This is a genomic window from Xanthomonas hortorum pv. pelargonii (genome assembly GCF_024499015.1).
GTDB classification, from domain to species: Bacteria; Pseudomonadota; Gammaproteobacteria; order Xanthomonadales; family Xanthomonadaceae; genus Xanthomonas; species Xanthomonas hortorum_B.
In genome coordinates this window covers 3,047,690-3,163,032 of record NZ_CP098604.1, presented here as the reverse complement: position 1 = coordinate 3,163,032, position 115,343 = coordinate 3,047,690, and the positions used below count along the sequence as shown (strand labels likewise).

The following is a 115,343-nucleotide window of genomic DNA, read 5'->3' as shown; positions in this document are numbered from 1 at the left end:
GCAGGTCAAGGCCGGCGAAACGCTGGCGATCATCGAGGCGATGAAGATGTTCAACCCGATCGAAGCCGACGTCTCCGGCACCATCGTGGCCATCCTCGGCGAGACCGGCCAGCCAGTGGAATTCGATCAGCCGTTGTTTGTGATCGGCTGATTGACGGGAATCGGGAGTGGAGAATCGGGAATCGGCAAAGCGGCCTCATGAACGCCTGGAGGCGTGGCGCGATTCCATGGCGCTTGTGGAAATGATCTATCGGTTCACCGAGGTCTTTCCCGAGCAGGAACGCTACGGCCTGACGGCGCAATTGCGCCGTGCGGCCGTCAGCGTTCCGTCGAATATTGCCGAAGGTGCGGCGCGACGTTCTACTCCCGATTACGCGCGGTTTCTCTCAATTGCGCGCGGCTCGCTCTCCGAACTGGATACACAGGTCCAGATCGCCGTACGACTGGGTTATAGCAACACCGAAGACGAAGACATCCTCGGCCAGCAGGTCGACCAGGTCTTCGCCAAGCTAACCGCATTGATGAATGCCTTACGCAAACGTGGAGCCGCACCATGATGCCCGCTTCTACCCATTCCCCATTCTCGACTCCCTATTCCCATGCTCGATAAAATCGTCATCGCCAACCGAGGTGAAATCGCGCTGCGCATCCTGCGCGCATGCCACACGCTCGGCATCCGCACGGTCGCGGTGCATTCCACGGTCGACCGCAACCTCAAGCACGTGGCCATGGCCGACGAGTCGGTGTGTATCGGCCCGGCGGCCTCCAGCGACAGTTACCTCAATATCCCGGCGTTGATCGCCGCGGCCGAGGTCACCGATGCGCAGGCCATCCATCCCGGCTACGGCTTTTTGTCGGAAAACGCCGACTTTGCCGAGCGCGTGGAAGAATCCGGCTTCATCTTCATCGGCCCCAGGGCCGACACCATCCGCCTGATGGGCGACAAGGTGGAAGCGATCCGCGCAATGAAGGCCGCCGGTGTGCCGTGCGTGCCCGGTTCGGGCGGCCCGCTGGGCGATGACATCGTCGCCAACACCAAAGTGGCGCGCGAGATCGGCTACCCGGTGATCATCAAGGCCGCCGGCGGCGGCGGTGGGCGCGGCATGCGCGTGGTGCATTCGGAGGCCGCGTTGAAGGCCGCCATCGAAACCACCAAGTCCGAAGCCAAGGCCGCTTTCAGCAACGACCAGGTCTACATGGAGAAGTTCCTGGAAAATCCGCGTCACGTGGAAATCCAGGTGCTTGCCGATGGCCAGGGCGGTGCGATCCATCTGGGCGAACGCGATTGCTCGATGCAGCGCCGCCACCAGAAGGTGGTGGAAGAAGCACCGGCACCGGGCATCACCGAAGAACTGCGCAACGAGATCGGCAAGGTCTGCGTGGATGCCTGCATCCGCATCGGCTATCGCGGCGCGGGCACCTTCGAATTCCTGTTCGAAGACGGGCGTTTTTACTTCATCGAAATGAACACGCGTATCCAGGTGGAGCATCCGGTCACCGAGCGCATCACCGGCATCGATCTGGTCTGCGAGCAGTTGCGCATTGCCGCCGGGCAGAAGCTCACCATCAAGCAGAGCGACATCGTGTTGCGCGGGCATGCGATCGAATGCCGCATCAATGCCGAGGATCCGGAAACCTTCATGCCCAACCCGGGCCTGATCACCGCGTTCCATCCGCCCGGCGGCCCGGGTGTGCGTGTGGATACGCACATCTACGCCGGCTACAAGGTGCCGCCGAATTACGACTCAATGATCGGCAAGCTGATCGTGCACGGCCCGGATCGCGAAACCGCGATCGCGCGCATGCGCGTGGCGCTGAGCGAGATGGTGGTGGACGGCATCAAGACCAACATCCCGCTGCAGCAGCGCATCATGCGCGACAAGGGCTTCCAGGCCGGTGGGCAGAACATCCACTATCTGGAAAAGCGCCTGGCCGAGCGCAAGAACAAGTCGATTGCGCTGGTTTGATCGACGCACGCAGATAACGAAAAAGCCCGGGAAACCGGGCTTTTTCGTAGTTCACGCTGTTGACGCACAGACACCGCGCATCACTCACGCCGCGGCGCCGCCGGCTGCTGGCTACCCGGCACCGGCACGATGCCGCTGGACGAGGACGGGTCGACCACGGTCATGGTTTCGGTGGACCCATCCGGCCACACCACCTGGAAGGTCGCCCCGGCCGGCAATGCCGAAAACGGCATCGCACTGCTGGCGCGATACACCGCCGCCACCTGGCTGGCGCCATGCCGCCGCTGCTGTTCGTCGGCAGTGACCGTGGTCGACTTGACCGACAGCGGCTGGTAACGGTGATCGGCGGTATCGATCATCACGATGCCAACGGCCGCTGCCGAATACGCCACGAACAACGCGACCCAGAACCAGAACTTGGCGCCATGCGCCAACCGACGGTAATTCATGACTGCGCTCCCGGCTCGGACACCAGTGTATCAACCATCTCATCCACCCTGTCTGCTCCCTGCCGCGGCACCGCGGCGTCGAATACGAATGACACAAAATCCTGTGCGCTATCGCGCGAGCAGATGCCCGCGTTGGCGCAATAACTGGTAACTAGAGTGCTTTCGGCGCTGCAATCCAGGCCCAGCCGGCATGCAGCGACCTGCCATGCCAGTTCGGCGAACTGATCGCCGGCCACATAGCCCTGCAGACTGTCGTCGCCACTGGCACGCGCACCCATGGCCGGGGCAAGCGCCAGATAGGCTTCCGGATCGCGCGAGGCCAGCACGCGCTGCACCAGCGCGCGCTTGTAGGTCGGCGATGTCTGCAACGGCTCGCCCAGCGCAAGCAATGCCGCCTCGGCAGCCAGGTTGCCGGCGCGCGCGGCGGCCTGACGTTGCTGCGCAACCAACTGCGGGCTCACGCCATCGCTGGGCGCAAAGCCTGCGCAACGCTGCGCCACGCGCTCGCGTGCCGCATGCATCGCCACCACGCCGGGGGTGTGTTGCGCGGCGATCCAGTCGCTGTCGGCAGCGTAGCCGGCCGGGCTGGCCGCGTACGGCGCGCAGTAGTCGTAGACCCGGCTCAAGCGCCAACCGGCCTGCGCATCGCCGGCACGCACCTGCTGCTGCAATTGCTGCGCGTAGCGATACAGATCCGTTTGCGCATCCACGGTATCGCGATAGGGCAACTGCAAGGCGGTGCTGCGTTCGGCAGGCGCGTGTAGCGCTGGCGCGAACAAGCTTGCCTGCGTGCTGCTTGCCGGGGCCGCTATCGCTGCAGCAGGCGACTCGGTCGGTTGCGCACGCACATGCCACCACGCTGCCGCTGCAAGCGCAGCAGGAGCGAGCAACAACCAAAGATGGCGGGCACGAGCAAGCGGCATGAACAGCAGCGACCCTGGCGCGGGAAAGCCCGCAGCGACGGCGCGGAGTCTAGCACCCGCCTTTCGCACGCCGCGGTGCGCAAGCGGGCGCTGCCTGCGCAAACTGCGGGAAGGGCAATGCATGGAGTGATGGTCTGCGCGCGAGTTTGAAGTGAGTGACGCGCTGCGGCGATTTGGTTGCCTAGACGCAAGCGTGCGGCACGCCCTGCAGCGGGACACGCGCCGCCGAATGCACTGAAGCGCCGAGCACCGCACCACCGGCGCTCGATGCGCTGCCTCGTCGATGCCGGTGCCACCCTTCGACATCGACCTTCAACATCAACATCGTCATTGCGCATCCATTGCCCAGACCGCCCCCCTCGCGCGACTTCGCGCAAGAGCCCGCCTGCACGAATGGTCTACGATGCACGCTTTCGAATTGCCCAACTGCCACGATGCCGTTTCTTGAACTGACCTTGCCCTGCTCCGATGCCACCCAGCCCCGTTACCAGAATGCGCTGGACGATATCGGCGCGCTGGCGGTGACGCTGCTCGACGCCAATGCCGATACCAGCAACGAGCGCGCCATTCTCGAACCCGGCGTTGGCGAAACGCCGATGTGGAACACGATAGTGCTGAACGCGCTGTTCGACGGCGACAGCGATGCGCTGGTGCTGCTCGCTGCACTGGAAGCGTTCGATCCCGGGCTGGACTGGAGCCAGGTCGGATTCCGCACGGTCGAAGACACCGATTGGGAACGCGCGTGGATGGATCAGTTCAAGCCGATGCAGTTCGGCGCGCGCACCTTCATCGTGCCGTGGAATCACGACCTCCCCGAGGCCGCACAAGCGCCCGACGCTGCGGTAGTGCGGCTGGATCCGGGCCTGGCCTTCGGCTCGGGCACGCACCAGACCACCGCGCTGTGTCTGCGCTGGCTGGACAGCCTGGCCGGCAGCGGCGAACTGCAGGGCCGCCGCGTGCTCGATTTCGGCTGCGGCTCGGGCATTCTCGCCGTTGCCGCGCTGAAGCTGGGTGCCGCCAGCGCGGTGGGTGTGGACTACGACCCGCAGGCGGTACTGGCCAGCGCCGACAATGCCGCGCGCAATGCCGTGGAGGCGCGGCTGGCGGTGTATCTGCCGCAGGACGAGCCGGTGCAGACCTACCCGGTGGTGGTGGCCAATATCCTGGCCTCGGCGCTGGATACCCTGGCCGAGACCCTGGCCGCACGTGTGGCACCCGGCGGACGGATTGCACTGTCGGGCATCCTGCACGGCCAGGAAGACGAACTGCTGCAACGCTACGCGCCGTGGTTCGAGCAACTGCGCTGCGAACGCGACGAAGACTGGATGCGCATCGACGGCATCCGCCGCGCCTGACGCATCCCAGGTTTACCGCGGGGGCCGGCCGGCGCGGATCTGCGCGGTGGTCAACGCGTCGGCAACGCTGATCGCGCGCAACCGGGTCACCGTCTGCCAACCATCGCGCTGCAGCGCTTCGTTGCGCCAGCGCCCGGCGTGTCTGGCCACGCGCACGCGGAGTAATGCGTCGGCCAGCAACACTACCGCCCAGGCAATGGACGATACCCACGCCTGTGCACCGATCATGGCCAAGCCGCCAGCCAGGCCCACGATCAACAGGCCCAGCGCCAGCAACCGCCATTGCCGGTAGCGCAGCGCCCACGCGCGCGGCGCCAGTCCGGCCGACCAATGCACGCCTTCGCGCACTGCCGTCCAGTCCGCACCGCGCTGCCAGATCTGGTAACACGGCGCGCCGCGAAAGTGCGCAACAGCTGGATCCAATGGCGAATGCGCAGGCCAGGGCGCCACCTCAGGTGGTGCCGACGGTGCTGAATCCCGTCGCGCTGGATCGGATTTGGGAGCGGCTGGCTCGACCATGAACACCTTCCTTGAGTTCGCTGTGATGTCGTCGTCATCGACACGCAGACAGTATCGCAAACATATGGCGATATGAAAGTTATACGAACTATCTCCCGGCGCTGCTAGAGCTATATCTCCCGGCCCTGTCTGCCATTCATCGGTGCCGTGTGAGCAAGCTGTACGAGCGAGTACGCGAAGCCCGCAGCTTCACCAAGCTGACCCAGGAAGCCCTGGCCGGCGAACTGGGGGTCACCCGCAGCGCCGTCGCTCAATGGGAAATGGCCGAAGGCACCGCGCCTTCGGTGGAGAATCTGATCGGCCTGGCCAAGCGCAGCGGCATGGCGTTCGAATACCTGGCCACCGGGCGCGGCGAACGGACATTCGGCCCGCCGGTCTCGGCGATCGCCGAAGAACCGGCCCAATACCGTCGCCTGGACGACCAGCAGCGCGTGCTGCTGTCGCGCTTCGATACGCTGGCACCGCGTCAGCGCGGTGGCTTGCTCGATCTATTGCTGGCCGAGGCCAAGACGCGTCGGCGGCGGTGACGGGCGGGATCGGGAATCGGGAATCGGGAATCGGGAATCGGGAAGAGCTTGCTTGTCTGCGTTTGACCAGGCACGCCATGCCGACAAGGACCGCTGAGTGTTGACGCTGCGATTCGAGATTCGCATTGGGAGCTCGCTCTGAGCCCGCCTGGTCTGTTGGCTGCCGCGCCTTGGCGCGTGTCCGCAGCAGCCAGAGGTGTTGCGAAAATGCAGTCAACGCCACTGCCGCGCGCGCTTCATGCAAGGCACACCTGCTGAAGCACCCGGGTTCGCCCATTGGCGTGCGCGTGGTTGAATAGGGGTCTTCCCGCTGCACCTCTGCCGATGTCCGAGACTCCGCCACCGCGCCGCCCCCTGGCCACGTTCCTGCGTGCGACGCCGGCTGCCCCATCGCTGATTCCCACGCCGGCGGTGCCACCTGCCGAGCCGCCCGAGCAGCCGCTGCCGGTACCGACGCGCCAGTTGCCGCCCGCGCCATTGGCAGAGCCGGCCGCCGCGCCGCCGGCCGCGGCCGTTCCGCCGCCGGTGGCGCCGCTGGTGACAGCGCCGCGCATCGACACGGCACGCGCGGCCACCACCACCCCACGCAGCGATGACCGCAAAACTGCAGCAGGCGACGCCAATCCGGATCGATTGGGGTGGAACACCTCCAGCACGCGCGACGTCCCCGGCGATACCGAGGAAGACACAACTCTCGGCGCTGATGACAACCGCGATCCGATCTCTAGTTACACCGGCACGCATTCGACTGGCGCAGTTGTCGGCAGCATTGCGGACGCAGGCCAGGAGACCGATCTCGATGCCGATGCCGATGCCGATGCCGAGCAACATCTCAATTTCGATGTCGATCGCGATCCCACACCCGACACCGCCGCCGCCCCGGCATCCAAGACCGCTCCGCAACCAGCCACCAAGGCAACCCTCAGCGATGCGGGCCACGCCGGCACCGTCGCCGCCGCACACTTCCAGCCACTCCCAGCCGCAGCCCAACCCGCGCCCGCCTTCGCACGCCGCGGCTTCACCCGGCCGCCTCTGCGCGCCAGCGGGCGGCAATGGGCGCTGTTGATCGGCTTGGTCGGTTTGTTAGCGCTGCAGATCGTCATCGCCGACCGCGCGCGCCTGGCCGCGGACGCGCGCTGGCGGCCGCTGGTCGGCGCGGCCTGCGAGGTGCTGCGGTGCACGTTACCGGCCTGGCGCGAACCGGCCGCGCTGACGCTGCTCAACCGCGACGTGCGGCCGCTGCCCGCTAACCCCGGCGTGCTGCAGATCCAGGCCAGCTTCCGCAACGACGCGCGTTGGGCGCAGGCCTGGCCGTGGCTGCAGCTGTCGCTGTCGGATGCAGACGGCCGGGTGATCGGCACGCGCGTGCTGGCGCCGCAGGAGTATCTGGGCCAACGCCCGGGCGCGCAGGACACGCTCGCGCCAGGCCAGGCGGTACAGGTGGCGTTTCGCGTGCGCGAACCGGCCGCCAGCACCGCCGCCTTCAGTTTCGATTTCCGTTGAACGGACGCGACCGGCCGCCGATGGCCACACGGGCGTGGCGAGCGATGAGGTCACGCGCTAGACTCACTCCCCCTCGCCGGCCACGCATCCCGGCTTCGTGACACTGGGAAACCTCCTTTGAACGCAGCCCCCGCTCGTCCTGACACCAGTCGTGGCGCCCCGAAGTCGCCGCTGCGCGAACACGTGGCCCAGTCCGTCCGCCGTTATCTGCGCGACCTGGACGGCAGCGACGCCGATGATGTGTATGAAATCGTGCTGCGCGAGATGGAGATCCCGTTGTTCGTGGAAGTGCTCAACCACTGCGAAGGCAACCAGAGCCGCGCCGCGGCGATGTTGGGCATCCATCGGGCGACGTTGCGCAAGAAGTTGAAAGAGTACGGGCTGACCTAACGCTGGGATTAGGGATTAGGGATTAGGGATTAGGGATTAGGGATTAGGGAAGCGTAAGCGCGGTGCTGCGTCGCTGGCTGTTCAGTGCGCTCCACTGCCGTGGTTGACGGAGCCAAGCCGCTCTGCGCGCTGATGCATGAGCGTCGTCTGGATGCCTCGCACTGCCGATGCGGATCCAGCGCTGACATGCGCGTTTCACTCTTCGTGACCCGCTTCAGGGACTGGCGACGCCAGGCGGGCGGCAGTCATCGGGGTCACCGCAATGCGTGTTTGAGCAGATCAGGCCAACTGCCGCTCATCGGGCAGTTGGCCGCAGCCGTTACCGATCGCCTGCGTGCGTTTCTTGCTCAGTGGGGTGCATGCGCGTCAGGCACGTGATCGGCTGCAGACGCCGGCCCGCCGCCATGCTCGAGCACGATGGTGTCGATCGTGTCGAACGGATCGTCGAATTTTTCGACCACGTTCTTGTCGTCGTCGACCTGATAGGCGGTGTCGGCCTCGACGCCCTCCTCGCCGGTCTTGGCAATGATGTTGGTATAGCGCTTGCCGTCCCAGCATCGGAAGATCAGCACCGAGTCTTCGCCACCGGTGAGGGTGGAGCCCAGGCTACCGATCAATCGGCTGTTGGCGCCCGCGGTCAGGATGCTGTTCTTGCCGGCGGTCAACTTGCTGCGGTCGCCTGCCATCAGCGTGCAATCGTCGCCTGCGGTGAGTTTGCTGCGGTCCCCGGCGGTGAGGAAGCTGTTGCTGCCGGCCAGCAACTTGCTGCGATCGCCGGCGATCTGGGTGCTGTCGGCGCCGGCGATCAGCTTGCTGCGGTCGCCTGCGGTCTGGATGCTGCCCCTGCCGGCGATCAGCGTGCTGCGCGAGCCCGCCGTCTGCGAACTCAGCTTGCCGGCGATCAACATGCTGCGATGGCCGGCAATCTGGGTACTTTCGTGTCCTGCGATCAACGAGCTTCCGTAGCTTGCGATCTGGTTGCTGCCATAGCCAGCGGTCAGATAGCTGCGCACGCCACTGGTCAAGGTGCTGCCATAACCGGCGATCAGCGAGCTGTCCTGTCCTGCGGTCTCGGTGCTGCCGTAGCCTGCCGTCAGCGTGCTGTTGTCCAGCGCCATCAGGGTGCTGCCGTAGCCGGCGGTCAGCGTGCTGTCGCCACCGGCGGTCTGGCTGCTGCCGTAGCCGGCGATCAGCGTGCTGGAGAAACCGGCGATTTCGGTACTGCCGTAGCCGGCGGTCAGCGAGCTGTTTTCCAGCGCGGTCAGCGTGCTGCCATAACCGGCGGTGAGGGTGCTTTCGTAACCGGCGGTCTGGGTGCTGCCATACCCCGCGATCAGGGTGCTTTCGTAACCTGCGGTGGAATTGCTGCCGTAACCGGCGGTCAGGATGCTGCCATGGCCGGCCGTTTGCGTGCTGCCGTAGCCGGTGGTGAGCCAACTGATTTCCTGCGCCGTCTGGGTGCTGCCGTAGCCGGCGGTCAAGGTACTTTCGTAGCCGGCCGTCTGCGTGCTGCCATAGCCGGCAATCAACGAACTCTGGAAGCTGGCGGTGGACGTACTGCCGTAGCCGGTGATCAGCCAGCTGCTGCTCTGCGCGGTCTGGGTACTGCCGTAACCGGCCGTCAGGAAGCTGTCGTAACCGGCAGTCTGGGTACTGCCATAACCCGCGATCAGCGAGCTGTCCGGGCCGGCCATGGAGGAACTGCCGTAGCCTGCAATCAGCGAACTGCTTTCCTGCGCGGTCTGGGTGCTGCCATAGCCGGTAGTGAGAATGCTCTTGTAACCGGCGGTCTGGGTACTGCCATAGCCGGCAATCAGCGTACTGTCGTGGCCGGCGGTCGATGTACTGCCGTAACCGGTGGTGAGCGTGCTGCGCTCCTGCGCGGTCTGGGTGCTGCCGTAGCCTGAGGTGAGGATGCTCTTGAAGCCGGCCGTCTGGGTGCTGCCGTAGCCGGCAATCAGCGAGCTGTCGGAGCCGGCGGTGGACGAACTGCCATAGCCGGCAGTGAGCATGCTGCCCTCTTGCGCGGTCTGGGTGCTGCCGTAACCCGTGGTCAGGATGCTTTTGAAGCCGGCCGTCTGGGTGCTGCCATAGCCGGCGATCAGCGAACTGTCCGAACCGGCGGTTGAGGTGCTGCCGTAACCGGCGGTGAGGTCACTGCCCTTACGTGCGGTTTGCGTGCTGCCGTAGCCGGCGGTGAGCGAGCTGTCGCCCCCGGAGGTCTGGGTGCTGCCGTAGCCGGCGATCAGCGTGCTGTCGGCACCGGCGGTCGACGTGCTGCCATAGCCGGTGGTGAGGTCGCTGCCCTTACGTGCGGTTTGCGTGCTGCCGTAGCCGGCAGTGAGCGAGCTGTCGCCCCCGGAGGTCTGGGTGCTGCCGTAGCCGGCGATCAGCGTGCTGTCGGCACCGGCGGTCGACGTGCTGCCATAGCCGGTGGTGAGGTCACTGCCCTTACGTGCGGTTTGCGTGCTGCCGTAGCCTGCAGTGAGGGAGCTGTCCCCGCCAGAGGTTTGGGTACTGCCATACCCTGCGATCAAGGTGCTGTCGGCACCCGCCGTGGAGGTACTGCCATAGCCGGTGGTGAGGTCACTGCCCTTACGTGCGGTTTGCGTGCTGCCATAGCCTGCAGTGAGCGAACTTTCCCCGCCGGAGGTCTGCGTACTTCCGTACCCTGCAATCAAGGTGCTGTCGGCACCGGCCGTGGAGGTGCTGCCGTAGCCGGTTGTCAGGTCGCTACCGCTGCGCGCCGTTTGCGTGCTGCCGTAGCCGGCGGTCAGCGAACTGTCGCCGCCCGATGTCTGGGTGCTGCCGTAACCGGCAATCAAGGTACTGTCGGCGCCGGCCGTGGAGGTACTGCCGTAGCCGGTGGTCAGGTCGCTACCGCTTCGCGCCGTCTGGGTGCTTCCATAACCGGCAGTCAGCGAGCTTTCGCCGCCGGAGGTCTGCGTGCTGCCATAACCGGCGATCAAGGTGCTGTCGGCGCCGGCTGTGGAGGTGCTGCCGTAGCCGGTGGTCAGATCGCTGCCCTTGCGCGCCGTTTGCGTGCTGCCATATCCGGCGGTGAGCGAACTTTCGCCACCAGCGGTTTGCGTGCTGCCGTAGCCTGCAACCAAGGTGCTGTCGGCGCCGGCCGTCGAGGTACTGCCGTAGCCGGTGGTCAGGTCGCTGCCGCTGCGTGCGGTCTGCGTGCTGCCGTAGCCGGCAGTCAGCGAACTGTCGCCACCAGAGGTCTGGGTGCTGCCGTAACCGGCGATCAAGGTGCTGTCGCCACCGGCCGTCGAGGTACTGCCGTAGCCGGCGGTCAGATCGCTGCCTTTGCGGGCGGTCTGCGTGCTGCCGTAGCCGGCGGTCAGCGAACTGTCACCACCAGAGGTTTGCGTGCTGCCGTAACCGGCGATCAAGGTGCTATCACCACCGGCCGTCGAGGTACTGCCATAGCCGGCGGTCAGATCGCTGCCTTTGCGGGCGGTTTGCGTGCTGCCGTAGCCGGCGGTGAGCGAACTTTCGCCACCGGAGGTCTGGGTGCTGCCATAACCGGCAATCAAGGTGCTATCTGCACCGGCGGTTGCGGTGCTGCCATAGCCGGCGGTCAGATCGCTGCCTTTGCGCGCGGTTTGCGTACTGCCGTAGCCGGCGGTGAGCGAACTGTCCCCGCCGGAGGTCTGGGTGCTGCCATAGCCTGCGATCAGCGTGCTGTCCGCGCCGGCGGTGGAGGTGCTGCCGTAACCCGCAGTGAGATCGCTGCCGGTACGGGCGGTCTGGGTGCTGCCGTAGCCTGCCGTCAGCGAGCTGTCGTTGCCCGATGTCTGCGTACTGCCATAACCGGCAATCAGCGAGCTATCGGCACCTGCGGTGCCCGTGCTGCCGTAGCCGGCGGTGAGGTCACTGCCGTCCTGCGCTGTCTGCGTGCTGCCATAGCCGGCAGTGAGCGAGCTTTCTCCGCCCGAGGTCTGGGTGCTGCCGTAGCCGGCGATCAGCGAGCTATCGGTGCCCGCCGTGCTGGTGCTGCCGTAGCCTGCGGTGAGGTCGCTGCCGTTCTGCGCGGTTTGGGTGCTGCCGTAGCCGGCGGTCAACGAGCTGTCGCCGCCGGAGGTTTGCGTACTGCCATAGCCGGCGATCAGCGAGCTATCTGCACCCGCAGTTTCCGTGCTGCCGTAGCCCGCTGTCAGCTCGCTGCCATGGCGCGCGGTTTGGGTGCTGCCATAGCCGGCAGTGAGCGTGCTGCCCCCGCCTGCGGTCTGGGAACTGCCATAGCCGGCCACGATGGTGCTGTCGGATCCGGCCACGCCGGTGCTGCCATAGCCGGCGATCAACTCACTGCCGTTACCCGCGGTCTCGGTGCTTCCATAGCCTGCGATCAGCTGACTCTGATCGGCGCCGGTGAGCGTGCTGCCATAGGTGGCGATTTCGCGGGTGCGCAGGATCGCATGTGACGGCTGCGCGGCTTGTGGGTCGATGCCGTTGGGCGGTGATGGAAGTGGCGCGGTGGAATGCGGACCGCTTTCAACAGCAGGCGCGGTGAACTGCGCGTGCGGTGCCTTGGGGGTGAATTCCGCAGCCATGACGGTGTCGACAGGCAATTCGGGTTTGGGTGGCGCGTGTTGCTCGATGCCGGCGGCGATGCAGCTCATCGCGCCCGCACGGTTACCGGCGTAGACCACGTCGGCCTTGGGAAACTTGATCATTCCCTCTTCGCCCAACCAGATGATATCGGCGGTCTCCACCATGCACACCACCCAGTGCGCATCGGCATGCATGTTCAGATGCGCGTTGGTTCCCTGCCCCCACAACAAACCGGTCAAACCATTTTCCTGTTTGACGCTAGGCTGCCAATGCCTGCATTCGACCGGACCGCTTTTCGGCCAGATCAATCCGCAATGATCGGACATGTTGTTTGTGCATGTGCGTAATGCCAAAACTTTTTCACGATTCATAAGATAATCTCATCTGAATTTTCTAAAACAGCCGCGCAAGTCAGGTTCATGCCATCGCCGATAGAAAGATGAGAGCGTCGCCCATGCGGGCGAAACGCATCCTCCCGCTGGCAAGGACTGCGTCGGAACGGCAATGGTGGTCCTTCGGGAACGCCCTAGGGCGCGAAGTGCGCTGGGGTGTCTTGCTTGAATCGCAGGGTCATGGATCGCCGTGACGGCAAGACGCAGCTTAGGGTGAGGGCAAGGCTGGCTCCTGCGCGGCAGCCCTTGCAGCAAGTAGTGGTGGACGCCTCGCCGACAGCGTCATTGCCTTTGAACGTTAGGGAACTCAACAGATCAGCGAGTCCAGATCGTGATTCAGCAGCACGTGGCAGATGTCGCCACAGCAGAAAACATGTTTCAAATACCGAAGCGCGAAACGCACATTGCGCCGAGATTTCCGACTTTTTTTCTAAATATGCGAACGGGTCTTGATTATGTCATTCGGCGAATCGCTCGCTTTCGAGTAACCCGGCAGCCCACTGATTTTTTTACAGCGACATATTTTCGTGATTGACTCCTGATTTATTGGTGAATTGGCTCACTAAATCAATTTAAACCCGATGGTCGAATGTCGCTTTTCAGATGTGCGCTCCGTCATTTGCCGTTTGTGACGCGACTTTATCTGACTGCATCAGCGCGCTCTTCGTCCATGCCGGGTCGGTCATGCGCGACGGCTGCCGCATTTACGGCAATCCGTCAGCGCGTTGCCATGAATGACATCAGCTGCACGCCAGCACACGACAACACCGCAAGCGGCCGTTCGATTGCCGGTATCTCGCCGAGTGCCAGACAGCCTTGGGTGGAGCGATCGCTTCGCCGACGCCTGCGTGATCATGTCTGGCGACCGAACAACTCGACCGAGCGGCACGTGGTCGTCACCTGCTGTCGCCCGATGCCGTTGCGCTCTAGCGCCCACCAAACCTGCGTCCGTAGCAGCGCCTGGAAGCTCGCCGCCAGCACGCAGATCAAGCCCATCGCGAAGGTGTTGAGCCCATCGCGCGCTGTCGCGGCCTACAATATCGGCTGCCCCGCTTTGATATCCCCCACCCATGGCCTCCGACTTTGAACGCAGCCCCCGCTCGTCCTGACACCAGTCGTGGCACCCCGAAGTCGCCGCTGCGCGAGCACGTGGCCCATTCGGTCCGCCGTTATCTGCGCGACCTGGACGGCAGCGACGCCGATGATGCGTATGAAATCGTGCTGCGCGAGATGGAGATTCCGTTGTTCGTCGAAGTGCTCAACCACTGCGAAGGCAACCAGAGCCGCGCCGCGGCGATGCTCGGCATCCACCGTGCCACGCGCGCAAGAAGCTCAAGGAATATGGGCTGACGTGAGCATCCGAACGCCGTCGGCTGGGTGCAAGCCACCATCCACACCGCACCTTGACGACGGCGCTGAACAGGGTCGATTCGCCCGCCATTCAATCGTCGATTCTGCTTGCGCGAGATGCTGCCGCGACTTGCCACGGCCATGATGCAATCCAACGCATGTCCAGAGCCGATTTTGCGGGCAGCGAGCAATTTTCATGGCTGAGTGTCAGGGCTAATCAGGAACATACATTGACCGTGCGGGCTATGCAGGGCCAGAAACCACATTTACATTGATTATATTGAAGTCAGTCACATCAATACCCGGTAAAATCCTTTAACTTCGATCTGCAGGGGCATCAAGAAGGATTAATAAAATGAAAATTTCAACAAATAAAACAAAAAAATTCTGCGCCGCAGAACTAATCTCATCACTTCTCCTCATTGCAACCAATGCATCGGCCGCCGACTCCGACGATCGCACCAGGTACTCACAGCTCTATATTGCAAATGTTTCAAGCAGCGTAAAAGCGCTGGGCATCCGCGGATACTCGTGCTACCCGATACAGCCGGAAAAGAATGCGACAGCAGGGCCTAAAGTTGAAACAAATAATACTTACACGTTAATCGGGTACAGTACCCCTCACTGCGATGATGGCACACGGGTGGATGGTGTCAAACAAGATCTCAAAGTTACTGGCGATAAAGACATCTGCATCATTGTAAGGGAAGACACCATCAACTCCGGGCTCTGCAACAAGTAGTCAAGCACGCATCCGTCGACCAATCGCATTGCTTATCAGCACCCGCGGGCCAACCAGGTTCGAACGGCCCATCTCAAATGAGCACTTATGAATCGATTCCAGACATAAGCTAATCAGGGGAATATCCTATGAAAATTGAATTTCCTGCCAAAGCCGCGATTCTTCTGAGCGGTATGCTGGCACTGACTGCCGCGCAGGCAAAAGATCCGGTGCATTCGTGCCCGGTCAAATCCACCATCAAGCAGATGCAAAAATCCGACGGCCGCATCGAGTATCAGGCGAAAGATTCTGGAGCCACTTGGCACGGGGAGAGCATGCGCGGAAATTTGTCCGACCTTGCAGGCGTCAGATTTTTGGAAGCCTACCTGATAGAAGGAGACACGCGCGCAGTCTGCGATTATGTGAACGAAGCTGTCGGCATCCGCATGTCGCTGAAATTGAAATCGCCTGCGGTACCGATCACAGGCTGGAAAGCCGAAAAACAACCCGGCAATGGTGCGGCGTATCCACGTTGCACAAACGAGCCACAGGACTGTAAGTTCCGGGCAAGCTCTGAACTAAGAGTGGCTAACAAAACCTAGCGAACAGTCGTACCGTCGGCTGGCCACATTGCGTGGCCAGCCGCAACCGATCTGCCAACGCGGCAGCCGAGAGCTGCATTGGCGCGATCAGGCCGTGCCGCCATATCCTGGCCAGCATGGACAGCAAGCGAATCTGCGGCCGCCCTTACCGGAAGCAGCCCGCACCATCTGGGGACCACGAGCCCATTGAAGCCACGGCGCAGCCTGCAATATCGGCTGAATGACATCCCCCACCGATGGCCTCTGATTTCCTGCCCGTGCGCCGGGCCCTGCTCTCCGTTTCCGACAAGACCGGCCTGATCGATCTGGCCCGCGCGCTGGTGGCGCGCAACGTCGCGCTGCTGTCCACCGGCGGCACCGCCAAGACGATCCGCGAGGCGGGTTTGCCAGTTAAAGATGTCGCCGAGCTGACCGGTTTCCCGGAAATGATGGACGGCCGCGTCAAGACCCTGCACCCGCTGGTGCACGGCGGCCTGCTCGGCCGCGCCGGCATCGATGAAGCGGTGATGGCCGAACACGGCATCGTGCCGATCGACCTGCTGGTGCTGAACCTGTATCCGTTCGAGTCGGTGACCGCCAAGGCCGATTGCACGCTGGCCGATGCGGTGGAAAACATCGATATCGGCGGCCCGGCGATGCTGCGCTCGGCGGCGAAGAACTTCGCCCGCGTGGCGGTGGCCACCGACCCGGCGCAGTACGCCGAGTTGCTGGCCGAACTCGATGCCAACGACGGTCAATTGTCGGCGGCCAAGCGCTTTGCGTTGTCGGTGGCCGCGTTCAACCGCGTGGCGCAGTACGACGCGGCGATCAGCAACTATCTCTCGGCGGTGGCCGACAGTGCGCAGAGCGTGCCCACGCGCAGCCCGTTCCCGGCGCAGATCAATTCCAACTTCATCAAGGTGATGGACCTGCGCTACGGCGAAAACCCGCATCAGGCCGGCGCGTTCTATCGCGACCTGTATCCGGTGCCGGGCACGCTGGCCACCTTCCAGCAATTGCAGGGCAAGGAGCTGAGCTACAACAACCTGGCCGATGCCGACGCGGCGTGGGAATGCGTGCGCCAGTTCGACGCTCCGGCCTGCGTGATCGTCAAACACGCCAACCCCTGCGGTGTGGCGGTGGGCGCGGCCTGCGGCGATGCCTACGAGCTGGCCTATGCGACCGACCCGACCAGCGCGTTCGGTGGCATCCTGGCTTTCAACAAGACGCTGGATGCGGCCACCGCCAAGGCCATTCTGGATCGCCAGTTCGTCGAGGTGCTGATCGCCCCGGACTACGAGCCCGGCGCGCTCGAGTACGCGACCAAAAAAGCCAACGTACGCGTGCTCAAGATCCCGCACGGCAACGGCCTCAACAACTACGACACCAAGCGCATCGGCTCGGGCCTGCTGATGCAGTCGTCCGACAACCGCGGCATGTCGCTGGGCGAACTGAGCGTGGTCACCCAGCGCGCGCCCAGCGAGGCCGAACTGGGCGATCTGCTGTTCGCCTGGCGCGTGGCCAAGTACGTCAAATCCAACGCCATTGTCTATGCCAAGGACAGCCGCACCATCGGTGTGGGCGCCGGGCAAATGAGCCGCGTGGTCAGCGCCAAGATCGCCGCGCTCAAGGCCGAGGAAGCCAAGCTCACGGTGGCCGGCTCGGTGATGGCCTCCGATGCGTTCTTCCCGTTCCGCGACGGCATCGATGCCGCCGCAGCTGCCGGCATCAAGGCGGTGATCCAGCCCGGCGGCTCGATGCGCGACGGCGAAGTGATCGCCGCCGCCGACGAGCATGGCATCGCGATGGTGTTCACCGGTGTGCGGCATTTCAGGCACTGAAGTGCCGGGAATGGAGATTGGGGAATAGGGAATCGCAAGAGCGGCTCCCTCGATGCCATTCCACATCGTACGGCCTGCAGAAGCAAAGACTTTTCTATTCCCCATTCCCCAATCTCGGCACTCACATGAAAATCCTTGTCATCGGCTCCGGCGGCCGCGAACACGCCCTGGCCTGGAAGATCGCGCAGTCCGCGCAAGTGAGCGAAGTGCTCGTGGCACCGGGCAATGCCGGCACCGCCACCGAAACCAAGTGCCGCAATGTGGCGATCAAGGTCGATGATCTCGATGGCTTGCTCGCCTTGGCGCAGCGCGAGGCCGTCGCGCTCACCGTGGTCGGCCCGGAAGTGCCACTGGTGCTGGGCGTGGTCGACCGCTTCAATGCCGCTGGCCTGCGCATCTTCGGGCCCACCGCCAAGGCCGCGCAGTTGGAAGGCAGCAAGGCGTTCGCCAAGGATTTTCTCGCGCGTCATGGCATCCCGACTGCGTATTACGCGGTGCACACGGAAGTGGACGCAGCACTTGCCTATGTGCGTGAGAAAGGCGCACCGATCGTGGTCAAAGCCGATGGCCTGGCCGCCGGCAAGGGCGTGATCGTGGCGATGACGCTAAGCGAGGCCGAAGACGCGGTGCGCGACATGCTCTCGGGCAATGCGTTCGGCGATGCCGGCGCGCGCGTGGTGATCGAAGAATTCCTCGATGGCGAAGAAGCCAGCTTCATCTCGATGGTCGACGGCACCCACGCCTTGCCGATGGCCACCAGCCAGGACCACAAGCGTGTCGGCGATGGCGACACCGGCCCCAATACCGGCGGCATGGGCGCGTACTCGCCGGCTCCGGTGGTCACGCCCGAGGTGCACGCGCGGGTGATGCGCGAGGTGGTCGAGCCGACCGTGCAAGGCATGATCGCCGACGGCGTGCCGTTCACCGGGTTTCTGTATGCCGGGCTGATGATCGATGCGCATGGCGCACCGAAGGTGATCGAGTTCAACGTGCGCTTCGGCGACCCGGAGACCCAGCCGGTGATGCTGCGCCTGCAATCGGATCTGGTCGATCTGCTCGAAGCTGCCATCGACGGCAAGCTCGACACCGCGCAAGCACAGTGGGATCCGCGCCCATCGCTGGGCGTGGTCATCGCAGCCAAGCCGTATCCCGAATCCCCGATCACCGGCGAGGTCATCAGCGGCCTGGACGCAGTGCCGGCCAACGCCAAGGTCTTCCATGCCGGCACCACGTTGAATGCCGACGGTGAAGTGATCAGCGCCGGTGGCCGCGTGCTGTGCGTGGCCGCCCTGGGCGACAGCGTGCAGGACGCACAGCGCACCGCGTATGCCGGCCTGCAGCCGATCCACTGGCCCAACGCCTTCCAGCGCAGCGATATCGGCTGGCGCGCGATCGCCCGCGAGCGCGACGCACAGGGCTGAGCACTCGCAACCACACCTTGCAAGGTCGTCAAGCGCGATACATGCCCGTGCAGTTGGCCGGACGCGCAGCACGCGGCTGCGCGCAGGCACCGTCGTCGCGCAATCGGCTCCAATCCGCACAAACGCCGCCCTACTGACAAAGAATTAGCCGCCCTCCACACCGATGGCGCGTGCCTGCGGCAATAATGCCCAGGCACCTTGCCTTGCAGAGACTGTGGCCACTTCTTCCTTCGAAACCCGCCTGAGCCGCTTGTGGGCCCACGAAAAGGCCAGCTATGGCCTGCGCGTGTTCATCGCGCTGGCGGTGGCGATGGGCGTGTGCTGGCACTGGCAGCAGCTCACCGCGGTGCCGGCGCTGTTTCTGGGGGCGATTGCCAGCGCCATTGCCGAAACCGACGACAACTGGCTGGGCCGCATCAAATCGGTGCTGCTCTCGCTGCTGTGTTTTGCTGCCGCTGCGGCGTCGGTGGTGCTGCTGTTTCCGTATCCGCTGGCATTCGTGATCGGCATGGCGGTGGCGACGTTTTCGCTGACCCTGCTCGGCGCACTGGGCGAGCGCTATGCCTCGATCGCGCAGGCCACCGTGGCCTTGTCGATCTACGCCATGATCGGCATGGACCAGCACGGCAGCCACGATCCGCTGATCGCCTGGCACGGTGCGGCGCTGCTGCTGATCGGCGCCACCTGGTACGGCGTGCTGTCGATCCTGTGGACCCTGCTGTTCGCCAACCGCCCGATACGCGAGCGGCTGTCGCGGCTGTTCTTCGAACTGGGCCGCTATCTCAAGCTCAAGGCCGATCTGTTCGAACCCGTGCGGCAAAGCGACCTGCATGCACGCCGGCTGGCGCTGGCCGAGCAGAACGCCAAGGTGGTCGGCGCACTCAACGCCGCCAAGACCGCGATCATGAGCCGCTTTGGCCGCTCGGGGCGGCCGGGCGTGCAATCGGGCCTGTATTTCCGCCTGTACTACATGGCGCAGGAATTCCACGAGCGCGCCAGTTCCTCGCACTATCCCTACGAAGCGCTGACCGACGCGTTCTTCCATAGCGATGTGCTGTATCGCTGCCAGCGCCTGCTGGCACTGCAGGGCAAAGCCTGCGCCGCGTTGGGCGAGGCGATCCGCCTGCGCCACCCGTTCGATTATGGCGACAACAGCCGCCTGGCCACCGAAGACCTGCGCCAATCGCTGGACTACCTGCACGCGCGTGCCGACCCGGCACTCGCACGTTTGCTCGGCGCGCTGGAACTGCTGGTCACCAACCTGCAGAGCATCGAACGCAAGCTGTCGGAGGCGGCGCAATCCGATTCCACCAGCGATAACCTCGACACCCGTCTGCGCGATTCATCGCCGCACACCTTGCGCGAGATGGCCGCACGCCTGGGCCAGCAACTCACGCCCGGCTCGGTGCTGTTCCGCCATGGCCTGCGCATGGCCATCGCGCTGGTGGTCGGCTACGCCATCATGCAATCCATCCATGCCGACAACGGCTACTGGATCCTGCTCACCACCGCCTTCGTGTGCCGGCCCAACTACGGCGCCACCCGCCTGCGGCTGGTGCAACGCATCGCCGGCACCTTGATCGGCCTGGTCGCTACCTGGGCGCTGATGCAGCTGTTTCCCGGCACCGAAGTGCAATTGCTGCTGGCACTGGCCGCCGCACTGATCTTCTTCATCACCCGCACCGATCGCTACATGCTGGCCACCGCCGGCATCACCGTGATGGCGCTGTTCTGCTTCAACCTGCTCGGCGATGGTTTCGTGCTGATCTGGCCGCGCCTGATCGACACGCTGATCGGTTGCGCGATCGCCGCTGCGGCCTCGTTCCTGATCCTGCCGGACTGGCAGGGCCGCCGCCTCAACCAGGTGATGGCCACGGTGCTGGCCAGCTGCGCGCGCTATCTCACCCAGGTGCTGGAGCAATACGCCAGCGGCATGCGCGACGACCTGCCGTACCGCATCGCGCGGCGCGACATGCATAACGCCGATGCCGCCTTGTCGGTGGCGCTGTCCAACATGCTGCGCGAACCGGGCCGCTATCGGCGCAATCTGGATGCCGGCTTCCGCTTCCTGGCGCTGTCCAACACCTTGCTCGGCTATCTCTCCGCATTGGGCGCGCATCGCGCCGCACTCGATGGCGAACACGACCCCACCATCGCGCAGGCCGGCGACTATCTGCAGCGCGCGCTGGGCGAAATCGCCACTGCCTTGCGCGAACGCCAACCGTTGCCGGCGCACGACGAAACCGAAGAAGTGGCCACCGCCGAAGCGCTGGAACAACATGCCGTGCAACTGCCGCCCAAGCAGCGCCTGGTGCGCGACCAGTTGGCATTGACCCTGCGCTTGTTGCCCAAGCTGCGTGCTGCGGCGATGGCGGTTACCACTGCACCGGCAGACAGCACCACCCGGTTGGCGATCAACAAGGCCTAACGCGTCCTTAGTCTGTGGGCAAGGATGCCGCGCAACCAATGCAGCATCCATGTGGATAGCCGGATCACGGGCGATGCGATGCAAGCACAGGCCACCTTCATCCGATGGCCGCGTCGTCGCTCTGTCAGCCGCATTTACTTCCACTGCTTGCGCACCACGATCAGCCACACCCACCCCAACGCCGCCACAGCCAGCACTGCGCCACCGATCACCACGCCGTTCCAGCCGGCCTGCGCATACGCCGCCGTGCCCAATGTCGAACCCACCGCGCCGCCGATGAAGTAGCAGGTGATGTAGGCCGAGGTAATGCGATTGCGCGCATTGGGATTGCGCTGATAGATCACGCTCTGGTTGGCGATATGCACGCCTTGCACCGCGATATCAAGCAGCAGCACGCCGACGATCAGCAAGCCGATCGATTGCGGCGCAAACGCAAGCAATCCCCACGACAGCAGCAACATCACCAGCCCGCCCCAACTGACCCGATCGCCATGCCCGTGATCGGACCAATGGCCGGAGCGATTGGCGGCCAGCGCACCAGCCGCGCCGATCAAACCGAACAGCCCGATCACCGCCGTGCCATAGCCATAAAGTGGCCCAGACAGCAAAAACGCCAGCGTGGTCCAGAACATGCTGAAGCCGGCAAAGATCAGCCCGCCCAGCACCGCGCGCGAACGCAGCACCGCATCGTCGCGCAGCAGCGTCAGTACCGATCCCACCAACTGCGGATACGACAACTGCGCATTGCCCGGATGCCGCGGCAACCCGCGCCACAGCAGCCAGGCCGTGACCAGCAATGAACCTGATGCGATCCAGTACACCGTATGCCAGCCGCCAACACCGGCCAGCACCCCCGCGGCCGTACGCGCCAGCAGGATGCCCAGCAACAACCCGCTCATCACCGTGCCGATCACCCGCCCGCGCTCGTGCGGTGCGGCCAGGGTCGCCGCAAACGGCACCAGAATCTGCGCCGCCACCGAGCTGGCACCGGTCACGATGGTGCCCGCCAGCAACATGCCGAAGCTGTGCGAGGCCGCGCTCACCAGCAGGCCGAGCGCGCTGAGCACGAACAGGCCGACGATCAGCCCGCGCCGCTCCAGCCGGTCGCCCAGCGGCACCAGCAACAGCAGCCCGGCCGCATAGGCCAGCTGCGCGGCAGTCACCACCGCCCCGGCACTGCGCACCTGGATCCCGAATGCCTGCGCCAGCGTCTCCAACAACGGCTGCGCGTAATAGTTGCTCGCCACCGCCAGCCCGGTGGCCGCGGCCATCAGCAGCACCAGCCGACGCGGCAATGGTGGATGCGCAGCGGATTCGACGGTCATGACAGGAGTCTGCTAAGGAGAGGCGCGCAGTGTGGGCGGTGACGCGGCATCTTCCAAGCGTGCATCGTACCATGCACCAGCCCGCCGTGGAAGCCTGCTAGGCTGCGCGCGTTCGCAAAGGAAACTGCATGTCCGGTCACAGTCAGTTCGCCCTGCTCAGGCAGCGCCGCTTCTTGCCGTTCTTCGCCGTGCAGGCGTTGGGCGCGTTCAACGACAATGTCTATCGGCAGGCCATCATCGGCCTGTTGTTCTACCTGGGCATCGATGCGGCGCAGCGCACGCTGTACACCAATCTGGCGCCGGCATTGTTCATACTGCCGTACTTCCTGTTCTCCGCGCTGGCCGGGCAGATCGCCGAGAAGCTGGAGAAGCAGAAGCTCATCGTGATCACCACCACGATGGAGATCGCGATCATGTCGCTGGCCGCGGTGGGCTTTCTCACCGAGAACATGCCGATCCTGCTGATCGCGCTGTTCTGCACCGGCCTGCAGTCCACGCTGTTCGGGCCGGTGAAATATTCGATCCTGCCCTCGGTGCTCAAACCCGAGGAACTCACCGGCGGCAACGGCCTGGTCGAGATGGGCACCTCGATCTCGATCCTGTGCGGCATGATCTTTGGTGGGCTGATCTTCCAGATCGCCGGCAGCCACGGACCGGAGGCCGCGGCCACCGCGGTCATTGCCATTGCCGTCACCGGCAACCTGGTCGCGCGGCTGGTGCCCAAGGTCGATGCCGGCGCGCCCGAGCTGACCATCAACTGGAACCCCATTCCCGAATCGCGCGCCATCATGCGCCTGACCCGGCGCACGCCGGCAGTGCGCAACGCCGTGCTCGGGGTGTCGTGGTTCTGGTTTGTCGGCACCGTGCTGACCGCGCAGTTGCCGACTTACGCGCAGGTCAATCTTGGCGGGCAGCAGGATCTGTACGTGTTCGCGCTGGCGCTGTTTTCGATCGGCACCGGCGTGGGTTCGTTGCTGTGCGAACGGCTGTCCGGGCGCACCGTGGAAATCGGGTTGGTGCCGCTGGGTGCGTTCGGCATCAGCGCGTTTTTGCTGGATCTTTATTTCGCGCGCCCGGGCGCTGCGCCCGCCAGCAATCTGTCGATCAGCCAGTTTGTGCAGCAGCCCGGCAGCGTGCGTTTGATCGTGGATCTGGTCGGCATTGGCCTGTTCACCGGTTTGTTTGTGGTGCCGTTGTTCGCGCTGATCCAGAGCCGCACGCCCAAGGCCGAACTCTCGCGCGTCATCGCCGGGCTCAATATCCAGAATTCGTTGTTCATCGTCACCGCCGCCATCATCGGCATCGCGCTGCAGTTGCCGCAGCTGGTGCTGTTCGGCGTGCGCATTCCGCTGCCGGGCCTGAGCATTCCGCAGGTGTTTCTGGCGCTGGCGCTGGCCAACACGCTGGTGGCCCTGTGGATCTTCACGCTGGTGCCCGAGTTCCTGATGCGCTTTCTCAGCTGGGTGCTGGTGAGCGCGCTGTATCGGCCGCGTCTGCACGGCATCGAGCGCCATGTGCCGGATGAAGGCGCCGCGCTGCTGGTGTGTAACCACGTCAGCTACATGGACGCACTGATCCTGTCGGCGGTGATTCCGCGCCCGGTGCGCTTTGTCATGTACTACAAGATCTTCCGTATCCCGGTGATGCGCTGGATCTTCCGCACCGCCAAGGCGATTCCGATCGCCGGCGCGCGCGAAGACCCCACGCTGATGCAGCAGGCCTTCGACCGCATCGATGCGGCGCTGGCCGACGGCGAGCTGGTGTGCATCTTCCCCGAGGGCGCATTGACCAAGGATGGCGAGATTGCGCCGTTCAAATCTGGCGTGGAAAAGATCCTTGAGCGCCGCCAGGTGCCGGTGATTCCGATGGCGCTGCGCGGCATGTGGTCGAGCATGTGGAGCCGCCGCGACACCCGTCTGGGCCGCATGCGCGTGCCGCGCAGGATGCGCGCGCATATCGAAGTGGCCGCAGCGGCAGCGGTTCCCGGCAACGAGGCGACCGCCGCGCTGCTCGAACAGCAGGTGCGGGCACTGCGTCAGGATCAGCCATGAGTGCGGCGAGCGCGGGCTTTGCGTCCGTCGCGCGCCGCGAGTAGCCTGTGCGCCATCACACGTTTTGCCGCCGCGCTCGCCTGGCGAACGCGACAGGTCGTCTTGGGGGAAGTCGTCGTGCTCAACATCATCGCGCCTGAGGCATCTGCCGCGATCGGCTGCTGCTGCTCATTGCAGCGGCCGGCGATCGCGCCGGTAGCCATGTGCAGCCGTTGTGTACCCGTGCCTACGACCGTCGCCAGTGCTGCGGCACCCACCCAATAACCCTCCCCACTCACCCATCAGTTCGCAGTCGTTTACCACCCAAGGAGCTTCACCATGAGTGCCATCCCACCGCCGATCCATCCCTCGTCCAGCGCCGCACCCGGCCCGGTCCCCAATCACCTGATCTGGGCGATCGTCTCCACCGTGCTCGGCTTCTGCCTGTGCTGCCCGGCCCTGATCAGCGGCATCGTGGCGATCGTGTTCTCCAGCAAGGTCAACGGCCTGCTCAACCAGGGCGACATCGACGGCGCACGTCGCGCCTCCAACACCGCCAAGACCTGGTGCATCGTGACCAGCGTGCTGGCCGTCATCGGTCTTCTGATCAACATCGGCATGGTCGCTACCGGCGGCATGCAGGGCTACATGGACTACATGCAGCAGTTGCAGCACATGCAGTAATGGAGTTGCGTCCACGCCATTGGCTTGGACTCGGGGCGGCCACCAGCGTGGCCGCCTTCGGCGTGAGCTTGCTGTATCGCTTCGATCCGAACGCGAGCAATAGCCCGTTCCCGCCCTGCGTATTCCGTGCCGTGACCGGCTGCTATTGCCCCGGTTGCGGCATAACCCGCGCGCTGTACGCGCTGGTGCACTTCGATCTGCCCGGCGCCTTCGCAATGAACCCCGCCGCCGTGCTCGGCCTGTTCACCCTGCCCGGCCTGATCGCCTGGAAAGCCGGCTGGCGCGCGCGCTGGTTCGCACCCATCGTGGCAGTGATGTCCGAGCCGAAGTTCTGGTTATGGGCGTTGCCGACGTATTGGGTTGCCAGGAATTTGCCTTGGTACCCGTTTACCTTGCTGGCACCGGGCTAGCAGGTCGCGAACAGCCGCTCAATCGAAATCATGGCTGCGCGCCTACCGCACCCACCCGGCAATCACCAGCAACGCCAGAACCACCATCCATAGCAGCAGCACGCGCCAGACCAGGCTCATCGCATCGCGCACTTCCGGCAGGCGACGCCACACCGGCACCAACCCCGAATCGGTGTAGTCGTGCGCTTCTTCGCGTAGCTCGGCGCTGACGCTGGCACGCGCCACCGCACCGAGAAAATGCGGCTCCAACGACCACCGATTGCCGTGCGCTTGCCGCCAGGCGCGGAACACCGTGTCGAAATTGCCCACCAGCGCCATCGAGACGGTGATCAACTGCGCCACCGGCCACTCCAGCGCTGCCAGCAACCAGCGCGCGCCGGCCAGATTGCGTGGCGGCAGCAGTACCGACAGCGGGCTTTCCACCGCCAATGCCGTGAGCCGATACAGCACAGCCCCGAACGGCCCCAGCAGCAAAAACCACCACAACACTGCGAACCAGCGCCGCAGGCCGTTGACCACCACCGCTTCCACCAACGACGGCGCATCTTCGTGCACGCTGCCGCCGGCTGCCTGCAACTGCGCAATCGCATCGCGACGTGCGCCGGGCTCGTCGGCATCGATCACCGCTTCCACATCGCGATCCAGGTCGCGCGGCCCCCAGGTCCAGGCCAGCACCGCCACACCGAACAGCAAGGCCAAAAACCCGCGCCACACGTCGTCCAGCAGCCATTGCAGCAGCAGGACAACCAGCAAGGCCGGCAAAAGCGCCAGCAGCACGCCATAGCGCCCCTGCCACGCACCGCGCCCGGCCGCATGACTATCCAGCCGGCGCAACCAGTGGGCGAACCATTCAAAACGTCGCAGCCGCACCACGTGAGCAGGCACCAGGTGTCCCAATGCGAGTGCGACGACGACAGCAACCAGGGTGGTGAACATGGGTGGGCCTCCTCAGCCGAGTCTAGCCGAGCCGATGCCAGCGCACCTGATCTGCCCGCGTTGCAATGATCGGCCAGGCTCAACCATGCGTGCGGTGCCAGTGCTCGATCAGCGCGCGCGCGATGGAAATACGTGGCGGCAAGCCGATGCTGCCCTCGCCCGCCAATGCAGCGGTGACCTCGGCATGCGTGACCCAACGCGCGTCTTCCAGCTCGCCGGTCACCTGCGGCACCTCGGTGGCTGCAGCACGCGCGGTAAAACCCAGCATCAACGCACCCGGGAAGGGCCACGGTTGCGCGCCTAGATAACGACAGTCCTGCACCACGACGCGGGTTTCTTCGAAGACTTCACGCGCCACGGTCTGCTCCAGCGATTCGCCGGGTTCGACGAAGCCGGCAATCACCGAATACCGCCCCGGCGCCCAACTTGCCTGCCGCCCCAACAACACGCGCTCGCCATCGCTGACCGCCACGATGATGGCCGGATCCACGCGCGGGTAATGCTCGGTCTGACACTGCGTGCAATGCGCGATGAAGCCGGCACGCCGGAAGGCGATCGCCCCGCCACACACACCGCAAAACCGCGTGCGCGACTGCCAATGCAACATCGCGCGCGCGTAGGCGAAGGCTGTGGCGATGTCGGCCGGCCAATCGGCAGCGGCCTGCCGCAGATCGATGCTTTGCGGCGCCTGCACGCCGCTCTGATCGGCCGGCAAGCAAAACCAGCCGACGTCATCGCGCAGGCCCAGAAAAATCGCCGCCTCCGGCCCGTCGCCGAGCGCCGCGCCCTCCATCAGCAAGGGCTGGCCCTGCGCGTCGGCGAGCGCAGCGCCCTTGGCATCGAGCAACAAGACGCGGCCCTGCGGCCACAGACGCGCCAAGGCATCGGGATCGTCACGCAACAGATCGCCACGATCGAGCGGCGCGTGGGTGAAGGCACATTCGGAGGTTGAAAAGAGAGACTCGGACATCGGCGCAAGCCTGCCGATAATCGGCGACACCCGCAACCATGTTGCGTGCAAGTTGCGGGCTCTCAACGGCGCCTGTTCAGACGCGCAATCACCTAAGACGCGCGATCAAACGCTGAAGCTGCTACCGCACCCGCAGGTGGTCTTGGCGTTGGGATTGCGGATCACGAACTGCGCACCGGTCAGGCTTTCGGTGTAGTCCACTTCGGCACCCATCAGGTATTGCAGGCTCAGCGGGTCGACCAACAGCGTCACCCCATCGGTGGCCACGGACAGGTCGTCTTCGGCACGGTTCTCATCGAACTCGAAGCCGTACTGGAAGCCGGAACAGCCACCGCCCTGGATGTACACACGCAACGCCAGCTCGGCATTGCCTTCTTCCTGGATCAGCTCGCGCACCTTGGCGGCGGCGGCCACGGAAAAGTTCAGTGGCCGGTCGATGGACTGATAGTCCGGTGCCGGGGCGGCGGTGGGAAGCGAAACGAGCGTGCTCATGGCGTCAGCATGGGGGCCAGACGGCCCCACTTCAAGCGGTGGCTGCCGAACCCCGTGCCGCGCTTCAGCCGCACACAAGGCATTCAGGCGTCGGCGGTTTCGGCTTGCAGGGTTTTGACAGGCTCGGCGCGGCTGGCGTCCGGCGCCGGCAACGCAGCGGTTGCGCCTGCACTGGCGGCGTGGATCAACCGTCCGGTGAGCTGCGCACCGGCGCTCATCTCCACCACCTGGTAATGCACATTGCCCTCCACGCGCGCGTTGGCGGCCAGTTCGACCCGCTCGGCGGCATGCACATCGCCGGTCAGCTGGCCGTTGATGATCACCACCGGCGCGCGCACTTCACCCTCGATGCTGCCCTGCTCGGCCACCGTCAGGATGGCGCTGGCGCCGTCTTCGGCAATGACCTTGCCCAGGATGCGGCCTTCCACATACAGCCCGCCGCTGAACATCAGGTCGCCGCGAATGATCACTTGCGGCCCGATCAAGGTGTCGACCACGGTCTGCGCACCACGGTTGGACTTGTTTCCGAACATAGAGCTACTCCCCCGCGCCATTGCCGGCGACTTTCCAGTCGAATGTCTGATTGACCGGCGCCCCATCGCCGCTCAGGGAGATTTTGACACGTTGCGGAGTGAAATCCTTCGGCAGGATCACGCTGCCGTCCAATTGCTGGAAATAGCGGAACGAGTACGGCTGTCCGGCGGCGTCGGGTTTCTGGTGCAGCTCGTTCCAGCTCACCGTCACCAGCTTGCCGGCGCGCACGCCTTCCACCGCAAAGCGCAGCTGCCCCTGGCTGATCGCACCGCGGTTGAGGTTCTGGGTCAGCACCACGCTGTAATTCCAGGTGCCGCCGGCCTCGGCGGTGAACTGCACCGAATGCGCGTTGAGCCCCTTGCGCTGCGCGGTGGAGCCCACCAGCCGCTCGTAGAACGCCACATCGGCGCGTAGTGCGGCGATCTGTTCGTCGCGCTCTGCCAGCGAGGCCTGCACCTCGGTATTGGCGGCGCGGCTGATCTTGTCGGACATCGCCAGATTGACCTGGCGCTGCTGTAGTTGCTCGATCAGCCGTCGTTGCTGGGCCTGGCTACGCTGCGCCTGCTGCAACGCCGCCTCGGCCTCGACCAGACGCGGCGCGGCTGTGCGGCTGGCCATCCACCACACCCCGCCCAGCGATGCCAGCCACACCAGGACGATCACCAACCACAGCCAGCGGCCGCTGGAACGGCCACCACCCGAGTCACGTTGGACGATCTGAACGCGTGCGGCTGGTCGCATGGGCATCGGGTCCGGACAGGCCGGCGCAGTCATGGGCGGCGTAGTGTGCCAGAGCGCCACCGACCGTCGTGCTGGCGCTGGACCGGCGGTTATCCCAAAGTTCTGCGATAGTTCTGCAATTGTTTGCAGAGACTGACGACGCCATGAGCGAAGCCCACCTGTTCGTGATCGGCATCCTGCTGGCCTGGCTGGCAGGCATCCGTGTCTATCTCACCGTGTTCGGCGTCGGCCTGGCCGGCCTGCTCGGCTGGATCGAACTGCCGCCTGCCCTGCATCCGGCACAATCCTGGTGGGTGCTGGGCACCTCGGGCGCACTGGCCGTGGCCGAATTCTTTGCCGACAAGATCCCCGGCGTGGATTCGGGCTGGGACCTGCTGCAGACGCTGGCCCGCGTGCCGGCCGGTGCGTTTCTGGCTGCAGCCACGCTCTCGCCCGATGGCGATTTGGGCACGGGCGCACTGGCGGCCGGCGCCGGCGTGGCGCTGACCAGCCACACGCTCAAAGCCGGTACCCGCGCCTTGCTCAACACCTCGCCGGAGCCGGCCAGCAACTGGATCGCATCGCTCACCGAAGACGCCGTCGCCACCACCGCACTGGCGCTGGCACTGGCGCATCCGTGGCTGGCACTGAGTGTTGCAGTGGGCTCCAGCGTGCTGGCCGCGCTGGTGGTGTGGTGGGTATGGCGCCTGCTGTGGCGGGGCATGCGTCGGCTGGTCGCACCCATGCGGCCGGTCACCACGTCGGCTGCACGCCGCTCCCCGCTATCGTGAAGTTCATCGCATAATCAGCGCGACTGTAGGGAGTATCGATGGCCGCCCGAGATCCGGTTCCTTCCACCCGTGACGACACCGCCACGCGCAATCGTCTGCTGCGCGCAGAGACGCCGCCGGCCGACTATTGGCGCCGTTGGCTCGACGAGACGGCTGCTTCCGACAGCGCTGCGCCGGTGAGTGCGGCAATCATTCCCGCACCTGCGGGCGTGGCCGCGCCCGGCCCAGCCGCGCCGATAGCTCAAGCGCAAACGGTGACCCCGATCAGCGCTGCGCGCGCCACGCCGGCAGCCCCGCCATCGGCCCCACAGGCGGCAACGCGCGAAGGCGACGGCAGCGTAGCGGCCGATGCGCCGTATCGCGTGCTAATCGTCGAAGACGACCGCTCGCAAGCCTTGTTCGCACAAAGCGTGTTGCACGGCGCCGGCATGCATGCGCAGGTGGAAATGACCGCCGCCAGCGTGCCGCAGGCGATCCAGGACTACCACCCGGATCTGATCCTGATGGATCTGCACATGCCCGAGCTGGACGGCATCCGCCTGACCACCTTGATCCGCCAACAACCCGGCCAGCAGTTGCTGCCGATCGTGTTCCTGACCGGCGACCCGGATCCGGAGCGCCAGTTCGAAGTGCTCGACAGCGGCGCCGACGATTTCCTGACCAAGCCGATCCGCCCGCGCCACCTGATCGCCGCGGTGTCCAATCGCATTCGCCGCGCGCGCCAACAGGCGCTGCAACAGACCGGCGAACAGGTCAGCGTGCGCAGCAATCCGGAAACCGGCTTGCCGACGCGCAACCATGTGATGGGACTGCTCGCCGAGGCGCTGGCGCGCAAGCAGTCCGGCGGCTTGTTCTTTATCGAAATCGCCAGTGCGCTCGGTCTGCGTGAGCGCTACGGTTATGCCGCCTACGAGCGCCTGATGACCCAGGCCGGCCATCGCTTGGCCAGCGCTGCGCACCCGTATCCACTGGCGCGTTTGAACGACAACAGCTTCCTGCTGCTGGGCGTGGACATGCCCGAAAACAGTCTGGAACAGCACGCGCTGGAGATCCGCCAGCGGCTGTCCGCCAATGCCTTCTCGGTGCGCGAAGAAGAATCCGTGCACGTGCGCTGCGCCATTGGCGTCGCACCGCTGGGACTTGGCTTCGACGACACCGGCAGTGCGCTGGAAGCAGTCGAACGCACCGCCTTGCAGGCACGCCTGCGCAGCGACGGCGTGCAGGTCTATCTGGCCCCCAGCCAGGCCGAGCAACAGGAGCAACTGCGCCTGGTCGAAGGCCAGCTCGAACTGGCCTATCAGCCCATCGTGGCGGTGGCCGGTGGCGACACCGCGCAGTACCAGGTGCTGCTGCGGCTGCGCCAGGCCGATGGAACGCTACTGTCGGCCGGCCAGGTGATTCCCGCCGCCGAAGCCGCCGGACGCATCGCCGATCTGGACCAGCAGGTCATGGATCACGCGCTCGGCCTGCTGCATCTGTACCAGCATGCCCATCCGCCGCTGCGCCTGTTCGTCTCGCAATCCCCGCGCACACTGGCGCGCGATGCCTTCGCCGACTGGCTGCTCGCGGCGCTGGTCGAACGCGGCGTGGCCGGGCAATCGCTGATCGTGGATCTGCGCCTGGACGATGCCTTGATCCACGCGGTCACCGTGCAGCAGTTCTGCGCCAAGCTGATGCCGGCTGGCGTGCAGTTCTGCCTCAGCCAGTTCGAGCCCGGCGACGAAGCCAACGCGCTGTTGAGCCAATTGCCGCTGAGTTTCGTGCGCATGGCCAACCGCTTTGCCGACGCCCACGGCAATGCCACAGTGCGCGATCAACTGCGCAGCGTGATCGATATCGCCCATCAGCGCGGTTTGCTGATCATCGGCCAGCGCATCGAAGATCCGCAGGCGGCCGCAGCGATGTGGATGAGCGGCGTGGACTTCATCCAGGGCAACCTGGTGCAGACGGTCGGCAAGGAACTGGACTTCGACTTCACGAACGCGGTGCTGTGAAGTGACAGCGCGGGCAGGAGGCCTTCGCGCCTGGAGCAGCCTGGCCACGCTGGCCGCCCTTGCCGCAGCGCTGGGGGCAGGCCTGCAGTGGTCTGCCATCGATGGTCCATGGCTGGCGTTGACGGCAACATCTGCAGCGCTCGCGGTGGTATTGGGCGTGTGCGCTGCCATCGCCGCGTATCGCAGTGCACACGCGCAGCATGCGTTGGCACAACGCCTGGAAGAAGCCGAGGTCGCCCGCGAGCGCCTGCAGCAGGAGCTGCAACGCCAGGGCGAACTCGAGCAGGAACTGCTGCGCGCCAAACAGGCCGCCGAGGCCGCCACGCTGGCCAAGGGCGAATTCCTGGCCACCATGAGCCATGAGATCCGCACCCCGCTCAACGGCATCATTCCGATGCTGGAACTGATCTCCAGCGGCCAGCTCAGCCTGGATCAGCGCGACATGCTGCAGACCGCCACCGGCAGTTCGCTGCAGCTGCTGCGCATCGTTGACGACATCCTCGACTACTCCAAACTCGAAGCCAACAAGCTCGAACTGGAGATCACCACCTTCAACCTGCGCGAACTGCTCGACGGCGTCGTGCAGCTGTTGCAGCGCACCGCCGAAGGCCGCCAGTTGCGCATCGGTCTGGAGATCGAGCCATCGGTGCGCCTGCTGGTGCGCGGCGACCCGATCCGCCTGCGCCAGGTGCTGGGCAACCTGATCGGAAACGCAATCAAATTCACCGAACGTGGCAGCGTGGATATCCAGCTGCGTCGTCTTGGCGAAACCCGCGCTCAGCATCTGCTGCGCTTCCAGATCCGCGACACCGGGATCGGCATTGCGCAGGACCAGCAGGCACGTCTGTTCCGCTCATTCGCTCAGGCCGACGCCTCCACCACCCGCCTGTACGGCGGCACCGGGCTGGGGCTGGCGATCTGCAAGCGCATCATCGACCTGATGGGCGGCCGCATCGGGGTGGAATCCGAGCCCGGGCGCGGCGCCACCTTCTGGTTCGAGATCCCGCTGCTCAAGGTCATCGGTGACCTGCAACAGAACACTGGCGCCGACGCCGCACGCGTCATGGTGATCAGTTCCGACACGCGCCTGTCGCAGCGCCTCAAGCGCCTGCTCGACAGCTGGGGCGTGTCGAGTGTGCTGATGGAAACCACCCAGGAAGCGCTGGAGCGCGTGCGCCGCCACAGCGACACCGAAGGCTTCCGCTGCGTCATCGCCGACCACGACACGCTGCGCTACAGCGCCCGCGCCGTGCATCGCGCATTGGCCCACCCGGAAGACCTCGGCGGCTCGCGCCTGATCTGGCTCTACGGCGACGAACCGGTGCCTTCGGAACTGCAGGACCACGCCACCCTGGTGCCGCGCCAGAGTCCGGACGAGACGCTGCGCTCGCTGGTGCTGCCGCCCGATCCAACGCCGGCCCAATCACTCACGCTGGCCTCGGCGATGATCCCCGAGCCGTTGGCGCCCCCATTGGCCAACGCACGCGAGGTGCGCATCCTGCTGGTGGAAGACAACCCGGTAAACCTGCTGGTCGCGCAGAAGCTGCTGGCCGTGCTCGGCTTCGACGCCGACACCGCCACCGATGGCGAAGCCGCGCTGAGCAGCATGGAATCCACCCGCTACGACATGGTCTTCATGGATTGCCAGATGCCGGTACTGGACGGCTATGCCGCCACCCGGCGCTGGCGCGCGATGGAAACCGAAAGTGGCGGCCGCCCGATCCCGATCGTGGCGATGACTGCCAACGCCATGGCCGGCGATCGGGAACGCTGCCTGGCCGCCGGCATGGATGACTACCTGTCCAAGCCGGTCGCACGCGAGCAACTGGATGCCTGCCTGCAGCGCTGGCTGCCACGCCAGCCTGCGCTGCCCGGTCCGACCAGTGGTGGCGCAGCCAGTGTGGAGTCCGAAAGCGCCAGCAACGCCGCTCAGGCGCGTGCGCTGCCGATCTTGGACAACAGCGTCATCGACGAGCTGTACGAGGTGGCGGGCGCAGACACCATCACCATCCTGCAGCTGTTCCTGGAAGATGCGCCGGGCATCATCGAACAGCTCGAAACCGCAGCAGCCAATCGCGACAGCATGCAGCTGCGCGACTTGGCTCACACGCTCAAGTCGTCCAGCGCCAACGTCGGCGCCCAGGCGGTCTCCAACGCAGCACGCCGCATCGAACTGGCCGCACGCACCGGCACCGTCGAACGCCCCTCGGTGATGGTGGCGCTGGTCATCGCCGAATACGCCCGCGCCCGCCTGGCACTACTCGGCCAGGTCGCCCGCCTGCAAGCCAAGACCCACGCCGCCAGCTGAGCGATCAGGAGCCTGTGCCGAGTCATACCAGGTAGCCAACAAAACGCGCCGCCCAAGAACAACCCCACAGCTCCCTCAGCAGACCTCAATCATCCAGCTTGGTCAGCAAATAATTCGGCTCACCAATCCGCGCCACCAGGTCCAGCTGCGTCTCCAGCCAGTCGATGTGCTCTTCTTCCGACTCCAGGATGTCCACCAGCAGCTGACGGCTCACGTAGTCGTTGACGGTCTCCGCATACGCCACCGCCTCGCGCAGCACAGCCACCGCTTCGCGCTCCAGCGCCAGATCGCAACGGAACATCTCGGTCGGGTTCTCACCGATACGCAGCTTGCCCAGCGCCTGAAAATTGGGAAGCCCTTCGAGAAACAGGATGCGGTCGGATAGCTTGTCCGCATGCTTCATTTCGTCGATGGATTCCTTGTACTCATGCTCGGCCAGTTCTTTCAGGCCCCAGTTCTTCAGCATCTTGGCGTGCAAGAAGTACTGGTTGATCGCAGTGAGTTCGTTGTAGAGCACCTTGTTGAGGTACTCGATGACTTTGGTATCGCCCTTCATGCGATGTCTCCGAGACAGTGAGCCGGCCGCACTCTAACGCGTTGGCGCGACGCATGAAGGAACGCGAATCGTGATCAGTTGCGGGACGCGTGAGTCGACCGCTGTGTGGAGCGCCGTACTGCCCTTAGCCTGGGCCGACCCCGCGCTCGATCTCGAAGGAAAACCGTCGACCGCGCAATCCTGGAGAGATGTTCGAGAGACGCTGGTCGAATCTACCGGCCGTCACAGCGCGCGACGTTGCACGCCTCAGGCTGCGCTCGCCAGCCCCAGCATGGGCAACGGCAGCGCGCGGGTCGCGTGCGCCTGGCTCAGCAGGTCGCTGGCCATCTCCAGGCACGAACCGCAGTTGGAACCACAGCCGGTGCGCATGGTCAGCTCGGCCAGGCTGGCGCAACCACTCTGGGCCGCTTCGCGGATCTGGTGGTCGGTGACCCCATTACAGATGCAGACGTACACGGTATCGGTCGGGTGCTGGCGATCCGGAGAGGACCGGGACTGATTGCACCGCAAACGAGAATAGGTGTCAATTCCAAACGTTAATCATTATTAATCCGCACCGTGCGAGCCCCGCTGCGCTTACGCGGACGCTTGCGTGGGCTATCGTGCCCCGCTGCGCTGCTGCCTGGCAACCACGCCTCCAGCGCACGCTCGGGCATCACCCCGACAGCGGCCGGCCCCGCCAGGTTCTGCGCCAGTGGCGCCAGATGGCGCAGCGCACGCGCGTAGACGCCGCGCTTGAACATCACCACATGCTCGACCGGATACCAGAAATCCACCCAGCGCCAGTGGTCGAACTCCGGGGTATCGGTATGGTCGAGCTTGAGGTGGGATTCTTCGCCAGTGAATTGCAGCAGGAACCAGACCTGCTTCTGGCCGATGCATACCTGGCGCTCGTTGCGGCGCACCGCCCGGCTTGGCAGGCGATAGCGTAGCCATCCAGGGGTGGCGCCGAGCACGGACACATGCTCGGGCAACAACCCGGTTTCTTCGCGCAACTCGCGGTACATGGCTTCGACGGGTGTCTCATCGGTATTCATGCCGCCTTGCGGGAACTGCCAGCCGTCCCTGCGCACACGTCGTGCCCAGAACACCTGACCGTCTTGCCGCATCAGCACGATGCCAACGTTTGGCCGGAAGCCGTCCGGATCGATCACGATGCGGACTCCTGAAAATCTACTGTCACCGACTCTGCCACGGCGACGGCCAGCTCACAAGCTGAAAACGAAATGCTTGACAACACACGGGCACGTAGTGAGAATTGCCGGCTCCCTAGGCTATGTAGCTCAGCCGGTTAGAGCACAGCACTCATAATGCTGGGGTCGGTGGTTCGAGTCCACCCATAGCCACCAAGGTATTCATGCGCACACGGGCATGCGATAATCTTGGACCAACACGTTTTATTGCCCCGTCGCCAAGCGGTAAGGCACCTGACTCTGACTCAGGCATCGGTGGTTCGAATCCATCCGGGGCAGCCAAACACAAAAGGTCCGATCGAAAGATCGGGCCTTTTTTGTTGCCTGATGACTTTCAGGCAAGCGAAATTTACACACCCCAAAACGACAAAAGCCCGGCGTGGCCGGGCTTTTGAAGCAGGCGTCCCGGCGAACCGGGACGCAGCAAACGCGATGGATCAGCGCTTGGAGAACTGGGTAGCGCGACGGGCCTTGTGCAGACCGACCTTCTTACGCTCGACTTCGCGGGCGTCACGGGTCATGAAGCCAGCCTTGCGCAGCTCGGACTTCAGGGTTTCGTCGTATTCGACCAGCGCACGGGCGATGCCCAGACGGATCGCACCGGCCTGGCCGGTGGTGCCGCCGCCGGAGGCGGTGACCAGGATGTCGAAGCTTTCGGTGTTCTTGGTCAGCTCAAGCGGCTGACGCACGATCATGCGCGCAGTTTCGCGACCGAAGAACTTGTCCAACGGCAGGCCGTTGACCGAGATGTTGCCGGTACCCTTGCGCAGGAACACGCGAGCGGTGGAGGACTTGCGGCGACCGGTGCCGTAGTTTTGCGTGATAGCCATGATTAGATATCCAGAACTTGCGGCTGCTGAGCGGCGTGCGGATGCTCGGCACCCGAATAGACCTTGAGCTTGCGGTACATGGTGCGGCCCAGGGGACCCTTCGGCAGCATGCCCTTGACGGCGATTTCGATCACGCGCTCCGGGTGGCGCTGCAGCGCCTGCTCCAGGCTCTCGGTCTTCAAGTTACCGATGTAGCCGGTGAAGCGGTGATACTTCTTGTCTTTCAGCTTGTTGCCCGTGACCACGATCTTTTCGGCATTGATCACCACGAGGTAATCGCCAGTATCGACGTGAGGGGTATAGATCGGCTTGTGCTTACCGCGCAGGCGGCTAGCCAGTTCGGTGCAGAGACGGCCAAGCGTCTTGCCGGCGGCGTCAACGAGATACCAGTCGCGCTGGACGGTCTCGGACTTGGCGGTGAACGTAGTCATGAGGAAGCTCTTGAGTAGTCGGGCGGATTGCAGCGGTAATGACCGCTGGAACTTTGCCACGCGTTGTGAAGGCGAAACAGAAGAGGCGGGATTGTACGGGACGCCCCGTGGTGGCGCAAGTCGCCCCACCGGCCGGTGCTGGACGGTTGGCAGCACACCGGCCGGGGGCCAGAATCGCCGGATGACCCAGACCTCTTCATTCCGACTGCATAGCCCGCTCGACCGGCTCCTGGTCGAAGGCCAGCGCGCGCTGGACACGGTGTTCGGCAACCCGCCCGCCGAGCGACCCAATCCAGCCGCCGACACACCTGACATCGCGCTTGAACCAGACCAACGCCGGCATGCCGCCGGGCTGATGCGCATCAACCATGTCGGCGAGGTCTGCGCCCAAGGCCTGTACTTCGGCCAGGCGGCGGTCGCCCGCGATGCCCACACCCAGCAACACTTACTGGAAGCGGCGCAGGAAGAAACCGACCACCTGGCCTGGTGCGCCGACCGTCTGCACGAACTGGACAGCCGCCCCAGCCTGTTCAACCCGCTCTGGTACGCCGGCAGCTACGCCCTCGGCGCACTGGCCGGATTGCGCGGCGACGACTGGAGCCTGGGCTTCGTGGTCGAGACCGAGCGCCAGGTCGAAGCCCATCTGGACGAGCACCTGGAGACCCTGCCTGCGATCGACCAGCGCAGTCGCGCCATCCTGCGCGTGATGAAGATCGACGAAGCACGCCACGCCGATCAGGCCGAACAGGCCGGCGCCCGCATCCTGCCGCCGCCGATTCCCAGCGCCATGGCACTGGCCTCCAAGCTCATGAAGACCATCGCCTACCGCTTTTAGGCGGTTCGTTTTAGGCGAGCTTCAAGCCAATCACACCGGCAACGATCAGGCCGATGCACGCCAGTCGCGACCACGACGCGCTATCGCCGAACAACGCGATGCCAGCGATGGTGACGCCGACTGCGCCAATGCCGGTCCAGATCGCGTAACCGGTTCCCACCGGGATGGTCTTCAGTGCCTGCGTCAACAACCACAGGCTGATGGCTGCCAGGCCGACCGTCAGCACGGTCGGCCACAGGCGCGTAAAACCGTCGCTGTACTTCAGGCCCATGGCAAAGCCGATTTCGAACAGGCCGGCCAACAACAGATAGATCCAGGGCATCGCATCACTCCTCACTAGAAAAAAAAGCGACCCAGTGTTTGCACACTGGGCCGCCGTCGGCTGTGGAACGCGAGGTCATCGCGTGGCGGGCCGTCCCGCCTTGCATCTTGCGCGCGCTTGCAAACAAGCACGCAACAGGTCGAATCCTGCGCTTATTCGCTCAGGTTACGCCCGTGGAACAGCTCTTCGATCTCACGCTTCAACAGCGTTTCGATCTTCATGCGCTCCTTGAACGAGAGGTTCTTGGCGCGCTCTTCGAACAGGTACTGATCGAGATCGAAATCCTTCAGGTGCATCTTCGTGTGGAAGATATTTTCCTGATAGACATTGACGTCGAACATCTCGTAACGCGACTTCACGTTCTTGGCCATGAAGTGCTGGATCGAGTTGATCTTGTGGTCGATGTAGTGCTTCTTGCCCTTCACATCGCGGGTGAAGCCACGGACACGGTAGTCCATGATCACGATGTCCGATTCCAGACTCTCGATCAGGTAGTTCAGCGCCTTCAACGGCGAGATCACACCGCACGTGGCGACGTCGATATCGGCGCGGAATGTCGCGATGCCTTCCTGCGGATGCGTCTCGGGATATGTATGGACAGTGATATGACTCTTGTCCATATGAGCAACCACGGCTTCAGGAATCAACTCCTTGCCGGCCTGCTTTTTGTCGATGACGGGCTCTTCCGAGATGAGGATCGTCACCGACGCGCCCTGCGGATCGTAGTCCTGACGTGCGATATTGAGGATGTTGGCGCCAATGATCTCGGCCACGTCGGTCAGGATCTGCGTCAGACGGTCCGCGTCGTATTGCTCATCGATGTACTCGATGTAGCGCTGACGCTCCTCTTCGGTACGCGCATAACAGACGTCGTAGATGTTGAAGCTCAACGCCTTGGTGAGGTTGTTGAACCCCTGTAGCCTCAGGCGAGGCAACGGCTTGACCACGTCGGTCTGTCCTTATGGAAGGCGGGAAAGGAGTCAATTATGAGCCAAAGATCCCAGCAACGAAATGCCGACGTTGAGAATGGTTTACCTTGCATGACTCATGCCGTTAAGCTTCAGGAATTACACGCGGAACTACCATGAACCCAGGAAACACGACGGTTGTCACCACGACGGTACGTAACGCTACCCCTTATCTGGCACTGGACGCTGGCACGATTGAGCGTTTTCTGGCGCACAGCCACCGCAGGCGCTATCCGACCCGGACCGATGTGTTCCGGCCAGGAGACCCGGCCGGCACCCTCTATTACGTTGTCAGCGGCTCGGTCAGCATCATCGCCGAGGAAGATGACGATCGTGAGTTGGTGCTGGGTTACTTCGGCAGTGGCGAGTTCGTCGGCGAGATGGGGTTGTTCATCGAATCCGATACGCGCGAGGTGATCTTGCGCACCCGCACCCAATGCGAACTGGCGGAAATCAGCTACGAGCGGCTGCAGCAACTGTTCCAGACCAGTCTGTCACCCGATGCGCCCCGCATCCTGTACGCGATTGGCGTTCAGCTCTCCAAGCGATTGCTCGATACCACAAGGAAAGCCAGTCGCCTGGCGTTCCTGGACGTGACCGATCGCATCGTGCGTACGCTGCACGATCTGTCCAAAGAGCCTGAAGCGATGAGCCATCCGCAAGGCACCCAGCTGCGCGTTTCACGGCAGGAGTTGGCACGCCTGGTGGGTTGCTCGCGCGAAATGGCCGGGCGCGTGCTCAAGAAACTGCAAGCCGATGGTCTGTTGCATGCACGCGGCAAGACCGTCGTGCTGTACGGCACGCGCTAAGCGGTTGTGGTCGCGGTTGATGCAACATCGCACCGACCGCCGTTTGAGCCGCATGTCGCAAGACATGCGGACTGATGCAGTCAGGCGCTTTCCGCTATCGATTGCCGGGCGTGTGCTGCGCATCGCCGGCCATTCCCCTGCAGCCGACTGCGTACATTGCACCCGCTCCTTCAGCGGGCTCAGGCCCATCACTTACTGATCGGTACTTGAGCATCAGCTCGCCAATGCGCTTACCGGGATTGCGCTCACTGGGCGAAGCACTTTTCTTGTCTGGACTGCGCAACTGCGCACCTGACTACGCACTGACCGCACGCGCTGCCTGAGGCGCATATGTCTCTGACAACAGGCGCTACAGCGCCTTGCCACCGCGGTCGCGGCAGCCCCAGTTGAGGATCGGTGTGCCTGCGGGCAGCACCTGGCGGAACAGTGCTTCGCGATTGGCTTTGGGGTTGACCACCACCGGTGCGCGCGCGGCCTTCAACAACGGCAGATCGGCCGTGCTGTCCGAATAGGCGATGGCGATGTCGGCATAGCCGCGCTCGCGCAGCATGCGCATCTTTTCTTCGTTGTGGCAGTGGCGCCGCGCGGTGACCGCACCCAGGCGTGGGCCGACCAGGCTGCCGATCACCGGCACGTCCTGATGCGCGACGAAGCCGAGAATCGCACGTGCCAGTTCCGGCGGTGCGCCGGTGGCGACCACGACCCGATCGCCTGCGGCGCGATGGTCGGTGAAGACCTTCAACGCATGCGGCAGCAAGCGCTGCCGGATCTGCGCTTCATGCTTGAGCACGTACGCATCAATGAAGCGATTGAATTCGCGCGTGCGATGCAGGCCGAAGGTGGCGATCCACACATAGCCGGAGACACCGCGCCTGCGGGTCGGCAGCATCGCCACCATCGGGCCGAGAATTGGCGAAGCCAACAACGCCACCAGCAGACGCAACGGGTTGCGCTTGATCAGCCAGGCAAACAGATGGCTGCCGGAATCGCCATCGTACAGCGTGTGGTCGAAATCGAAGACCACCAGCGGGGCGTCGTCGCGCGGTACGGGATACGACTCAGTCATGCGCAAAGAATAGCTGACGCAGCGACTCGCCGGGTTCGGGCGCGCGCATGAAGGTCTCGCCGACCAGAAACGCGTTCACATCGTGGCTGCGCATCAACTGCACATCGGCCGGAGTGACGATGCCGCTCTCGGTGACCAGGATGCGATCGCGCGGCACGGCGGCGCGCATGTCCAGCGTGGTCTGCAGCGAGACCTCGAAGGTGCGCAGGTTGCGGTTGTTGATGCCCACCAGCGGCACCGGCACCTGCACGGCGCGCTCGAGCTCGTCGATGTCGTGCACTTCTACCAGCACGTCCAGACCGAGTTGCATGGCCAGGCCGGACAGATCGGCCAGCTGCGCGTCTTCCAGCGCCGAGACGATCAGCAGGATGCAGTCGGCACCGAGCACGCGCGCTTCGTAGACCTGATAGGGGTCGACAGTGAAATCCTTGCGCAGCACCGGCAGCGTGCAGGCCTCGCGCGCCTGTTGAAGATACGCATCGGCGCCCTGGAAGAAATCCACATCGGTGAGTACCGACAGGCAACTGGCGCCGCCGAACTCGTAACTGACGGCGATATCGGCCGGATGAAAGTCGGGCCGGATCACGCCTTTGGACGGGCTGGCCTTCTTGACTTCGGCGATCACAGCCGGCTCGCCGGCGGCGATGCTGGCCTGCATGGCGGCAGCAAAGCCGCGTGTGAGCGGCAGGTCGGCGCTGCGGGCGATCAGCTCGGCCAGCGGCACGCGTGCACTGCGCTCGGCGATTTCTTCGGCCTTGCGGGCAAGGATGGTGTTGAGGATATCGCTCATCGTATCGGGTCCTGGCGGGCGTGCATTATCGGTCAACACGGCCGCAACTGAGCTGGCCGCACGCCAGTGCACAGCATGCCAGCGGCACCGTGACGATGCCGGCCAGTGGTTGCCGCTTTATCGGGGCAGGCCACATCGGCGTGCCGACATCGCAGACGTGCGGAGTGCGGACACTGCATGGATCAGGACTGCGTAGCAGCCTGACGGGTGAAGGCGACATAGGCATCCAGTTTGGCGCGCGCCGAACCATCGGCCAGCACCGCACGCGCACGCACCACGCCGGCGGCGATGCTGTCGGTGACACCGGCCACATACAAGGCCGCACCGGCGTTGAGCGCCACGATATCCAGCGCCGGGCCGGGCACGTTGTCCAGCACCTGCAGCAGCATCGTGCGCGATTGCGCAGCATCGGCCACCTTGAGGTTGCGGCTGGCCGACATGGCGATGCCGAAATCTTCCGGATGCACTTCGTACTCGCGTACCTGGCCATCGCGTAGCTCGCCGACCAAGGTGCCGGCACCGAGCGAGAGTTCATCCATGCCATCGCGGCCCCACACCACCAGCGCGCGCTCGGCGCCGAGCTCCTGCAGCACGCGCGCCTGGATGCCGACCAGATCCGGATGGAACACGCCCATCAGGATGTTGGGCGAGCCCGCCGGGTTGGTGAGCGGGCCGAGAATGTTGAAGATGGTGCGCACGCCCATCTCGCGACGTACCGGCGCCACCATCTTCATGGCCGGGTGATGCACCGGCGCGTACATGAAGCCGATGCCGGTCTGCGCCAGCGAGGCGGCGACCTGCTCGGGCTGCAGCTCGATCACTGCGCCCAATGCTTCCAGCGCGTCGGCACTGCCGGACTTTGACGAGACGCTGCGGTTGCCGTGCTTGGCGACCTTGGCACCACCGGCGGCAGCCACGAACATCGCGCAGGTGGAGATGTTGAAGGTGTGCGAGCCATCGCCGCCGGTGCCGACGATGTCGACCATGTGCTGGCGGTCGCTCACTTCCACGCGGCGCGAGAACTCGCGCATCACCGTAGCCGCACCGGCGATCTCGCCGATGGTCTCTTTCTTGACCCGCAGCCCGGTGAGGATGGCGGCGACCATCATGTCGGAGACCTCGCCGCGCATGATCTGCCGCATCAACTCGACCATTTCGTCATGGAAGATTTCGCGGTGTTCGATGGTGCGTTGCAGCGCTTCTTGCGGCGTGATGGGCATGGACGAAAGGACCGTGGAAAAACGTGGGAGAACTACGAGAGGACTGTGGATCGATCAGGCGTGGAGAGACATGCCAGCGTCGATGCAATGCCATGCAGCGACGTTGCAGGCGACGCTCATTGACCGGGACGCCGCATGCGGAAACGCGCCTGGGCCTGCACTTCGAAATAATCGGCGGCACCGCCGGCGCGCAGGATCGTCTGCACTGCAGCAGGATCGTAGATGCCGTCCTGCAGCGCCGCGTGCGCCAGATGCACACCCACCACTTCACCCAGGACCAGCCAGGTTTCGATGGCCTGCCCGCTTGCGCTCTGCAGCGGCAGCAACTGGCTGAGCCGACATTCGAAACTCACCGGGCTTGCCGCCACACGCGGCGCATCAATCAGGCGCGAAGCTGCCATCTGCAAGCCGGCCAGTGCGAACTCGTCCACCTCCGAGGGCACCATCGCCGCGCTGGCATTCATGGCCTCGGCCAACGGACGCGTGGCCAGGTTCCAGGTGAATTCGCCGGTGGCTTCGATGTTGCGCAGGCTGTCCTTGCGGCCGATGCTGGCAAAGCCGACGATCGGCGGCACGTAGTTGAAGGCGTTGAAGAAGCTGTAAGGCGCCAGATTGGCGATGCCCTCGGCGCTGCGCGACCCGATCCAGCCGATCGGCCGTGGGCCGACGATGGCGTTGAACGGATCGTGCGGCAGCCCGTGGCCCTGGCTTGGTTCGTAGAAGTGGACGTTGTCGCTAGCGGTGCTCATCGTGATCCGGATGCAGACGTTGAAGAAACGAAACGGCGAACCATCTCTGCCATGCAGGACAGATGATTGCGGGCATCGCACGCATGGGCAGCTGGTGCATCGACGTTGCTGAAGACTGCATCGACAACTGCCGTATAGACGCGGGCGACGTGCGCAGTGCGCATTTCGGTCAGCGCTCCAGGAAGTTTTTCAGCAAGGTATGACCGTGCTGGGTCAGGATCGATTCGGGATGGAACTGCACGCCTTCGACCGGAAACTGGCGATGGCGCAGGCCCATGATCTCTTCCACCGAGCCATCCGGATTCTCGGTCCAGGCGGTGACTTCCAGCGCTTCGGGCAAGGTGGTCTTGTCCACCACCAGCGAGTGATAGCGCGTGGCTTCGTAGCTGTCCGGCAGGCCGGCGAACACGCCCTTGCCCTGGTGGCGGATCGGCGAGGTCTTGCCATGCATGATGTTGCCGGCGCGGATCACATCGCCGCCATAGACCTGACCGATGCTCTGGTGGCCCAGACAGACGCCCAGGATCGGCGTGGTCTGGCCCAGCTGCTCGATCAGCTGCAGCGAGACACCGGCCTCGTTGGGCGTGCGCGGACCGGGCGAGATCACGATGCGCTCCGGCTTGAGCGCGGCGATCTGATCGACGCTCATCGCATCGTTGCGCACCACCGTGACCTCCGCGCCCAGGGCCTGCAGGTACTGCACGAGGTTGTAGGTGAAGCTGTCGTAGTTATCGAGCATCAGTAACATTTTCAGGCCTATCTTCTTGTTTTTAAACGGGACATCGCCCGAAACCGTCCATTGATACCCGCCCTGACACCCTCGAACCTGTGTGGTACCCAAGCGACTGGGGAGCGAGCAACACCAAAGCATATCTTCGCACGGGCTTGCTGCTGCGTTCCCGGGCGATTTGCTTCCCCCGCTCATAGGTGAGTTCCCGCCATGCGCCCAGCGCGGCAGGCAGTCGGCCTTGATACGCCGACGCAGACCATATCGTCACTCAAGCGCCGTCTGACGCCCGCTTCCCAATGCACCGCCCTGCTTCGTGAAACCAGCACGTCGCAGGGCGGCGCTGGGGCGACACAAGGTGTCAGGCCACCAATGCGAGCGCTGGTTTTCCATGGATGCTGCGTGAGCTGCTCTCAACACTCTCCACCAATGCGGTTGCTTGATCTTCGAGTGCACGGGCGGACGATGCCATGGTGTCAACCAGCACTGAATTCTGCTGCGTCGCTGCGTCCATCTGGGCAATGGTTTGATTGATCTGCTCGATCCCGGCACTTTGCTCGTGGCTGGCCGCCGCGATCTCACCCATGATGTCGTTGACTTGCTTTACCGACGCCAGCAGCTCCTCCATGGCTTTGCCCGCCACGTTGACCTGCTCCGCCCCCTGCCCCACCTTCGCGCCGGAATCGGCGATCAGATCGCGAATTTCCTTTGCGGCCGTGGTGCAGCGCTGAGCGAGGCTGCGCACTTCGGAGGCCACCACCGCAAACCCACGCCCCTGTTCTCCCGCACGCGCCGCTTCCACGGCTGCATTCAAGGCGAGGATATTGGTCTGGAACGCGATGCCGTCGATGACGGTGATGATTTCCCCAATCTTCCGCGACGATGTCTGGATCGCTGACATCGTGCTGACGACACCATTGACCAATTGCCCACCACGCAGGGCCGTCTCTGCGGCGCTACTGGCAAGCGCATTGGCCTGGCGCGCGCCGTCAGCATTCTTGCGCACGATGCTGGTCATTTCTTCCATGGAGCTTGCGGTCTCCTCGAGCGCGGCTGCCTGCTGCTCGGTGCGCCGCGACAGGTCATCGTTGCTGCGCACGATGTCTCCTGCCGCGTTGCTGAGTGTGTTTGCCACTTCGCCCAGCTGACGTCCGGCCTCCACATCCATCAACGCGCCCACCCCGCGCAGCGGGGTGCCGTCTGCTGCACGTTTGGTCAGGCCGCGCGCCCGGAACCACCGATACTGGCCGTTCTTGAGCTGCAGGCGGTACTCGATATCGAAGTTGGTGCGGCCACTGCGGTCGTTCAAATGCGCCGCGAAGGCGTTCAACGACCGCGTCTTGTCTTCCGGATGAAGCCGCGACGCCCAGCTGTCCAATACATTGGGAAATTCTTGCTCGGACTCAAAGCCCAGCAAGTGGCGGAACTGCTGTGACCACCAGAACTCGTTGCTGGGATTGATCGGGTCACCGGCGATGACACTCATGTCCCACAAGCCATCGCTCAGCATCTGCGAGCCGAGCTCAAAGCGCGTCAGTGTGATGTCGAGAAACTGCTCTCGGTCACGGCGCTCGGTGATGTCGGTGAGCGCACCCGCCACCCGAAGCGGCAAGCTTTGCGCGTCGCGCTCGGTGGTGCCGAATGCACGGAACCAGCGGTATTGGCCCGACTTCAGACGCAGGCGGTTCTCGACGTCATAGGGGGTCCGGCCACTGCTGTCCGCAAGATGCGCCGCGAAGGCGTCCAGCGTCGGCTGCTTGTCATCCGGGTGCAGGCAGGCAACCCAGCTGTCCAGCACATTCGGAAACTCCTGCTCGGAGGAGAAGCCCAAAAGAGCACGCATCTGGGGCGACCACCACACCGGGCTGTCAGGATGCGTGGGGTCTCCATTGATGACGCCGATATCCCAAAGGCCGTCTGTGGTGCTGTTGGCAACCAGTTCAAAGCGTCCTTCCAGTTGACGCAGTGCAGCCGCCGCATCAGCCGCCTGGACTTTCGCCAGGTCACGCTCCTGTTGGGCGGCACACAAGCGCTCTGCCATCTTCTTGAGAAGCAGGGCGGGACCGTTGCTCGGCCACTGCGCGGGGCCACCCTGCAACGTGGCTTCAATCGCCTTGGTCAACGCCTCGACCTTGTGACCGTCGGAGAAAAACATGGCGACCTCTGCCGTTTGGTTAGGAACTGGCGCTAACGGCAGTGATCGGCATTTCTTGAGGCCAGAATTAGGTAAGGGCGATGCGGCTGCCGTGCCGTTCAGGTAACAACCAACTTCCGTGTAGCGCGTCGCTGTCACGGCATCAGCGAAAGATTGCGTGGGCCGTTCCATGGAGAAGCCTTACCCACGAGATACAACGTCCGTCTTGGCCGTGGAATGCGTTGAAGCAATCGGATCTTGCGCTGCCGCTCATCGGCGACATCGAGACGTTGATTCGTACCGCTGCGCTGGCGCCAACACCATTTCGCATCCAACCACGCCGCCAGGCTGGCGGCAGGGCTACAAAGATGGTGGCGTCATCGGTCGTCGGCGCAACGCCGCGCGTTCGGTCATTCGATCCTCCTCTGCTCTTGTCCGGTGATTCCCATGAAGCTGTCGTTCCAACGCCCTGCGTCGTCCTCGATCGCGCTGTTGGCCGTGCTGGCAACCCTGATCGGCTGCGGCAAGCCGGACACACCAGCGCCGCCTGCACAGACCAAATCGGCGGCCACTCCTGCCAACGCCGGCATTGCCTGGCGCGAGGGCGACGTTGATGGCGCGTTCGCCGAGGCCAAGGCAAGCGGCAAGCCGCTCATGTTGTATTGGGGCGCCGTCTGGTGCCCACCGTGCAACCAGCTTCAGGCCACCTTGTTCAAGGATCCCGCCTTTATCGAATTGACGCGCAAATTCGTGGCGGTGCATCTGGACGTGGACCTTGCAGATGCACAGAAGTGGGGCGATCAATTCAACGTCAAGGGGTATCCAACCATCATCGTGCTGCGCTCGGATCGCAGCCTGATCACGCGCCTGGCCGGCTACAGCGACAATGCCCGCCTGGCCGACGCGTTACAGGTGGCTGCCACGCAGACCATGACCTCGGAGCAGTTGCTCGACCGGGCGTTGAAGACCCCGAAGGAATTGCGCGCAGACGACTGGACCTTGCTGGCCGGCTACGAGTGGTGGGGCATGGCGCGCGAGCCGTCGAAAACGCGCAGTGCAAGCGATGTGCTTGCGCATTTGGCCGCCTCGGCACCCCAGCCTGCGCTGCAGCGCAGGTTCGCGCTGCTGGCGCTGTCCATCGCAACAACGCCACCGGTTGCCAGCCCGGCGCACCTGGCATTGCTGAAGGCGGTTTTGGCCGATCCGTCGGAGGTGCGCGCAAACCGCACCGAGCTGAGTCGTTTTGCCCCACGCCTGGTGGTGGCGTCCACCAGCGACCCAGGCGAGCGCGCGGCGCTGTCCTTGGCGCTGAATCAGGCGCTGGACAAGGTCTATGCCGACGCCACCCTGCCGATCGTGGACCGGATGATCACCGCCTCCACGCAGATCGATCTCGCTCGCCTGGCACAGGGTCAAACCCCGGGTAGCGAGCCAAAGAAGCCGCAACCGCCGCTGCCGGCAGCGGTGCTCGACACCGTTCGCCAGCGCGTGCAATGGGCGGTGCAGACGGCCAAGACCGATGAAGAACGACAGTCCGTCATCACCGGAGCCGCGGGACTACTGGACGATACAGGCGATACCGCCGGTGCAGAACAACTGCTGCTGGGCGAACTGACACGCAGCAAAACGCCCTATCACTACATGCAGTTCCTCGCCGATCTGGCCGAAAAACGCAACGATCCCAAGACAGCGCTGACGTGGTTGAAAAAGTCCTACGAAGGTTCCCAAGGCCCCGTCATGCGTGTGGAGTCGGCGCTGCGGTATGCCAATGGGGTGATCCGGCTCAGCCCCCAGGACACCGCTGCCATCGAATCTGCCACTGCACAGGTGATCGGCGAGTTGGCAGGCCAGCCGGATCGATACGGTCGACGTAACCTTCAAAACCTCAAGGCGCTTGGTACTTCGCTCAAGACTTGGAGCACGCGGCATCATCGGGAAGGCAGCGCGGTGCTGGCGCGGCTGCAGCAGAAAATGCAGGCCAGTTGCGACAGCAAGAACAGCAGCGGGTGCAGCAGCTGGCTGAGCTGAAAGGAAAACGCCCGGCCGAATGGCCGGGCGTTATGCCGTGTGCATCGATTGGACCTCGACCGACCAGCTTCGCGACCTGATCCCCAAATCACTGCTTGAGCTGGCTGGGCTGCTTGCCCGAACCAGGCCGCGTCTCAAGTGTGGTCGTCGCTGCGCGCACGACGCTGTCTTCGGGTAGACGAAGACACGCCCAACAGCAGACACATTTCATCCGCACAACGAATGACATATTCCGTTGGGGAATGATCATTTCGCAATTGAAGCGTTGCGCGTCTCCGGCTTGATGGCATTTTCGAGTCACTGACGACGATGACGCATGCCACACAAGGTGGCCATGAATGCCAGGGCACACCTGAGCACTTCGATTGCACGCTGAGTAATTCGCACTGTATTTGCCCGGACCGTTGATGACGGCACGTGCGCCAGACCGTGTCTGCGTGCCGCACGTGGAGCGCGTTGTCGCGTCGATCGACGCGTCGCCCGGCCACCAGCGACCCCGGCGCTGCAATCGAGGCTGGCAACGCCATGCGTCCGTCGAACGATGTGCCGGCCGTCAACGCCGCACGTCAGCAGCCCTGCAAGCCCGGGCGGCAGCACGCCGCCTTTCCCACCACAGCGAGGACATGCCGTGACGAAGATCCCTTCAGCCAGTGCTTCCCAGCCAGCGCAATCGACGAATGCAGAGCCTGTGATCGAAATGCCGCCACTAGAGCAGCGCAACCAGACGCCCACACCTGCGGCGAACCCTGCACTGTCGCGCCTGGCTCCCAGATCGTCCCGACGACGCGACAACCCGGAACGCAACACAGGATCTGCCAGCGCTGCCGACAGAAACCAGCACACCGGTGAGAGCCCGCTGCTGCATGCCGCGGACGCGTCGATGCTGCACGACGAAGAGAGCAGCAGCGAGCGCTTCCACAGCACCAGAAATTTCCTGGAACCATCCGATACGCCTCCAATCTTTCACGAACAACCGGCCCCGCCGGTGCACACACCTGCAACGACCACCGCACCTGCGGCAGCAGCCAGCACAAGCACAACCGCCGAGCGGCTGGGCGCGCTGGCTGCATCGATCGGAACCGGCGCAGCGCGTGGCGTACGCACCGTCCTTGGACCGACCGCCGCCGCAGTGGCGGCTGCAGCGCGCGGCGTCCTGCCGATCAGTGTCGACAAGCAATACCTGGGCGCTGCGCTGGGGCATCTGGTGCACCAGGCCAGCTCGGTGGGACCGACTACCTTCGCGCGTGAGTTGCTGGGCGAAGGGTTGTTTGCCGTTCTTCGCCAGCTTCCGCCCGAAGCGGTCGTCGCCATGCAGGCAGTCTCCGGCACGCTGCAGATGGCGCTGCATACGCTGCGAAGCAACCGCGAGAACCGCAATCCAGACGCGGCTGCGCGAGGCTTCCACAATCTCAGTCTCGAACAGTGGGATGCATTGTCCGACGACGAACGCACTCACAAGAAAGCCGAGCAGCAACATTACTCGGATCTGGTCACCCGGCTCGCGCTGGCCGGCATCGTGAGCAACATCGCCGTGGGTGCGGCCGGCAAGTCAGCGGGCCAACCGGAGATGGCGGCCAGGCTGCTGGCCAGCGATCTGAAGATCGCCGCCTATGCTGCAGCCCGCGACACCATCCAGGCAACCTTCAAGATGGTGGGAATGCGCGACCCCAACCGCTCCAATGGCGGCATCAGCGATCCGCATATCACCAGCGCCGGCAGGTTTTACGGCATGGCCAACGTCCTGACCAATTTGGCATCCAACGAGCTGGCATCGCCGGACTTTGCAGCGGCCCGGCAACGCTGGGCCGGCCTGCACTCGCCTTTCACCCAAGGCGAGGCGACCAGCGTCATCTTGCGTCAATCGGCGGTAAACACCGCCTTGAATGTCGGCCTGGAGACGCTGGACTGGATCAACGTCACCCAGCACGAAGCCGAAGAAGCCGGGACGCAGCAGATCTGGGAACCCGAGTGGAAGGGCAAGCGCGAGGATTATGAGCGGGTCATGGATCATTCGGTCGCACGCACGGCCGCCATCAATTCCAATATCGCGCTTGGTACCGCCATCAACATGATTGGCGCGTGGCTCGGGTTGTCGCCCACACGCAGCGGATTGCTCTCCAATACGGTGTCCGGCGTGGTCGCCGGCATGCAATACAAGACCATCGGCGCCACCTGGCAAGCCGAGGCGGCCGTTCGCGCAGCCGAGGCGCCTCGCTCGCAGGTTGAGTAAGCAAAGCGATCAAAACCACCGCGCCCGCCACCAGGCGGGCGCGGCTGGCTTGATGCCATGTGCTACACCACACGCGCTCCCGCGATCACAGCAGCGTTACTCGGCAACCACGCCGCGCTTGGTCAGAATCGCGTGGATGGCATGCGCATATTTATCGCGCTCGGCGGGCGTTTCGGAATGATAGGCGCCCACAGCGGCCCAGGTATTTCCATATTTATTAGTCATCTCGCGCAGCCGCCAGGCGGCGACATACACGCTGACGCACGGCTGCATCAACGCGTCCCTGGAGATGCCGTAACTGGAAAGGCGCCGCAGATGGATCGAATTGATCTGCATCTTTCCATAATCGATCGTGCCGTTGTTGTTGCGATGGATCGCGTCGGCACGGCCACGTGATTCCTGCCACGCAATGGCACGCAGCACCCATGGATTGACATGTTGATAGCCGGCGGCTTCTTCAAAACAGTCTGCGCGTGCGAGCGGTGCGGCGCACAGCAACGCCGCCGCAATCAACACGCGTCGCCGAGGAGCGGCAGCATGCCTGGGCTGGAGCGCGCACCATCGCGCGCCTACGCGCATGTTTCTCGAGAGCGTGGCACAACACAGTTGACGCCAGACATCCGTGCCGTGCACAGACGCACACGTGGTCGGCGTATCGGTCTCTTTCATGTCTGTCACCTGATCGTCGTTCATTCCAGCAACGTAGCGGAGTGGACGCACACCCCCGGTTGGTCCGACGCTCCGCTCGATCCCGACACCATAACGGTGCTGTGCATCCGCATGCACACGCTGCACGAAGCGTCTATGACGTAAACGAAATCACAACACGCAGCGTTGCAACACAGCTGTTTTCCAGGGTTTTTCCCGCGTTTTACGCAGTCACGTTCGCAAGCAAAAGCGCACCTTCGCATCCTGGCAGATGCATCGCCGTTGCCTCTTCTACTTTGCGCTCGGGGCAGCGCAGCGTCCCCGTTGCGATCTTGCCGTTGCAGCTTCCGGCAATCCGCGATGTATCCAGTTCAACCACATGAGACGGGAATCACCATGGACTCTATCGGAAACAACTTTTCGAATATCGGCAACCTGCAGACGATGGGCATCGGGCCTCAGCAACACGAGGACTCCAGCCAGCAGTCGCCTTCGGCTGGCTCCGAGCAGCAGCTGGATCAGTTGCTCGCCATGTTCATCATGATGATGCTGCAACAGAGCCAGGGCAGCGATGCAAATCAGGAGTGTGGCAACGAACAACCGCAGAACGGTCAACAGGAAGGCCTGAGTCCGTTGACGCAGATGCTGATGCAGATCGTGATGCAGCTGATGCAGAACCAGGGCGGCGCCGGCATGGGCGGTGGGCGGTTCGGTCAACAGCAGCCTGGGCGGCAACGCCTGATTGGCAATGCGTGCAGGCTGCCGCGCCACGCGGCAGCCTGCACGTTCTCACAGCATCGGCTACACCCCGAAGCGTTGTTCAGGGTGAGACGATATGCGGGGTCAGCAAGAACAACCGCTGCAGCCGCGAGCCACTCTTTTGGCGATGCTTGAACAGGTTGCCGACCAGGGGAATCTTGGACAGCCCGGGAACCTTGTTCAGATCGGTCTGATCGGTATCCTGGGCATACCCGGCGATCAGCAGGCTCTGGCCCTCGTTGACGAATGCCTGGGTGGTGATCTCGCTGGAGGTGATGACGGGAATGCCATCGACGGTATTGGCGCCCAACTGCCCGTCTTCGATACGCACATCCAGGCGCATCTGTCCGTTTGGCGAGCCCGGCACCACACTCGGCAATACGCGTAGCGACACACCTGCGGACAAGTTGTAGAGGTCTGCGGCTGCGTAACCGCTGACACGCACGAATGCCTGTTGCTTGTGATCCATCACCGCTTCCACGTTGTCCAGCGTCGCCACCTGCGGGGTGGACACGATCTTGGCCTTGTCGGTCTGCTCGAGCGCCGAGACGCGCGTCATCAGGTAACGCCCTGCATCGCCAAGGACAGCGGTCAACGTGCCGCCCAACGGCGCGGTTGCACCCGCTGCTGCTGCACCGCTCAAGCTGCCATCGTAGCCAAGCTGGCCACCACGCCCGTCGCCGGTCTGCACATCCACACGCCGGCTGTGGAACCGCCAGTCCACGCCGAGATCCTGCATGGCACCGTCGCGGATCTCGATGATGGTGGCATCGATCTGCAGCAACTTGGGGCGGTTGTCGAGCTGCTGGATCAAGGTGCCATAGGCGGCCATGCGCTCGGGGCGGTCGCGGATGAGAATGGCGTTGGTGCGCGGGTCGGCTTCGATCACCGGCGCGTCGGAAGCCTGCTCGCCGCCGCTGCCGGCGTCCACCGCCAGCGGCGCATCGCGGCGGGCCTGGCTCATCTCCGGCCACACGCTGGCCGGCGCATTGGCGCCACTGCCCGGCAACGGCGGGCTGACCGGCACGCGATCGGACGGCGAGGCACCGCCGAACCACGACGCAGGCAATCCGAGAATGCCGGTGTTGCCGCCACCGCCATTCTGACCCTGACCAGGGTTGCCGAAGGTGTTGGACGAGCCACCGCCGATCGGTTGCACCCGCCCGAAATTCGCACCCGGCCCGGGCAGCGCCGCCGTGGGCGCGCCACGCACGCCGTACATGCTGCGCAACAGGCTGGCCATGCCCGGCACCTGGACATCCTGCCCACCGATGCGGGTGCTGTGATCGGCCGCCTGCGCGTAATGCAGCTGAAATACCTGCACTTCGGTGGCGTCGCGTTGGCGTGCGCCCTGCTCGACCTGCTTGGCGATTGCGGTGACGGTATCCACATAACCCGGCGGGCCGGACACCACCGCCACGTGCGCCGCCTCGTCGTAACGGACCGGAAAACGCGGATCGTCCAGCCGCATGCGCGCAAGCGCATCGCGCAGCGCACTGGTCGACGCGGCGCCCAGATTCAAGGTTGCATTCTTGGTTTCGTTGGCGCCCCAGATCCTGAGCACGGCACCGTCGTAATACCAGACGAAGCCGAATGTCGCAGACAGATCGTCGAGGAATTTCTGCGGGCTGGCCTCGAACTTGCCACTGAGCGTGCCGGTCACTTCCGGTGAAATCCAGGTGGTGATGGATTGGCTGGCGGACAGGTCGCGCAGCACTTCCTTGAGATCCTTGTGATCGGCGACGTATTTGAAGCTGCGCGAATGCCACGGCACCTGCGCAGCATCGGCATGCGGCGGCAGCAGCGGCAGCAGGCTCAATAGCAACGCGGCGGCCAATGGCGCACGTCGATGGCGGTGAACTGGAGGACAGGCGTATGCCATGGCGTTCCCTCTGCGAGGCAAGTGAAAGAAGTCGATAGGGCGACGCCTGACAGGCAGGCGTCGGCTGGGAATTGCGTGCCGGATGCAGCGCCGTGCTGCGTACTGCAGCGTCGAGCAGCACATCGAGGGCGCGTGCGATTCAGTGTAGGCAGCGCACGGCAGGCGATGTCTCAACAATGATCAATTCGCTGCGCCCCCCTTGCCGCCAACGTTCGCGGCATCGTGCAACTGCTGCTGGAAATGGAGGAAGCCGAGAGCGTCACCGGATTGCGCGATGAACACGCTGGTCAACAATGCCAGCAGCAGCAGCGCCAATACCCCACGGATCGGTTGACTCAGATTCGAAGGTTCCAGCTTGTCGGCGGCGCGCGCCACAAAGCCGATGGCCAGATCCACCAGCACCAGTACCAGCATCAACGGTGCGGCCAGCTTGACGATTGCGGTCATCATGCCGTCGGTCTGCTGGATGACGAAGGACTCGGCGACCGCGCCCATGTCCGGCGTGAGCTGGCTCAGCGGCCACCAGCGAAACGATTCGAACAGCGCACCCAGCAGCATCAGCATGCCGCCCAGCGCGTAGAAGGACACGATCGCCAACTGCATCAACACCGTGGAGACCGGCGTGCTCTGCTCACCGCTCAGCGGGTTGGTCATCTGCACGTTGTTGTAGCCGGACACATCGTCGATGAGCAGGCCCACACTCTCGGCAACCCAGAACACCGTGGATGCGGCAAACCCGATCAGCAGGCCGAGGAAGGCTTCCTTGAACACCAGCCCGACCAGGCCGGTCGCTTCGATTCTGGCCAGCGCATCGGCCGGTTGTCCGTAGGCGATGAACGAACTGAGCACATACACCACACCGTTGCGCGCCATTCCGGGAAGGCTGTCCTGCGCCGTTGCCGGCAGCACGAAAAACATCACGAACACGCGCACCCCGCATAGCGCTAGCAGGGTCAGCAGCGACACGCCCTGGGATGACAGCGCCAGCAGTGCGGTGGCGGTGTCGTTCATTGCCCCACTCCGCGCGCGGCACGATGCAACCGCAGCCCGAGCAAGGCGTCGATCGCGTCTTCCTCTTCGGCCGCTTCGCGTTGGGCTTGCCAGGCACGCTGCGCGCGGGCGGCGTTTTCCGCGTACACATCCGCCTGCGCCTGCAGCTTGCTCACTGTCTGTTGCACTGTTGCGGCCTCATCGCGTGCGCTCTGCAACGCCTGCGTCGCTGCGACCAGCGCCTGCTCTGCGGCGCGGCAGCGCTCTTCCAGCACCGTGCGGAAGCGCTGGTGCTGCAGGATCGCCTCGATGCCGATCGGCTCACCCGCGCCGGCCTTGTCTGCCAGCGTGGTATCGAACGCGTCCAGGCGCGTGGTGCAGGCGTTGGCCTCCTGACTGCAACTGGCGCGCTCACGGTCGCACTGCTCGAGCGCCCGCCTGCAGTCGCTCAGGCGCTCCTGCATCCGCTGGTAACGGCGCGTCTTCAACTGCTGCAACGTAGCCCAGGTGCCGGCACGCTCACGCATCGTCGATCACGCCGGCAAGCTGCTCCAGGGTGGCGTCATAGTCGCTGAGCTGATCGGTGGACTGGCTGAGGAAGTCGCGAATCGCGTCGATCCTGGCGATCGCCTCGTCGGCGACCGCATCGCTGCCCTGGCGGTACTCGCCGACCTGCAGCAAGGTCTCCACTTCGTTGTACTTGGCCAGCAGGCGCCGCAGCTGGCCGGCGTACTGGCGTTGCTCGGCAGACACGATCTGGCTCATCACCCGGCTCAGGCTCCCCAGCACATCGATGGCCGGGTACTGGTTCTTGGCGGCGATCTCACGCGACAGAATCAGATGGCCATCCAGGATGCCGCGCACCTCTTCGGCGATCGGATCGCTGCCGGTGTCGTCTTCGGCCAGCACGGTGTAAAACGCGGTGATCGAGCCCGTCTCGCCCATGCCGGCACGTTCGAGCAGGCGTGGCAACTCGGCAAACACTGACGGCGGGAAGCCGCGCCGTGTGGGGGGCTCGCCGGCGGCCAGACCGATCTCGCGTTGCGCGCGGGCAAAGCGTGTCAGCGAGTCCATCATCAGCAGAACGCGCATGCCCTGATCGCGAAAATATTCGGCGATGGCGGTGCCGACATAGGCGGCCTTGGCGCGCTCGATGGAGGAGCGATCGGAAGTCGCGCACACCACCACGCTGCGCGCCAGACCGTCTGGGCCAAGAATCATCTCGATGAATTCACGCACTTCGCGCCCGCGCTCGCCGATCAGCACGATCACGTTGACGTCGCACTGGGTGCCGCGCGCGAACATCCCCATCAAGGTGCTCTTGCCCACGCCGGCTGCGGCGAAAATGCCCATGCGCTGGCCTTCGCCCAGCGTCATCAGGCCATCGACGATGCGCACACCGGTCGGTAGCGGCTGTTCGATCAGGCGCCGGCGCATCGGATCCGGCGCCTGTGCCTGGATCTGCACCCAGCCGTCGCCGGCGAGCGGCCCCTGGCCGTCCGCCGGCTCACCCAGGCCATCAAGCACGCGCCCCAGCAGCGCCTCCCCGACCGGCACCGCCAAGGGGCGCCCCAATCCGATCACGCGCGTCTCGCGCGACAGGCCCACCAGCTCGCCAAACGGCGCCAGCAAGGCGAGATGGCGGCTGAAGCCCACCACCTCGGCACGTTGCAACAGCGTGCCGTCGCGCTGGCGCAACTCGCACACCTCGCCCAGGCTGACCTGCACCCCGGCGACCTTGAGCATGGTGCCGATCACCTCGACCACCTTGCCGTAGCGACGACCGAAGGCCAGCGCAGCCAGTTCGCGCTCGAGCGTTGCCTCCAGCACCGGCATCTCAGCAGACATCCGGCACCGCCTGTGGCGCGGCCAGCACGCGGCGGATGACCCGCTGGAGGCTGCCCAGCTGATCGCGCAGATCGGTCTCAAACACGCCGGTATCCCATTCGCACACGCAGGCACCCAAGGCCAGCGTCGCATCGCCGCACAGTTCCACCGGCATGGCCCAGCCTGCGGCTGCGGCGGCCGCATCGAAGGCGCGCCGTGCGTCGTCCAGCGCATCGGGATGCACGCTCACCCGCAGGGCTTTCGCCTCGTCCAGGGCGCCGTCCAGCGCCTGTGCGGCGCGCGCGTACAGCGCAGCGGGGTCGTGCCCGTGGAGGACCTGTTCGCAGGCGTGCGCGACGATCTCGGCCAGACGTGCGCGGGCGCGCTGCGCGGCGTCCTCGGCCGCGAAGGCATGCCGCACGCCGCGCTCGTTCCACGCATCGAGCTGACGGCGCAGCCCGGCGGCATAGCCCAGGCGTGCACTGCGCTCGGCCTTGTCCTGGGCATCCTGGAGGATCGTCTCGGCCTGTTGTTGGGCGTCGTCGATCAGCGCCTGCGCACGCGTCTGGGCGTCCGCCAGCGTCTGCGCGCACCGCGCGTGCACCTGTGCAGTCGCTGCGTCCAGTTCCAGCACACAGGCCAAGGCCTCGCGTGGGATGACCTCGCAGTCCAGGCCGACTGCCTCCGGGGTGGACCTCAGCCAAAGACGCATGGCAGCTCCGGCAACAAGGTAGGCAGCGCCTGCAGAAACGCATCGCTCGCGCCATCTGCCGCGATGGGCGCCACCTTGGCAGCACCCAACGGCAAGGACAGCGCCAGCACCTTGGCGATGCAGGGGTCTGGCCAGGCACCATCGGCCTCCATTCGACGCCAGCCATCGCCGATCCATGCCGCGTGCTCGGCATCGCGCGGCAACAGCGGCATTGTCATGCCGGTGACTGCGCGATGGCGCACATGCTCAAGCACCGCCGGCCCCACCCACTGCTCGAACCAGGTCAGGCGCTCGCGCTCGATACAGCGGCGCAGCGCCAGTGCGCGCGAAAACACTGCGCGGCTCATCAACACCTTGGCGAGCAGATCCGGCGCGAGCACGACCAGCCGATTGGCCAGCGGATCCAGCGCCGAAACCTGCATGCGCGAGCATCCCGACCAGGCCTGGATCACGCGCACACGGGCCCGCGCCGGTGCCCGTTCCCAGCCCAACGCAGCGACCGGACCCAGCCAGTGCGCCACCCGCTCTGCATCCAGCGATTGCGCCAGCACGGACACGGCCGCCGTCCATCGCTGAAGCCACAGTGCCGCGTTGTCGATGCGTGCCTTGTCCATCCGCCGGCCTCACCCAGCATGTTTTCTGGACAACGCGCGCAGGCGCTGCCAGCCGCCCCAGCGGCGTGCATCGGCGCTCGGCCACCAATACAGCGCTGCCGCAGCAATCGCCACGCACAGCGCCAGCGCGCATCCGGCCAGCCACGGCCACGGCCATGCGCGCGCAGGCGCCGCCACAGAGAGCTGCGCATCGCTCTCCGCCCCGCCCGGCACCAGCGTGACGCTGACGTTTTCGTAGGTCAGTCCTTCCACGCTGTGCATCACCAGGGTCTTGATGCTGGGTACCAGGCTGGTCAGATCGCTGCCGACGCGAAACTTGATGAACACCGCAGCGCTGGAGGGTTTGACCGAGGTGGACAGCGGGTCGTTGTTGGGAAGCACGATCTGCACATCGGCCGCGATCACGCCATCGATATTCGACAAGGTCTGCGACAGCTGCTGCGACACGCCGTAGATGAAGCGCACGCGTTCTTCGGTGGGTGTGGAGATCAGGCCGTCTTTCTTGAACATCTCGCCGAGATTGGCGTGCCGCTCACGCGGCATGCCATGCGTGCGCAGCACGTTCAACGCGTACGCAACCTGATCGTGCGGCGCGTTGACCGCCCAGGTCTTGCCGTCATCGGGCGTGAGCTTTTCCGCATCCACACCGGCCGTCAGCAGCACGGCCAGCATGTCGTTGGCGTCGTTCTCGGTCAGCCCGGAATAGAGCTGCTGGTCGCAGCCAGACAGCAGCAGTGCGAGCAGCAACACCACCAGATATCTCAGCTTTCGCATGCTATTGGTTCTTGAACAGTGTCTGCACGGCGTTCTTGCCCGACTCCGCTACCCCAACGCTGACATTGAGGTTGAAGCCGACCATCGTCACCTCATTCATCAACTTCATCTGTTGCGCAACCAGGTCATTCAGCCCCATGGTCGGCGCCTGCGTGCTGAAGGCATCGATATGCTCGGTCATGCTGCGCACACCATCGTTCTGCACGTCGACCATCCGGCTCATCATGCTCGGCTCGCCGACACGCTGCATGGCAGGCGGCAGCGGGCTGGAGGACTGCATCAGCGCCTGGAAGCGGTTGACAAGCGCCTGGTTCGGCGCCGCCGTCGGCGACGCCGCTGGCGTGGTCAGGCCGGTACTGGCAGTGATCGGTGCGACAGGAGGAATGAGCGTCATGACATGTTCCGCAGGCTGGGTGTGGGCCGGGTCAGGCGCGCAGATACTGGGCGTTGGGAACTTCCATCGGCGCGGCGGATTCGGCCGCCGCTTCCAGCGGCGCGGGTGCCGGGGTGTAGCGTCCTGACAGCGCCTTGACCAGGCCAACGGCGTCGGCATCGGCGTTCTCTTCGATCAGACCGTCTGCAATGCCATGCCACGACGGGTCGCCCACCGCAAACAGGCAACACGCGTACAAGGCCTTGCACAACGGCTTGGAGCCCGCATCGGCCTCCAGCTCACGCAGCAGGCGCGCGCCCTCCAGATAACTGCCGCGCTTGATCGCAATCCAGGCATCGAAGGTATCCAGCGCCTTCAGCTCGGGCCGCAGCACCCGCACGGCGGCCAGTACCGCTGCGGACTCTTCGAGTTTTTCGTGGGTCAGCCCGACCGTGATCAGGTTGATCAGCCCACTCACAACCGAACCGGAACATTCAATCTTTTCCATACCGCACCTCGTCATTCAATGGCTGTGGACAGCATGCGTGCGTAACGTACGCGTCGGCGCCAACGAAGACTTTTCAGAAGCGAACATCGGAATGCCATCGCGAACAAACACATCGTGCTTCGTACACCCATGCACACGTTCGCCTTGGAAGCGGCTCGTCCGACGACGGCTCGCCCAGAATGGGCGTGCAGCAATAGCGGCCGGAGATCGCCATGTCGGATGAGAAGACCGAGAAGCCGACAGAAAAGAAACTGCAGGATGCGCGCAGGGATGGGGAAGTCCCGATCAGCCCGGATGTCACTGCCGCCGCGGTGCTGCTGGCCGCGCTGTTGGTGCTGAAACTGGCAGGCAGCTATTTTGTCGAACACCTGCGTGCATTGATGTCGATCGGTTTCGACTTCACCGCCAATACGCGCGATGCCACCGCCTTGCACCGTGCGCTCGGTCGCATCGGCATCCAGGGTGTGTTGCTGACGCTGCCCTTCGTGACGGCCTGCCTGGCCGCAGGACTGATCGGCACCTTTGTGCAGACCGGGCTTAATGCCTCGCTCAAACCGGTCACGCCCAAATTCGATTCGCTCAACCCCGTCAACGGCGTCAAAAAACTCTTTTCGTTACGCAGTCTCATCAACCTGCTGAAGCTGGGCATCAAGGCGGCCGTGATCGGCGTGGTGCTGTGGTACGGCCTTCGTGCACTCATGCCGACCATCATCGGGCTCGCCTACCAGCCACCGGCCGACATCGCCCAGATCGGCTGGCGCGCACTGGGCATTCTGTGCGCCCTGGCGGTGCTGGTGTTCGTGCTGGTCGGCGCGGCGGACTGGAGCGTGCAGCATTGGCTGTTCATTCGCGACAAGCGCATGAGCAAGGACGAGCAGAAGCGCGAACACAAGGAGAGCGAAGGCGACCCGGAAGTGAAGGGAAAGCGCAAGGAATTCGCCAAGGAACTGGTCTTCGGCGACCCGCGCGAGCGTGTTGCCAAGGCCAAGGTGATGGTGGTCAACCCGACCCATTACGCCGTCGCGCTCGCCTACGAGCCGGACGGTTTCGGTTTGCCGCAAGTGGTTGCCAAGGGCGTGGACGACGGTGCGCTGGAACTGCGTGCCTACGCGCACAACCAGGGCATCCCGATCGTGGCGAACCCGCCGTTGGCGCGTGCGCTGCATGAGGTCGAACTGGGCGAGGCGGTTCCCGAATCGCTGTTCGAAACGGTGGCGGTGGTGCTGCGCTGGGTCGATGAGCTGGGCCGCGACAACGATGACGGCAGCGGTCCGCTGCCCTGCTAGGAGATGGCATGCGCCTGACACGGTATTTCGCATACACCGGTGAAGTGGCGATCGCCGCCTTGGTGGTGGCGGTCATCGGCTTGATGATCCTGCCGCTGCCCACCCCGCTCATCGATACGCTGCTGGGCATCAACATCACCTTGAGCGTGGTGTTGCTGATGGTCACGATGTATGTGCCCGACTCGATCTCGCTGTCGTCGTTTCCCTCGTTGCTGCTGTTCACCACGCTGCTGCGGCTGTCGTTGAACATCGCATCGACAAAATCGATCCTGCTGCATGCCGAGGCCGGCCACATCATCGAGAGCTTCGGCGAGCTAGTGGTCGGCGGCAACCTGGTGGTGGGCCTGGTGGTGTTTCTGATCATCACCACGGTGCAGTTCATCGTGATCGCCAAGGGCTCCGAGCGCGTGGCGGAAGTCGGTGCGCGCTTCACCCTGGATGCGATGCCCGGCAAGCAGATGAGCATCGATGCCGACCTGCGCGGCGGCAACCTGACCGCAGACGAAGCACGCCGCAAACGCGCGCGGCTGGCCATCGAGAGTCAACTGCACGGCGGCATGGATGGCGCCATGAAATTCGTCAAGGGCGACGCCATCGCCGGCCTGGTGATCACCATGGTGAACATCCTGGCCGGCATCGTGGTGGGCGTGACCTACCACGGCATGAGCGCAGGCGAGGCGGCCAACCGCTTTGCGATCCTGTCGGTCGGCGATGCGATGGTGTCGCAGATCGCCTCGCTGCTGATCTCGGTGGCGGCCGGCGTCATGATCACCCGCGTGGCCAACGAGAACGAGGCCAAGATCAGCTCGCTCGGGCTCGACATCGGCCGCCAGCTCACCAGCAATGCCCGCGCCTTGCTGGCAGCCAGCGTCCTGCTGGCCTGCTTTGCGTTCGTTCCGGGATTTCCCGCGCTGCTGTTCCTGTTGCTGGCGGCGGCCGTGGGCGCAGGCGGCTATACGATCTGGCGCAAGCAGCGCGATGTCAGCGGTACCGATCAGCCCACGCTGCCATCGACCAGCCGCAAGGGCGCCAAGGGCGATGCGCCGCATATCCGCAAGAGCGCGCCGGATTTCGCCTCGCCCCTGTCGATGCGGCTGTCGCCGCAACTGGCTGCGCGGCTCGACCCGGCACTGCTGGATCAGGCGATCGAAAGCGAGCGCCGGCAATTGGTGGAGCTATTGGGCCTGCCGTTTCCGGGCATTGCGATCTGGCAGAGCGAATCACTGCAGGACATGCAATACGAAGTGTTGATCCACGATGTGCCGGAAACCCGCAGCGCGTTGAGCGATACGGCGGACATGCAGAAAGCGCTGGCCCAACAAGCCATCGCACCGTTGCATGCACGCGCGCATCTGTTCGTCGGCATCCAGGAGACGCAGTGGATGCTGGAACAGGTGGGCGCGGACTATCCCGGGCTGGTCGCAGAGGTCAACAAGGCCATGCCCGCCCAGCGCATCGCCGATGTGTTGCGGCGGCTGCTGGAAGAACGCATCCCGGTGCGCAACATCAAGAGCATCCTGGAGAGCCTGGTGGTGTGGGGACCGAAAGAAAAGGATCTGCTGATGCTGACCGAGTATGTGCGCTGCGATCTCGGCCGCTATCTTGCGCACACCGCGACCGCAGGCACCGGACAGCTGCCTGCGGTGATGCTCGACCACGCGGTGGAACAGTTGATCCGGCAGTCGATTCGCGCCACACCGGCCGGCAATTTCCTGGCACTACCACCGGAGCAGGCCAATCAGCTCGTCGAGCAGGTGGAACGCATCGTCGAAGATCAGGCGCGGCATCCACTGGCGGTGGTCGCCTCGATGGACGTGCGGCGTTATGTGCGCCGCATGATCGAGGCACGCCTGAACTGGCTGGAAGTGTATTCGTTCCAGGAACTGGGCGCAGAGGTGCAGCTGCAGCCGATCGGCAGAGTGGTGGCCTGATGCGCAAGCCGCCGGTCCGCCATGTGCGCATCCTGCCGATTGCCGGCGCACCGGTGCAGCCGCCCGCAGCGGCAGCACCGGTGCGTGCCACGCAACGTGTCAGCTTCCTGCAACTGCGCCGACGCCTGAGCAGCGTGCTGGCCGGATTGCCGGACACGGTCTTGCCGGAGGACGGCGACGACGATCCGACGCTGCCGGACGTGGTGGATGCTGCCAGCGACGATCACGGCCCCGCGCCGCTGCCAAGCGCAACGCCAAGCGCAACGCCCTGCCTGGATGACGGCGATCGTCGACAGATCGCCCGAGGCGATGACGGCGACGCACTGGGTCGGCAGATCGCCACCGAGTGGATCCGCACCCAGCGCGCGCAGCTGGCCATCAACCACATCGCGCTGCGGGTGGCCGAGTTTTGCAACGCCACGCCGGTACGCGGCGCAGGTATCTGGGAAGCGTGGCTGGAGATCAACCACGACATCCTGCCGCAGACCACGCTGTTCTTGCGGCTTTCGCCAGACCAGCTATCGCTTCGCTTCGACAGCGGCTCGCCGGAGACGCGCGAGGTACTTTTGAATGGAAGAAAACGTCTGGATACTGCATTGAAGGCTGCGCTCAGCGACACGCTTCAAATCAGCATCGAGGTCGTCTAGCGCTGCATCTGCAGCAGACCAGCCATAGCGAGGGACGCCGTGTTGTCAACAGAGCCGAGCCTGACGTCGCCGGCACGCGACTTGTCGCAGGCGCTGACCCACGTGCCCGCCGTGCGTGCGCAGCTCGGCAGAGTGCTGTGCGATCCGCGTGCCGCACAGCGTTGCGGCTACACCGCGCAACGCCGCGGCATCCGGGCTGCGGATGCCGCGCGCCTGCAGCTGCAGTTCGATAGCGGCAGCCTGGAGTTGCGGATCGCGGCACGCGACGGCCTGGCGCTGCTGTTGAACGAAGCCGATGACGCCCTGCGTGTGGCGATCGCCGGTGTGCTGTTGAGCGATGATCTGCGCGCCCTGGAACCGCTGGGACTGGGCGCTGCCGAGGTCGTCGCCTTCGAGCGCTGTACGGATGCAGTCGATCGCCTCGATATCGGCATCACGCTGGGCGGCATCGACGCGATCGCAGAGACCGCCAGCCCGCTGCTGCTTGCCGCGCTGAAAACGGCAAGCGCTGCGCTGGCTCAGCCGTCGCCACTGCCGGCCTGGCTGAGCGCACTGCGGGTGACCACGCGCCTGCGTATCGGCCAGCGCACGGCAGCGGCGGCGTTGCTGCAATCGCTACGCCCGGGCGATGTCCTGCTGCACGCGCTCGCCACGGCTCCCGTGCGCAGCGGCGAGCTGCTCTGGGGCATCCCTGGAGGTGCGGTGTTGCGCGCTCCGGTACGCCTGACCCTGCAACAGATGATTCTGGAGACTGCCCCCACCATGCAGCACGATATCCCCGCGTCCGACTCCTCATCGTCCGCCACCGATGTGGCGGCACTGGAACTGCCCGTACAGCTGGAAGTGGACCAGCTTGCGCTGTCTCTGTCGGTGCTGTCGGGCTTGCAGCCCGGCCAGATCCTCGAACTGTCGGTGCCGGTGGATCAGGCCGACATCCGCCTGGTCGTCTACGGCCAGACCATCGGCGTCGGCAGATTGCTGGCGGTGGGCGAACATCTCGGCGTGCAGATCCTCAGCATGTCGGAGACTGCGCATGCAGATGCCTGATGTCGGCTCGCTGCTGCTGGTGGTCATCATGCTGGGGCTGCTGCCCTTCGCAGCGATGGTAGTCACCTCCTACACCAAGATCGTGGTCGTGCTCGGCTTGCTGCGCAATGCCATCGGTGTGCAGCAGGTGCCGCCGAACATGGTGCTCAACGGCGTCGCGTTGCTGGTGTCGTGCTTTGTGATGGCGCCGGTGGGCATGGAGGCGTTCAAGGCCGCGCAGAATTACAGTCCCGGTGCCGACAACAGCCGTGTGGTGGTACTGCTCGATGCCTGCCGCGAACCGTTTCGGCAGTTCCTGCTCAAGCACACCCGCGAGCGCGAGAAAGCCTTTTTCATTCGCTCGGCGCAGCAGATCTGGCCCAAGGACAAGGCCGATACGCTCAAGCCCGACGATCTTCTGGTGCTGGCACCGGCATTCACGCTGAGCGAGCTGACCGAGGCGTTCCGCATCGGATTCCTGCTGTATCTGGTCTTCATCGTGATCGATCTGGTGGTGGCCAATGCCTTGATGGCGATGGGCCTTTCGCAGGTGACGCCGACCAACGTGGCCATTCCGTTCAAACTGCTGTTGTTCGTGGCGCTGGATGGCTGGTCCATGCTGATCCACGGCCTGGTCCTGAGTTACCGGTGACGCCATGGACCATGACGATCTGGTGCGATTCACTTCCGAAGCCTTGTTGCTGTGCCTCAAGGTGTCGTTGCCGGTGGTCGGCGTGGCCGCAGTGGCCGGGCTGCTGATCGCCTTCATCCAGGCAGTGATGTCGCTGCAGGATGCCTCGATTTCGTTCGCGCTCAAGCTGGTGGTGGTGGTGGCTGCCATTGCGGTCACTGCGCCCTGGGGCGCCTCGGCGATCATGCAGTTCGGTCAGGCGCTGATGCAGGCGGCCTTTCCATGATCCGGCGCATTTCGCCAGGCGCTGTGCCGCCATCGCTGCCGAGCGCGCCCGGCGCATCGCACCACCACGCCGATGCGCCGCAGGCTGGTGTGCAGCCGCCGGCGGACTCGGCACATCATGCACCCCGTCTGCGCCCCGCCCCGCCACGCAAGCGGCGACGCGGCATGCGCTCGCTGGATGGCATGGACGACGAACGCGACGCCACCGAACTGGAAGAAGCCGAAGCGGCACGCGTCTCGGCGCTGCGCGGCCGGGTCAGCATTGCAGTCGCTCAGCCACAGGGCCAGGGACAACGCCAGGATGATCAGCACGGCGAGGGCGGCAACGCGCAGGCCGGCGATCCGCAGGCGGGGAGAGGGCAAAGCGCTTCGCCGGTGCAACTGGACGACAATGTGCGTGCGCGTGTCGACGGCGTTCTCGACCGCTACGCGACGACCCGCGCGGCCGACCCGACGGTCAGGCGACGCGCGCTTGCCGTTGCGCTTGTCGAACTGCGCGCGATCGGCATTGCCCATCCTGCCGCAGCACAGTTGACGACCATGGTCTGGAGATTGATGCGCGAGCATCTGCGCTCCGGCACCGCGAGCACCGCTGCGGAAAACCTGCAGGCGTTACGGAAGCTTCTGGTGGAGCTGGTGGCGGCGCAACCGGAGCCATCGCCAGCGCTGCGCAATTTCCATCTACTGCTTCCGTTGGTGCTGCTCAACGCGGAAAAACCACGTAAACGCCTTGATCGTGCCGGCGCCATCACACGTTTGAACACATTGCTGATTGAGCACCAGGAGCGGACCGCTCAGGAGATTCGCGCATGACCATGCAACTTCGCGTGCTGACGGGAATCCATGCCGGCGCACGATTAGATTTGCAGCCAGGCAGCTATACGTTGGGCGCCGATCTCCAAGCCGAAATCCGGATCGAAGATTGGCCTGATTGTTCGCTCATCATCGAGGTGGATGCAGATGGTCAAGTGCGTTATCGCAGCGACGCGTTGCCGACGACAGCGTTTGTTGCGCTGCATCCGGTGCGCTTTGGTCCGTTGGTGCTCTGCATCGGCGACGCTGCAGCCGATTGGCCGGACGATGTTGCGCTGCTGGAGCAGCTACTGTCTCCCGCCGCGACGCCGGCAGCGCCTTCGCCACGCAGGTCCAGGCGCAACGCACTGCGTGCAGTGGTGGGCGCCATGCTAGCGCTGGCCGCTGCGGCACTGTTGCCCTCCCTGCTCCCGGCCTTCCTCTCCGATGCGGCTCCCCAGCGCAGCCAGGACAACCAGCTCAATCAGGTGCGATTCGTGCTCAAACAGCTGGGCTTGCGCGAAGCGCGCGTGGAGCAGGTCGGGTCGCGCGTGCGGGTCGAGGGCCTGGTGACAAGCAGCGCGGATGCGGCACGCCTGCGCGCGCAACTGCATCGGTATCAACATGCGGTCACCGTCGATGTGGTGGTGGTGGATGAGGTATTGGCAACCCTGCGCGATACCTTGGCCGACCGCGACCTGAGCGTGCGTTACGACGGCCAGGGCGTTTTCTCCATTGCCGGCAGCAGCGACAACGCAGAGCGCGCGATCCGGCGGATCGCCGACCTGCGCAGCGATCTGGGCCCGGAGATCCGCAAGCTGCACGTGGATATCGCCCAGCAGGACCCGTCCGTGAAAACGCCCGCCAACTACGATGCCGCCTTGCTCGTCGACGGACTGCATTACGTGGAGACCCCGGACGGCACCAAGCACCTGACCTCCACCACTTACTGAGTTAATCCAACGAGGATCGGTCATGTTTGAATCCATCACTGAAAGCATCGCCCATGACATGGGTGCCTTGATCAAGGTCAAATCCGAAGATGCCAGCGGCGAGCGCCTGGCAAGGATTGTCGATGCGCTAGATAACACAAGACAGCAGGTGCAGGTGCAGTGGATGGCCGCAACCGACGCCGCAGATCGCACCCGGCTTTCGACACTGCACGAAGGCTTCAATGCCGCCCATGCGCTGGTCTCGCACATCGCGGCGGCTGCCTAACCCAATTCCTGCTAGTGAAGCAAGCAGGGTTTCCCGCGCCAACGGCGCTTCTCAAAAGAAATAGGAGATCAACATGTCACTTCTTGAAGGCATCAACAGAGGCGGATCAGCCAAGGACCTTCTGAGCAACACGTTCAAGGATAAGTTTGATAGTGAAATAAGCAGCATGGGTCAGTCCGGCCAGGCAAACTCCTTCATGGGCGGTGTAGGCGACTCAGTCTCAACGACCATCAAAAGCAATAACTATGTCAGCCGTGAGATGAACGCATTGAACTTGAATGCCTCGTTGAACAATGTAATCAGAAAATTCGGGGAGACGATGAAAGACGCGACACGTTAAGACAAAAATGGTTCATCACTTGCGCAGGCCCGCCCACACGGGTCTGCGCAACCGACAGCGGTTAGGCAATGGCTTCGGCACGATTCGAAACCCTGGCTGCGGAACTGTGCGATGTGCTTGGCCTGCCGGATGTGCAGGAGTTGCTCGAGCACCGCACGATCCAGATAGACGGATTCGAGGTCTATCTGCACATGCCGGAGCCACAGCCCGAGGAGGAAGCGCAGGAAGAAGCACTTTACCTACGCATCTCCTACGGCCTTGCTCCTGCGGGACGGACCTTGACGGTATTCCGGCTGTTGCTGGAAGCCAACCTGTCGGTATATGCGCAGGACCAGGCGCAACTCGGATTGAACGATGCCGGCGTGATCGTGCTGGTCGTGCGCGTTCCGCTAGACGACGACGTCGACGGCGCCTGGATCTGCGATCTGCTCGCCCATTACGCCGAGCATGGCCGTTATTGGAACAACAACATCTTCATTGCACACGACGAAATGTTCGAAGGAATCGCAACGGGAAATTATCTGTGGCTACGCGCGTGAGGTGCTTGGCGTTGCCTGCATGCCGATGGTGTTAGCCAGACATGCACGACTGCGCAGCACGCTGCCGGCGCCTTGCGCATCCGCTGCGCTGTATCGCATCGCTACGTTGTCGCGCGGTTATTTCCCCACCGCAGGATTTCGTCCGCCATTCATCTCTTGCAAGGACACTCGCCAATGAATCTCGCCATTCCCTCACATAGCACTGCGAGCTTACAGCCGTCCTCATTCTCCCCTTCGGAGCAGCAAGCCCTCACCGCGGTGATCATGAGCATGCTGGCGTACTGCATGCAACGCCTGCTCAGCGACATGATGCAGCCACAGGATCAGCCATCCAGTGACGGTCAGCAACCGACCAACTTCAATTCGACACCATCTATGCCGCCATCGAACCCGCCGTGTTCCACCAACCCCGGCGGGCAACACGGCAGCGGCAGTGGTGCCGGCAATGGCAATGGCAATGGCAATGGCAACAACGGTGGCAACGGCAGCAACGGTGGCAACGGCAGCAACACATCCGGAACGGGAACGGGAACCGGCAACGGCGCATCGCCCACCAACCCGGGTCACTCGGCGACACCCACCCACGCCCACCGACGGTGCTCACGGCACGCCAGGCCCGACCGGCACGCAAGCGCCACTGCCTCCCGGCAAGGTCGTCACCGCGCCACCCGGCATCCAGAACAAGCCCATCGTGGTGCACAAGGGCGAGGTGTTCGACGGCAAGGGCCAGCTTTACACCGGTGGCCCAGGTCTGGGCGATGGCTCCCAGAACGAGCACCAGCAGCCACTTTTCGTCGTCGAGGATGGTGGCAGCCTCTGCAACGTCCGCATGGGTGGCACCGGCGACGGTGTGCATTTCATGGCCAGCGGCAAGATGGTCAACTGCGTCAACGAAGATGTCAGCGAGGATGCCGTCACCATCGATGGGCAGGGCAACCGTGAGCATGATGCGGGTATTGCCGGTTGCAGCCCCGAGGTCAGCGGCCGGCCGAAGGTCGAGATCATCAATTGCACGTTCAAGAACGCCGCAGACAAGGTCGTGCAGGACAACGGCGCTGCCGACGTGGTGATGTCGGGCGACACCGTCGAGGGTGCCAGCAAGGTCTTCCGCACCAACGGTGGGCATGCCGATATCGACTCGCACCTTCAGGTCGAGAATTGCGAGTTCAACCAGGTCAAGGAAGCGGTGTTCCGGACCGACGCGCCCGGCGCGACGGTGACGCTGGCAAACCTGAAGACCGATGCGCCCGACGAAGTGATTGCCCCCGACGCTTCCCAGGCCACCGGAGCGACACGTATCGGCCACAAGGCCTACAGCGGCTGATCGCGCGCGCTGCACCGTCGCTGCGCGTCGATCGCGCCCGGCAGATGCATGGTTGCCGCATCTGCCGGGCGTCAGTGCCCGCCGTCGTAGGCGATGACCGCAGACCGACCATCATCGCTGCGACGCCTGCGCGGCACGCACTGCGTCGCGGCAAGCAAACACTGCTGCCATGTGCAAACGGGCCGCTCGCCCGGTTCGGCTTTACAGCAGCGGCGAGCACAGTCGGACGCAAACCGCCACACGCGAGAGATCGGCCTTGACCCGCATTCGCCCTTCCACCGTGACAGTCGGGCTGCCTGGCAACAGCCACAGCACCGCGCATGCAGGTACGCCCTCGCCGCACAAGCAGGCCCATCACCGACTGCATCAACTGGATGGGCCCGCGGCCGAGTCCGAAGCACGCGCTGCAGAAATGGATGTGGCCGCACGGGTACATCGTTACACCGCAGCTGCTGCCGACAGCGGACAGGGCACGCCTGCGCCGCGCGAGACAGGCAGGCTGCGCGGCGTGCGCAAGTCGTTGCAGAAGCTCGCCCGGCTCGCCGGCACGGCGGTGGGCATCGCCCGGCAGGCCACTCCCGACCATACGCGCCTGCTGCGCTACCAGGGCACGTCTGCGCAGCCTGCACCACCCGCTCGATCGGAACCGGGCGACTGGCACGCACTGGCTCCGGTGCAGACAGCGACATTCGCCGCCTCGCAACGGCTGAGCGATGCACGGATCGCCGTGCGCAAGGCCGCAGCGCTGCAGCGCCTGGTGCGGCTGCATCTCGATCGCCTGGAGCAGGACACCGGCTTGCATGCCAGACGCGCACCGCGCCTGGCCGACCGTGCCAACGACACCCGCAAACGCCAACAGGTGCTGGCCACCTGGAACGCGCTGCTACGCAAACACATCGCCGATTGCAGCGAGCGCCTGGCGCACACCGAGCAACAGCTGCAGCAGCAACTGGACCAACTGACGGCCATGCCCGCGCCTGCGGCAAGCGATCGTCGACCGCGCCTGCACGACATGCTCAAGCACGAAGCCGAGCTGGATCGCATCCGCAAGCTGCACGAGCACGCGCGCCATCTGTCCGCCCTGCGCGAGAAACAGCAGGCCTCGCTGCAGCGCCTGCAAGTGCGCGCCGCCAGCCTCGACACCACCCTGGCGCAGGCGCTGCAGTCTGCGCACATCGTGGCTGGCGACCTGTTCGAGACCGCTGCGCACGCCGACGAGCTGCGTGCACTGCTGCCGGCGCTGGCGGGTCTGACGCACTCGCTCGCGCAGGAGGTCGACACCGCAGCGGCCGACGATCTGCGCGCCAGCCAGGCGCTAAGTGCCGCGTCGGACGCGCTGATTGCCGCGCAGATCGCGCAGACCGCATCCAGCGCAACCGATGCCGCCGCGGCCACCGCATTGCGCAAGCGCTTGTCGACATGGGCGAGCGGGCTCTCCACCACGCGTTTCGGAGACCAGGCGGTGCCTGCAGCGGGCATCGTGGCCATCGCGCTTGGCGCGCTGCGCTCGGCAGTGGCCGGTGTGCTCGGCGACAACCGTGCTGACGCGGCGGCGCTGCTGCTTGCCACCTTCGACCATGTCCACAACAGCAGCTGGAGCGCGCTGATCCCTGCCGATCCGCAACAGCACGATGCCCAACAGGGCGCGACGATGGACGAGCACACCGGAACTCCTCGCGCAGCGATCGAGGCGGCGACGACGCGCTGGCTGGAGACCCTGGCGCGCGTGCCGCGCGGCCGCCAGGTGCTCGGCCAGTTGATCCAGGCACGCCATGAGCGTGCCGCCGACCCGGCCCGCCAGGACATCGCGCGCATCGCATTACGGGCCGATGCGCTGCTGCGCGCCACGCCCGTGGACGATGCCGCCGCGCGGTGCTGGCTGAGCGATGCACGGCGCGCGGCCGGGAGTGCCCTGCACGCGGCCGACCCGGCGCAGGCGCTGCTGGCCTGCAGCAGCGACGAACGCGCGGCCTACCATGCGCTGCGCAACGGCTACGAGTCGCGTGCTCCCGACTCGGCGTATGCGCGCGCAAACGCCCACCTGCAGGCATTCGGCGAGGCGGTGCGCACGGCCACCTCGCCCCATTCTGCAGGCGCACACGCGAGCGCTCCCAATCCACTGCATGCCTTGTCGGAGGGGCTGGAGGTCGCATCGGCCACCGCACTGCCGACACCGCGTCGACGCGCCAACCTGACCCTGGAACACGCCTGCGCTGCCTTGATCGGCTACCTGGGCGCATTGCATGCCGCCCGGCCGCAGGGCTGTGTGCCATCGCAGGCCGAGTTGCACTGGCAGGCGGCTGCCGAGTTGCTGCAATGGGTCGATGAGGACGTGGACCGCAGCGGCATGGTCTTCGATGCCGCCACCCTGGCGCGCATCGCCGAACGTGCGGCGGTGCTGCACGACCACCATCAGGCACAGGCATCCAGCACCCCGGGCGGTGCAGCGGTGCAGGCAGCGCCACCGGAAGGATTGCAGCGTGCCTGGGAGCAGGTGCGAAGCAGCCGATGCACCGCCCCAGCCGCGTTCGATCTATTGCGCACCTGCCTGTCTACCGTGCGGGCGGAGCATGCAGAGCAAGCGGCCGAGCTGCAAGCAAGCGATGCCTCGCCACAGGCCGCAGTGTGGCTCGCACATGCGGATGACTGCCTGGCGCATTTCGACACCGCCATCGACAAGACCTTGCAGTTGGCCAAGCAGACCGGTGCCGGCGCCCTGGCCCACCCCGAGGCGTTGCTGGACCTGCTGCGCGACATGCTCTCGCACCTGGAATGGCGCGACCGCTGGCGGATGACCTGCCAACGGACCTGGGGCGCCAATCTCGCACCGCTTTCGGCGGCAGCTGCCGTTGCAGGATCTGCGTTCGGCCTGGGCGCGCGACTGATCGCCAGCATGCAGTGCAATCACGATGCCTCGCTGGAGTTCTACATGGGACGTACCGGTCTGTACCTGCAGATCAGTCGCCAATCCGCGACACAGCGCCAGCTCGGTGCGGGCCTGACTGCCGGCTATGGCATCGCTGTGGACAGTGCCTACGCAGCAGCCGGCGTGTCGGCCGCCGTGGACTGGCGCTATCGGCGCGAGGTCGGTGTGGAAGACGGCCTGCAGATCCGTATCCCCCGGCTGGGCAAGGGCCGCGAACCGGCGCTGTTGCAGGCGTTTTTGCGCATGCTGGAGCATCTGGTGCTCCGCGCATCACCCGATCATCCAGAGCAGCCACACGGCGCGGACTGGATGCATGCGTTGCTGGCCGAGCATCCGGAGGCCAGCGTCGGGCTGATCGACCAGGCCGCACGCGTCAGCCAGGGAACCGAATGCAGCGCCAGCGTCAGCGCCGGCCTGCGCGCAGGCGATACGCACGGCCGCCGTGCGGGCGGCTCGCTCGGGCTCGGCGTCAAATCGCGCCAGGACCTCGGCTGGACGTCGACGACCGTGGCCGGCTACATGACCACGCAGTATTGCGACGCCACCGCCGCACGCCGGGTGGAAGCGGCCGCACGCCTGACGGCCGGCGTACAACTGGCACTTGCCCAGCAGCGCCGCGAAGGTGCATCGGCGACGCCTGCAGCCAGCACCACGGTCTCGGCAATCGAAGCCGGCTATGTCGCCGAAGTGAGCGCGGACGTGGCCACCGCGTTCTGCACGCTATTCCAGTTCGGCGGCGAAATCGATCCGGTCCGCAGCGACCGCGCAACCGACTTCACGCAATTCGCCGCGTTCGAACGCCTGGTCCGCACCCAGTGGGAGCGCTGGGCCGACTACGGCCTGGTCAAGCTGGGCAACGATGTCGACCAGACCTTGCAACCGGTGCTGGCAGAGCTGCAACTGGAGCATTTCATGCAGCAGGCCAGGCGTTTTGCCGATGGCAACGCGCTGGCCGCACTGTTTGCCGACGAGGCGTTACGCAGCGCCGCTGCGCCGTTGCTGGACGTGCACCGGGCACTTGCGCTGGTGGCGCAGGACGCGGGTGACCACGCGCGTGCACTCGCCGAGCGTACGGCCTTCGATGCCTTGCTGCAGCAGCCCGCCGTGTGGGAGCCGACCTTGCTGTTGGTCCGCGAGAAGGCGAAACTGACCGAAGAGCGTGGCGTGGATTTCATCGTCAAGCGCCAGCGCAACCGCATCGCCGAGGCCATGCGCACGGTCGGTCAATGGCCGGCGTACGAAGCGGTGCCGCGCGCCGCAGCGCCCACTCCCGCTGCTCGCAGGTAAGCCACGCGCCAGGCCGGCACCGGGAGCACCAGCAAGCGACAGACGGAACGGCGACTGCGTCTGTCCTTGCAGCGTGGAATCCGCGAGCGGATCACCCGCGCGATCGATCGCTCACGGCCGGCCGCTTTCCCACTGGCGCAGTTTCTCGCTCTCGTGCAACGCGTCCCTGAGCGTCGTCAACTCGGTATCCAGTGTCGCGGTCAGGTCGTCGCGTGGCACTCCGCTGAATATCGCCTTCTGCCCGGCGTGCAGCGCATCGCGCACCGTGTCGATGGTCGCAATCGAGGGGGACTGCGTGCCGATTTCCGCGCGCAATGTCTCCAGGGCTTCGCGCAACCTCCTCGCCTGCGGCCCCGGTGCAGGCGCAAGCCGCTCTCCCTCTTCCAGGGCACGCGCAATCTGCGCCGGTGTCGGCGCCGAAAACAGCGCGATCGCCTCGTCGATGGGCTCGGCCAGCGCCTGAAGCGTGCGTTCGATGGTGCGCTGATGATTGGCCGCGGTGACGGCACGTTCCTGATCCAGTCGCGTCGCCTGGGTGGTATTGGCGCCGTTCTTGGCCTTCAGCGCATTCCAGACCGTATCGTTGAACAGGGTCTGCACCGCCTGCTGTACGACCGTGGCGGTGGAATTGGCGGCTTCGCCCGCAACGCTGCCGTTTTCGTTGCCGCCGCGCAACGGCGCAGCGATCAGGCGGCCGGCACCGAGCGAGGCTAAATTGACCAGCACGTTGCTGAGCATGTGACGGCCCAGCACGTCGCGTAGCGCAGTGGTGATCGCGTTGGTGGTGCTCAAGGCTTGCCTGGCCAACGCCAGGCCTTCTTTCCCGGTCTCCAGCAGATAGTTGGGGGGAAAACGCACAGCGTCGGACCATTGCGCCGGCCGACGCGTCTTGTCCGGCAATGCCAGCGAAAACAGATTCAGCCGCTGCTGTCCGCCCAGCAGGTCGGGCACGCGCATCTGGCCGGTGCGCGCCACCGCCTTGCCGGTTTCGAGCATCGCCTTCTGCACCACCCCTGCCCCGCCAATGGCGAGCGCGCTCAACCCCAGTTGGCCGGCCGGCGTGCGCGTGCCCGGGTCGTCGGAGGTTCGCCGCGCCGCGTTGAATCCTGCGTTGATCGTCGGCTTGAGCAACAAGGTATCCAGGGATTTGTCGTCCAACGTCGATTGCCACTGGGTGACTCCCTGGCGGAGGTCGTAGGTCTGCGCCTTGAGCTCGGCAAGCGTGGGCGCGTTGCCCTCGCCCGGGCGCGTGAAACGCTTGCCTTCGGCGGTGATTTCCAGCAAGACCGGCGGCGGATCGGGCACCAGGATCTTGGGGTCGATGGCCTGGAACCGCGGCAAGTTCGCAACGCGCGCGCGCCGATCCATTGCCGGGATCAGCAACGTATCGCTGGCATAGGACACCACGCCCGCCACCGCACCGGACAGCGTTGCCGTACTCAGCGTCTCCGATCCGGGCGGGCGCGAACTGTCGTAGGCGGCGCCCGCGGCAAGACCGAACGGGGTCCGCATCGAGCCGATGACGAAGGCCCTGAGACACTCGTAGGCGATCGGCCACGCTGCCTTTGCGCCTGCCGTCTTCATATCGCCGACGATCTGGTATCCGGCATCCGGCCCGAACGCGGTGATGCGTTCATCCACGCGCGCGTCCGCCCATTCCAGATACGCGGCCTGCAGCGCCTCCTGCTCCTCCGACGGCGCTGCAAATGGCACTGCATCCAGGCGCGCACGTATCTGCCCCTTCAAGTCAGCGGCTGTCGACGCACTGCGCTGCACATAGGTCGCTGCAACGGCAGGCGCGGCAGGCGCGTCCGACACATCGCTGACCGAGGACCCGGGGCTTAGCGGCGGAGTGTAAAACGCTGCATCCGTCAGCTCCGAAGTATGCGACGACTGCGAGGACTCCGAGCGATGGGATGCGCCATGCGAGGACTCGGCATGACTTGCGTCGTTCGTCGGGCGACGTGGAACCGCTGCGCGACGAACGCGCAACATCGGGCCCGAAGAGTGTAAGCCCGCGAGCGGCCCGGCTGGAGGCCGCGTCTGCGGTGCTGCAGCGGCCTCCTCGGCCTGCGTTGGCTGTGTGGGGGCAGGCGAGGTTGCGCGGCGGCTGGAAGAGGCCCCAATGTCGCTGGTGAGCTTCATGAAGCCACCTCCGCCGGGCTGCCGGCCTGCGTCACCAGCGCGTCCAACACCACACGGGCAACCACTTGCCCGCGCTCCAGCGCGGTGGCCACCGCATCGGGCGTGCGCTCGAGCAACAGCGGGCAGACACACAGCAGCCCAAGATCCGAGAGCGTGAGCCGCCATCCGTAGTGCGTCAGTAATTGTTCCTGCAGTGCCAGCAGCGTCACCACCTCATCGCCGCCGAGCTCGCGTGCGGCCAACGGCAGGATCACTTCAGGAAAGGCCGTCATTTCGCCCTGCTGCATCTGCGTGTGGACACGGCACAGCATGCCCGCAGGGCCAAGGATGGTTTCACCTTCGCCAAGTCGCTGCGCAAGCTCGTCGGGCAACCCAAGACGGATCGCCAGGCTGGTGAAAAATGCGTCGTTCGCTGTGTGGGGATTTCCTGATACCAACGTCATCTGAGTCTCTCCGGGGAAAAATGCGATGAGTTGCCAATGCACCAGTTTGGTAGGACGCAGTATCTGGATCGAGATGCACAGCCGAGCAAGCCGCTGCGAACCACTCGCGCCGAACACGAAGTTGGAATCCTGGAAATTGCGCAACCGCGCCTGCGTCATACGTCTCGCATGTGTACGCAAACAACAGATGGTTGGCCAGAGAGGCAGCAGCGGCATAGCACGGGCGCCAATGGTCTGCAGCGCTTGCATGCGGCGGGAAGAAACGCAAGGAAGGTCTGAACAACCAACCAGCATCTTGTAGATGCAATTAGGGAAACTCTGAACAACGCACCACAGATACGCGACCCTACCCGCCTCATGTTGAGGAGTGATCCATGCAACTGACGTTCGGTGACGCTGAGGGCCTGGGAAGCGCAAGCAGACCCGGCGCGAGATCTTTGTGGCCGAGATGGAGGAGGTCGTTCCGTGGCAGCAACTGCTCGGGCTGATCGCGCCGCGCTATCCGGTGTCGGGGCGGCCAGGTCGGCAGCCGAACGCACTGGCGACGATGTTGCGGATTCATCTGCTGCAGCGGTGGTATGCGTTGAGCAATCCGGCGATGGAAGAAGCGCTGCACGAGATTCCGACTTTGCGGCGCTTTGCCCAGCTCGGTGGGTTGGACGACATTCCCGACGAGGTCACGATTCTCAACTTTCGGCGCCTGCTGGAGACCCATGACCTTGCCGCAGAGATGCTGGGAGCGGTCAACGCGCATCTGGCGCGCAAGGGCTAGAGCCTGCGGTCGGGCACGATCGTCGATGCGAGGCTGATCGCTGCGCCAGTTAGACCAAGAATGCCGATCACGCGCGCGACCCTGAGATGCATCAGACCAAGAAGGGCAATCAGTGGTATTTCGGGATGAAGGCGCACATCGGCGTGGATGCGTTTTCCTGGCTGGTGCACCATGTCCCTTGCACAGCCGCCGATGTCGCCGATGTCACGGTGACGCACGCATTACTGCATGGCAAAGAAGACAGCGTGTTTGGCGACAGCGGCTACACCGGTGCAGACAAACGCAAAGAACTGCAAGCCTGCAAGGCTGCATTTTTCATTGCTGCCAAGCGTTCGACGATTCAAGCCATCGGCAACAAGCGCGAGCGTGCTCGGGAACAGCGCTGGGAACACTTCAAGGCCAGCGTGCGCGCGAAGGTGGAGCATCCGTTCCGGGTGATCAAGCGCCAGTTCGGTTACACCAAGGTCCGCTATCGCGGCCTGGCCAAGAACACCGCACACGTGCTGACCTTGTTTGCGCTCTCCAATCTGTGGATGAAGCGAAAGCAGTTACTGCCTGCCATGGGGAGCGTGCGCCTGTAACCCGGGAATTCCCAAGGAAAGTGCCAGAAATAGCGGAAGATCCGAAGATCCAAACGCGACTCTCCGGACCGACGCGACATCCCGCACTCTCAGGCCTCGTTATTCAGACCTTCCTTAACGATGTCGATGGCAGGAAGATTGATTAATGTTCCGGGCATGAAAACTCCCAACATAAACTCAAGCTCGTCGCGGACAAACTGGCCGTATTCTCACGATGAACAGCTCGTACCAGCGGAGGATCAGACAGCGACCAGTACCAGGAGAATGCAAAATCCATTCGGAAGACCGCCGACCAAACGGCAGCGGATGGAACCTGGTGAGCCTGGGGATTGATGCGGCCCAGGGAACCATTACCCTTGGATACGCAAACGGAAGCCAGCCAAGGCGTCGGTGACGGGCGTGTTCGGCAACAATCGGTCAGCCACCCACACCAGCGCCTTACCGCGCCTGAGCGGCGCTCGGACGGAAAGTCCGCTGGCGGGGTGTCCGTCCCTCGCATCCTGCGCCACAACGACCGACCCATGGTCTGGAGGAGAGCGCAGATCTTCGCTTGACCGAACGACAGTCAGACCGGAGTGCACGGAAACGACCACGGGAAGAAGAGCCATATGGGCAGCGAAAGCGGCCAACCCATGGCTTGGAATCGATGACGGAAGATCTCCGCTGGGCCGAGAGTCAACTCAGCTCGGCAGCAAAAGAACGGCTAAAGGCGGACCGAAAGCGGTGTGAGCGAGAATTGAGTGGTCCCAGCCGAAAGACTCTGAAGCATAACGCATGCTTGTGCGTGTCCATGGCAAAGGACAACGAACTGGCGCATCACATCCCTGGCGGGATGGCGCTACCCTTCCTGGAAGGATGCCTCGACGCGCAAACCAATGCGACGCGGCTGGATAATTACCTTCAGATGGTTACCAACGCTAGGCGGTTCACGGGGAAAGGCATAACGCACCGCGATCTTGATCGTTGCGTCGAACTCGCGGCGCAGTATCTTTATCAGACTAGGTGGTTCGAGGGTGCATCGTCGAAACAGCTGGCCTATGTGGCCAACAAGCTGAGCAGGGCCCAGAACCTGAAGGCATGCATGGATGCAATCGCGTGGATCGCCGGACAGCTCAGGCGGGCCGATGATCTATCGGAGCTGGCTGGCCAGCCGTTAGCCCTCCTCCTGAATTCCTTCGCCAAGAACATCAACAGCGGCAGGTGCGAAGGCGCGGCGGCTCGCCTGGCACGTCACCTACAACGCGACGACCGGGCCCGACAATCCCTGAACGGGCGGGACCTCGGCCAAGCACTCAATACCTTCAGCAAGTGGCCGGATAATCTGGACTGCCAGTCCACGGCGCACTCGCTCGCTGCGCTTCTCGCCGACAATCCTGGGTTATGCAAGGCCCTCAATTCGCGTGACGTGTCCGACGCGCTCAACGCCCTGAGCAAATGGCCCAACGCAGAGGTCTGCAAGTCCGCTGTCGATGCGCTGGCCGGGCGGCTGGTCGACGATTCCAATCTGCGCGAGGCGCTGGATCCGCAAGGCGTAGCCAACGTGCTCAATGCGCTGAGCAAATGGCCCAGCGTGGAGAACTGTGCGAAGGCCGCCGATAGGCTGGCCTTGCGGCTGACCAACGATGGCAAGCTACGCAAGAGCCTAAAATCCCTAGAATTTTCCAATGCGCTCAACGCCCTGAGCAAATGGCCCAACGCGAAAGCCTGTGCGGCCGCTGTCGGTGCGCTGGCCAAGCGACTGATCGACGATCCCAGATTTCTCAAGGACCTTGAGCAGCGAGGCGTGGCCAATGCGCTCAACGCCCTTAGCAAATGGCCAGACGTGCAGATCTGCGCGGACGCCGCCAATGCGCTGGCCGGACGGCTGGCCAACGATGGCAGATTGCGCAAGGCCCTTGACCCGCAGGCAGTGACAAGCTCGCTCAGCGCTCTGAGCAAATGGCCTGAAGCACCGCTCTGCACTGCCGCGGTCAAGGCACTCGCCTTGCGGCTGGTCGACGATCCCGGTTTGTACAACGCTCGTGACGCGCAAGGCGTGACGGACGCGCTCAACGCCCTGAGCAGATGGCCCGACGCGGAGGGCTGCAAGGCCGCAGCAGGTACGCTGGCGGGGTGGCTGGTCGACGATCATAGGTTGCGCAAGGCCCTGGACGGTCGACACATATCCAATGTGCTCAACGCCCTGAGCAAATGGCCCGACACGCAGATCTGCGCGGAGGCCGCCAGTAAGCTTGCTAAGCGGCTGGTCGACGGTCCCGAACTACTCAAGACCCTTGACCCGCAAGGGGTCGCCAACGCGCTTAATGCCTTTAGGGAAGGTCTGAACAACGAGGCCTGAGAGTGCGGAATGTCGCATCGTTCCGGAGAGTCGCGTTTGGATTTTAGGATTTTCCGCCATTTCTGGCGCTTTCCATGGGAATTCCCCGGGTTACAGGCGCACGCTCCCCATGGCAGGCAGTAACTGCTTTCGCTTCATCCACAGATTGGAGAGCGCAAACAAGGTCAGCACGTGTGCGGTGTTCTTGGCCAGGCCGCGATAGCGGACCTTGGTGTAACCGAACTGGCGCTTGATCACCCGGAACGGATGCTCCACCTTCGCGCGCACGCTGGCCTTGAAGTGTTCCCAACGCTGTTCCCGAGCACGCTCGCGTTTGTTGCCGATGGCTTGCAGCGTCGAGGGCCTGGCGGCAATGAAAAATGCAGCCTTGCAGGTCTGCAGTTCTTCGCGTTTGTCCGCACCGGTGTAGCCGCTGTCGCCGAACACGCTGTCTTCTTTGCCATGCAGTAATGCGTGCGTCACCGTGACGTCGGCGACATTGGCGGCTGTGCAATGGACGTGGTGCACCAGCCCGGAAAATTCATCCACGCCGATGTGCGCCTTCATCCCGAAATACCACTGATTGCCCTTCCTGGTCTGATGCATTTCAGGGTCGCGCGCGTGATCGGCGTTCTTGGTCGAACTGGGTGCAGCGATCAGCGTCGCATCGACGATCGTGCCCGACCGCAGGCTCTGGCCCTTGCGTGCCAGATGCGCGTTGACCGCGTCCAGCATCCGCGCGGCAAGGCCATGGGTCTCCAGCAGGCGCCGAAAGTTCAAAATCGTGGTCTCGTCCGGAACGTTGTCCAAGCCACCGAGCTGGGCAAACCTCCGCAAGATCGGGATCTCGTGCAACGCTTCTTCCATCGCCGGATCGCTCAACGCATACCACTGCTGCAGCAAATGAATCCGCAACATCGTCGCCAGTGCGTATGGCTGTCGACCAGGGCGTCCCGACACCGGATAGTGCGGTGCGATCAGACCGAGCAAGTGCTGCCACGGAACGACCTGCTCCATCTCGGCCAGGAAGATCTCCCGGCGGGTCTGCTTGCGCTTGCCCAGGCCTTCAGCGTCGCCGAACGTCAGTTGCATGGATTACTCCTCAACATGAGGCGGGTAGTGTCGCGTATCTATGGTGCGTTGTTCAGAGCTTCCTTAGCAAATGGCCCAGCGTGGAGACCTGTGCGAAGGCCGCCGATGGGCTAGCCTGGCAGCTGGCCGACGATGGTGTGTTGCGCGGGTCCCTCAAGCCACTAGAAATCGTAGAAGCGCTCAACGCCCTAAGCAAATGGCCCGGTACGCAGACCTGCGCGGCCGCCGCCGGTGCGTTGGCCTTGCGGTTGGCGGACGATGACGGATTGCGCAAGGCCCTGGACGCTCAACAAGGCATGGACGCTCAATACGTGTCGATCACGCTCAACGCCCTGAGTAAATGGCCCGACGCGGAGGATTGTGCGACCGCCGGCAGTGCGCTGGCCTCGCGGTTGGTCGACGATCCCGGATTGCGCAACGCCCTTGATCCGCAAGGCTTGGCCAATGCGCTTAATGCCCTGAGCAAATGGCCTAGCGTGGAAATCTGTGCAGATGCCGCTGATGAGCTGTCCTCGCGGCTGGCCGACGATGGGGTATTACGGGATTCCCTCAAGCCGCCAGAAGTCGCCAGTGCGCTCAACGCCTTGAGCAAATGGCCCGACATACAGATCTGCGCGGAGGCCGCCAGTGCGCTTGCTAAACGGCTGGTCGACGATTCCGGATTGCTCAAGACACTTGACCCACAAGGAATGTCCAATTCGCTCAACGCCCTGAGCAAATGGCCCGACACGGAGGTGTGTGCCGCCGCCGCCAGCACGCTGGCAGGGCGGCTGGTCGACGATACCGGCTTGCGCGATGCCCTCGAACCCCAAGGCGTGGCCAACGCACTCAACGCCCTGAGCAAATGGCCCGGCACGGACTTGTGTGAGAGGGCTATCGACGTCTTGGCTGCGAGGCTGGCTGAGGACCACGACCTGCGACACGTCATGCAAGCACACTCCGTGGCCATATCGCTCAACGCTCTGAGCAAACGACTCGGACGGCCAACGTGTCAAGCAGCAGGGTAATGCTCGCCCAGCGCGCAGGCTCGGCCGAGGTGCCATGGCAGCAGTTCGAGATGCGTTGGATCGCCATGGTAGCCAACGCGATGTCCCGCCTGCTGCACATGGAAGAGGAGCAGTTCCAGACGTTGGGTGCCGCCAAACTACAGGCGATGGCCGCGCACCTTGACTTGCACCGCGAGCGCTTTAAGTCCGCCTCGGCATCAAATATTGGGGTGCTCTTCAAGGCGCTTTCATCGGCCCAGCTTCACCGCCAGATGCGTCCGCTGGCACGACCAGCGCTGGAGCGGGTTTCGGTTCTAGCCGGGAACGACGGATTACGCGATACCACCCTTGAGGGTATCGGCAGCCTGTGCATGGGACTGTTGCCGCTTATTCGTAATGCGGAGCTGGGCTCTCGCCACCGGAGCCAGGCATTGCGGGTCTTCGACATACTGCAGCCCATTATCGACCGCAAAGTCGACCTGTACCTGGGCAGCGGTGGCTCTAAGGAACCTCTGAACAACGCACCATAGATACGCGACACTACCCGCCTCATGTTGAGGAGTAATCCATGCAACTGACGTTCGGCGACGCTGAAGGCCTGGGCAAGCGCAAGCAGACCCGCCGGGAGATCTTCCTGGCCGAGATGGAGCAGGTCGTTCCGTGGCAGCACTTGCTCGGTCTGATCGCACCGCACTATCCGGTGTCGGGACGCCCTGGTCGACAGCCATACGCACTGGCGACGATGTTGCGGATTCATTTGCTGCAGCAGTGGTATGCGTTGAGCGATCCGGCGATGGAAGAAGCGCTGCACGAGATTCCGACCTTGCGGCGCTTTGCCCAGCTCGGTGGCTTGGACAACGTTCCGGACGAGACCACGATTTTGAACTTTCGGCGCCTGCTGGAGACCCATGGCCTTGCCGCGCGGATGCTGGACGCGGTCAACGCGCATCTGGCACGCAAGGGGCAGAGCCTGCGGTCGGGCACGATCGTCGATGCGACGCTGATCGCTGCACCCAGTTCGACCAAGAACGCCGATCACGCGCGCGACCCTGAAATGCATCAGACCAGGAAGGGCAATCAGTGGTATTTCGGGATGAAGGCGCACATCGGCGTGGATGAATTTTCCGGGCTGGTGCACCACGTCCATTGCACAGCCGCCAATGTCGCCGACGTCACGGTGACGCACGCATTACTGCATGGCAAAGAAGACAGCGTGTTCGGCGACAGCGGCTACACCGGTGCGGACAAACGCGAAGAACTGCAGACCTGCAAGGCTGCATTTTTCATTGCCGCCAAGCGTTCGACGCTGAAAGCCATCGGCAACAAACGCGAGCGTGCTCGGGAACAGCGTTGGGAACACTTCAAGGCCAGCGTGCGCGCGAAGGTGGAGCATCCGTTCCGGGTGATCAAGCGCCAGTTCGGTTACACCAAGGTCCGCTATCGCGGCCTGGCCAAGAACACCGCACACGTGCTGACCTTGTTTGCGCTCTCCAATCTGTGGATGAAGCGAAAGCAGTTACTGCCTGCCATGGGGAGCGTGCGCCTGTAACCCGGGGAATTCCCAAGGAAAGTGCCAGAAATAGCGGAAGATCCGAAGATCCAAACGCGACTCTCCGGACCGACGCGACATCCCGCACTCTCAGGCCTCGTTGTTCAGACCTTCCCTAAGTCTTCGAGAGACACCGAAGAGCATGCGACGCGTTGCCCGGCGCTGACCTTCTTTCAGGTGCTCAAGGCCTATGCGCTGGTGAGTAGTCAATGGAAACCGCGCAACGTTGAAGGCTTGCGGGCGGAAGTGCGCCAGCGCCGTGAAGAGTTGACGCAATGGATGGATTGGACGCTGGGGCGGACACGCGAGGCCATCGAAGCAGACCTGGGAGAGATGAGTTGGAACCTAATCGCGCAGATCGAGGCCGGTGACCAAATTTTTGACGTTCTGGACTTGCGTATGGCGAAGGAGGCGCCGACGATTACGCGGGCCCATCCACCGACCAGCTTTGACCTAGAAACCGGGCGCTTGAGCATGTGCTCGATCCCCGGCCAGCCCGCTGTGCCGGCTCCCGGCCGCGGCAGCACGACCCATGTGGTGGTCGATATGATGGGCAGGAAGTTTCGACTAACGAAACCGAATCGGACAAGCCTTACTCGCTGTTTACGCGCCTGACCGGCCTACCACTGGTGGAAGTGAAGCTACCTGGGACGATCTCGGCATTCATGCTCGCGCGTACATTCAGCTACAAAGATGAGCCCTGGCGCTTCGATATGTTCGGCGGCAGCCGCGCCGCTCGCAGCAATTCGGTTAGTAGCAGCCTTGTATTGTCTGCCGGATCTGAGACCGGATCTCTGCTGCCGGCGTTTCGCTATGTCGACACCGTCCCGGGCAGCAGTCTGATGCGGCTCGCCGCCAAGCTCGCTCCGCAACGCGAAGATTGGTCGCGCGTGCAGCGATCGCTGCTTGAGATGGTACCGAGTGACCATGTCGTTGAAGGCACCTTGCGCCTGGGTTTTCGACGACGTCGACGGCCCTGCGCATCCCTTCAAGCCTTTGGCAATGGAGGGAAATCCCTTGGCGTTGTGCCCCAACGATGGCTGCGGATTTCTAAAACTGGAGGTGGCATTGCGTATCCCTGCGTTCCGCAAGCATTACGATGCATGGCATGCAGTGCAGGCTAATCAGGCGAGCCAAGAGCAGCGCGATCTCCTCGCTAAGGACAAGGGCCCCTCGATGATGCCGGCGCAGGCGCTACAGCACTTCCCACGCGACAAGGAGGCGCTGGAGGAGGCACGCGTTGCTACGCAGCAACAGCTTAAGTTGTCGCGGCCCGAGGAGAATGAACCACTCTCTTTGTACAAGCTGGCTGTCGGTGGCGGCTACCAGGGCCAGCGGGTCAGGGCAGTGCCATCCGCCGACGACAAAGTCCATCTGCCGCGGCAGCGCAGCCAGGCCTTCGACCTCGCAGGCGGCCCCCTGCTGATCGGCAAGCCACCTTATGACAAGGAGAATCTGCTGCCGGTGCCTGAGCAACGCATAGCCACCCCGGCTAAGGGCGACGCCACCGCCGAGTTCCTATCGCGGTCCTTTGGCATCCAGTACAGCTACACGGGATTCGACGACAGATCGGGAGCCGACCCACAGATGCTTCACAGCAAAGGCATGCTTGTTGTCGTGCCGGAGAAGAATTGGCCGGCCGATTTTGCAGATACGGATCTGGCGTGCTCCAAGGAAGATCTGAAGACGCTGTCGCGCTGGACGACCGGCCGCGACCGCAGCGCCGTACCACGCGACATGCTCAGCACCGGTAGTCTGCGACTAAAGGACATTGTGGAACCTGGGCGCCTGGGCGCTCTGCCGATTAACGAGTTGCGCAAGCGCAACATGGATACCGACGGGGACGACGCCTTCGTATACGCAGGCTACCCCAAGCTGGCCGCGCTGATTTCGCGTGTAATGGAGGATCGCGAGGAAAGGCGCGGTGAGCAAAAATCCTTCAAGCCAAAGAAGACTGCCACGCCGGCCATCGACACTCTCAGCGGCCATTACCAACCCGGGCGACTGTCGGAGATCATGTCCCTCAAACGCGGCCAGCAAGTCACTTCTGCAGCCGCCACCCTGGCGGCGCGCTTCATGGCGCAACCCGATGAACTGCGCGAGGCAATGGCGCGCAACATGATGTTCGGCACCTACGATGGCATTGAGCGCAATCTGCGCGACAGCTTGCGCGATATGCTCGAAGGCGGGCCTATAAATCCGGAGATGTTGACGGAACTGCGTACCCAGGCACACGATGCGATCGAACGCGCCCATATGCTTGAAGCGCGTGAAGCCGCCGAGCTGCTGGAAGCGCAGCTGGTGGGGCTGGGGCAGGCCTCAGCCGCCGCCACTGAGGCGCCGCGCCTGCCCGATGCCCTGGCCGAAGCGTTGCCGCGGCTTGCCCAAGCCTACATTGCCGCACCTGATCTCCAAGCTCGCATCCACGCCATCCTCGATAACTACCCAGTGTGCGAGCTCTCACACGCCGAGTTCCCGCAAGGACAACCGGGATTCATTCCCGACGAACCGGAGCTAACCATGCGTAACCTGTTCACCGTCGCGATCAAGGTGGGGACAGATGCGCTTAAATCCGACACAGGCACGGCGCTCTTCTCCCGAATCGTGAGGTCGTGCGAACGATCGGAAAGGTCCTTCGCCGACCGGGTGCGCACCGTGCCTTATAGCAAAGCGACTGCCCGTGCGATGCACGGGGGCCGCTTCTATCCCGAACAGGCCAAGGCACTACTTCAACGCATGCCATCCATGGCTGCAGGCGTCATGGAAGACGCGCTTGACGCGTTGCAACAGGCAGCCTTGATCGAAACGCCGCCGCCGCCGGCCCAGCGCCTGCGCACCGAGCAGCCTAAGGACATTGCGCTTGAGGCACAGGTCTTGCTGACCCGTGCTCGCGATATGGAGCCCGGGGTCACCGACATGCTGACGCATATTGCCGAGCTTCATGGCGGACAACTGGCAGGAACACAGCATCGACTGAAGTCGCTTGGTTCGCTGAAGGGAAAGCTCAATCAGCGCATTGCTTTGAAAAAGCAGACGCTCCAAGAAGCGGCGGCCGGTGTCAACGACGCCCTGCGCTACAGCGTATTGCTGGAACCACTAAACTTTACCGTCAACCTGCGCAGTGTGCTGGCCGCACTGGACAATCAGGAGCACAAACGTGTCAAGCTCACAAATCAATTTACCACGCACAACGCCCCTTCAAGGCAATCAATGTCACGCTGCGAAGCCCTGAAGGTGCGCTCTGGGAGATACAGTTCCACACGCCCGAGACCTTTGAGCTTAAGGAGCAGTTCCACGACCTATATAAACGCGCTTTCACGCTGAGGCTTGATGGTGCTTCATGGGTGGAGCAACGCAAACTGCAGGAACCTGCGATAGCTGCATTCAATCGCGTGGCTTTGCCTCCAGAGTGCGACGAGATCGATGACTGGGAGCAGGAGAACGTCCCTTTTGGGAGAACTAGGGAAGGTCTGAACAACGAGGCCTGAGAGTGCGGAATGTCGCATCGTTCCGGAGAGTCGCGTTTGGATTTTAGGATTTTCGCCATTTCTGGCGCTTTCCATGGGAATTCCCCGGGTTACAGGCGCACGCTCCCCATGGCAGGCAGTAACTGCTTTCGCTTCATCCACAGATTGGAGAGCGCAAACAAGGTCAGCACGTGTGCGGTGTTCTTGGCCAGGCCGCGATAGCGGACCTTGGTGTAACCGAACTGGCGCTTGATCACCCGGAACGGATGCTCCACCTTCGCGCGCACGCTGGCCTTGAAGTGTTCCCAACGCTGTTCCCGAGCACGCTCGCGTTTGTTGCCGATGGCTTGCAGCGTCGAGGGCCTGGCGGCAATGAAAAATGCAGCCTTGCAGGTCTGCAGTTCTTCGCGTTTGTCCGCACCGGTGTAGCCGCTGTCGCCGAACACGCTGTCTTCTTTGCCATGCAGTAATGCGTGCGTCACCGTGACGTCGGCGACATTGGCGGCTGTGCAATGGACGTGGTGCACCAGCCCGGAAAATTCATCCACGCCGATGTGCGCCTTCATCCCGAAATACCACTGATTGCCCTTCCTGGTCTGATGCATTTCAGGGTCGCGCGCGTGATCGGCGTTCTTGGTCGAACTGGGTGCAGCGATCAGCGTCGCATCGACGATCGTGCCCGACCGCAGGCTCTGGCCCTTGCGTGCCAGATGCGCGTTGACCGCGTCCAGCATCCGCGCGGCAAGGCCATGGGTCTCCAGCAGGCGCCGAAAGTTCAAAATCGTGGTCTCGTCCGGAACGTTGTCCAAGCCACCGAGCTGGGCAAACCTCCGCAAGATCGGGATCTCGTGCAACGCTTCTTCCATCGCCGGATCGCTCAACGCATACCACTGCTGCAGCAAATGAATCCGCAACATCGTCGCCAGTGCGTATGGCTGTCGACCAGGGCGTCCCGACACCGGATAGTGCGGTGCGATCAGACCGAGCAAGTGCTGCCACGGAACGACCTGCTCCATCTCGGCCAGGAAGATCTCCCGGCGGGTCTGCTTGCGCTTGCCCAGGCCTTCAGCGTCGCCGAACGTCAGTTGCATGGATTACTCCTCAACATGAGGCGGGTAGTGTCGCGTATCTATGGTGCGTTGTTCAGAGCTTCCCTAGGTGTTCAGTCCCGGCATTAGATGGATCGGATTCACCTTGAACCGCTCTGGTTCGGATGTCCACTGTTTGCAGATGAATTCGTACGGTGTCAGACCCTTCAGGGCTTTGAGCCTGCGACCGTAGTTGTAGGCGTCGATGAAGTTGGCCAAATGCTGTTGCTGTTGTGCGTGATCGTCGTAATGGAAGCGTTTGACAGTGGCTTCCTTGATCGTCCAGTTCATCCGCTCAACCTGCCCGTTGGTCCAGGGTGCTTGACCTTGGTCAAGCGGTGTTCGATGCCGTGCTCCTCGCATACGCGAGTGAAGATATGCTCAAAGGCATATCGGTCGGAACTGCGGTTGGTGAACTGGATGCCGTTATCGGTCAGAACCGTATGCAGGGTGTAGGGCACTGCCTGGATCACATTGCGTAGGAACTGCGCTGCAACCAGCTTGTAGGCCGAGGCATGGAGTTCGGTGAGCGCAAACTTTGACGTCCTGTCGATAGCCACGAACAGATATAGCTTTCCCTCGGCTGTCTGCACCTGTGCAATGTCGATGTGGAAGTAGCCAATCGGATAGCTTTTGAAACGCTTATTGGCGGCTTTGTCACCTTTAATCTCGGGGAGCCGAGAGATGCCATGGCGCTGCAGGCAGCGGTGCAGCGATGAGCGCGTCAGATGCGGCATGCTCGGCTGCAGTGCGTAGAGACAATCGTCCAGCGGCAGCAACGTGTGCTTACGGAAAGCGACAATCGCCGCCTCATCCGCAACGGACAACACGGTGGAGCATGGCTGCGTCGGCCCGGTTGGCAAATCGGCAACCGAGGTCCGCTTCTTCCACTTCGCCACCGTCTTCTGATTGATGCCGTAACGCTTGGAAAGCGCTCTCAGGCTCTCTTGACTATGTTGTATCGCTCGACGGATCGCCTCTGTCGTAGTGGCGCTCCCATGCAGAACCTGGTCCATAGTGCTTCCTTCCATTCGAGGGAAAATAATGCACCATCAAAACCTGGGATCAAACAGTGGCCATGTGTCACTTAGCGCCCAACAGAAATCGGCGATACGTTGCTCGATCGTATCCGCGCATGTGCCACAGGGGAAAGGACGCCCAGCGGCGGGGACGATATGCATAGGCGTATTTCGAGAATTCTGTAGCAGATCGAGCGGTACTATCAAAACCCTCTGAATGCAGGTCACCCTTCTACCTCTACTGTCGGGGTTTCTCCGGATACCAGTGATGAAGAGATGGAGCGCATCCTTGGGATCATCGACTTATCGCTCGAGGCGCAAAGGGCAGGCGGTCAGTCCCAACTACTCAAGCCAGTCATCAGCGGACTCATGATCGAGCATGAGGTAGCGCCGCTCGCTGCGAACATGCTGCCTGCCTACGAGACCCGCATCAATCCGCCGGCCGAAGACTTTGCACGACGAATGCAAAATTTGCTCCAGCATCTTGTCGAGGGAGCGCCAGTGGCGCAGGTGGTGTACGACGTCGTCATCGAGGGCAATACGAGACATGACGCAACGCGGTTAGTCGACGCCCTACGACCATTGGTCGAGCCTTTCCCAACGCTGGGGAACAGCCCGAATTGGCGGGTGCGTCAATAGTGTATTGCCTCCCGTCATCGGGAATTTCTTTTACTGATTAGGCTCGATTCTCAGCCAGCAGTCGCAGGATCGGTGCCCGCCCGGGTTGATGCTGCGGCCACCTAAATCCAACAAAGTGGCGCGATGAGCATCAACGCTGTGCAGTTCCGGGCTGAAGTGTAGATGCCGGATTTTTTGCGTCCTACGGCACCGAGGCCAAGTGCTAGCGCGCTCTGCATAGATGGCGTTGGCCGCAGGGATTTCGCTGCCCTTGCCGTGCTGGACGAGCACGCTCGCGCTTCAAGCGTGGTGGCGTCATCTATTACCAGCGCGTGCCGGCACCAGACCAGCCTGATCGCTGGCTCGATGCTCAAGGCATCAAGCTGCCGCTGCGCACCTGGATGCTGGCCTTGTACCTGTTAACCTCGACCAGGACCAACATGGCAGCGCTGGAGTTGATGCGGCATCTGGGCATCACGTTGGCGTTCAAATTAGCATGAGGGTGGCAGCTATCTGGTGTAAAACCTACAAGGGAAACCCTTGCGCAGCTCTGTCGATAGACGAAGCTGCGCCCGCTTGGCACTCGAGGGTAATAAGACGACCCGAAGCAGGGTCCTGCTATAAGCCAACCTGGCTTGTGAGAGACAACTTCGCTGGATTGGTGAACGTGCATGGGCAGCCAGCTCCACTGCAGCCGCCGTATATCGAACCGAGAGAGCGCGCGCTTGCAGATCAAGTGACCGGCGTGCCAATGAATCGGGCGGTCGTAGCGATCGCCCTTTGCTCCTCTCACTAAACGCCTAGAGCGTGTTATGAACTTTTGGGTCGATGCAGCTATCGTAGCTGGATGCATAGCAGGCGCCCGTATCCAACCGATGTTTCCGTCGCGGAGTGGGCGTTCGCCGCACCCTACGAGCGATTGCCAGAAACCCTGGCTGGCCTGCGTTTCGTCGTTTTCACGGTCTTCATGCTCAGCAACGCGGCCACCGTTTTTCAAGGTTCATAACACGCTCTAACCAAGCGAATGCTACCGGCGTCTGCCGCCCCTCAAATTCCTAAGATTTTCCTTTGTATCCGACTCGAAGTTGTCTTGAATGGACTTGGGGATGCTCATTTTCCCCAGGGGCACCCCGCCCGAGCCCTCCAGATTCTCGCGGATTTCACCGTTTTTTCTCTGCTTGTCTAATCGCCTCTCTTCATAATGCAAGCCTGCCAACACGGGCATTTTGAGTATTTCCACATATTTGCTGATGCTACTGCCGATTAAATAACCTTTGACGGCATCACTAGGCTTCCCTCGCTCGGTCGGCTTGGTCGCTCCCTTGCCTGCTCCTTTGCCTGCTCCTTTGCTCGTGCCCTTGGTCGCTCCTTGGGTAACTCCTTCGGTTGCGCCCTTTGTTGCGCCTTTTGTTGCGCCTTTGGTTGCGCCTTTGGTTGCGCCTTTGGTTGCGCCCTCGCTTGCCGCCTTGGCTGCGCCCTCGGCGACCCCCTTGGCCACCCCCTTGGCTGCGAGTCTGGCCGTGGGTCCACCGGCGGCACCCACCACCGCCCCGGCCATGTTGATGCCGGCGAGTTCCCACGCCAGTTTCATGTCGCCACCTTGCAGCGCGGTGTCGATCACCTGTGCTGCCTGCGCTTCGCTCTCCAATACCACCGCTCCTACATCCGCAATCTCGCCGATGATGGGGATGCCGTTCAACGCACTCAGTCCTACGGAGGCCCAGTCCAAGATCTTGCTGTCCCACTTGAGGAACTCATGCAATCCCTTGCCGAAGGTGCCGATGTCCTTTTTCTTCTGCTTGATCTCGGGTTGATCGGCTTTGCCCATCAACATGTCCGCGACCGCCTTCTTCTGGTCGGGCGATGTGGCCGCGTGCGTAGACGATTTCTCCACGGCTTTGTTGGCGGCCGTCATATGATCGTAGAACTGCCGAAAATCCTTGTTGCTGATCTTGCCTGAGTCGACGACATGGCCACCGCCGAAGAAGCTGTGGGGTTTCTTGTAGCCAGTGATCGAATTGTTCAACAAGCCGAACAGCAGCGGATCGCCCAATAGCTGTTTGGCGGCGTCGCGCACGGCGGGGTCGGCTTTATCGTCCTTGACGATCGTGTCGAGCTTGTCGCGGGTCACCTCTTTGCCATCGCCGAAGAACGCATCCTGGTGGCTGTTGATGGTGTCGAGCGTTTTCAGTTCGGGTGCGGTCAGGTGCATCTGCGATGCGGATTTCTGCAGAAAATCCGGCGTACTCATCGAACCCGCGTCTCCCGCCAGCGCCTGCCACTGGTCGGGGTGATCACGAAAATACTGCGCGGCGGCGATGACCTGCGGCGGGCACTTCTTGGTCTTGCTGTCGCCTTCGACCAAGTGCTTGAAGGCGTCCTGGTTCAGATCCTTCGGCAGATAGTCCGAGTAGCGATAGAGTTCGCGCATCGCGTCGCTTTCGGTCATGACCGTTGGCTGGGTCGTGTCCGGGCTGTCCGACGCCACATAGTTCTGCGTGTAGGCCTTGGCTTGCTTGTCGGCATACTGAGCGATCTGCGCGTGTTTTTCGGGCACTGAAAAGCGTGTGAGATCCTTGTCAGTGAATTTTCCATCGCAACTTCCTTTGCTGCCCTGCGCACCGATTGCATGAAAAAGAGCTGGATCTTGCTGTAGATCTGCGAACGCTTTCTGCAGATCCGGCGGTGTGGCAGGATCCTTCGACCTGGCATCGAGATCCGCCCACTTGACCGGGCACTTGTCCTTGTGGCGATTGAGTGTGGTGACGATCTCCAATTCGTTCTGGGTGAGCGTCCCGCCATCCCAGGTGACCGAAGAGCCGTCCACCGGCGGCGGCAGATCGCGTCCCTTCATTTTTCGGGATTATAGGTCGCGTTCTTTCCGCCCAGGTCACTCACCTGCGGATGGCGGTCGGCAAAGTCGTAGAGGTTGGCGGCAATGAGCGTGCCGTTGCATTTACCCTGGTCGTCGTGGTGGTGCTTGCCGTGCCCCTGCGATGCCATCGCGAAGAACAGGCCAGGATCCTGTTGCAGGCCTTGCAGCGCTTTTTTCAGGTCCGGCGGAGTGGATGGATCGTTGATCTTTTCGTCGAGCTTGCCGAACTCGATCGGCATCATGTCGCGATGCTGATTGAGCGTGGAGACGATCTCAAGCTGGGACTGCGTGAGCGTGCCACCGTCCCAGGTCACCGATGAACCTTCTGCCGCCGGCGGCGGAGTCGATCCCTTCAACTTTTCGGGGTTGTAGGTCGCGTTCTTCCCGCCCAGGTCACTCACCTGCGGATGGCGGTCGGCAAAGTCGTAGAGGTTGGCTGCGATGAGTTTGCCGTTGCACTTGCCCTGGTCGTCGCCGTGGTGCTTGCCGTGGCCCTGAGATGCCATGGCAAAGAACAGCCCAGGATCCTGTTGCAGGCCTTGCAGCGCTTTTTTCAGGTCCGGCGGGGTGGATGGATCGTTGATCTTTTCGTCGAGCTTGGCGAACTCGATCGGCATCTTGTCGCGATGCTGATTGAGCGTAGAGACGATCTGAAGCTGCGACTGCGTGAGCGTGCCGCCGTCCCAGGTCACCGATGACCCCGGCATGGCGGGTGGCGCGGTGGCCCCCTTGATGTCCTTGGGGTCGAACGGGGTCGGCAGCGTCGGCCAGGACGTGCGTTTCTCGATCGGCTGGCCGGCCTGAATGTCGTCCGCTGAAGGCGTGGCGAACTGTGGACTGCCGCTGGCGGTCTCACTGGCCGACTCACTGAGTGGCTCATTACCGTAGATGGCGGCAATCAAGTTGTAAATCTGCTGCAAGAACAGGTTGTCCATCGCCAGCAACAGATCGGAGTCATTCATGGCCGAATCGGATCCGGGCGCCTCCGGCGACGACGTGTCATCCGTGAGAGGTAGAAACAGACCGGCGGCACTCCCGGTCGAAAGCGTGTTGAGCGACATGTGCGGCCTCGCAATGGCAGAGCAGTGACAGAGCGGCTGCCTATGAGTACATGCTTATACGGTCACACGGGCATGTCTCATGCGGCGAACACGAGTGTTGCCATTCTCGCCAAGGGATGCATGCGCCGATGAACTATTTTGGCGAAAAAAGCGCAAGAATTTAAGTGCACGAGGCCGATACCCTACCCAATATCAGCTTAGGGATGGTCTGATCAACGCTACCCGAGGACGGGAAGTTGTCCGCCGAGGCCGCTCCCGGCCAAACTGGAACTAGGCTGTGGGTGCGATGGTGCCCTGGTCCGCATCGCCTGCAAGAGGATCCCAGTGATGCTGCTCGCTGGCTATCGTTGGCATGAGCGACATCGCGGCCTGGGATGACCGGGCCGAGGACCTAAGCAAATTCGAGTTCGCGGCCCAAATAGCTGTTTGTCGGGGTCAGGCGTTGTTGTACATCCGCCCGGCCCCATTCGTGCGGCTCGATAACCAGGCCGGAATTCCGCAGGGCAAGGAGATGCTGACGGACGCCTTGATAACGCTGGATGGCGGCAGCGATCTCGGAATCGTTGAGCTTGTCTTTCAGCATCGACCGGATGTCTTCTTCCGTGAGTGCAAGGATGGCGCGCTCCATGTCGGTATCTACCACCGGGGGAAGCGAAGTCCCATGAAACGCCCTGCGTTGCGGGTCTTCCAGATCCGGCTGGGCACCGTCTGGGGCGGTAAGTTCCGCACCAAAACAGTTGTCGTTGTCGATGCCCATAACCTTGGCTCGACCATCCGGCTTGACGTGAATGAAATAGTTTTTGTCGTGGCGATCAGCTTCGCCGGTCAGATGGTCGAGCAGCTGCAGCTTCATCACTTCGGCGCACACGTTCGCCTGGACCAGGGTGGACGCATCGACCTCTTCGGCTGGCTTTCCTTGGGCGCGTTCCATGATCAGACCCAGAGCTGGCTCAAAGGGATCTTGTCCCAAATTCATCAGCGCCACGCGCGTGTCGGCAACCACGTGGAACCCGAGCCTCCTTGCATAGGCCACGGTTGCGAGATTGCGCATCGCTGTTTGCGGTTCTTCCCTGGAAATGCCCGTCAATCTGGCAACCACACTCCACTTATCCGGAGAGGGTGGCTCGTGGATAAGCGGCTTGAAAACCGCGCTCATCGCAGCTCCATCCGCGTTCCGGATCTCGACCTCGTACACCGTGTTGGAGAGGCCTTCTCCTAGCTCTCTCGGCGCCTGCAGCACCTGCGCGTTGGTGAAGGCAGGCATGGTGTCTTCCTTCATTTTCAGATTCAGCCGCGTGTACAGGCGATTGATCGACAGGTCGCCCAATACCTCGTCCAGCAATTGCCGATCGCTCGCCAAAACGCCCTGGCCCAGAATTCCCTCTTCCAGAGCTTCGGCCATTTTTTCGACCGCAGCAATTGGATCGATCTGGCCGGTGTGTGCGATCGCTAACAGATCACTGCGCACCAGTGCCTCGAACGACCTCCTTCGCTCCCCTTGCATCGGTTTGGGAGCTCCATTGCGGATCACGCTCCATCGATCGGCCACGCTGATAGGTTGCTTTCTGGCCGCCCGCGCCTTCAGCCGCTTCATGGTTCGCCCCCCGTTGGGCAAGGCAGCATGCAGTAGTTGTGCCAGCGCGTCGCACCGGGCTTGCTTGCCCAGCCTGGCGGCTTCTTCCTGGCTTAGCTCCTCGGCTAACAATGCACCCAGCGTCTGGCGGCGAGTCGGCAGGGGCTGCTGCACCTCTGCCGAAGGCAGCGGGTTGCTTACGGAAGGATGGAACTGGATCTCGCCCCGTGACCAATGGGCTGAAGAAAGGCTTTCCACCGCGGAGGTCCCTGGCAGCCGACCTGCCCTAGCAGCTGGCACCGGGGGCACAGGGATACGGACTGGGGAACGCTGCTTAGCTGTGCCGTCAGGCCGCTTTGGCGCACGACCTAGTCCTGACCATTCCCCGGGTACCACTGGCGTAGTGGACACTGGCGTGGCCGGCGGGCCGCCATGGTCTGTGCTTGCAGCATCGGAATGGGCTTTCGGAGCGCTCCAGAACAATTTTCTCAGCATGACGATTCTCTCTCTTCCATTGAGGCGGCAGCCCTTTTGAGTACAACCACGCCCCACGCTTGTATTTCACGATGCGTTTTTGCCGTCGCAACTTGGGATCGATCATCCCAACGCCATAACGGCGACGGCGGTGCGCCAACGCACCAAGACGCCAGCGCAGTTCGAAATTACTGTCGTCGCGCAGGCAATAGCTCAGCGCACTGGTGCCAATGCCGATCGCTGCCAAGATGCGGCGCTCGCTGGCACCACTCCCGATCCACGCGTGCACCGGCGCACCAATGCGCTCACGACTTTTCTCGTAGCGCATCCTTGACCAGAACGTTGAATCGCTTTGCATCGGGCACGCTCATTACGGCGAGCCTTGCTACGCGACGGGGAGCAAAGTCGCCCCACTGAAGCCATGGCGCCCGCATAGGTCCTTGATCGCGACGCCCGCGTCGGCTTCGCGCAGAAGCCTGATGATCTGTTCTACGGGGAAAACGCTTCTTCACGTCAACTTCCTCGGAGTAGGAAATCAGACTCCAAACCGGGGCGCTAGTCGAATCGGGGGGATGTCGGGTTCACTTGCGCGGGCGGATGGCGGGCTCCTCCATCGACCTACCACCTAAACCCGTTGCCACGCCAGGCAGCATCTGCATAATTTTCTTTCTCGATTGTGCAGTACATAATCTTATCGAACGACTTTGAGGATAGTGCTGAGGATTGATATCTGGTGCTTGGGTCGCCAACCGAAACGCGTTCGTTGAAAAATTTGCTTGTATCCACATAGGCATCAATGTGCCTTAGGAGCGGCTGCCCAATTTCAGGTGCGCCTCTCTGCTCAAGAAGATATTTATTGACATTCTCAGTCGATACTGGGCTTACGTTGGCAAGTGCAGCGGTCGCTCTGGCATCTGGCTGAGCCCGTGGAGGCCGTTGGAACAAGGGATTAGGCTGCGGATTTAAGCCTTTTGATTGGTCTAACGTCATTGCTGCTGGATGTGTCACCCACGCATCCACAACGACCGTATCTTTCTCGCCCCACGTGGGGTCACGGGGATCACCAATCAGCACGTAAGCATGGTCTTCATCTGCGTCGCTTACTCGAAGTAGAGGCGCATTGAGTGAGCTGGCCGCCAATAGCGTATAACCCACATTTGCATGTTCGTTGCAGTTTCCGGCTTGGTAAGCTACAGCCCTACCCGCATTCTGAATGGGATCCTGATTATACTCATTGTCTCGCAGCATCGCCCGCCTTGCCCATGACTCTCCTTGGGTGTAGCTGATGTCAGTTTTCTGGTTACCTGCACCATAAGGTAGCAAGTATTTTACTTTCAGCACTGTATCTTCAGCGAGCTTCAAGTTTTGCATAGTGGAGGCGTTTACTTTCTTCTTTTTCGAACTGAACTTACTCAGCCCGAGGAACTCAGGAGCTGTATATTCATGAAGTTTGACAATGGACTCTTGATCGAAGCCTGCCAAGCCATTGGGTGAATGGGATTCGTGTAAGCCATTGGAACGATGGATCTTTGGCATGTCAACGTCCTGGATACGGGACGGCAAGTCTGATCTTCTTGGCACTTTAAGATTTCTCGAAGAACGAACCTTTATTTTCATGTGCGAAATAAGCGAGTTAATCGACCGTCGTTCTGGATGTCGTCTAACGCGCGATGGAGCATAAGGGTGGGCTAATCAGTTCCACTCAAGGACAAGTAAAAATCGGATCCACCGCCGCATCGCAGATGCACGCTGGGGAGCAGTGCGGAGCTTCGGACCAATAGCCATCCGTTCGCATCTTTTTGCGCAGTGCCGGATCGGTTCTGACTTACTTGTTGTCCCCGCGCTTTTGTCGACGAATATGCGAATATTCATTTACACAAAACTAGACAGGGCGAGCGCACACATACTCATTGGCAGCCCGACCACATGCTTCAGAAGGATCCTCTTCGAGATCTTTTCGAAGGGGCGAAAGCGCCACCTTTAATCGCGGAAACTGGCAGAAAATCGGGGCTATTCCTAATCCTTCGATTGATTAATTGCGCGCTGGCAGGGCAATCGGCGGTATTCAGCAATTATTTTCACTTGCCGGCGACATGATTAATCATTGTCAATATAGCGCAGCGAACAGTTAATCAGTGATGGTGTTATGAACGCCAGAAGAAAAGGAAGAAATCATGCATCGTGTCGAAATGATCAAGCAGCGCTCTATAGAGTTGGCTGAGTCGACGAACCTTGCCATTGTGCCGACAGACTCCGCGACGGCAACAAACACTACTGGCGGCCGCCCTGTTAAGCAGTCGCCGCAACTACACGGACTTGCCGCCAGGCCCCCCAAGCCCGTAAGGCAGACCGTTGTGGGTTCGTCTGATGTGTTGCCGGGGCCATCAAGCCCTGTGTTATTACCCGCGGCTGCCATGCAGCTTCAGCGCATTGACACAGGCGAAATGCTGAGAAAAGCGCTTGGCAAGGCCAAGATCTTTAGAGATCTGATCGGCAGTAATGAAGGCCCGCAGGGACAACGAGGGGCTACGTCGAAAGTGGTCCCGGAACAGAAGGTCAAGCTATCGCTGGCTGCCATGAAGTCTGCCCGCGAAGGATTGCAGGCAGTCGCCGATTTGAAGGTGCAGGGGCGGTTGCAGTCTAAAGCCGCAGTGGAGCACGAACATGCATTGTTGACGCTTCTCGGAACGTCCGCTGTAGTCGGTTATGCAGCACGTGACGAACTGCTGGAAGACAAGTGGATGCAGCAATTTGACATCATTCGGCCGATTGAGCCCGCGATCGGCGCCACTACTGTGCAGGCGGAGCTGCACAACAGTGATGTTGAGCGTCAGCAAACCGAAGAGTGGCAGGGGTATTTGAGCGAAATCGAACAGTACCGGGGAGCAATGGATGAGTTGCTGAGACGCATGAAGGCGCCGGATACACACAAGAAAATACGCGAAAATGTCTCAGCCATGGTGCCGTTGATCAGGAGCAATCTGGGTTTTTGTCATGAAACGATGCAGTCAATCCGGAGTCTGCTCGTCGATATCCATCGTCTGCAGCTGGAGCATCAGGTCGAGGCCAAGGGCATGCCGGAAGTCATGGCTAGATTGCACGAATTGGACGAGGCCAAGAACTACTGCGGCGATAACGTAGCAGCGGCGTTTTCGGCGCTGAGCCAAGTCCTGATCGAATCGATATGTCCCTCGGAAGCCGGCGTTGCATTGACTCCGCAGGTGGTGGCACAACACAAAGACGTTCTTGAGGACTATGCAGAGCACTTTGGGCGCATCGGTCTGAAGCTATGCGTGGATGTCGCTACTCTCATTGAGAATGATTGCGACGATCATATCTGGAGATCGATGCTCGATTTGGCGCAGGCACTGACTGATTATCGACAGTGTGTGCTTGACCTCAACAGTTCCGTTGTCGCCGGAAAGCGCGAGGTCGTCACGTCGCCATCTGCAACGATTGAGCAGCTGCCCGTGCCGAGGGCGTCGCCGAGATCGGCCCGCAAGCATCGCAAGCCGGGCAATCGAGCGGCCGAAGAGTCTAGCCTCGTCCCTGCACCTCCTGCCATCTTGAGCGATACACGGACGCTTGCACAAAAACAAGCGGATGCGCTGTTGAAGAGCATTCCGCTGGAACGATCCATGGTGACCGAACTGGACGCGGACTTCATGCTGATTGCGGAAATGCTGGGAAGGGACACCAGCAGCGTCAACAGTATGATGCATCGCTCCGGGCAAGATGCGGCGATTGCTTTCACGCTCGTACGCGCGTCGGTCCGGGACTGGTTCGCAAGGGATCGGTTGCTGCAGACAAAGGCGAAACTGTCGCCAGAAGACGATCGGGTTGCCCAACTCACCGAGCGTTTGCAGCTGGTGGACATGATCGAGCAGCGTGTGCAGCTCCGCGAAGCAGATGCGCTGAAGAGCGACCCGCAGCCCCGTTCGCCGCATCTTTCGCGCTTGCTGAAGATGAGCGAGGTTGCCCGCGTAACTTCACCAATTCGATTACCCTCCGACCACGACAATGGAGATCGCGGCACGCTGTTTGAGATACGTATCGACCACGCACCGTTGTCCAACGGCAAGCGCCCTGCGCCATGGTTCGTACACCTGCATACTGCCGAGCCGGTGACGGCGGACGCGTTGCCTACCCTAGGCTACAAGGCTTTTAACGCCGTCCATCTGAAAACGGCAAGAGAGAAAAATCTAGGGAAGCGCTGGGAGATGCTCATGCGAGCGCTCGGTCATGCCGATGCGAAGGTACACCGCTCCACGATCGATTCGGCGCTGCTCGCCTCGTTGTTGCACATGCGAAGTGGTAGCGAAGCCACATTCGGATAGTTCTCAAACCAGTAGTGGCGACTGCTGTCAGCGCCATGCTTCGTTCAAGATGACAGGGCTCCGGGGAGCGCCTGTCACACGGCTATGCGTGCCGGCAGAGTGTCAGTTGTTATCGCGGTTTGTTCGCACAGAACTTGGTAGATCAGAGTGCGGTTAAATGCCATTTAAAGATGGAGAAGGCGGCAACGCGACCTGGCACCTTGTGTCTCAGAGCCAGCGCAATGGCGGACAACAGGCACATGACGGCTCGGCGTATGCACAGCGCAAGCAGCAGCTTCGCGCCCCAACATGTGTGCTTGGCGTGTGGCGTTCAATCGTTGTTGATACGCCTCAGCGCCTCAATTCCTTCGCGCAAGTGCTCCACCGTACTTGACGAGACCTCGTCAAATGTCTGACTTCTCGTGCCATCTGTATACACAGTGGCTGGATTGGTACTCAACCGAGAGTCCCACATTGAATCTTTGTCGACTCTGAACGCATGCACTGCCAATTTGTCCCCAAGAGACAATGCCGGCTGTTTATGCGCGCCTTGTCATGCTCGGCTCGTGCAGAGGGCAGCAATATCTCCGGATACTTGCCCATGACATAGACACCTTTCTTGCTGACGATGCGGATTGCGGGACTCACTGCGCAATCAGTAAGACTGCATAGATGTTTTCAGTGTAGGTGCCGGCAATTTGCTTCATCGGGTTCTTCCTTGATGAGAGAGGTGGTTATGAATGCGAGCCGGAGTGGCTGAGCGCTGCGACGTCCGCGCAGAGCCGATCGACCGACGCGGCCGTGGTCGCCCACGAGGTCACGAAGCGGATCACGTGGCTTCCATCGGCACGGACTTCCCAACGCTCGAAGTCGTAGCGTTGCGCCAGCTGCGCGGCCTGCTGCGCGCTGACGGCGATGAACTGCTGATTGGTCGGCGAGTCGCTGGTGAACTGCGCGCCAGCGGCCAGCAATCCGGCGCGCAAACGCTGCGCCATCGCATTGGCATGCGCAGCCAGCTCGAAGAACAATCCATCCTCGAACAAGGTGGCGAACTGCGTGCCCAGCACCATGCCCTTGGCCAGCAGCGCGCCGCGCTGCTTGATCAGATAACGGAAGTCGGCCTGCAATGCGGGATTGACGATGACCAAGGCTTCGCCGAGCAAGGCACCGTTCTTGGTGCCGCCGATGTAGAACGCATCGGTCAGCGTGGCGATCGTCGGTAGATCCAGATCGTTGCCATCCGCTGTCAGCGCTGCGCCCAGGCGCGCGCCATCCAGATACAGCAGCAAGTCGTGCGCGCGGCAAAAACGCGACAACGCGTCGAGTTCGGCACGCGTGTAGATGGTGCCGCTCTCGGTGCTGTTGGAGATGTAGACCAGGCGCGGTTGCACCATGTGCTCGTTGCCATGCACGCCAAGCACCGGCTGGATCAGCGCCGGGGTCAGCTTGTCGTGAAGCGCGGGCACGGTGAGCACCTTGTGGCCGGTCGCTTCGATCGCACCGGTTTCGTGCGTGGCGATATGGCCGGCTTCGACTGCGATCACGGCCTGATGCGGGCGCAGAAACGCGGCAATCGCGGTCAGATTGGTCTGCGTGCCACCGACCAACAGATGCACCGCCGCCTGCGGTCGCGCGACCGCCTGCCGGATCAACGCAATCGCACGTTCGCTGTGACGATCGGTGCCGTAGCCGGCGTTCTGCTCGGCACTGGCCTGCACCAGTGCCTGCAGCAGACGCGGGTGCGCACCCTCGCTGTAGTCGTTGCGAAAACTGATGCGTACGGCGCTGCGCTGCCCGTCCATCACAACCCCTTGGCTGCCTGCGCAACCGCACGAAACAGCGCGCGGCCCTTGTTCATCGTCTCCTGCCATTCCAGGTCGGGATCAGAGTCGTAGACCACCCCGCCGCCGGCCTGCACATACAGGTAGCCGTCCTGGATGACCGCGGTGCGGATCGCGATTGCGGTGTCGGCATCGCCGTGCCAGCCGATATAGCCGACTGCGCCGGAATACACGTTGCGTTTGACCGGCTCCAGCTCGCGGATGATTTCCAGCGCGCGGATTTTCGGTGCGCCGCTGACGGTGCCGGCCGGGAACGTGGCGCGTAGCACATCGCTGTAATTCAGGCCGGCCTTGAGCGTACCGGTCACTTCGCTGACGATGTGCATGACGTGGCTGTAGCGTTCGATCACGAACTGCTCGCCGACTTTCACCGAGCCAGGTTCGGCAACGCGACCGACATCGTTACGCCCCAGATCGATCAGCATCACGTGCTCGGCCCGCTCCTTCGGATCGGCCAGCAATTCGGCTTCCAGCGCCTTGTCCAGCTCGGGCGTGGCGCCACGCGGGCGGGTGCCGGCGATCGGGCGCACGGTGACCACACCATCGCGCAGGCGCGCCAGGATTTCCGGCGAGGAACCGACGACTTGCGTGCCGCCGACATCGAGAAAATACATGTACGGCGATGGATTGAGCGCGCGCAAGGCGCGATACACATCCACCGGGCGCGCGCGAAACGGCACGCGCAAACGCTGCGACGGCACCACTTGAAAAATATCGCCGGCGCGCACGTATTCCTGCGCCTTGCGCACCACCGCGTGATATTCCTCGCGGGTAAACGAGGAACGGAAATCCGACTCGTCGATCGCATCGGAAATCTGCGCCTGCGGATACCCCGCACCACCCTGACGCAGGCGATGCGCCAGTTCGTCCAGGCGCCGATTGGCGCGCACATAGGCCTGCGGCTGGCGCGGGTCGGCATGCACGATCAGGTACAGGCGGCCCTTGAGATTGTCGAACACCGCCAGCTCTTCGGAGAGCATCAGCAGGATGTCGGGCGTGCCGAGTTCGTCGGGTTTGTCGCCGCCGCCCAGGTGCGGCTCGATGTACTGGATGCACTCGAAGCCGAACCAGCCGACCAGCCCGCCGGTGAAGCCGGGCAGGCCGTCGAGCTGCGGCACAGAATGCTCGGCGCGCAAGGCATCGACCTCGGCGAGTGGGTCGGCAACCTCGCGGGTTTCCAGCACTTCGCCGTGCTCGCTGATTTCCAGCGTATGCCCGCGGAAGCTGTACACGCGCCGCGCGGGCAGGCCGATGATGGAATAGCGCCCGAAGCGTTCACCGCCTTCGACCGATTCGAACAGATAGGTATAGGCGCCGTCGGCGAGCTTCAGATAGACCGAGAGCGGCGTATCCAGATCGGACAGCACTTCGCGGACAACGGGAATACGGGTGTGACCTTCAGCGGCCTGGCGCTGGAACTGCTCTGCGGTGATCAAGACGACTTTCCTTCCGGGACTCTGTGGCGGGGCGGACGACGGCAACGGGCCACCATCGCCACCAGCGGCGAGCGGAAGAGAAGGAGCGTGAAGTCGTCAGGCGGGACACGTGGGTACTGTAGCGCAACTGCTGGTTTAGGGCAGCAGGTGCGGTGCCGAAGATGTGCGAATTGCGAAAGTGGGTTGGGTCGTGTGTTGTTGGGTGTGGCTTTTCAAACTGAGTGACATCCGGGCCGGATGACGCGTGTTTGTCGTTGATGGGTGTATTGGGCTGTGGGCTGTCTGCGACGACTTGCTGTTGGTCAATGTCAGGGCGAGATGCCTGGTAGCGGCATGTGTGTCGGCACAGGGACCCTCACCCCAACCCCTCTCCCGGAGGGAGAGGGGCTTACAGCGGTGCGATGGCGATTGCTTCGCTTGAGCCGCAGTTGCTTCGCTTGAATCCCGATTCCCGATTCCCTATTCCCAGCTTCAAGCGCTCCGCAACGGGCACTCCACCGGCAAATGCATGCGCAACCGCGCCGGCACGCATTCGATGCGGAAATGCTGCGAGGTCTCCGGTTCACCGTCCAGATTCAAGGTCAGTGGTTGGTGCGAGACCATCTCCAGCCAGGGCAGCCGGGCGCGCAAGGCAACGCGTTCCAGCGCGGCCTGTTTGCCGCCGGTGACCAGGGTGCCGAGGGTGGCGGCCACTTCGCCGTTGAGCGCGGGCACGATGGTGACGTCGAGCAGGCCGTCGTCGATCAAGGCTTCCGGGCACAGCGCCTGGCCGCCACCGGCCTGGCGCCCATTGCCCAGGCCGAGTGCGATGAACTCGCCCTCCCAGCTGAAATCCGGGCCGCTGAAGCGGGCGCTGATCGGGTCGATCCGCCCCAGCCGCGACATGCCGGTAATCAGATAGGCCAGGCCGCCGAGCATCTTCTTCAAGCCCTCGTCGGTTTCCACGGTGACCTGGGTACCGAAGCCGCCACTGGCGACGTTGGCGCACCAATGCGGGCCGTGCTCGGCTTCGATGCGCAGCAGGTCGATGGGTTGCGCCGGGCGTTCGGCGATCAGCGTCAGCGCGTCGAGCGGCTCGAGCGGGATGTTGGCGGCGGTGGCGAAGTCGTTGGCGGTGCCCAGCGGCACCAGACCCAGCGAAGGCAGCGTAGCGGCATCGGTGTCGTGATGGGCGAGTGCGGCGGCCACTTCGCTCAGGGTGCCGTCGCCTCCGGCGGCGACCACGGTGTGTACGCCATCGGCGACGGCTTCGCCGACATAACGCTCGGCATCGCCCTCTTCCCAGGTGACCCGGACATCGAGCTGGATGCCGCGCTTGCGCAGCGTTCCCACCGCCTCACGCAGGTCCAGATTGTCGGTGGACTTGCCGTTGAGGATCAGACGCCAGTGGGACGGGGCCATGCGCGCTGCCAATGCTGTGGGAGTGATGCGCGCAGGCTAGCAGCGGGCCGCTGCGTGCATCGTGAATACGCACTGCCACCGGGCTGTCATTGGCATGTCATCGATGACCCGGAGGATAGAAGTCCATAGCAGGGACGACGGGCGGGGGCAGGATCAGCCTCCAATTTTCTTGAAGGCCGCTCCAGTGGGAGCGGCCTTCTTTTATGTGCCGCTGTTGCGCGCCGCGCTTGGCTCAAGCGCCAGCGGCAAACGCGGCCAGGCGCTCGCCGTCGAGCCGGTACACCGTCCAGCCCTCCATCGGGCGCGCACCGACGGCCTGGTAGAACGCGATGGCCGGCGCGTTCCAGTCCAGCACCGACCATTCGAACCGCCCGCAGCCACGCTGCACAGCCAACTGGGCCAGATGCCGCAACAGCGCCAGGCCGGCGCCCTGCCCGCGCGCTTGCGGACGCACGAACAGATCTTCCAGATACAGACCGTTGCGACCGAGCCAGGTGGAGTAGTTGAAGAAATACACCGCAAATCCCAGCGCCTGGCCGTCTTGCTCGCAAATCAACGCGTGCGCGGTGGCGCCGTCGCCGAACAGGCTGGCGCGCAGGTCGTCCGGGCTGGCCTTGACCGCGTCGGGCTCGCGTTCGTAGACCGCCAGTGCGGTGACCAGTTCGTGCAGCAGCGCGGCGTCATCGGGCGTGGCGCTGCGGATCTGCAGCGGGGCCTGGCTCATCGCACCGCATCCACCGCTGCGCGCATCTGCGCGATCACCTGCGCATAGTCGGGGGCATTGAAGATCGCCGAGCCGGCCACGAAGGTATCGGCACCGGCGGCGGCAATCGCGCCGATATTGTCGGCCTTCACTCCGCCATCGATCTCCAGCCGGATCGGCTTGCCGAGCGCATCGATCCTGGTGCGGATCGCGCGCAGCTTGTCCAGCGCCGAGGGAATGAACGCCTGCCCGCCGAAGCCGGGATTGACCGACATCACCAGCACCAGATCCAGCTCGGGCAGCACCCAGTCCAGAATGTCCACCGGCGTGGCCGGGTTGAGCACCAGCCCAGCCTGGCAGCCGTGCGATTTGATCAGCTGGATCGTGCGGTGCACGTGGCGGCTGGCCTCGGGATGAAAGCTGATGGTGGTGGCGCCGGCGTCGGCGAAGTCCGGCACGATGCGGTCCACCGGTTCGACCATCAGATGCACGTCGATCGGCGCGGTGATGCCGTGCTTGCGCAGCGCCTGGCACACCATCGGGCCGATGGTGAGGTTGGGCACATAGTGGTTGTCCATCACATCGAAGTGCACCCAGTCGGCGCCGGCCTTCAGGACGTTGTTCACCTCTTCGCCAAGACGGGCGAAATCGGCGGACAGGATGGACGGGGCGATCGCCGTCGGTTGCATGGGCAGCTCGGAAGGTAACGGAGCGCACATTCTCGCAACCGGGATCGCAGGATGAAAGCGTCAGGACGAACGCGTTCTGCATCCGTGCGCCGCCATCGTGCGTACACACAGAACTGGCGCGCTGCGCCCGATTAAGGAGAACGCATGAAAACCACCCCGCTCACTTCTGCCGCCATCGTTCTGTTGGCCCTCGCCCCGTCCGCCTGGGCACAAACCGGCCCGGCCGACTGGTCCGGCTTCTCCATTGGCGCCAATGTCGGCGGCGCCGACGCCAGTGGCGTCTCCGGCGGCCGCTTCGGCTTCGATACCAATCTGGACGGCCGCGATGGCGACCAGGTCAGCACCGCCACCGGTGCCGATGCGTTCTCGCCCGGCTTCTGCGGTGGCGCCGCAGCCGGCCGCACGCCGGCCAGTGGCTGCAGCAAGGACAAGGGCGGTGCCGAGTATGGCGCGCGTCTCGGTTATGACTGGCAGGCCGGCAACTGGGTCTACGGCGTGGTGGCCGAGTACACCCGCAACGACCTGCGCGACAGCGTCAGCGCCTTCAGCACCACCCCGGCGTTCTACACCTTCACCCGCCAGCTCAACCGCACCGCCGCCCTGCGTGGCCGGATCGGGTATGCCTTCGGCGAGCAGGGCGATTTTCTGGCCTATTTCACCGCCGGCGTGGCACGCGGCGAGTTCGACCACAGCTTCTCCTGCAGCAACACCGCCAACAGCTTCACCAGCAGCGGTGGCGACAGCGCCGACGGCTATCAGGCCGGTGTTGGCCTGCAGCGCCGCTTGAGCGACAACGTCTCGGTGGGCGTGGAATACCTGTTCACCCGCCTGGAGGACGAAGACACCCGCGTGCGCGTCGGGCCGGGCACCGCACCGGCGACCAACCCGTTCCTGCGCGTCAATCCGGCTGGTACCGATCTGCGCCGCACCGACACCGATTTCTCGGCCAATGCGGTGCGGTTGACGGCGACGTATCGCTTCTGAGTCTTGTGTATGTGAGTGACCACGACGCCTGGCCTTCAAACGGTCAGGCGTTTTTTATTGCATGGGTTTCGGCCTCGATCCCTGAGCGGGGCCACTGCACCGCCGAACGGTGCGACCAGAGACCAGGCGCCAGGCCTTCAATCAGCGCTTGCGCAGCCGCTGGATGCGATCGTAGGCGGCGTTGATCTGGCTGGCCTTTTTCTGCCTGACTGCGTGCCTCCGGACCGGCATTGGCCACCTTGTCGGGGTGGTAGCGCGACATCAGCCGGCGATAGGCCAGGTCGATCTCGGCAGTGGTGGCGTCCGGCTCCAGCCCGAGCGCTTCATACGGATTTTCCGCACGACGCTTGAACCAACCGGCGTCCACTGCGTGGCCGATCGCCAGGCCGATCATCAGCCCCACCACCGGTGCCCCGCGAAACAGCAAGGCGCCGGCCAGTGCACCGAGCAGTTTTCCGTACCAGGACATGGGCGATCGGGGGCGGGGAGGCGGGTTGGCGATAGTACCCGAACGCCCGACCGGCCTGGCTGACACGGCCTGCACGCGGCCGCGCGGTTGCCTCCAATAAATCCAGCGGCGCGCACCGAAGCGCCGTACACTACGCGGCCCGCTGCCCACCCGCGGGCCCGCCGGGTCCCGGGGACAGCGTCATTGCGACGTCCTTAGGAGTGCCTGTGTCGACCACGCTGTTGCAATCCGATCTGCCCGGCCTGCCATTGCGTCACCGTGGCAAGGTCCGCGATGTCTTCGACATTCCCCGCGAGCGCCTGCCCGCCGATGCGCCGCCGGGCGACTATCTGCTGATGGTGGCCACCGACCGCCTGTCCGCGTTCGACGTGGTGCTGCCCGACCCGATCCCCGGCAAGGGCGAGATGCTGTGCCAGGTCTCCAACTTCTGGTTCCACAAGACCGACCATCTGATGCCCAACCATCTGGTCGATATCCGCGTGGAACAGGTGCTGCCCGACGGTGTGGACCCGGCGCTGTATGCCAAGCGCGCAGTGGTCACGCGCAAGCTCAAGCCGGTGCCGGTGGAAGCGATCGCACGCGGCTACCTGATCGGCAGCGGCTGGAAGGATTACCAGCGCACCGGCAAGATCAGCGGCATCGAACTGCCCGACGGCCTGCGCCAGGCCGAGAAACTGCCCGAACCGATCTTTACCCCATCCACCAAGGCCGCCGTGGGCGACCATGACGAAAACATCGACTTCGATGCGATGGTCAAGACGGTGGGCGCCGAGCTCGCCGAGCGCGTGCGCGATGCCACCTTGCGCATTTACCGCTTCGCCGCCGATTTCGCCGCCGAGCGCGGCATTCTGCTGGCCGACACCAAGTTCGAATTCGGCACCGACGCCGATGGCCGCCTGTACATCATGGACGAGATGCTGACCCCGGACTCCTCGCGCTACTGGCCGGCCGACCAGTACGAACTCGGCACCAGCCCACCCAGCTACGACAAGCAGTTCGTGCGCGATTATCTGGAAACCCTGGATTGGGGCAAGACCGCGCCCGGCCCCAGCCTGCCAGCAGAGGTGATCGAGCGTACGCGTGCCAAATATGCCGAAGCATTGCAGCGGTTGGCGGGTATTTCGGTTGATTGAGATTTGAAGCCCCGGTTGCGGGGCTTTGAAGTTGCACCATTGCGGTGACGACCTGAGCGCCAAGCGACTTCCTTGGCGCACGCGTTTTGAATTCTGAAAGCGACAGCTGGCAATTCGGCCATCACGCGCCAACGTGTGTAATGGTCAGCGATGCAGAGGCAGATAGCCTATTGCCAACAGGCACACTGCAATGGTGTACTTTATTGTTCAACGAGGTCGCGATGGCTCCGTCACGTTTCTCTCCATGCGGTTTTCCCATGTTCCGCAGCGCGTTGCTGCCGGGGCTGCTGCTTGCATTAAGTGCATGTACTGCAGGCGAGTCCGCGACCCCCACCGCGACGACGACCACATCGACAGCGCCGGCGGCAACGCCGACTTCCGGACCGGTTTCTGTCGATGACAGGCTTGCGGCGTTGATACAGGCAAGTGGCGTGAAGTGCACCGACGCAAGGACCGCAAAAGGCTGCACGGCTGGCAATGTGGAGACGGGCGACTTTTACGACGTGCAGCTTTCGCCGGCCTGTGGCGACGACGGATTTTTGCTGGCGTAGCGCAGGCACAGGGTGTAGACGCACTCAGTGCCGTACCGACTACCGGCAGCACTGCGGCCGCCAACGCCAATCTGGCGCAGGGCCAACTCGTTTGCGTGCAAGGCATCGGCCGCGCAGGGCAGAATCCTCTTTACTATTATGTCGTCGCGATCCCCGCAAGCAGTGTTGCAAAGTGCAAGGACAATGCGTTGTGCGAGCAGTATGGCGACAGGCCGATCAAACGCTTGGCGCCTGCCGCCGGTGATGCCTGCCATGCCGCTGCACCAGGCCAGTATGTTGGCGACTGCGCGCAGGGGTGGGTGAGTGCCGATGCGCTCGACGTGTTTTCAAACGGAATCTAGTCGCTGGCAGTCAAACTCGGCAAATTCCGATTTTAGTTGCCGCCGCGTAGTTACTATCGAGGGTCGTTTTGAAAGACGCTTGCGTCCGAGGGCAACACGACGAACAGCGAAATGACCAAGCGCATTTCTTCAAGGGCTTCGGGACGACGGTCAGGCGGGCAGATAGCCAAGCCGATTGATCTGCCACGTGCCCGCCAGCGTGAGCGAACGGCGAAGCCGCAAGCCTTCACATATCTGCAAGCAGCACACGGATAAAATCGCGCCCGCGCTCTAGCTGCCCCCGATACGATCAGGAGGATCCGTTGGCTCTTTCCCGAACTTCCCTGCATGCCCTGGCACTGAGCCTGGCGCTTGCTGCCTGCACTCAACAGGCGGGGCCAGCTGCCGTTGCGACGCCTGCTGCGACTGCAGCCTCAACGCCCGCCGCCGCGCCGACGACGTCCGTCCCGGCGACAAGCTGTCCCGATGCCGACTTCCCCGCCTTTTTGAAACGTTTCAGTGCAGACATTGCAGTGCAGGAAAAGGCCACGGCCGATCCGCTGACGATGATCCAGCTCGATCCGGACGCGCAGCCCGAGCCGGCGCCGGTGACGCGTACGGTTCCGCTGGCCAAGGTCGAGTGGCCGGTGATCCCCAACCTGGAGGCGGCCCGCAACGGCGGCCGCGAGGTCACGATCTCCGAGGAGGCTGAAGGCCGCCAGGTGCTGGTCCGCACACCGGACGCCGGCGACCAGCAGGTCTACCACTTCGCCCAGCAGCCATGCTGGACGCTGGTGAAGGTGGACGACCAGTCGTTATGAAGCAATGGGCCACCGGAAGCGTTTTCCTGCAGGCGTAGATAACTGGCCCTGTCACTTTTATCTCCAAGGAAGCGAATTGATGCGACGCTTTATCTCCAGCCTGCCCGCCCTCGGTTTGACACTTTTACTTGCCGCATGCGGTGATAAGCAGGGCGTCGCAGATAACACTGCCAGCGCACCGGTCGCACCAACCTCCAACGCCCATTCCCCCGCTTCGATGGAAGCGGCTAAACAGGGACAGAATGACATGATCAAGGAATGCTCTGGCGCGCGTCTGCACCTGACCGCGCTACCGTCCAAAAGCGGCGATTCCCCCAAAACGCGCGTGGAAATAGAGCGCGATGGCGAGCGCCAGGAATTGGCACCGCCCGCAGAGATGGTGGACTACACGGCGGTCGGTCTGGGCTGCGCCGAAGACGGAAAGGGAACCAATTACTTCGTCATCCAGTATGGCGAGCTTCCCTATGGTTGCGAGTTCTGCGAGTGGTTCTTCCTCTATGACGCAAAGGGTCAGTTGCTAAATCACGCGGCACCACCGCTTCGCGAGCAGGACGGCCAGCAGAGCCCGAATAACGACGAATACGAACACAAACTCGAAGCGTTGGGACTAAAGCACCCGGAACTGGTGCCTTTCCAGCCCTGAGCAAAGGATGCTCATGCACTGCTAATTGCGGTGCATGGCGAACGCAGTACGCAGTACATGGAGCCGCACCCGTTACAAGGAAGAATCTGTCTCATAGAAAGGAACGCACGATATGACCGACAACACGATCTATACCGAAATGCTTCAGCCACGCGGCGCTGCGTACAGCAGCGACCGGATCAAACCGTGGAGCCATTATCGCGAGCCCATCGACAGCGCAGATGGCCGACTGCACGGCGAATCGCGTCGCTGGGGCGATGCCAGTCCACAGACCCAATCACGGGTGATCGATAGCCTCATCGATGCCTCGCAGGATGCCGGGCTTTCATCGCGTGAGACCGCTTATGTTCTAGCCATCGCCCGGGTCGAATCGGGCTTCAATCCTGATGCAGCTGCGGGGACCACGTCTGCTTCGGGCCTGGGTCAATTTATTGATCGCACCGGTGCACATTATGGCGTCACCACGGCCAACCGCTTCGATGTGCAGACGCAGTCGCAGGCATTGGTGCAACATTTCATCGATAACCGCGATCTCGCGCGTAGCCGCGGCCAGGACGAGGATTACATTTACAAGTATCACCACGATGGTCCCAGCAAAGATTATGGTGGCCTTGCGCTATCCCGGCGCGAAATCGCCCCTCACCTGGACAATTACACCCAGTTCGTAGAGCAGCGCCTCGCCCAGACGCAGGGAAACGCAGTGGATCGCTCGGCGCCAGCGGCGCACCCAGCCGAACCCAGCCATGCCACTCGCAGTAACTTCCAGCAAACGATGGAACGCATGCTGCCAGGCCAAGGCAGTACCGATCCGCATATCACTGGTCATTACGGCGAGCACCGCGGCAGCCGTGGTCCGCACGGCGGTACGGACTTCAATTACGAGGGTGGCCAGGCAGGTCGCAATCTGCAGCATCCGACCGTGCATTCGCCGGTCTCGGGAACCGTCACGTTCGCCGGTGGCAACTACGGCACCGTCAAGATTCGCGATGCGCAGGGCAACTCGCACGAGATCCTGCATCTGGAAGGGCTCAAGGTCAAAGAAGGCCAGGCGCTGTCTGCGGGCGATGCCATCGGTACGATGGGTGGACGCGGCCCGAACGGTGTCAACCAGTACGCACAGCATGTGCATTACCAACTGCACGATGCCAACGGCAAGCTGACCAGTCCGGAGACGTTCTGGAATCAAGGCCGTCATCAGGAATCAGGCGCTCGTCAGGCTCAAGCATCGACACACGCTGGCAACGGCACGCTGCGTCAGGGCGACCACAATCCCGATGTCGGCAAGATGCAGCAGGACCTCAACCAACTTGGCGTGCGCGATGCGCAGGGCAACCGGCTTGCCGAGGATGGCCGCTTCGGCGACAACACGCGTGAGGCGGTGATCGCATTCCAGAAGCAGCATGGGCTGCAGCCCGATGGCGTGGTGGGCCGCAATACGCAGGCCGCCTTGTCCGCGTTGCCGGCGCAGGCCCAGACGCAGGCAGGCCAGACGCAGCAGGCCGCGCCGAAGGGTCCATCGTTGAACGATGCCTCGCATCCGGACCATGCGCTGCACACCGCGATCCGCAGCAGGCTGCCAAGCATGATCTCCAACGAGACGGCGGCCCACGTCACCTTGCAGGCCAAGCAGAACGGCATCGATTCTGCCGACAAGCTGCAGGACGTCACGGTGCAAAACGGTAAGGCGTTCGTCATGGGAACCACGCCAGGCTTCCGTGCGGCAGTGGATCTGAATCAGCCCGCTCCCACGCTGGAGCAGACCAGTGCGCAGTTGCTGGCTGGCCAGGCGCAGCAGCAACAGACGCAGGACGAGCAGCACAAGGTCGCCATCGGCGGCCGCTGAGGGTGCAGCAATGCATCAACAAAGCCGGCCAGTTTTCGGGCCGGCTTTTTTTTGTGCGCGCCCTATACATCACCATCGGCGCTCGCGACTGAAAGCGATGCCGCAATCGAACACCACTGCATGCTCCCTGGCGCACCGCGTGTCACTGGGCGCCGACACATTCTTGTAGAAACAACGATCTTGTAGAACAGCGCTGCGATACGCGTCCGCAGCGCGATGAGCGCCGATCATGCAGCGCATCTTGCATCTGTCTGCGATGCGCTCCACAACGCAAAGTGGCGCGGCGCACAGAACGCAACACAACTGTAATTTTTACTACTGCGCTCTCACAGACTGTGCAAGGTTGGCTGCCGGCACCCTGCTGCCATTCGCGATCGGCTGATGCTCGTCGCCGCCGATCTTTGCATTGCACGTTTCCTGGGAGAGAGTCGTCATGCAATTCCATGTGTTGGGCGCAGCGATCTGCTGCGCGCTATCGTTGTCTGCTGTCGCCAGTGCTGCGGATCTTTCCGCTGATGCCGCGGTAGCGCGCGCACAATCGTTGTTGGGCAACAACGCTGCGGCGTTGGCCAATCGTGCAACCGCCGATGCGTTTGTCGCGCGCGACAGCATTGTCGATGCCGATGGCACCGAGCATGTGCGCTTCGACCGCACCTATCATGGCTTGCCGGTCATCGGCGGCGATGTGGTGGTGCATTCGCGGCGCGGGGTGATGCGTCAGTTGAGCCAGACCATGGACACCAACGTGCGCCCGGCCATCGTACCGGGCATCGATGCCGACACTGCGGTGCGCGCAGCCGGTGCACAGTTCGATGTAGCACCCGACGCCGCGCCACGCGCACGTCTGGCGCTGTATGCGCGCCAAGGCGCACCGCGGCTGGTCTACGAAGTGATCTACAGCGGCATCAAGCCCGACCAGACGCCCACCGAGATGCATTACATCGTCGATGCGGTCAATCAACGCATTCTCGAATCCTGGGATACGGTGCACACCGTGTGCAGTGGCGGCACCAGCGCAACCGGTACCGGGCGTTCGCTGTATGCAGGCAACGTTGGATTATCGACAACGCGTTGCAGCAGCGGTTACGAGTTGACCGACCTGAGCCGCGGTAGCGGCGCCACTTACAACATGCGCAACAGCACCTCCGGCAACGGCACGCTGGTCACCGATGCCGACAACGCCTGGGGCAGCGGCGCCAACAGCGATACGGTGACGGCAGCGGTGGATGCGCATTATGGCGTTGCGTTGACCTGGGACTACTACCGCACCACGCATGCGCGTAGCGGCATCGCCAACGACGGCGCCGGTGCGCGCAGCCGTGTGCATTACGGTAGCCGTTACAACAACGCGTTCTGGCAGGACAGCTGCTTCTGCATGACTTTCGGCGATGGCGACGGCAGCACATTCACGCCGCTGGTCTCGGTGGATGTGGCCGGCCACGAGATGACCCACGGCGTGACCAGTCGCACCGCACGGTTGGTGTACTCGGGAGAGTCCGGCGGTTTGAACGAAGCCACTTCCGACATCATGGGCGCGATGGTGGAGTACTCCGCCAACAACAGCGCGCAGCCGGGCAATTATCTGATCGGCGAAAGATCGTGCCCGGCAACAGCAGCGGCACGCTGGCGTTGCGCTACATGTTCAAGCCGAGCCTGGATGGCGATTCGCCGGATTGCTACAGCAGCAGCCTGGGCTCGCTCAACGTGCACTACAGCTCGGGGGTGGCCAACCATTTCTACTATCTGCTGGCCGAAGGCGCGGTGGTGCCGAGCGGCTTTGGTGCGGGCACCAGCTGGAACGT

The 115,343-nt window shown here is 63.3% G+C and carries 91 protein-coding genes, 2 tRNA genes and 11 pseudogenes (2 of these 104 running past the window's edge); 55 read left to right on the top strand and 49 right to left on the bottom strand.

The features are described 5' to 3' along the window. The 3 genes from accB to accC form a co-directional block, all read left to right on the top strand. On the top strand, nucleotides 1–151 hold the 3' end of the coding sequence (gene accB, locus NDY25_RS13855; RefSeq protein ID WP_168958071.1) for an acetyl-CoA carboxylase biotin carboxyl carrier protein. The gene continues 335 nt to the left of window position 1, outside the view; 151 of the gene's 486 nt are visible here — the last part of the coding sequence; its start codon lies off the left edge, out of view; it ends in the stop codon at nucleotides 149–151. 76 nt (nucleotides 152–227) lie between these two features. Next, entirely contained in the window at nucleotides 228–557 is a 330-nt protein-coding gene (locus NDY25_RS13850; RefSeq protein ID WP_006451538.1) for a four helix bundle protein, read from the top strand. Between the two features lie 42 nt (nucleotides 558–599). Next, on the top strand, nucleotides 600–1,967 hold the full coding sequence (gene accC / locus NDY25_RS13845) for an acetyl-CoA carboxylase biotin carboxylase subunit (RefSeq protein ID WP_006451537.1): 1,368 nt from the start codon (nucleotides 600–602) through the stop codon (nucleotides 1,965–1,967). 80 nt (nucleotides 1,968–2,047) lie between these two features. Here accC and NDY25_RS13840 read toward each other — a convergent pair whose 3' ends face one another. After that, on the bottom strand, nucleotides 2,048–2,416 hold the full coding sequence (locus NDY25_RS13840; protein ID WP_006451536.1) for a hypothetical protein: 369 nt from the start codon (nucleotides 2,414–2,416) through the stop codon (nucleotides 2,048–2,050). Beyond that, nucleotides 2,413–3,339, bottom strand: a complete 927-nt coding sequence (locus tag NDY25_RS13835; protein WP_168958072.1) for a hypothetical protein — start codon at nucleotides 3,337–3,339, stop codon at nucleotides 2,413–2,415. Before NDY25_RS13835 ends, NDY25_RS13840 begins: the two co-directional genes overlap by 4 nt. Nucleotides 3,340–3,773: 434 nt before the next feature. Here NDY25_RS13835 and prmA point away from each other — a divergent pair, with 434 nt between their 5' ends. After that, nucleotides 3,774–4,694 (top strand): 50S ribosomal protein L11 methyltransferase, encoded by a 921-nt coding sequence (gene prmA / locus NDY25_RS13830; RefSeq protein ID WP_168958073.1) that lies wholly within the window; start codon nucleotides 3,774–3,776, stop codon nucleotides 4,692–4,694. A gap of 12 nt (nucleotides 4,695–4,706) precedes the next feature. Here prmA and NDY25_RS13825 read toward each other — a convergent pair whose 3' ends face one another. Continuing rightward, on the bottom strand, nucleotides 4,707–5,219 hold the full coding sequence (locus NDY25_RS13825; protein WP_168958074.1) for a hypothetical protein: 513 nt from the start codon (nucleotides 5,217–5,219) through the stop codon (nucleotides 4,707–4,709). Between the two features lie 143 nt (nucleotides 5,220–5,362). Between NDY25_RS13825 and NDY25_RS13820 the strand changes: the two genes are divergently transcribed. The 3 genes from NDY25_RS13820 to fis (NDY25_RS13810) all read left to right on the top strand — a co-directional run bounded on the left by NDY25_RS13820 (nucleotide 5,363) and on the right by fis (NDY25_RS13810) (nucleotide 7,633). Further along, nucleotides 5,363–5,740 carry a helix-turn-helix domain-containing protein gene (locus NDY25_RS13820; RefSeq protein ID WP_256627500.1) on the top strand — a complete coding sequence of 126 codons (378 nt, stop codon included), beginning with the start codon at nucleotides 5,363–5,365 and terminating at the stop codon, nucleotides 5,738–5,740. 324 nt (nucleotides 5,741–6,064) lie between these two features. Next, nucleotides 6,065–7,243 (top strand): DUF3426 domain-containing protein, encoded by a 1,179-nt coding sequence (locus NDY25_RS13815; protein ID WP_168958075.1) that lies wholly within the window; start codon nucleotides 6,065–6,067, stop codon nucleotides 7,241–7,243. Between the two features lie 117 nt (nucleotides 7,244–7,360). Continuing rightward, complete coding sequence (gene fis / locus NDY25_RS13810; protein WP_043908547.1) at nucleotides 7,361–7,633, top strand: DNA-binding transcriptional regulator Fis; 273 nt, start codon at nucleotides 7,361–7,363, stop codon at nucleotides 7,631–7,633. A gap of 347 nt (nucleotides 7,634–7,980) precedes the next feature. Here the strand turns inward: fis (NDY25_RS13810) and NDY25_RS13805 are convergent, their stop codons facing one another. Beyond that, nucleotides 7,981–12,567 (bottom strand): beta strand repeat-containing protein, encoded by a 4,587-nt coding sequence (locus NDY25_RS13805; RefSeq protein WP_168958076.1) that lies wholly within the window; start codon nucleotides 12,565–12,567, stop codon nucleotides 7,981–7,983. A 1,104-nt stretch (nucleotides 12,568–13,671) separates the two neighbouring features. Here NDY25_RS13805 and fis (NDY25_RS13800) point away from each other — a divergent pair. From fis (NDY25_RS13800) to yccS, 7 genes and pseudogenes are all read left to right on the top strand, one after another. Further along, a pseudogene (gene fis / locus NDY25_RS13800) lies at nucleotides 13,672–13,943 on the top strand (DNA-binding transcriptional regulator Fis). 85 nt (nucleotides 13,944–14,028) lie between these two features. Next, nucleotides 14,029–14,142, top strand: a pseudogene (locus NDY25_RS13795) (IS1595 family transposase); the annotation flags it as partial. Nucleotides 14,143–14,293: 151 nt separating this feature from the next. Further along, complete coding sequence (locus NDY25_RS13790; RefSeq protein ID WP_256627499.1) at nucleotides 14,294–14,680, top strand: hypothetical protein; 387 nt, start codon at nucleotides 14,294–14,296, stop codon at nucleotides 14,678–14,680. A 128-nt stretch (nucleotides 14,681–14,808) separates the two neighbouring features. Continuing rightward, nucleotides 14,809–15,261, top strand: a complete 453-nt coding sequence (locus NDY25_RS13785) for a DUF3757 domain-containing protein (RefSeq protein ID WP_233366440.1) — start codon at nucleotides 14,809–14,811, stop codon at nucleotides 15,259–15,261. 236 nt (nucleotides 15,262–15,497) lie between these two features. Further along, on the top strand, nucleotides 15,498–17,081 hold the full coding sequence (gene purH, locus NDY25_RS13780; RefSeq protein ID WP_168958079.1) for a bifunctional phosphoribosylaminoimidazolecarboxamide formyltransferase/IMP cyclohydrolase: 1,584 nt from the start codon (nucleotides 15,498–15,500) through the stop codon (nucleotides 17,079–17,081). Nucleotides 17,082–17,206: 125 nt separating this feature from the next. Further along, nucleotides 17,207–18,502, top strand: a complete 1,296-nt coding sequence (gene purD, locus NDY25_RS13775; protein ID WP_168958080.1) for a phosphoribosylamine--glycine ligase — start codon at nucleotides 17,207–17,209, stop codon at nucleotides 18,500–18,502. Nucleotides 18,503–18,716: 214 nt separating this feature from the next. After that, the gene (yccS, locus tag NDY25_RS13770; RefSeq protein WP_168958081.1) at nucleotides 18,717–20,930 is read left to right on the top strand and encodes a YccS family putative transporter; all 2,214 of its coding nucleotides are present in this window, start codon (nucleotides 18,717–18,719) and stop codon (nucleotides 20,928–20,930) included. Nucleotides 20,931–21,064: 134 nt separating this feature from the next. Here yccS and NDY25_RS13765 read toward each other — a convergent pair whose 3' ends face one another. After that, nucleotides 21,065–22,255, bottom strand: coding sequence for an MFS transporter (locus NDY25_RS13765; protein ID WP_168958082.1), 1,191 nt, complete (start codon nucleotides 22,253–22,255; stop codon nucleotides 21,065–21,067). A 128-nt stretch (nucleotides 22,256–22,383) separates the two neighbouring features. On the opposite strand from NDY25_RS13765, the gene NDY25_RS13760 reads away from it, so the two are divergent. The 3 genes from NDY25_RS13760 to NDY25_RS13750 all read left to right on the top strand — a co-directional run bounded on the left by NDY25_RS13760 (nucleotide 22,384) and on the right by NDY25_RS13750 (nucleotide 25,379). Beyond that, the gene (locus NDY25_RS13760; protein WP_168958083.1) at nucleotides 22,384–24,306 is read left to right on the top strand and encodes an MFS transporter; all 1,923 of its coding nucleotides are present in this window, start codon (nucleotides 22,384–22,386) and stop codon (nucleotides 24,304–24,306) included. A gap of 318 nt (nucleotides 24,307–24,624) precedes the next feature. Beyond that, nucleotides 24,625–24,969, top strand: coding sequence for a CD225/dispanin family protein (locus NDY25_RS13755; protein WP_006450995.1), 345 nt, complete (start codon nucleotides 24,625–24,627; stop codon nucleotides 24,967–24,969). Continuing rightward, nucleotides 24,969–25,379: a DUF2752 domain-containing protein gene (locus NDY25_RS13750; RefSeq protein WP_168958084.1), complete on the top strand. Its 411-nt coding sequence runs from the start codon at nucleotides 24,969–24,971 to the stop codon at nucleotides 25,377–25,379. Before NDY25_RS13755 ends, NDY25_RS13750 begins: the two co-directional genes overlap by 1 nt. 42 nt (nucleotides 25,380–25,421) lie before the next feature. Here the strand turns inward: NDY25_RS13750 and NDY25_RS13745 are convergent, their stop codons facing one another. The 5 genes from NDY25_RS13745 to NDY25_RS13725 all read right to left on the bottom strand — a co-directional run bounded on the left by NDY25_RS13745 (nucleotide 25,422) and on the right by NDY25_RS13725 (nucleotide 29,052). Continuing rightward, the gene (locus NDY25_RS13745) at nucleotides 25,422–26,315 is read right to left on the bottom strand and encodes a membrane protein (RefSeq protein WP_006450997.1); all 894 of its coding nucleotides are present in this window, start codon (nucleotides 26,313–26,315) and stop codon (nucleotides 25,422–25,424) included. A gap of 79 nt (nucleotides 26,316–26,394) precedes the next feature. Beyond that, nucleotides 26,395–27,285: an NAD(+) diphosphatase gene (gene nudC, locus NDY25_RS13740; protein ID WP_168958085.1), complete on the bottom strand. Its 891-nt coding sequence runs from the start codon at nucleotides 27,283–27,285 to the stop codon at nucleotides 26,395–26,397. Nucleotides 27,286–27,390: 105 nt separating this feature from the next. Next, nucleotides 27,391–27,777, bottom strand: a complete 387-nt coding sequence (gene erpA / locus NDY25_RS13735) for an iron-sulfur cluster insertion protein ErpA (RefSeq protein ID WP_006451000.1) — start codon at nucleotides 27,775–27,777, stop codon at nucleotides 27,391–27,393. 83 nt (nucleotides 27,778–27,860) lie between these two features. Beyond that, a complete protein-coding gene (locus NDY25_RS13730; protein ID WP_104549716.1) occupies nucleotides 27,861–28,310 on the bottom strand; it encodes a bactofilin family protein in 450 nt (149 codons plus the stop codon). 4 nt (nucleotides 28,311–28,314) lie between these two features. Next, nucleotides 28,315–29,052 carry a DUF6776 family protein gene (locus tag NDY25_RS13725; RefSeq protein ID WP_168958086.1) on the bottom strand — a complete coding sequence of 246 codons (738 nt, stop codon included), beginning with the start codon at nucleotides 29,050–29,052 and terminating at the stop codon, nucleotides 28,315–28,317. 143 nt (nucleotides 29,053–29,195) lie between these two features. Between NDY25_RS13725 and NDY25_RS13720 the strand changes: the two genes are divergently transcribed. The 3 genes from NDY25_RS13720 to NDY25_RS13710 are packed head-to-tail and all read left to right on the top strand — an operon-like array spanning nucleotide 29,196 to nucleotide 34,124. Further along, nucleotides 29,196–29,822: a DUF4126 domain-containing protein gene (locus NDY25_RS13720; RefSeq protein ID WP_168958087.1), complete on the top strand. Its 627-nt coding sequence runs from the start codon at nucleotides 29,196–29,198 to the stop codon at nucleotides 29,820–29,822. Between the two features lie 38 nt (nucleotides 29,823–29,860). Continuing rightward, nucleotides 29,861–31,816 carry an EAL domain-containing protein gene (locus NDY25_RS13715; RefSeq protein ID WP_168958088.1) on the top strand — a complete coding sequence of 652 codons (1,956 nt, stop codon included), beginning with the start codon at nucleotides 29,861–29,863 and terminating at the stop codon, nucleotides 31,814–31,816. A 40-nt stretch (nucleotides 31,817–31,856) separates the two neighbouring features. Then, complete coding sequence (locus NDY25_RS13710) at nucleotides 31,857–34,124, top strand: ATP-binding protein (protein ID WP_256627995.1); 2,268 nt, start codon at nucleotides 31,857–31,859, stop codon at nucleotides 34,122–34,124. An 85-nt stretch (nucleotides 34,125–34,209) separates the two neighbouring features. Here NDY25_RS13710 and bfr read toward each other — a convergent pair whose 3' ends face one another. The 3 genes from bfr to NDY25_RS13695 all read right to left on the bottom strand — a co-directional run bounded on the left by bfr (nucleotide 34,210) and on the right by NDY25_RS13695 (nucleotide 35,834). Beyond that, nucleotides 34,210–34,680, bottom strand: coding sequence for a bacterioferritin (gene bfr / locus NDY25_RS13705; RefSeq protein ID WP_005990707.1), 471 nt, complete (start codon nucleotides 34,678–34,680; stop codon nucleotides 34,210–34,212). Between the two features lie 246 nt (nucleotides 34,681–34,926). Continuing rightward, nucleotides 34,927–35,136 (bottom strand): (2Fe-2S)-binding protein, encoded by a 210-nt coding sequence (locus NDY25_RS13700; RefSeq protein ID WP_006451006.1) that lies wholly within the window; start codon nucleotides 35,134–35,136, stop codon nucleotides 34,927–34,929. Nucleotides 35,137–35,216: 80 nt separating this feature from the next. Continuing rightward, a complete protein-coding gene (locus tag NDY25_RS13695) occupies nucleotides 35,217–35,834 on the bottom strand; it encodes an RNA pyrophosphohydrolase (RefSeq protein WP_006451007.1) in 618 nt (205 codons plus the stop codon). A gap of 118 nt (nucleotides 35,835–35,952) precedes the next feature. Here NDY25_RS13695 and NDY25_RS13690 point away from each other — a divergent pair. Both NDY25_RS13690 and NDY25_RS13685 read left to right on the top strand, forming a co-directional pair. After that, nucleotides 35,953–36,029: transfer RNA gene (locus tag NDY25_RS13690), tRNA-Met, on the top strand. 52 nt (nucleotides 36,030–36,081) lie between these two features. Next, nucleotides 36,082–36,155, top strand: a tRNA-Gln gene (locus tag NDY25_RS13685). Between the two features lie 155 nt (nucleotides 36,156–36,310). Here the strand turns inward: NDY25_RS13685 and rpsI are convergent. Together rpsI and rplM are read right to left on the bottom strand one after the other, a co-directional pair. Further along, a complete protein-coding gene (gene rpsI, locus NDY25_RS13680; RefSeq protein WP_006451008.1) occupies nucleotides 36,311–36,703 on the bottom strand; it encodes a 30S ribosomal protein S9 in 393 nt (130 codons plus the stop codon). 2 nt (nucleotides 36,704–36,705) lie between these two features. Continuing rightward, a complete protein-coding gene (gene rplM, locus NDY25_RS13675) occupies nucleotides 36,706–37,134 on the bottom strand; it encodes a 50S ribosomal protein L13 (RefSeq protein WP_006451009.1) in 429 nt (142 codons plus the stop codon). Between the two features lie 181 nt (nucleotides 37,135–37,315). Here rplM and coq7 point away from each other — a divergent pair, with 181 nt between their 5' ends. Beyond that, nucleotides 37,316–37,969 carry a 2-polyprenyl-3-methyl-6-methoxy-1,4-benzoquinone monooxygenase gene (coq7, locus tag NDY25_RS13670; RefSeq protein WP_168958090.1) on the top strand — a complete coding sequence of 218 codons (654 nt, stop codon included), beginning with the start codon at nucleotides 37,316–37,318 and terminating at the stop codon, nucleotides 37,967–37,969. 10 nt (nucleotides 37,970–37,979) lie between these two features. On the opposite strand, the gene NDY25_RS13665 is transcribed toward coq7, so the two are convergent. Beyond that, nucleotides 37,980–38,291, bottom strand: a complete 312-nt coding sequence (locus NDY25_RS13665) for a DMT family transporter (protein WP_168958091.1) — start codon at nucleotides 38,289–38,291, stop codon at nucleotides 37,980–37,982. Between the two features lie 152 nt (nucleotides 38,292–38,443). After that, entirely contained in the window at nucleotides 38,444–39,238 is a 795-nt protein-coding gene (gene speD, locus NDY25_RS13660) for an adenosylmethionine decarboxylase (protein ID WP_006451012.1), read from the bottom strand. 137 nt (nucleotides 39,239–39,375) lie between these two features. Here speD and crp point away from each other — a divergent pair, with 137 nt between their 5' ends. Next, the gene (gene crp, locus NDY25_RS13655; protein WP_023902393.1) at nucleotides 39,376–40,068 is read left to right on the top strand and encodes a cAMP-activated global transcriptional regulator CRP; all 693 of its coding nucleotides are present in this window, start codon (nucleotides 39,376–39,378) and stop codon (nucleotides 40,066–40,068) included. 349 nt (nucleotides 40,069–40,417) lie between these two features. Here crp and NDY25_RS13650 read toward each other — a convergent pair whose 3' ends face one another. From NDY25_RS13650 to NDY25_RS13625, 6 genes are all read right to left on the bottom strand, one after another. Beyond that, complete coding sequence (locus NDY25_RS13650; RefSeq protein WP_168958092.1) at nucleotides 40,418–41,134, bottom strand: haloacid dehalogenase-like hydrolase; 717 nt, start codon at nucleotides 41,132–41,134, stop codon at nucleotides 40,418–40,420. Continuing rightward, nucleotides 41,127–41,924 carry an indole-3-glycerol phosphate synthase TrpC gene (gene trpC, locus NDY25_RS13645; protein WP_168958093.1) on the bottom strand — a complete coding sequence of 266 codons (798 nt, stop codon included), beginning with the start codon at nucleotides 41,922–41,924 and terminating at the stop codon, nucleotides 41,127–41,129. The genes NDY25_RS13650 and trpC overlap by 8 nt, the downstream gene beginning before the upstream one ends. 182 nt (nucleotides 41,925–42,106) lie before the next feature. Then, the gene (trpD, locus tag NDY25_RS13640; protein WP_168958094.1) at nucleotides 42,107–43,144 is read right to left on the bottom strand and encodes an anthranilate phosphoribosyltransferase; all 1,038 of its coding nucleotides are present in this window, start codon (nucleotides 43,142–43,144) and stop codon (nucleotides 42,107–42,109) included. Between the two features lie 116 nt (nucleotides 43,145–43,260). Continuing rightward, nucleotides 43,261–43,893, bottom strand: coding sequence for a flavin reductase family protein (locus NDY25_RS13635; RefSeq protein WP_168958095.1), 633 nt, complete (start codon nucleotides 43,891–43,893; stop codon nucleotides 43,261–43,263). Between the two features lie 169 nt (nucleotides 43,894–44,062). Next, a complete protein-coding gene (locus NDY25_RS13630) occupies nucleotides 44,063–44,641 on the bottom strand; it encodes an anthranilate synthase component II (RefSeq protein WP_074058404.1) in 579 nt (192 codons plus the stop codon). 340 nt (nucleotides 44,642–44,981) lie between these two features. Beyond that, entirely contained in the window at nucleotides 44,982–46,775 is a 1,794-nt protein-coding gene (locus NDY25_RS13625; protein ID WP_168958096.1) for a methyl-accepting chemotaxis protein, read from the bottom strand. 426 nt (nucleotides 46,776–47,201) lie between these two features. Between NDY25_RS13625 and NDY25_RS13620 the strand changes: the two genes are divergently transcribed. Together NDY25_RS13620 and NDY25_RS13615 are read left to right on the top strand one after the other, a co-directional pair. After that, nucleotides 47,202–48,782, top strand: a complete 1,581-nt coding sequence (locus NDY25_RS13620) for a thioredoxin family protein (protein ID WP_168958097.1) — start codon at nucleotides 47,202–47,204, stop codon at nucleotides 48,780–48,782. Nucleotides 48,783–49,410: 628 nt separating this feature from the next. Beyond that, nucleotides 49,411–51,012, top strand: coding sequence for a hypothetical protein (locus tag NDY25_RS13615; RefSeq protein WP_233366442.1), 1,602 nt, complete (start codon nucleotides 49,411–49,413; stop codon nucleotides 51,010–51,012). A 96-nt stretch (nucleotides 51,013–51,108) separates the two neighbouring features. On the opposite strand, the gene NDY25_RS13610 is transcribed toward NDY25_RS13615, so the two are convergent. Beyond that, on the bottom strand, nucleotides 51,109–51,591 hold the full coding sequence (locus tag NDY25_RS13610) for a lytic transglycosylase domain-containing protein (protein WP_225970192.1): 483 nt from the start codon (nucleotides 51,589–51,591) through the stop codon (nucleotides 51,109–51,111). 465 nt (nucleotides 51,592–52,056) lie between these two features. Here NDY25_RS13610 and xopA point away from each other — a divergent pair, with 465 nt between their 5' ends. Next, a complete protein-coding gene (xopA, locus tag NDY25_RS13605; protein WP_256627498.1) occupies nucleotides 52,057–52,554 on the top strand; it encodes a XopA/Hpa1 family type III secretion system protein in 498 nt (165 codons plus the stop codon). On the opposite strand, the gene sctC is transcribed toward xopA, so the two are convergent. The 9 genes from sctC to NDY25_RS13560 all read right to left on the bottom strand — a co-directional run bounded on the left by sctC (nucleotide 52,481) and on the right by NDY25_RS13560 (nucleotide 60,099). Next, the gene (sctC, locus tag NDY25_RS13600; RefSeq protein WP_168958099.1) at nucleotides 52,481–54,301 is read right to left on the bottom strand and encodes a type III secretion system outer membrane ring subunit SctC; all 1,821 of its coding nucleotides are present in this window, start codon (nucleotides 54,299–54,301) and stop codon (nucleotides 52,481–52,483) included. The two genes, xopA and sctC, sit on opposite strands and share 74 nt — an antisense overlap. A 180-nt stretch (nucleotides 54,302–54,481) precedes the next feature. Next, nucleotides 54,482–55,312: a type III secretion system export apparatus subunit SctT gene (gene sctT, locus NDY25_RS13595; RefSeq protein ID WP_104550810.1), complete on the bottom strand. Its 831-nt coding sequence runs from the start codon at nucleotides 55,310–55,312 to the stop codon at nucleotides 54,482–54,484. Continuing rightward, nucleotides 55,309–55,818, bottom strand: a complete 510-nt coding sequence (locus NDY25_RS13590; RefSeq protein WP_168958100.1) for a type III secretion protein HrpB7 — start codon at nucleotides 55,816–55,818, stop codon at nucleotides 55,309–55,311. The genes sctT and NDY25_RS13590 overlap by 4 nt, the downstream gene beginning before the upstream one ends. Beyond that, entirely contained in the window at nucleotides 55,811–57,139 is a 1,329-nt protein-coding gene (sctN, locus tag NDY25_RS13585; RefSeq protein ID WP_168958101.1) for a type III secretion system ATPase SctN, read from the bottom strand. Before sctN ends, NDY25_RS13590 begins: the two co-directional genes overlap by 8 nt. Next, nucleotides 57,129–57,830, bottom strand: coding sequence for a type III secretion system stator protein SctL (gene sctL / locus NDY25_RS13580; RefSeq protein WP_168958102.1), 702 nt, complete (start codon nucleotides 57,828–57,830; stop codon nucleotides 57,129–57,131). Before sctL ends, sctN begins: the two co-directional genes overlap by 11 nt. After that, entirely contained in the window at nucleotides 57,815–58,444 is a 630-nt protein-coding gene (locus NDY25_RS13575) for a type III secretion protein HrpB4 (protein WP_168958103.1), read from the bottom strand. The genes sctL and NDY25_RS13575 overlap by 16 nt, the downstream gene beginning before the upstream one ends. A gap of 9 nt (nucleotides 58,445–58,453) precedes the next feature. After that, entirely contained in the window at nucleotides 58,454–59,218 is a 765-nt protein-coding gene (gene sctJ / locus NDY25_RS13570) for a type III secretion system inner membrane ring lipoprotein SctJ (RefSeq protein WP_168958104.1), read from the bottom strand. 1 nt (nucleotide 59,219) lies between these two features. Next, the gene (locus NDY25_RS13565; RefSeq protein WP_104625899.1) at nucleotides 59,220–59,612 is read right to left on the bottom strand and encodes a type III secretion protein HrpB2; all 393 of its coding nucleotides are present in this window, start codon (nucleotides 59,610–59,612) and stop codon (nucleotides 59,220–59,222) included. A gap of 31 nt (nucleotides 59,613–59,643) precedes the next feature. Further along, entirely contained in the window at nucleotides 59,644–60,099 is a 456-nt protein-coding gene (locus NDY25_RS13560; RefSeq protein ID WP_168958105.1) for an HrpB1 family type III secretion system apparatus protein, read from the bottom strand. A gap of 212 nt (nucleotides 60,100–60,311) precedes the next feature. Here NDY25_RS13560 and sctU point away from each other — a divergent pair, with 212 nt between their 5' ends. The 13 genes from sctU (at nucleotide 60,312) to xopZ (ending at nucleotide 74,331) form a co-directional block, all read left to right on the top strand. Further along, nucleotides 60,312–61,385, top strand: a complete 1,074-nt coding sequence (gene sctU, locus NDY25_RS13555) for a type III secretion system export apparatus subunit SctU (RefSeq protein WP_168958106.1) — start codon at nucleotides 60,312–60,314, stop codon at nucleotides 61,383–61,385. An 8-nt stretch (nucleotides 61,386–61,393) separates the two neighbouring features. Beyond that, nucleotides 61,394–63,316, top strand: coding sequence for an FHIPEP family type III secretion protein (locus tag NDY25_RS13550; RefSeq protein WP_168958107.1), 1,923 nt, complete (start codon nucleotides 61,394–61,396; stop codon nucleotides 63,314–63,316). Continuing rightward, entirely contained in the window at nucleotides 63,316–63,963 is a 648-nt protein-coding gene (gene sctP / locus NDY25_RS13545; protein WP_168958108.1) for a type III secretion system protein SctP, read from the top strand. The genes NDY25_RS13550 and sctP overlap by 1 nt, the downstream gene beginning before the upstream one ends. Nucleotides 63,964–64,056: 93 nt before the next feature. Further along, nucleotides 64,057–65,010: a type III secretion system cytoplasmic ring protein SctQ gene (gene sctQ / locus NDY25_RS13540; RefSeq protein ID WP_168958123.1), complete on the top strand. Its 954-nt coding sequence runs from the start codon at nucleotides 64,057–64,059 to the stop codon at nucleotides 65,008–65,010. After that, nucleotides 64,997–65,641, top strand: a complete 645-nt coding sequence (gene sctR, locus NDY25_RS13535; protein WP_006451038.1) for a type III secretion system export apparatus subunit SctR — start codon at nucleotides 64,997–64,999, stop codon at nucleotides 65,639–65,641. The genes sctQ and sctR overlap by 14 nt, the downstream gene beginning before the upstream one ends. A 4-nt stretch (nucleotides 65,642–65,645) precedes the next feature. Beyond that, on the top strand, nucleotides 65,646–65,906 hold the full coding sequence (gene sctS / locus NDY25_RS13530) for a type III secretion system export apparatus subunit SctS (RefSeq protein ID WP_005994479.1): 261 nt from the start codon (nucleotides 65,646–65,648) through the stop codon (nucleotides 65,904–65,906). Further along, nucleotides 65,903–66,718 (top strand): 4-hydroxyphenylacetate catabolism regulator HpaA, encoded by an 816-nt coding sequence (locus NDY25_RS13525; protein ID WP_168958109.1) that lies wholly within the window; start codon nucleotides 65,903–65,905, stop codon nucleotides 66,716–66,718. The genes sctS and NDY25_RS13525 overlap by 4 nt, the downstream gene beginning before the upstream one ends. After that, nucleotides 66,715–67,650: an HrpD5 family protein gene (hrpD5, locus tag NDY25_RS13520; protein WP_256627497.1), complete on the top strand. Its 936-nt coding sequence runs from the start codon at nucleotides 66,715–66,717 to the stop codon at nucleotides 67,648–67,650. The genes NDY25_RS13525 and hrpD5 overlap by 4 nt, the downstream gene beginning before the upstream one ends. A gap of 22 nt (nucleotides 67,651–67,672) precedes the next feature. After that, nucleotides 67,673–67,915 carry an HrpD6 family protein gene (hrpD6, locus tag NDY25_RS13515; protein WP_104646823.1) on the top strand — a complete coding sequence of 81 codons (243 nt, stop codon included), beginning with the start codon at nucleotides 67,673–67,675 and terminating at the stop codon, nucleotides 67,913–67,915. Nucleotides 67,916–67,988: 73 nt separating this feature from the next. Beyond that, nucleotides 67,989–68,255 (top strand): hypothetical protein, encoded by a 267-nt coding sequence (locus tag NDY25_RS13510; RefSeq protein WP_168958111.1) that lies wholly within the window; start codon nucleotides 67,989–67,991, stop codon nucleotides 68,253–68,255. Nucleotides 68,256–68,323: 68 nt separating this feature from the next. Further along, a complete protein-coding gene (locus NDY25_RS13505; RefSeq protein WP_168958112.1) occupies nucleotides 68,324–68,794 on the top strand; it encodes a CesT family type III secretion system chaperone in 471 nt (156 codons plus the stop codon). A gap of 445 nt (nucleotides 68,795–69,239) precedes the next feature. Continuing rightward, entirely contained in the window at nucleotides 69,240–70,118 is an 879-nt protein-coding gene (locus tag NDY25_RS13500; RefSeq protein ID WP_256627495.1) for a pectate lyase, read from the top strand. A 256-nt stretch (nucleotides 70,119–70,374) separates the two neighbouring features. Then, complete coding sequence (gene xopZ, locus NDY25_RS13495; RefSeq protein WP_168958113.1) at nucleotides 70,375–74,331, top strand: XopZ family type III secretion system effector; 3,957 nt, start codon at nucleotides 70,375–70,377, stop codon at nucleotides 74,329–74,331. Between the two features lie 111 nt (nucleotides 74,332–74,442). Here xopZ and xopF1 read toward each other — a convergent pair whose 3' ends face one another. Continuing rightward, complete coding sequence (gene xopF1 / locus NDY25_RS13490) at nucleotides 74,443–76,476, bottom strand: type III secretion system effector XopF1 (protein ID WP_168958114.1); 2,034 nt, start codon at nucleotides 76,474–76,476, stop codon at nucleotides 74,443–74,445. Further along, nucleotides 76,473–76,919 carry an Hpa3 family type III secretion system protein gene (gene hap3, locus NDY25_RS13485; protein WP_168958125.1) on the bottom strand — a complete coding sequence of 149 codons (447 nt, stop codon included), beginning with the start codon at nucleotides 76,917–76,919 and terminating at the stop codon, nucleotides 76,473–76,475. The genes xopF1 and hap3 overlap by 4 nt, the downstream gene beginning before the upstream one ends. A gap of 374 nt (nucleotides 76,920–77,293) precedes the next feature. Here hap3 and NDY25_RS13480 point away from each other — a divergent pair. Together NDY25_RS13480 and NDY25_RS13475 are read left to right on the top strand one after the other, a co-directional pair. Beyond that, nucleotides 77,294–78,272: pseudogene (locus tag NDY25_RS13480) on the top strand (IS5 family transposase). A gap of 790 nt (nucleotides 78,273–79,062) precedes the next feature. After that, nucleotides 79,063–80,610 carry a hypothetical protein gene (locus tag NDY25_RS13475; RefSeq protein WP_251761883.1) on the top strand — a complete coding sequence of 516 codons (1,548 nt, stop codon included), beginning with the start codon at nucleotides 79,063–79,065 and terminating at the stop codon, nucleotides 80,608–80,610. A 90-nt stretch (nucleotides 80,611–80,700) separates the two neighbouring features. Here NDY25_RS13475 and NDY25_RS13470 read toward each other — a convergent pair whose 3' ends face one another. Then, a complete protein-coding gene (locus NDY25_RS13470; RefSeq protein WP_256627481.1) occupies nucleotides 80,701–81,681 on the bottom strand; it encodes an IS5 family transposase in 981 nt (326 codons plus the stop codon). 50 nt (nucleotides 81,682–81,731) lie between these two features. Here NDY25_RS13470 and NDY25_RS13465 point away from each other — a divergent pair. The 3 genes and pseudogenes from NDY25_RS13465 to NDY25_RS13455 form a co-directional block, all read left to right on the top strand. After that, nucleotides 81,732–83,173 (top strand): annotated as a pseudogene (locus NDY25_RS13465) (hypothetical protein); the annotation flags it as partial. Between the two features lie 62 nt (nucleotides 83,174–83,235). Continuing rightward, nucleotides 83,236–84,216, top strand: coding sequence for an IS5 family transposase (locus tag NDY25_RS13460; RefSeq protein WP_233366556.1), 981 nt, complete (start codon nucleotides 83,236–83,238; stop codon nucleotides 84,214–84,216). Between the two features lie 120 nt (nucleotides 84,217–84,336). Beyond that, a pseudogene (locus tag NDY25_RS13455) lies at nucleotides 84,337–87,704 on the top strand (XopAD/skwp family type III secretion system effector); the annotation flags it as partial. Nucleotides 87,705–87,793: 89 nt separating this feature from the next. Here the strand turns inward: NDY25_RS13455 and NDY25_RS13450 are convergent. The 3 genes and pseudogenes from NDY25_RS13450 to NDY25_RS13440 all read right to left on the bottom strand — a co-directional run bounded on the left by NDY25_RS13450 (nucleotide 87,794) and on the right by NDY25_RS13440 (nucleotide 90,339). Next, a complete protein-coding gene (locus NDY25_RS13450) occupies nucleotides 87,794–88,774 on the bottom strand; it encodes an IS5 family transposase (RefSeq protein ID WP_256627481.1) in 981 nt (326 codons plus the stop codon). 63 nt (nucleotides 88,775–88,837) lie between these two features. Then, a pseudogene (locus NDY25_RS13445) lies at nucleotides 88,838–89,787 on the bottom strand (IS481 family transposase). A gap of 345 nt (nucleotides 89,788–90,132) precedes the next feature. Continuing rightward, a complete protein-coding gene (locus NDY25_RS13440) occupies nucleotides 90,133–90,339 on the bottom strand; it encodes a hypothetical protein (RefSeq protein WP_251756908.1) in 207 nt (68 codons plus the stop codon). Nucleotides 90,340–90,552: 213 nt separating this feature from the next. On the opposite strand from NDY25_RS13440, the pseudogene NDY25_RS13435 reads away from it, so the two are divergent. Further along, nucleotides 90,553–90,884: pseudogene (locus tag NDY25_RS13435) on the top strand (transposase); the annotation flags it as partial. A gap of 551 nt (nucleotides 90,885–91,435) precedes the next feature. On the opposite strand, the pseudogene NDY25_RS13430 reads toward NDY25_RS13435, so the two are convergent. The 4 genes and pseudogenes from NDY25_RS13430 to NDY25_RS13410 all read right to left on the bottom strand — a co-directional run bounded on the left by NDY25_RS13430 (nucleotide 91,436) and on the right by NDY25_RS13410 (nucleotide 97,927). Continuing rightward, nucleotides 91,436–94,344 (bottom strand): annotated as a pseudogene (locus NDY25_RS13430) (HrpF/NolX family T3SS translocon protein). Nucleotides 94,345–94,735: 391 nt separating this feature from the next. After that, nucleotides 94,736–96,175, bottom strand: a complete 1,440-nt coding sequence (locus tag NDY25_RS13425; protein ID WP_233366646.1) for a hypothetical protein — start codon at nucleotides 96,173–96,175, stop codon at nucleotides 94,736–94,738. 277 nt (nucleotides 96,176–96,452) lie between these two features. Beyond that, nucleotides 96,453–96,875: pseudogene (locus NDY25_RS23180) on the bottom strand (transposase family protein); the annotation flags it as partial. Nucleotides 96,876–97,009: 134 nt separating this feature from the next. Further along, nucleotides 97,010–97,927 carry a BRCT domain-containing protein gene (locus NDY25_RS13410; protein ID WP_168959943.1) on the bottom strand — a complete coding sequence of 306 codons (918 nt, stop codon included), beginning with the start codon at nucleotides 97,925–97,927 and terminating at the stop codon, nucleotides 97,010–97,012. 638 nt (nucleotides 97,928–98,565) lie between these two features. Here NDY25_RS13410 and xopP point away from each other — a divergent pair. Continuing rightward, nucleotides 98,566–100,728 carry a type III secretion system effector XopP gene (gene xopP / locus NDY25_RS13405; protein WP_256627494.1) on the top strand — a complete coding sequence of 721 codons (2,163 nt, stop codon included), beginning with the start codon at nucleotides 98,566–98,568 and terminating at the stop codon, nucleotides 100,726–100,728. Between the two features lie 713 nt (nucleotides 100,729–101,441). Here the strand turns inward: xopP and NDY25_RS13400 are convergent. The 5 genes from NDY25_RS13400 to rpe all read right to left on the bottom strand — a co-directional run bounded on the left by NDY25_RS13400 (nucleotide 101,442) and on the right by rpe (nucleotide 106,777). Beyond that, entirely contained in the window at nucleotides 101,442–102,509 is a 1,068-nt protein-coding gene (locus NDY25_RS13400) for a threonine aldolase family protein (protein ID WP_168959942.1), read from the bottom strand. After that, the gene (trpE, locus tag NDY25_RS13395) at nucleotides 102,509–103,984 is read right to left on the bottom strand and encodes an anthranilate synthase component I (RefSeq protein ID WP_006448477.1); all 1,476 of its coding nucleotides are present in this window, start codon (nucleotides 103,982–103,984) and stop codon (nucleotides 102,509–102,511) included. Before trpE ends, NDY25_RS13400 begins: the two co-directional genes overlap by 1 nt. A gap of 471 nt (nucleotides 103,985–104,455) precedes the next feature. Then, on the bottom strand, nucleotides 104,456–105,385 hold the full coding sequence (gene yegS, locus NDY25_RS13390; protein WP_168959941.1) for a lipid kinase YegS: 930 nt from the start codon (nucleotides 105,383–105,385) through the stop codon (nucleotides 104,456–104,458). Between the two features lie 232 nt (nucleotides 105,386–105,617). Next, nucleotides 105,618–106,109, bottom strand: coding sequence for a GNAT family N-acetyltransferase (locus NDY25_RS13385; protein ID WP_168959940.1), 492 nt, complete (start codon nucleotides 106,107–106,109; stop codon nucleotides 105,618–105,620). Continuing rightward, nucleotides 106,106–106,777: a ribulose-phosphate 3-epimerase gene (gene rpe / locus NDY25_RS13380; protein ID WP_168959939.1), complete on the bottom strand. Its 672-nt coding sequence runs from the start codon at nucleotides 106,775–106,777 to the stop codon at nucleotides 106,106–106,108. Before rpe ends, NDY25_RS13385 begins: the two co-directional genes overlap by 4 nt. 144 nt (nucleotides 106,778–106,921) lie before the next feature. Here rpe and NDY25_RS13375 point away from each other — a divergent pair, with 144 nt between their 5' ends. Then, nucleotides 106,922–107,761 carry an outer membrane protein gene (locus NDY25_RS13375; protein WP_251754907.1) on the top strand — a complete coding sequence of 280 codons (840 nt, stop codon included), beginning with the start codon at nucleotides 106,922–106,924 and terminating at the stop codon, nucleotides 107,759–107,761. 141 nt (nucleotides 107,762–107,902) lie between these two features. On the opposite strand, the pseudogene NDY25_RS13370 reads toward NDY25_RS13375, so the two are convergent. Beyond that, a pseudogene (locus NDY25_RS13370) lies at nucleotides 107,903–108,230 on the bottom strand (J domain-containing protein). Nucleotides 108,231–108,436: 206 nt separating this feature from the next. Between NDY25_RS13370 and NDY25_RS13365 the strand changes: the two are divergent. The 7 genes and pseudogenes from NDY25_RS13365 to NDY25_RS13340 all read left to right on the top strand — a co-directional run. After that, on the top strand, nucleotides 108,437–109,363 hold the full coding sequence (locus NDY25_RS13365; RefSeq protein WP_016901356.1) for a phosphoribosylaminoimidazolesuccinocarboxamide synthase: 927 nt from the start codon (nucleotides 108,437–108,439) through the stop codon (nucleotides 109,361–109,363). A gap of 86 nt (nucleotides 109,364–109,449) precedes the next feature. Next, nucleotides 109,450–109,914, top strand: coding sequence for a hypothetical protein (locus NDY25_RS22960; protein WP_343243405.1), 465 nt, complete (start codon nucleotides 109,450–109,452; stop codon nucleotides 109,912–109,914). Nucleotides 109,915–110,009: 95 nt separating this feature from the next. Further along, nucleotides 110,010–110,255, top strand: coding sequence for a hypothetical protein (locus NDY25_RS22955; RefSeq protein ID WP_343243404.1), 246 nt, complete (start codon nucleotides 110,010–110,012; stop codon nucleotides 110,253–110,255). A 302-nt stretch (nucleotides 110,256–110,557) separates the two neighbouring features. Next, nucleotides 110,558–111,055 carry a hypothetical protein gene (locus NDY25_RS13355; RefSeq protein ID WP_256627493.1) on the top strand — a complete coding sequence of 166 codons (498 nt, stop codon included), beginning with the start codon at nucleotides 110,558–110,560 and terminating at the stop codon, nucleotides 111,053–111,055. A 79-nt stretch (nucleotides 111,056–111,134) separates the two neighbouring features. Continuing rightward, entirely contained in the window at nucleotides 111,135–111,698 is a 564-nt protein-coding gene (locus NDY25_RS13350; RefSeq protein WP_233366642.1) for a hypothetical protein, read from the top strand. Between the two features lie 112 nt (nucleotides 111,699–111,810). After that, nucleotides 111,811–113,541 (top strand): peptidoglycan-binding protein, encoded by a 1,731-nt coding sequence (locus NDY25_RS13345; RefSeq protein WP_168959935.1) that lies wholly within the window; start codon nucleotides 111,811–111,813, stop codon nucleotides 113,539–113,541. Between the two features lie 433 nt (nucleotides 113,542–113,974). Continuing rightward, nucleotides 113,975–115,343 (top strand): annotated as a pseudogene (locus tag NDY25_RS13340) (M4 family metallopeptidase); it runs 226 nt beyond the window's last position.

Bases quoted from the DNA above. Each gene is read 5' to 3' on its own strand.
- NDY25_RS13850 (WP_006451538.1), top strand. From the start codon at position 228: ATGGCGCTTGTGGAAATGATCTATCGGTTCACCGAGGTCTTTCCCGAG.
- accC (WP_006451537.1), top strand. From the start codon at position 600: ATGCTCGATAAAATCGTCATCGCCAACCGAGGTGAAATCGCGCTGCGC.
- NDY25_RS13840 (WP_006451536.1), bottom strand. From the start codon at position 2,416: ATGAATTACCGTCGGTTGGCGCATGGCGCCAAGTTCTGGTTCTGGGTC.
- NDY25_RS13835 (WP_168958072.1), bottom strand. From the start codon at position 3,339: ATGCCGCTTGCTCGTGCCCGCCATCTTTGGTTGTTGCTCGCTCCTGCT.
- prmA (WP_168958073.1), top strand. From the start codon at position 3,774: ATGCCGTTTCTTGAACTGACCTTGCCCTGCTCCGATGCCACCCAGCCC.
- NDY25_RS13815 (WP_168958075.1), top strand. From the start codon at position 6,065: ATGTCCGAGACTCCGCCACCGCGCCGCCCCCTGGCCACGTTCCTGCGT.
- NDY25_RS13805 (WP_168958076.1), bottom strand. From the start codon at position 12,567: ATGAATCGTGAAAAAGTTTTGGCATTACGCACATGCACAAACAACATG.
- NDY25_RS13790 (WP_256627499.1), top strand. From the start codon at position 14,294: ATGAAAATTTCAACAAATAAAACAAAAAAATTCTGCGCCGCAGAACTA.
- NDY25_RS13785 (WP_233366440.1), top strand. From the start codon at position 14,809: ATGAAAATTGAATTTCCTGCCAAAGCCGCGATTCTTCTGAGCGGTATG.
- purH (WP_168958079.1), top strand. From the start codon at position 15,498: ATGGCCTCTGATTTCCTGCCCGTGCGCCGGGCCCTGCTCTCCGTTTCC.
- purD (WP_168958080.1), top strand. From the start codon at position 17,207: ATGAAAATCCTTGTCATCGGCTCCGGCGGCCGCGAACACGCCCTGGCC.
- NDY25_RS13765 (WP_168958082.1), bottom strand. From the start codon at position 22,255: ATGACCGTCGAATCCGCTGCGCATCCACCATTGCCGCGTCGGCTGGTG.
- NDY25_RS13760 (WP_168958083.1), top strand. From the start codon at position 22,384: ATGTCCGGTCACAGTCAGTTCGCCCTGCTCAGGCAGCGCCGCTTCTTG.
- NDY25_RS13755 (WP_006450995.1), top strand. From the start codon at position 24,625: ATGAGTGCCATCCCACCGCCGATCCATCCCTCGTCCAGCGCCGCACCC.
- NDY25_RS13750 (WP_168958084.1), top strand. From the start codon at position 24,969: ATGGAGTTGCGTCCACGCCATTGGCTTGGACTCGGGGCGGCCACCAGC.
- NDY25_RS13745 (WP_006450997.1), bottom strand. From the start codon at position 26,315: ATGTTCACCACCCTGGTTGCTGTCGTCGTCGCACTCGCATTGGGACAC.
- nudC (WP_168958085.1), bottom strand. From the start codon at position 27,285: ATGTCCGAGTCTCTCTTTTCAACCTCCGAATGTGCCTTCACCCACGCG.
- erpA (WP_006451000.1), bottom strand. From the start codon at position 27,777: ATGAGCACGCTCGTTTCGCTTCCCACCGCCGCCCCGGCACCGGACTAT.
- NDY25_RS13730 (WP_104549716.1), bottom strand. From the start codon at position 28,310: ATGTTCGGAAACAAGTCCAACCGTGGTGCGCAGACCGTGGTCGACACC.
- NDY25_RS13725 (WP_168958086.1), bottom strand. From the start codon at position 29,052: ATGCGACCAGCCGCACGCGTTCAGATCGTCCAACGTGACTCGGGTGGT.
- NDY25_RS13720 (WP_168958087.1), top strand. From the start codon at position 29,196: ATGAGCGAAGCCCACCTGTTCGTGATCGGCATCCTGCTGGCCTGGCTG.
- NDY25_RS13715 (WP_168958088.1), top strand. From the start codon at position 29,861: ATGGCCGCCCGAGATCCGGTTCCTTCCACCCGTGACGACACCGCCACG.
- bfr (WP_005990707.1), bottom strand. From the start codon at position 34,680: ATGAAGGGCGATACCAAAGTCATCGAGTACCTCAACAAGGTGCTCTAC.
- rpsI (WP_006451008.1), bottom strand. From the start codon at position 36,703: ATGGCTATCACGCAAAACTACGGCACCGGTCGCCGCAAGTCCTCCACC.
- rplM (WP_006451009.1), bottom strand. From the start codon at position 37,134: ATGACTACGTTCACCGCCAAGTCCGAGACCGTCCAGCGCGACTGGTAT.
- coq7 (WP_168958090.1), top strand. From the start codon at position 37,316: ATGACCCAGACCTCTTCATTCCGACTGCATAGCCCGCTCGACCGGCTC.
- NDY25_RS13665 (WP_168958091.1), bottom strand. From the start codon at position 38,291: ATGCCCTGGATCTATCTGTTGTTGGCCGGCCTGTTCGAAATCGGCTTT.
- crp (WP_023902393.1), top strand. From the start codon at position 39,376: ATGAACCCAGGAAACACGACGGTTGTCACCACGACGGTACGTAACGCT.
- NDY25_RS13650 (WP_168958092.1), bottom strand. From the start codon at position 41,134: ATGACTGAGTCGTATCCCGTACCGCGCGACGACGCCCCGCTGGTGGTC.
- trpC (WP_168958093.1), bottom strand. From the start codon at position 41,924: ATGAGCGATATCCTCAACACCATCCTTGCCCGCAAGGCCGAAGAAATC.
- trpD (WP_168958094.1), bottom strand. From the start codon at position 43,144: ATGCCCATCACGCCGCAAGAAGCGCTGCAACGCACCATCGAACACCGC.
- NDY25_RS13635 (WP_168958095.1), bottom strand. From the start codon at position 43,893: ATGAGCACCGCTAGCGACAACGTCCACTTCTACGAACCAAGCCAGGGC.
- NDY25_RS13630 (WP_074058404.1), bottom strand. From the start codon at position 44,641: ATGTTACTGATGCTCGATAACTACGACAGCTTCACCTACAACCTCGTG.
- NDY25_RS13625 (WP_168958096.1), bottom strand. From the start codon at position 46,775: ATGTTTTTCTCCGACGGTCACAAGGTCGAGGCGTTGACCAAGGCGATT.
- NDY25_RS13620 (WP_168958097.1), top strand. From the start codon at position 47,202: ATGAAGCTGTCGTTCCAACGCCCTGCGTCGTCCTCGATCGCGCTGTTG.
- NDY25_RS13610 (WP_225970192.1), bottom strand. From the start codon at position 51,591: ATGCGCGTAGGCGCGCGATGGTGCGCGCTCCAGCCCAGGCATGCTGCC.
- xopA (WP_256627498.1), top strand. From the start codon at position 52,057: ATGGACTCTATCGGAAACAACTTTTCGAATATCGGCAACCTGCAGACG.
- sctC (WP_168958099.1), bottom strand. From the start codon at position 54,301: ATGGCATACGCCTGTCCTCCAGTTCACCGCCATCGACGTGCGCCATTG.
- sctT (WP_104550810.1), bottom strand. From the start codon at position 55,312: ATGAACGACACCGCCACCGCACTGCTGGCGCTGTCATCCCAGGGCGTG.
- NDY25_RS13590 (WP_168958100.1), bottom strand. From the start codon at position 55,818: ATGCGTGAGCGTGCCGGCACCTGGGCTACGTTGCAGCAGTTGAAGACG.
- sctN (WP_168958101.1), bottom strand. From the start codon at position 57,139: ATGTCTGCTGAGATGCCGGTGCTGGAGGCAACGCTCGAGCGCGAACTG.
- sctL (WP_168958102.1), bottom strand. From the start codon at position 57,830: ATGCGTCTTTGGCTGAGGTCCACCCCGGAGGCAGTCGGCCTGGACTGC.
- NDY25_RS13575 (WP_168958103.1), bottom strand. From the start codon at position 58,444: ATGGACAAGGCACGCATCGACAACGCGGCACTGTGGCTTCAGCGATGG.
- sctJ (WP_168958104.1), bottom strand. From the start codon at position 59,218: ATGCGAAAGCTGAGATATCTGGTGGTGTTGCTGCTCGCACTGCTGCTG.
- NDY25_RS13565 (WP_104625899.1), bottom strand. From the start codon at position 59,612: ATGACGCTCATTCCTCCTGTCGCACCGATCACTGCCAGTACCGGCCTG.
- NDY25_RS13560 (WP_168958105.1), bottom strand. From the start codon at position 60,099: ATGGAAAAGATTGAATGTTCCGGTTCGGTTGTGAGTGGGCTGATCAAC.
- sctU (WP_168958106.1), top strand. From the start codon at position 60,312: ATGTCGGATGAGAAGACCGAGAAGCCGACAGAAAAGAAACTGCAGGAT.
- NDY25_RS13550 (WP_168958107.1), top strand. From the start codon at position 61,394: ATGCGCCTGACACGGTATTTCGCATACACCGGTGAAGTGGCGATCGCC.
- sctP (WP_168958108.1), top strand. From the start codon at position 63,316: ATGCGCAAGCCGCCGGTCCGCCATGTGCGCATCCTGCCGATTGCCGGC.
- sctR (WP_006451038.1), top strand. From the start codon at position 64,997: ATGCAGATGCCTGATGTCGGCTCGCTGCTGCTGGTGGTCATCATGCTG.
- sctS (WP_005994479.1), top strand. From the start codon at position 65,646: ATGGACCATGACGATCTGGTGCGATTCACTTCCGAAGCCTTGTTGCTG.
- NDY25_RS13525 (WP_168958109.1), top strand. From the start codon at position 65,903: ATGATCCGGCGCATTTCGCCAGGCGCTGTGCCGCCATCGCTGCCGAGC.
- hrpD5 (WP_256627497.1), top strand. From the start codon at position 66,715: ATGACCATGCAACTTCGCGTGCTGACGGGAATCCATGCCGGCGCACGA.
- hrpD6 (WP_104646823.1), top strand. From the start codon at position 67,673: ATGTTTGAATCCATCACTGAAAGCATCGCCCATGACATGGGTGCCTTG.
- NDY25_RS13510 (WP_168958111.1), top strand. From the start codon at position 67,989: ATGTCACTTCTTGAAGGCATCAACAGAGGCGGATCAGCCAAGGACCTT.
- NDY25_RS13505 (WP_168958112.1), top strand. From the start codon at position 68,324: ATGGCTTCGGCACGATTCGAAACCCTGGCTGCGGAACTGTGCGATGTG.
- NDY25_RS13500 (WP_256627495.1), top strand. From the start codon at position 69,240: ATGGCAATGGCAATGGCAATGGCAACAACGGTGGCAACGGCAGCAACG.
- xopF1 (WP_168958114.1), bottom strand. From the start codon at position 76,476: ATGAAGCTCACCAGCGACATTGGGGCCTCTTCCAGCCGCCGCGCAACC.
- hap3 (WP_168958125.1), bottom strand. From the start codon at position 76,919: ATGACGTTGGTATCAGGAAATCCCCACACAGCGAACGACGCATTTTTC.
- NDY25_RS13475 (WP_251761883.1), top strand. From the start codon at position 79,063: ATGGCAAAGGACAACGAACTGGCGCATCACATCCCTGGCGGGATGGCG.
- NDY25_RS13470 (WP_256627481.1), bottom strand. From the start codon at position 81,681: ATGCAACTGACGTTCGGCGACGCTGAAGGCCTGGGCAAGCGCAAGCAG.
- NDY25_RS13460 (WP_233366556.1), top strand. From the start codon at position 83,236: ATGCAACTGACGTTCGGCGACGCTGAAGGCCTGGGCAAGCGCAAGCAG.
- NDY25_RS13450 (WP_256627481.1), bottom strand. From the start codon at position 88,774: ATGCAACTGACGTTCGGCGACGCTGAAGGCCTGGGCAAGCGCAAGCAG.
- NDY25_RS13440 (WP_251756908.1), bottom strand. From the start codon at position 90,339: ATGTCTCGTATTGCCCTCGATGACGACGTCGTACACCACCTGCGCCAC.
- NDY25_RS13410 (WP_168959943.1), bottom strand. From the start codon at position 97,927: ATGCCAAAGATCCATCGTTCCAATGGCTTACACGAATCCCATTCACCC.
- xopP (WP_256627494.1), top strand. From the start codon at position 98,566: ATGCATCGTGTCGAAATGATCAAGCAGCGCTCTATAGAGTTGGCTGAG.
- NDY25_RS13400 (WP_168959942.1), bottom strand. From the start codon at position 102,509: ATGGACGGGCAGCGCAGCGCCGTACGCATCAGTTTTCGCAACGACTAC.
- yegS (WP_168959941.1), bottom strand. From the start codon at position 105,385: ATGGCCCCGTCCCACTGGCGTCTGATCCTCAACGGCAAGTCCACCGAC.
- NDY25_RS13385 (WP_168959940.1), bottom strand. From the start codon at position 106,109: ATGAGCCAGGCCCCGCTGCAGATCCGCAGCGCCACGCCCGATGACGCC.
- rpe (WP_168959939.1), bottom strand. From the start codon at position 106,777: ATGCAACCGACGGCGATCGCCCCGTCCATCCTGTCCGCCGATTTCGCC.
- NDY25_RS13375 (WP_251754907.1), top strand. From the start codon at position 106,922: ATGAAAACCACCCCGCTCACTTCTGCCGCCATCGTTCTGTTGGCCCTC.
- NDY25_RS13350 (WP_233366642.1), top strand. From the start codon at position 111,135: ATGCGACGCTTTATCTCCAGCCTGCCCGCCCTCGGTTTGACACTTTTA.
- NDY25_RS13345 (WP_168959935.1), top strand. From the start codon at position 111,811: ATGACCGACAACACGATCTATACCGAAATGCTTCAGCCACGCGGCGCT.